We start from the raw sequence: 115,343 nt of genomic DNA on the forward strand, positions 1-115,343 counted from the left end.
CAACGTGATTGATAGCGGCCCCGGCATACCCAAGGAAATTGGTAAGCATATCTTCGAAAAGTTTTACAGGTCAAATACCCACGGCCAGGCGGCAAAGGGCGGGTTTGGTATCGGCTTATTTTTGGCCCGCCAGTTTACCAGGGATCATGGCGGCTCATTATTGTTTGAAAGTGAACCTGGCAAAGGTTCTGATTTTTGTTTAACCCTGTTAAAAGGTACAAGTCATTATCCGCCGGATGTGGCCGCTGCTGCCGACGCTGCTGATCTATCGCCCTTACTCCGCGAAATGGTGGAAGAACAACCGGTGCTATCAGAACCAAGCTCAAACAATAACATTGATTTTGAGGCGGAGAAAATTTTTAGCGACAAGCAAAGGATCCTGGTTATTGATGATGATAATGAGCTTCGCGCTTACATTTGTTCAATTCTTGAAAGCCGTTATAAGGTTTACGACGCAGACAACGGTCTTACCGGCTTACACAAAGCAAAGGAGAAACAACCCGATCTTATTATTTGTGACGTAATGATGCCCGGTTTAAACGGTATTGAGCTTTGCTCAACCATTAAGCAGGATCAGCAGCTGAGCCATATTCCAATGATTTTGTTAACAGCCAGCTCATCGGCCGAAAACAAGATCAAAGGACTGGAAAGCGGGGCGGACGACTATATTTCCAAGCCCTTTGATAAGGATGTACTCATTGCCCGTATTGCCAACCTGTTGCAAAACAGGAGTAACCTGCAAAGCTATTTTTATAATACCATTACCCTGAAATCTGGTAACGTCACTATTTCTGACGAGTACAAGCACTTCCTTGAAAAATGTATCGAGATTGTTGAGCAGCACATTACCAACGAAAACTTCAATATCAAAATGCTGGCCTCGGAGATTGGCATGAGCCATTCAAATCTCTATCGCAAAATTAAGTCGCTGTCTGGTCATACGGTTAACAGTTTTATCCGCTACATCCGTTTGAGAAAAGCCGCGGAACTACTGATCCAATCGGATATGAACGTGAATGAAGTGGCCATTGAAACAGGTTTTAACAGCATCAAATACTTCCGCGATCAGTTTTTTAAACTGTTTGGTGCCAACCCATCAGATTTTCTTAAGCAGAAAAGACCTGTGTTTAAGAAGAGAAATAATACAATCAATTGAAAATTAGATACTTAAATTCAACTTTTACTTACTTAATCAATTGAGTAAATTAATTAAATGCCGAATTTATACCACATAAATGACCAATTTGAGCCCCATCTGCTGAATAAAATCTATCCATATTAGCTTATACAAACCAATTATAAGAACCCCGGGCAAACTTCCTTAATCGATTATGTAAATCGGTTTAGAACCCAGGTTCCCTATACCGGTAACAACCTGATTAAAGAGAAACCAGTTTTAACGCCAATATGAACAATTGCAACCAGCTAACTAAATGGTGGGACGAAGCCCTTGATGGAAATGTCAAATCCTTTGGCAGGATCCATGACGAACTGTATTCCGGTTTATATTTCTATCTCTATAAAATTATCAAGGATGAAGCTGCCTCCCAGGATGTTTTGCAGGAGCTTTTTATCAAGCTGTGGGAGCGCAGGATAACCCTCGGACCTATCAGGAACGTTAAATACTATTTCTTTAAATCTGCCCGGTCGCTCGCTATTAATTTTTTAAAAGCGTCCCGGCCCGAGTTTGTAGGCCTGTCTGCAAATCACGATATCGATATTGTTTTTTCAAGGGAGGATGTGCTTGTTTCGGAAGAAACCGGCAGAGAAGTGGAGAAAATGCTTGCGCTCGCGCTCAATACCTTGCCAAGGCGTCAAAAAGAGATGATATTTTTAAAGTATTTTGATAACTGGAATTATGACCAGATAGCTGAAGTAACAGGCTTACAATACCAGTCGGTAGTTAATCACGTACACCGGGGGATTAACCAGTTGCGTGTTAAGCTATCGGAGGGCAATAAAATGGTTACAAGCGAGTTGGTGCTGTCATAAGCGTTAGTGGTTTATTCATACAGTTGGTTAATTGATTAAGGGGCTTGACGCCCCTTTTTTAGTGGTTTTGCTTTCCGGTACTATCAGGATCTTTGGCCTGTTATTTTGCTTCATTAATCTGTTCAATTGCTGTTGTGATATTCTTAACAGCAGCTGCATCATTTAATTTACCGCGTGCTTCTTTAACGGCATTTAAGTACTTGATAATGTACGGTGCAGCACCGTCTTTTTTATATTTTATGCCCATATATTGCAGTTCGGCAATGCCTTGCTGAACATATTCCGTTTTTTTTAAATTACCGATCATGGCTGAAAATTTGTCGGTCAGATGAATTTGCTCCTGCAATGTTCCATTTACGTAACGATGATATACGTATGGCCATTTTTCGTCGCCGCCATTGGTTGCATAGACTCTGGCAACGACTTGTGTCAGATCGCCCGCGTTGTCGGCTTCAAATCCTGCTGCATATTTTAATGCCGCAGCCGGATCAATTTCATTAAGCCCATAAAGAGCTGACGCCTCAACCTGGTATGACTGGCTTGTAAAGGCTTTAATAAATACGCTGGTATATTTAGGGTCTTTCACTGCCGCCAATGTTCTGAGCGCATATGCCCTTACCTGGTTATTTTCATCGTTGCCGGCCAGTTTAGCTACAGCAGGCAAGGCAGCATTTCTCAAATCCGGGCTGATATTCCGGATATCTTCCTTATTCATATTCAAAACCTGCAATGCTTTCAACCGCAAACCCGAAAACCGGTCAGTTAATGCGTCGACTATGACCTTTTGCGCGCTTTTGTCATCCTGATTCTTTGAAGCAAAATCAATTGCCTCATACCTGTCAAGATATAACGGGGCATGGGCATATTGGAAAACGTATTCATCTAAAGATTTGTGATCTGTTTTGCTAGCTACCAATACTTTATCTGCGTCTACATTAACCAATTCAGGTTTCGCAGGGGTTTTGAAAGATAGAGTATCGTTCCGGGAGTTGATCCAAACTTTATGTCTTTCAACCGTTCCGCTATGATAAACATCTATAGCTATTGGTAACTTAAATAATTGTCCGTCTTGCGTTTGGGAAATGTAAACGTTTTCTGTTTTTGAATGCTCATCCCAGCGGTAGCTAATATCTAAAACAGGGTGCCCCGCCTGATAATACCACTGTTCAAAAAACCAATTCAGGTCCAGCCCGCTTGCTTCTTCCATTGCCAGCCTTAGTTGCTGCGCCTCGGCGCTTTTAAAAGCATTAGCTGTCAGATAAATGTTGAGCCCTTTATAAAAAGCCTCTTTGCCCAGGTAATTGCGTAACATATTAAGGATACGCCCCCCTTTTTGATAGGTTACGCCGTTAAACACATTATGAATGGCTTCGTAGTGAAAGTTAACCAACGGGATTTTAAAGTTTTCCGGGTTTCCCAGGTAGCCCCGAAGCCCGCTATAAAAATGTTCATCAGCGGCGTCTTTGCCATATTTGTGCTCCAGCCAGAGGATTTCACCAAGATCAGCAAAAGATTCGTTTAAAGTTAAATTACTCCAGCTTTCACAAGTTACATAGTCTCCAAACCATTGGTGGAATAATTCGTGTTCAATGCCGGTGCTATAATATTGATCCAACAATTCGCGGCGTGTGCTTTGGCTTCCAAACACATTGGCCGTTGTATTTTCCATAGCACCGCTTACATAATCGCGCACTACTATGGCCGCATATTTATTCCATGGATAATCAACCCCGGTTATCTCCGAAAAAAAACTCATCGCTTCAGGGACATCACCAAATAAATCTTTTGCATATGGGGCATATTTGGGTTCAAGATAGTAGTTTACCTCCTTGCCCCGCCATTGGTCTTTGTAGATCTTGAAATCGCCCACGCCCATCATAAACAAGTACGGGGCATTTGGCAATTCCATTTTCCAGGTATCTGTACGGGTGCCATCGGGATGTTTATTCTGTCCGGCCAGACGCCCGTTTGATAAGGTAACGTACTTAGCGGGAACGGTCATGCTGATCTCAGAAGTGGTTTTCTGATTGGGCTTATCAATGGTTGGGAACCACCCTGATGAGCTTTCGGGTTCTCCCTCAGTCCATATTTGGGTAGGTTTATTTTTTTCCGTGCCATCCGGGTTAATAAAATACAAACCTTTTTCATTATTGCGCAGGCCCTTCCGTTCATTGGGTTTAGCAGTATAGTCAATATAAATGGTATACTTTTCTGAACCGGAATAAGGTTTGTCGAGCCTGATGTTTAAGCTAAGGCTATCATAGGTGAATTTTAAAGGATGGAGCTTGCCGTTTGACTGGATTGCAATTATATGTATGTCCATCCCCTTTGCGTCAAGGCGCAATGAATCCGTCGTGTAAAAATGCGGCTTTAAAGTAATCCATTCCTTTCCGTACAGATATCGCTTTTTAAAATCGAATTGTACATTCAATTTGGTATGGATCAAATCGTTGACCCTTTGTGGACTCTCGCGATAGCGGTTTAACAAAGCATTATTTTGCTGGGCTAATGAGCTATCTGCAATAGCTAAAAAAGCGAGCCCGAAAATCAGGATGGTTAAATATGTTTTCATATCCGGTAAGTTTTATATACAAACCTATGATTTTTATAGTACTATTTATAACATAGTACTATAAAAATTAAAAAAATCTTATTTTCAGTCTTTTAGCCTTTAGTTATGAAGAATTTTTGGCAGCTTTTTAGGATGGAGGGATCATTGGTGGAACTTTGATTTGATTCTTTAGATCTGTTACCCAATTTTGCTATTTGTCGATGACTGTGGTCTTCGTTTGTTGTTTTTGGTACCCTATTTTGAAGCCAACCTTCGGGTTAAAAAAGAGGCTGTATCATAAATCAAATTGACCACCCTTGGTGTTTTGTTACCTATGAACTAAAATTTAGCCGATAATTTATACAAAATGGGGGTTAACATGTTTTTTGACAGAAAATCGCTCAATTACCTGACTGTAAGACATATATATAAATGTTAACCCTAAATTGTGTTAACCCTGTTAACCCCCCTTTTTTAGCAGCGGCAACCCAATCCAAAATCATATCTCGCTTGCTGAATAGGAAAAAAAAAGAGGCTGATCATGATTTATGATACAGCCTCCTCACTAAGTAAATAAGCACAACCTATCTTACCACCCCGGGTTCTGCGTCAAAGCAGGATTAAGGGTAATTTGTTGTGCAGGGATCGGATATAAATAATTTTTCTCCGAAAAGTTACGTGCAGTATTGTCAAGTATCAGCTGACCGTTGGCATCTAATGCATTGGTTGGTGCCGGTTTTAATGGGTTAGGACCAATATCGGCCTGGGTGCCTTTAAATTTAATACCTACCGGCCATGGGCTAACAAAAGCACTGATGTTTCCATAAGCAGTACCGCCGGTGTTGGTAACCAGGTCGGTTGTTGCGCTATGCCAGCGCTTGATATCATCAAACCTGAAATTTTCGTAATAAAGCTCAATAAAACGCTCTCTTCTTATCTCGGTGCGTAAATCTAATCCGTTTGCACCTGCAAAGCCGTTTGTTAATGCCGGCATATTTTTATTTACACGCAAACGCACCAGGTTAAGTGATTTATTAAGATCGGCATCTGTTATAGCTCCATCGCGTTCATAAACAGCTTCGGCATAGTTCAGCAATACCTCGGCATAGCGGATCACCGGGTAATCTTCAGATTCTTTTGTATCCGGGCAGTTGCGTTCCGTTACCCATTTTTGATTTGTATAACCGGCAATCTTAACAACTTTTCCCATAGATAAAGCAATATCGGCGGCGTCATTTAGCCAGGTTACCCGATAATTAGCGTTACCGTACCAGTAGTACATATTATTAACCTGGATAGTATACTTTAAGCGGTTATCGCGGTTTATAAATTCCGAACCATAGGTTTCAAAACCCTGAAACAACGGCGACTTTTCGATAGGCAGGCCATCCTGGCATAAAAACGCGTTAACATATTTATGTTGCGGCCCAATTTGCGTTCCCTGCCTGCTGATGTTGGTTCCGATTGTTTTGCTCACATCATCATAACGGTACGATAAAATGTACTCATGGTTAGCCGTTTTGGTAACTGAGGCCGGGTTTGATTTTGGGTTTTCGAGGATAAAAAGATATTTCTGTGCAGAATCACCCAATATGGTACTGTTGCCGCCCAGAGCATTTGACGCTGCTGTACCGAAAAGTGCAAATTGATTGCTGGTTATTACCGCGTTGGAGGCTGCTGCCGATTTATCAAGCAGCATATTATAACGGGTTGCATCTCCATTTCTGAATTTTAACCATGTGCCTTCATAAAGTGCAACACGCCCCAAAAATGCCTGCGCAGCGGGCTTGCTCACCCGGCCGAAATCTGCCGAGTTGGCTAAGATGGATACAGGAAGATTAGGTATTGCCGCTTCCAGATCGGAAACGATCAAATCAACTACCTGATCGCGTGATGCCCTGCTGCCATAAAGTTCGGGCGAATCAAGGTTCAGCGTTTTGGTGATCAGCGGAACGCCGCCATAAAGCTGCAGTAATTCAAAATAGCAGTAGGCCCTGAAAAATTTGGCTTCGGCAACAAACTGGCTGATGCTGGCCTGATCGGTAAAAGTGGCTGCCTTTTCAAGTAAATAGTTGCAGTTCCTGATATTGACATAATTATTATTCCAATAATTATCACTTGCCGGAACAGTATTGATGCCTGCCCCGAAAGTGCCTCCACCACCAAACACATCTGCACGTCCGTCATAATGCGGATTATCTGCAAACGAATTATTGAAATTACGGAGATAGCCATAATATTGATTGGCAAACGTTTTAAAATCACCGGCAGATTTGAAGTAAGCTGCCTCTGAAAGCTGATCCTGCGGATTAAGGTTAAGCGACTTGTTGCAAGCGGACAAGCCTGTAATAATAATGATTGACAGGATACTGAAGATCCTTCGGTATATATTTTTCATAATCATTTCAATTAAAAAGTAATGTTTGCGCCTATGGTTACATACCTGTAGAAAGGATAACGCTCGTTGCCCGAGGTGGTACGGGTTATTTCAGGGTCCCAGCCGTCATGGACTTTGCTGTATTCCCACAGGTCGCTTCCCGAAATGTAGAACCTTAAACGGCTGATGGCTTTGGTGCGCTCCAATAATGACTTAGGTAAAGTATAACCGATAACAAGGTTTTTCAGGCGTACATAGGCCCCATTCTCAACCGACCAGCTTGAGATCTGATAGTTATAACCATTGATGCCATTGCTATGCAGATTAGGATAATATGCATTGGTGTTTTCAGGGGTCCAGGTTTTACCAACCCATTGTGTAGTTTGCGCCTGGCCAAGTGCAGTAAAAGGTACGCGCCAGTTGTTTGCACTACCATTGGCCCTGAAAATTGTCCGTTTCCCTACACCCTGAAAAATGCTTGTGAAATCAAAGCCTTTCCATTGCAGGCCCAATGTTAAACCGAAAGTATAACGCGGAACGTCACTACCTAAATAAATAAGGTCGCCCATGTCTTTTGCCGATGTACCGGTGGTAAGTTTGCCATCGCCGTTAACATCAACATAGTAATTATCACCCGGACGTAAGCCTGAATTTTGACCCGGTAAATTGGTGAGCGGTGAAGCGATAGGGATGCCAATAGTATTGATCACTCCTCCCGGAGCATAGTACGTGTTGTTATAGGTATCAACCTGAGCCTGTGTCTGGAAGCGGCCACCGTATTTCAAACCGAAATATGAACCAAGTGGATACCCCTCAACAGTGGCATTATAACCAGGGCCCAACGCCGGAACGCCATTAAAATATACCAGCTTGTTCTGGCTATCAGTTATATTGCCCGAAATGCTGTAAGTTACCTGACCAACGCGGTCTCTCCAGGTTAACTGTCCTTCCCATCCCCAGGTTTTCAGATCGCCGTTATTTGACTGGGGCGCGCCGATACCCAAAACAGCCGGATAAGTAACACTCACAAGCATGTTTTTATTTTGATTACGGAACACCTCAAAAGTTCCGTTTAAGCGGCCATTCAGTAAGCCAAAATCAATACCAATATTTCGTTTAATTACTGTTTCCCAGGTTCTGTTAAGAGAAACCAGGTTTCCGGTTGTTGTGGTTACAGTTGCAAGCGCTGTACCTAAAAGGGTATTGCTGCTGCTCACGTTCAGCGACTGCAGGTAGTCATAAAGGCCAATACCGCCCTGGCTGCCCGATGTAGCATATGAAGCACGCAACTTTAACTCGCTGAAAATATTTGTTTTTTTGATAAAACTTTCTTCGCCTAAGCGCCAGCCGCCCATGAGGCTGTAAAATGGTTTCCAGCGTTTATCTGAAATAAATTTTGACGAACCATCATACCTGCCGGTTGCTTCAAAAAGATATTTGCCTTTAAAAGCATAGGTAGCTCTTGCAAAATATGAACCCAGGGCATAATGGTTGCGTTGTTCAAAATTGGTAACAAAACCGGCCTGTGAACTGCTCAGCCCTAAATTTAATGAAGGTACATCGTCGCTGCCCAGGTTATAGGTACGGGTGTTGAACATATCATACTCATCCCTTTCGTATGAACTGCCAACCATTAATGATACATCGTGTACTTTGTTAAATGTATTGGCATAAGTTACGCGGCCAATGAGGTTATAATATTTATCATTGATATTAGCACGGAAATAATTTTCGCTGCCTCCTGAGGTGCCGCCTGATGGTGCAGTGGTACCGGTGAGGTATTTATCATCGTATGAATAAAGGCGCACAGTTTTGGTTTGCACACGGTCATCCTGCCACCAAACGTTATATCCCGCTGTTCCGGTGAAGGTAAGATGCTTCATGAAATTATAGGTAAGTGTTGAGTTTAACAGGGCCCGGCTGTTATTTTCCAGGTTGTCGCCGCCGTCCCTCAGCAAACCTGCCGGACTTGCCACGCCGCCCCACTGATAGGGTTTGCCAGATTGCGTGTACATAGGCAGGCCCACCTGAAACCCGTTACCAAGTGCACTGTAGCTACCAGTAGTATACATGGTTGGTTGCTGAATATTGTTTTGCTCAAGCGCAATGTTGGTTTCCCACTGCACCTTGTCGCTGAATTTGTAGTTGTTGTTCAGCCTCAGGTTGTAGCGCTGATTGCCATTATTACCTATCTGAAGCTGGCTGCCATCGTTTAAATATCCCAACGAAACACGATAGGTGTTTTTTTCGTTTCCGCCCGATACAGCAAGGTTATGTTGTGTTGATGTTGCCCTTCCCCATAAGTATTGCTGTAATGATACATCTATGAAATCCAGTTCCTTCACATCAAGAAACGCGGGTACTGGTAAGCCATTGTAGAATGAATTTGCGGTGATGCCTCCCGTAGTGTTTCCGGGAATCTGCGATGCCAGTATCACATTACCTTTGTTGGCCAACGCAAAATTGGCCATCTGGTACCAAAGATCTGTTGTGGGAGCTACACCATAGTTATCATTGGTTTTAGCCTGGAGCAGGCCGTTTGCCCACTGATCGATGTTTGTCATTTTAGGCTGAAGACCTAAAAATTTCTCAGATACAGAAGGATCGTACTGGATCTGCATTTTACCTGCTTTGCCTTTTTTGGTGGTGATAAGCACAACACCATAAGCAGCACGCGCACCATAAATTGAAGCCGAACCATCTTTCAGCACCGAAATATTGTCGATATCATTAGGGTTGATAGAGTTAAGCTCGTTGTTATTGTTAAGGGCCACCCCATCCAAAATTACCAAAGGGTCCTGCCCGTTTACGGAGGTTGCGCCGCGGATCTGAAAATTCCAGTTTTCGCGCCCCGGCTGGGCCGAAGTCCTTGTTACAACCATACCCGGAACTTCACCCTGTAAATTGGCAATAGGGTTATTGGTTGGCCCTCGGTCTTCAAATACCTTTGCGCTCACGGTGGCAATAGCGCCCACTACCGAGGGCTTTTTCTGTGTACCGTAAGCAACCACTACAACCTCTTCAAGGTCGCTTCTTTTGTTTGATAACCTGATGTTGATAACCGGATCATCGCCAACAGTTACCCTGCGTGTGTTATAGCCTACAAAAGCAAAGGATAATTTTGCCCCCGGATTAACGGTTAGTTTGTACCTGCCATTTACATCAGTTTGGATGCCATTGGTAGTGCCCATAACCTGTACTGTTACTCCGGGCAGGGGTTCCCTGGAGGTTGAATCTGTGACAGTACCGCTGATTTGACGGCTTTGCGCCGCGGCATGATACCCCATGCCTATCAGCAGCAAAAAAACTAAAAGGCACCTTGCCGAATACTTTTTTTGGTAAAAAAAACTCATAGTTCTTAAATTTTTAGGTTTATGACTTAGTGTGATGACCGGCTTATTCGCTCAATCACCATAAAGACATCTGCAGGTTTTTCTTATACTCATTAATGAATGAGATTCTTTTTTGAGGGACTGATTTGCCGGAATAATTGGGGGGGGATAGATGTCATGAGTATTTAAATCCGTTGGACTCTGAAGGGCCAATGACATTTCCACCATGTCATTGCGAGTGACCACCGGGGAATCCCCTGAAAAAATCGTAATGACGTGCAAGATATTTTTTAGAGATGGTTCGCTGGGCTGCGTTAGGGATGGGAGCGGATACCGGCCTGTGACTAAGGCTTGCGCAGTATGAGCGTACAGCCCGGGCCGCAGGCAACGCCCATATTGTAAAATTCACTCAAAAAAACATGCTTATTAATCAACAACTTACGACCACGTCATTATAAGGCACGAAACAATCCCCGACAGACAGGTAACGAGCGTTGTTCTATAGACTTACATCGTCGCGCTCTTGGCCGCGCTGGGCCAGATACTTTTGTCTTGACACAAAAGTATCCAAAAAGTCAAGTCAGCAGATAGGCTTCTTTGCGCACAAAGCCTTTGCCCTGCAAAACGAACAGAACCACGGGCTGCAATTATTTTGCCCCGCTTCGCTCGCGCATTCCCAATGCTTCTGCAAAAACTTGCTATGCCCCTTCCTGCGCTCAAGACCACCATTGTTCTGCCCCCTTTCACCCGAAGCTTACCTGCTGACGGGAACATTCTTTATTTATCATGTCATGGGTAGAGAGTAAAAGCCACGGCCTCTGAAGGAATTATGACATTTTGCCCTTTGTCATGGGTAGGCACGAAGCATCTTCTTCGCCCTGTAAAGCGGCCATGCTTGTTGTAGAAGATCCTTCGCTATCGCTCAGGATGACAAATTTTTTAATTATGTCATAGGTAGGTACGAAGCATCTTCTTTATCTTGTATAGCGGCTCTGTATCTTGTAGAAGATTCTTCGCTACCACTCAGAATGACAAGCTCTCTTTAAACATCTCATGGCGTAGTAACGAAGGATCTTCTTCACCTTGCTTAACGGCTTTGCATATTGAAGAGTATTCTTTGCTATCATTAAAAAGGGCATAATAAAATTCGTCACGAAACTTGTTTCAACACCACGCCCGCTAAGCAGCCACACTGATTAAATCGGCTACTTGCAGGTGCGGAAACAAGTTCGGCATGATATTACGCGGAAGTCATTCCTCCGGTAAAAATATTAAGATGGAAACTTCACAACCAAAAAATACTGTACTTTCAGAGTATCAGACAATCATAAAATTGTCTTGCTATAGTTAATATAATCTGCAATTAAGAATACAACCTCCCGCTATATGAAGCTTACTATAAAAATATTATTTGCCACCCTTTTAACACCTGCTTTTGTTTTCGCGCAGCAATCTGCCGGAAAAGGGCAAAGCACCGAAAAAAAACAACTCAAGCCAATCAGTAATGATTTGTTCGGCGTTTTTTTTGAGGATCTGAGTTACTCGGCAGATGGCGGTTTGTACGCCGAATTAATTCAAAACCGCTCATTTGAATATAGCCCGGGCGATAATAAAAAATGGCAGCCGCTGAGCTTTTGGGAATATACCACAGCCGGCTTTGGATATGGCACAATTTCGGTAGAAAGTGCACAGCCTATTACCTCCACCAATCCACACTATCTCGTGCTGAATATCGACGATCCGGGCAAGGAAGGCATTGGAATCACTAATGCAGGTTTTGACGGTATTTGCCTGCATGCAGGCGAAAATTATAATTTTTCGGTATATATAAAGCAAATTTCTTCCGCACCGATACCTGTAAAAGTTGAGCTGCGCGGAGCGAAAGGCGTTTCGTACGGGCAATTTTCATTTAAAACACAGGGCAGCGGGTGGAAGAAATATGACGGCACCATTAAAGCTACTCAGGATGCCGATTCTGCAAAACTCACCCTGCTGGCACTGGTAAAATGTAAAATTGCAATTGATGAGGTTTCTTTGTTTCCCGAACACACGTTTAAAAATGAAAAGAATGGGATGCGGGCCGATCTTGCACAGGCCGTTGCCGACCTGAAGCCTAAATTTATGCGTTTTCCGGGCGGTTGCCTTGTTCATGGTGACGGGCTGGACAATATCTACCGCTGGAAAAACACCATTGGCCCTGTCGAATTCAGGCAGCAGCAACGGAATATCTGGAATTATCATCAAAGTTTTGGCCTTGGTTTTTTTGAATACTTCAGGTTCTGCGAAGATATCGGTGCAAAACCGGTGCCGGTAGTTGCGGCTGCGGTAAGCTGCCAAAATTCGGGAGGAACAAGAGGTACCGGACAAAAAGGCCTGCCCATGACCGAAATGAAATCATATATCCAGGATATATTAGACCTGATAGAATACGCCAATGGCCCGATAACTTCAAAATGGGGTGCCAAACGGGCTGCAGCCGGGCATCCAAAACCATTTCACCTGCAATATATCGGCATCGGAAATGAGGATAAACAAACCGATGATTTCAGAAACAGGTTTAAAATGATCTGCAATGAGGTGCGCGCCAAACACCCCGAAATTACTATCATCGGCACTGTTGGACCATTCCCTTCGGGCGAGGATTTTGACCTTGGCTGGGCTTTTGCCGATAAGCTTTCGGTGCCTGTTGTTGATGAGCATTTTTATCAGAAACCGGCCTGGTTTCTGGATAACAATGCACGTTATGATGGTTATCGGCGTACAAAATCAAAAGTATATATCGGCGAATATGCATCCTGGGGCAATAGTCTGTTCAACGCCCTTGCTGAAGCAGCTTTCATGACCGGGCTTGAAAGAAACGGCGATATTGTTGCAATGGCATCATATGCCCCTATGCTTGCTAATTTATCCCATACTTCCTGGAACCCTAACCTCATCTATTTCAATAACAAAATAGTTGTGCCTACTGCAAATTATTATGTTCAGCAGTTGTTTTCGGTTAACCAGGGCGATCTGTATGTTCCCGGGGTGATAAGATTTAAACAGGACGATGCTGTTAAAGATTCAACACTGGCAGCTTCATGCGTAAAAGACAGCAAGACGGGGAATATTATTTTGAAAATTGTAAATGCCGGGGCAAAAGAGGCAAATGCGGCAATTGACCTGACCGGTATCAATATCCCCGAACAACAGGCTACACTGAATTTGCTGAAAGGAAAGCCCTCTGATAAAAATACTATCAATGATCCAAAAGCAGTTCAAACAATAAGTCAGGAAATTACCACAACCAATCTTTCATCATATCTTGCACCGCCTTATTCCTTGAGTGTGATCAGGCTTAAAACAAACTGATATAAACATATTTAAATGCAAAAATTGCTAATCGTCGTTAACTAAAACTCCGGGCGTTTATGACCTGAGTCTCTGCGCAAAAACTTCAAAAAACAACTCATTCCTTTGAGTATCATTTGTGGTGTTCATTGTCTTTGGGGTGTCCGATTATAAAACTGTTCGTTCCTCGTCCTGGTAAAATTTCTAAACCTACCGGAACGGCAGTATACATGTACACCTAAACAATTAAACCATGAAAAAACTTTTTACGCTTTGTAATTACTTGACAGGGCAGCACCGAAGGATAAGGTTGCTGCTGTTCTCGCTGTCGGTGTTTGCGACGATGAACGTAAGCGCCCAAACATTTGTCCATCCCGGTTTAGCCTTTAACCAGGCCGACTTGAATCAATTGAAAGCAAACATTAGCCGCGAACCATGGCTGTCCGGTTATAATGCATTTAAAAATGACTCGCATTCACAATTGAGCTACGGGCAAAAGGGACCCTTTGCAACAGTTACGAGGGCGCCCAACCTAAACAACAGCGCCTGGATTGATGATATGCAAGCTGTTCACAACCTGGCCTGGATGTGGTGGTTTACAGGCGATTCTACTTATGCCCGTAAAGCCACTAACCTGCTTGATGCCTGGGCTGTAACCAACACCACCTGGGGCGGCGGGGAATCTATGCTGGATATTGGCGATTATGCACAATATTGGGGTGTAGGTGCCGAAATACTTCGTTCTACCTTTCCCGGTTGGACCGCGGCTAACACACAGCATGTAAAAAATTATTTTGCCAATGTTTTATTCCCGACCTCCTGGGTACCCAGCCCCTTGCGCGATGCGAACAAAGGAGCCCTTCAGTTAAAAATAGCCCTTGCCGCATCGGTTTTTTGTGATGATCTCACCCGGTTTAACCAGGCGGTGGATGTGTACCGGATGGACGCGGGAGGAGGCATGCGTAATTCACTGCCTAACGGGGAGGTAGGCGATTCTGGCCGCGACGATCATTGGCGCGTGCAGGCAGCAGCACTGGCCTGGGGCGCTGAAGTTGCCTACAAGCAGGGCGTGGATATGTTTGCCGAATTGGATAACCGCGTATTGGCTATCGGGGAGCTGTATCATAAATACGCCTTTGACGGAGCCTCAATGATCTTTATCCCGTTAGGAGGGTATGCAAGTTATTGGACCAGCTGGGGGATTCAACCCGGAGCAAGGGCCGGCGATATGACTAATCTTATTTATAGTGCTTATAATGTGCGTAAGGGAATACCTACCCCTAATACCGACAGGATGAGAGCTGCATTAATGCAGACTGGCTCCGCCAATTACTCTGCTGCCGGTGGCAATTTCTTATACCTGAAATCATCGGATTCATCTACCGCGGTTAAGTTGCCCCAGGTATATTATCCTGCCGATCATGTGCAGCCGGTGAGCAACCTCACCAATATAGATATCGGTAACACCGGACTGGCCGGCAGCGCCTCCTACAATAACGGGATCTGGACACTTAACGGAGCCGGAACTTCCACCAGTAATGCATTCAGCTTCAATTTTAAGAAAATCAGCGGTGATGCCGGCCTGGTGGTAAAAGTTGAGAGTATGTCGTTAAATACCGGTGGTTGCGGTGTCATGTTACGCCAATCGCTGGCACCTGGTTCGGCTTTTTATGATATCTTCCTCAAAGCCACAGGCGGTGCCGGAAACCACTGGCAACCCAAGGCTCCCTGGTGGTTAAAAATTGAGCGCGTAGGCACTCGTATATTTACATACCATTCGCAGGATGGTATTAACTGGACCGGTCTCGGTTGCTGGTATTCTGCAACAGGTTTCCCAACTGATTTATATGCCGGATTTTATACCCTTTCCAGCAATAACTCGGCACTAAATACCGCCACGTTCAGTAATGTGGCTTACAGTCAATCCGCACCTGCCGGATCGCCGGAGATTAGCAGTGCCACTACGGCCACAGCTACTATTGGTGCGCCGTTTAGTTATAGTATCATTGCCAGCGCCAATCCATCTTCCTATAGCGCCAGCGGTTTGCCTTCGGGGCTTAGCCTTAATGCAGCTACCGGCGTTATCTCGGGCACACCTGCCACGTTAGGACAAAGCGAAGTTACCATAGCTGCCACCAATGCCAGTGGTACCGGTACGGCTACCCTGATGCTGAACGTAGTCAACAACCAGGTACCAACCGCGCCTGCTTCGGCTGTGGCATCGGTTGTCAATACCACACAAATTAATCTTACCTGGGCAGCTTCGGCCAATGCTACCAGTTATTCTGTAAAACGGTCGTTGTCGTCTACCGGGCCGTTTACCACTATACAGTCGGGTATAACCGGTACATCGTACATTGATGCCAGCCCTGTATCCGAAGTAAACAATTACTATGTTATTACCGCACTTGCCGGAACATTGGAAAGCGGAAATTCGGCTGTGGTTTCCGGGTCGGTACCTCCGGCTACTCCTGTCGCATTAACTGCAGTAAGCAAAAACCATGAAATTGACCTGAGCTGGAATGCAGCTTCAGGGGCAGCTACCTATAATATAAAACGGGGTACGTTAAGCGGCGGCCCTTATACAACGGTTGCCAACGTGGCAAGTACCAGCTTCGCCGACCTGAACGTAAGTAACGGAAGCCCCTATTACTATGTAGTTTCATCTGTGGGCCAAACCAAAGAAAGCGCCAATTCGGCCGAATCATTTGGTGTGCCGGGCTCAAGCACTTCAACCTGGGGCCCTCAACCTGAATCCGACTCGCTTACACTTGCCCGGAACTGGCTGGAAAACGCAGCACCGGTTAATCCGGCAATTATAACGTTTCAGTCCAGTGCGGATACCGTACTGACCAACGATATTCAAAACCTCGTAGCATCCAGGATCCAGTTTAACGCAGGCGCCAATAATTATTCGATAGACGGTGCTGCAATACATTTGCGAAATGACCTGGTTAATAACAGCACGGCTTATCAAACCCTGAAAATGCCTGTAACGCTTGATACACTGCTTAATATAAATACCCCCGGAGTGAACGGGACGGTAGCTTTAACAGGTCAAATCACTGGTACCGGCAGCCTGCTTAAAAATGGTATTGGGTTTGCTTACGCGGGGGGTAACAATACTTATTCGGGTGGTACTACGCTCAACGGAAACGGGCAAAGCTGGCCGCCGGTTTATGGTATGGAAATATCAGGAACAAGTACCGGATCGCCTTCTGCCCCTACCTCAGGCCCTCTCGGTACCGGGAAAATAACAATGAACGGAGGTGCACTTTTTTCGGTGAATGCTGATGCTACCTTATACAACGATATTGAAATCGCGGCCGGAAAAACCAGTTATTTTTACCAAACCAGCTACGCTTTAAACCTTTATGGCCGACTTACCGGCAGCGGAACAATTATTCAGGATGGTAACGTATATGCCGGGTTGCACCTGTTTGCTGATAACAGCAGCTTTACAGGATACTTTGTTTCCAAACTGCGCAGTGGTAATTCACGCACACGGTTTGAAGTGCCGCAATCGGGCAGCGCAAATGCAGCCTGGAACCTTGATGCAAATGGTAACGACTGCCAGGGAATTATGTTCCCTACCGGCACCATCAGTTTTGGCTCGTTAAGCGGCAGGGGCGCTATCCGTACAGATGGCGGCGGTAACCCAACCATCAGTATTGGCGCCTTGAATGTATCAACCAACTACGGCGGAACAATGACAGGTACTATGAATGTTGAAAAAGTTGGGACAGCTGTTTTGACATTTTCCGGTAATCAGGCTTATTCGGGTACAACAACCATCAAAAACGGAACTTATTTACTTAATAACGATCCTAACAGCGGCACATTCACCAGTCCGGTAATTGCTTCGGCAGGCACATTCGGTGGCACCGGACAAAGTACTTCAACAGCAACCATAGGTACCGGTTCGGGTACAGGCGCGGCACTGGCTCCCGGTAACCTGGCCATCGGCTCCTTAAAAGTAGGCAGCCTTATTATGAATGCCGATGCTACTTATAAAGTGGAATTAAATACAAGTGCGGCTACAAGCGACAAAGTAAGCGCCGGTACTGTTAATTTATTAAACCAACCTAAGCTACAGATCACGGCTATTGATTCGACCAGCCTGGCCCAGGGAGCATCATTTACCATTATCGACAATACAGGAAGCGCTGCGATAGCCGGTACTTTTAAAGGTTTGCCCGAACTTGCCCCGGTAACCGTTGGTAATTTCACACTTCGCATCAGCTATAAAGGCGGCACCGGTAATGACGTTGTACTTCTGGACGACCGACCATTGCCTGTAATTATCACCAGTGCGCCAACAGATACTACGCTGATAGGAAAACCAATGACTTATACCGTAACCGGGATTAAATCGCCCAACCATTTTTCGGCCATCGGGTTACCGACCGGACTGCAAATTGATTCTTTGTCGGGCAAAATTTCAGGAACACCAACCCAGTCAGGTACTTTTAATGTTAGCCTGACAGCAGGCAACGGCAGCACAACAGGAACTTCCACACTTGCACTTACAGTGCTTGGCAGTGCTGTAAACTCACTGATAGTAGCTGCCGGAGATGCTAAAGACATTCTTGAATGGAAATCACTTCCCGGGTATAGTTATAACGTTAAACGTTCAACAACCTCAGGAGGGCCATATACCACTCTTGGATCAGTTAACAATCTTACCTTCACCGACAGTAACGTAAGCAATGGTACAACATATTTTTATGTAGTAGCCCCTGCAGACAGCACCGGCGAAGGTGCAAAAAGCACAGAAGTAGTTGCCAAACCCAATACAGGGCAACGTGATTTTTATCAATTTGATGAAGCAAGCGGAACCAGGGGCATTGATGCATGGGGCGCTAACCATGGTGTACTTGCAGCAACAGCAAACCGCGCTACGGGCAAATACGGCAAATCACTGCTGCTTGACGGCTCGGCAAATGCTTATGCAACGCTGCCTGCCGGCATTTTCAGCACCCTTAATGATTTTACCATATCCGCCTGGGTAAGGATGGATGCCATAAGTACCTGGATGCGTGTTTTTGACTTTGGTTCAAGCACTACCCAATACATGTTCCTGACCGTGCAGGCGGGTGTAGTAAGCGGCCAGTCAACCATTCGTTATGCAACTAAAAACGGCTCAGCTGCCGAACAGAATATCAACTACAATTATACCTTCCCGCTCAATACATGGACTTACCTGGCGGTAACACGGGCTGGCAATACTACTACGCTTTATATAAACGGTACATCGGTTGTTTCTTCAACAAACATCACCATCAAGCCATCGGCAATGGGGAACACCACACAAAATTACCTTGGTAAATCGCAGTTTAACGATCCGATGTTCAAAGGATCCATCGATAATTTCAAGATCTACGGCAGGGCGTTGAGCAGCACCGAAATAGCTGCCGATGTACTGGGCGACCAAACGATTACTTTCGCCTCTATCGATGGAAAAACTTTTGGCGATGCAGATTTTGTACCTCCGGCAACAGCTTCATCAGGTTTGGCAGTTTCTTATAACAGTTCGGATACTACTGTTGCCAGTGTGATAAGCGGTGCCGTCCACATTAAGGCAGCGGGAACAGCAACCATCACTGCGTCCCAGCCGGGCAATAGCAGCTTTAAAGCAGCTACCCCGATCAATCAAAGCCTTACCGTTAGCAAAAAAGCACAAACCATCACATTTAATGCCATCCCCGCAAAAACAGTTGCCGACAGTGACTTTGTAGCCGGGGCAACGGCCAGTTCAGGTCTCGCAATAAGCTATAGCAGCTCCGACAGTACGGTAGTCCAGATAGCGGGCGGAAAGTTGCACATTACCGGTTCGGGTACCGCCTTGATCACCGCTTCGCAGAGTGGAAATGCTAATTATCTTGCAGCCCCGCCGGTTATACAAAACGTAACCGTTAACAAACTGAGCCAGAGTATCAGTTTTGCAGCGTTGCCGTTAAGCAGGCCGGGCGATGCAGATGTGAGCCTAAGCGCCTCATCCACCTCAGGCCTTCCGGTTGTTTACACCAGTTCAAACTTAAATGTAGCCACGGTTATCAATAATAAACTGCATATTGTAGGCGCAGGCAATAGTGCCATCACAGCACAACAGGGCGGCAGTGCCCGTTTTGATACAACCGCTGCGAGCAAAACCTTCACTGTGTTGCCGTACAATATCCAGGTACAATCATCCGATGGAGACAACAACCAGCCTGCAAACAATGTGATCAAACCATATCTGAAAATTGTTAACCAGGATTCTGTAGCCGTTAATTTCAATGAACTTACCATGAGGTACTGGTTTACTGCAGAGAACTACTCAGGCATCAATTCATGGATTGATTATGCCCAGATGGGAAACAGCAACGTTACCATGAAATATGTTCAGCTACCCGACCCGCACACGGGGGCTTTTGGCTATATTGAATATGGTTTCCCGACAAACAGCCAACTCAGCGCAGGCAGTAATTCGGGAGTTATTCAGTCAAGGTTTGCTAACCAGGATTGGTCGAACTTTTCGGAGACTGATGATTATTCTTATCTGCCATACACCGGAAGCTATGCAGCAAACAGTCATATCACCCTTTACCGCAACGGACAATTGATTTATGGGACCGAACCAACTGCAGTAGCAGCTGCCCCGGCATTTACCGTATCTTATCAAAATCAAAACCAGGGCACTACCGGAAACGCAATCAGTACCTACCTCGTGCTTAATAATACAGGCAACGTACCTGTCAATTACAACGATCTGTCCGTACGTTACTGGTTTAGCCGCGAAGGCACTGCCGGGCTAAACTTTTCTGTAGGTTACGCCAAACTGGGCAACAGCAAAATCAACAACCGGTTTGTTACTTTAAGCCCAGCCTTAACCGGTGCGGATACCTACCTTGAATTAACCGTCGATCCATCAGCCGGGTCACTTTATCCGTTAAGCAATACAGGTAACATTCAGTACCAGGTCAATAAAACAGATTGGTCGGCATTTAACGAGGCAAATGATTATTCGTATGCAGCCAAAGCCGCCATGGCGCTCAACAATCACATTACCGTTTACTATAAAGATCAGCTGATTTACGGAACGGAGCCTTCCTTACTTAGCAGCAACTCGCTGGCTTCAAACATCGGCTCAAAAACCGGTATTGTACAGGATAATAATGCACCTATCGGTACGGTGCAGAATAATGTTATCTACCCAAATCCGGTGGCTTCGCGCAGTTTCAACATCAAGCTAACGCCTGATCTTGATCAAAAAGACATCAATCTTGTTATCCGGGATAATTTTGGCAAGGTTATGCAAAGCGGCAAGTACCGCGGTTTTGGCGGCAATGTGGGTGTTCAGTTAACCCGGTCATACATGACCGGAGTTTACTTTGTTCAGATCAACAATTTAACACCATTGCGCCTGATAGTAAGCCCATAATTTTAAGCTAAAAGCCAAATGCACAAAGCATAAAGCTGACACTTTGAGACGTAAAAAGGGACGACAAAATTGTCGTCCCTTTTATTATTAACAGATATCCTGTTTCTTACCCAAAAGTAAAACAAATTAATACTCCGTAGCGCCGATATCAAAAGCCGCACCGGAAGGACGTGTGGTGCCATAATAATCAAATTTTATACCGTAGGATAAAACGTTTGCACCCTGATCGATAAGCGGCGATGACGATTGTAAATGGAAATCATTACCGTTATAATTTACAAAACCGCAAACACTTACATCTGTGTTCACATAATTGTTTGATTGGGTAAGTTTAACGCTGCTGCTTTTTAAGATTATCGGCTGTACAGATGCCGGCTGTATAATAACATTATTAATAACGGTGTTCATCGGGATGGTTTCAGAGTTTAACTTTATTCCACCTAAAACGGAGCCTACAATGGTATTATTGATAAACTGAAAATTGGGGCCGGGAGTATACCGCGAATCTGCAAAAATACCGTAGGCCTTTGAGTCTATAATATAATTATTGAATACCTGATTATCCCCAAGGCCAAGAACAATGATACCGTTGCCGGGTGCATTCTTGACCAGGTTATTATAGCATTGCCCGCCGGTACCTTCCCCTATTTGTATACCATTATTTTGATAGGAAGCAAACGGACTTATCCCCGGGTTGTTAACTGTGTTGTTATAGATCATGCATCCCGACGTAGCGCTGCCAACCTGGACCCCTTCGGCACCGGTTGAATCTACAAGATTTTTGTAGATCCTGGCATTCACGACATCGTGAGGTAAAACTGTACCGCAGGAAGTTGAAACACCATCCTGATAGAAAGAATTTCCGATATAAAGACCTTCCCCACCAGTTTTGTGAACGTAATTATCGTGGATTATCACATTCGCCATAGTAAAATGACCGCGCCAGGTTGCAGGATCACATGATGGATCTGTTTTTGCCATGATACCTGCAAAGCCGCTGTTACGCACCTCAACATTCGCGATCTCAAAATCCGAGCTTAGGTCGTCCATCGTCATACCAATGTTGCCCCCGTTTACATCAAACCCGTATTTAATTGAAGAAACTCCATTTCCCATTACTTTAAAGTACTGGCAGTTTTGTGTCTTAAACGCGTATGAGGCGGTAGTTTCTGTAGTGAAAGACACTTTGCCCCCCTGATTCACGATTAAGATTGGCGCAGCTGCTGTTCCTTTAAAATTTTTGAGTAGCAAGGCTCCCCGTGTACCTGCAGGTATATAAATTGTAGCCCCTGCGGGGATATTTGTCCCGTCAACCATCCACTCAGTAGTTTTAACTGTATAAGTATAGCTACTTACTGGTTTGGTTTTCAAACTTTGCAGTTTCGCATTCTGCTCCGGAATTGAGGCAGCTGGTTTCTCAATTTTGTTTATGCCTTTTGTACACCTTGCGAAGCATGATATTGCCAATGCACCGGCAATCATGTGTATTAAGTAATTGTTTTTTTTCATTTAAAAACCTGAAAAAGTCTTGATCGTATTGAATTAATAGTTTGGTAAACCAATCTGTACTTACCGCGCAGAACCGCTTGTTTTACGTTGCTTCTTCAGATATTGTTGCCAGCGAGATAATACACACTGACAAACAGTAACTTATAAATTTAAACAGGAATAAAAATTGTAAAAAAGGAGATTATCCTGCCCTCTGGTTCAACTCCACCAGGTAGGCAATTGGCAAAAAACACCCGGAACTGCTTGCTTGTTGGAGACTGTTTAAAAACAAATGGAAAGTTTTTTGCAGAGACGCATCACATGCGTCTCCCGGCAGACAGGCTGATTTAAAAGGCTTCTAATCCCATCGGAAATTGCACGAGGGAGACGCATGCGATGCGTCTCCCTACATTAAAAAAAACTTCTTAGAAAATAGTTTTCTGCTTTATAAAGAATATGTACTTAGCACCCCTATTAACTTACTGTCGTTGCGCCCAATTGCGCAGGCTGGTTATAGCTTCGTAAAGCACACCGGCCTCTCCCCTAAAATCTCCCGAGCCTTTTGGTTCTCCTGTTTTAACATCGTACCATTCAAAGAAACCCTTGTTTTTCAGCACGCGGTCAATCATCGGGCTTAGTTCTTTATAAGCTTCGCCTGCCATATTATTCTCAATTAAAGGGGCAATCATCCGCCCGCCAAACCACGTCCAGTCGCCGCCATTCTGATAGGTGAAGGGTGGCATATTCGGAAATTCTTTAAGAGGGTAAGGAGGATAAACCGTAAGGCCGATAGTAGCATGCTTTTCACATGATGCTGCTTTCAAAAACTGGTTGTTTATAGCAACGATTTCCTTTTGGGTATTTAAGCCCGCTTTTATGGCACATATGGTACCGCCAAGATAAAGGATTTGCTTTTCATTAAATGAAGGCGAAAAAGGTGAACCATCAAGGTAGATATGGGGTATATATTTGCCGGCTTTTGCATCCCATAAATGATTGCGGACCTTGATTTTCATTCCGATAGCTATATCTCCCCAATACCGGGATGCTTTGTAACCGGTGGGCCTCATCCCCAAAAAATCATGTATCGCCATTAAAAACATGGCATTATCATAAATATCAATTGCCCATTTTGTTTTATCGTTGATAACCACACCCCAGCCATGCTGGGTTTGCACATCGCCCCAATCAACCGTGGTGGCGCCGGTAATCAAACCATACTTAACCGACCAGCGATTTTTCAGAACGTAGTTCATCGCATCTTCCATACGCTGCATTACGGTTCGGCCGCCGATGGTATCCGTCAAAATACTTTTATCGCCGGTGATATCGATATATTTTTTTACCGCCTGGATCAATGACGATTCCTGGTCTGTTTCAACCGTATTTTTATGAATAGCCCAACCGGGCGCCAGCTCAGAATATAAGTACTGATAACCAACGTGAGCCTGATCGGTATGAATAGCGCCATCGGGAATGTTGCCATCTTTACCCTGGATTTTAAAAAACAGCAACAGCTTATCTTTTACTTCTTCCTTGCTGCGAGCACGCAATGAACCGGCTATAAACGTATTAAAATCACGGATCCAGATTTCGCCGTATGACGTGCCTGCGGTAAAGCCGGTTAGCAAACGCAGCGCACGTGCTTCAACCGTATCCAAACGGCTATCGGTCATGATCTGTTTTGCCAATTCTTTTTGAGATGCAGGACTTTGCGCCAACAGGATACCGGGAGTAGTAAGTGCTATTGAAAAGAGTAACGTTTTTAACAAGTTCATAAAAGGCAGTAAACGGGCAAATTTATAAGTAATTAACTGATTATTATCAACCAGCTGCGGCTTAGGCCAAAGGATAATCATGAGCACTTATCAAATTAAAACAATTAAACGGTATTTGTACTAACATTTATGTTCAACGCCCTGAGTTTAAGTAATCGATAAATTAAGATAAGCAATTGTGCACTTATTATACCATACAAGCTGTTATATTGTGCGTAGCAAAACATAAACACCTGCTTAAACTATGTAAATACATAATTAAGCTTTTTGTTATCTTTACCGGCACTTATCTCTCATTAAGGTTAGTAAAGTAACTATGAAATTAGCTATCGACCACAAAAGCCCCATCCCCCTGCATATACAGGCCGAACAACTGCTGCGCGAGCTGATCAAAGATCCTGCTTACCAGGCAGGTAAATTATTGCCCAATGAGGTTGAGCTGGCCAAAAAACTGGCTATATCCCGCACAACGCTGCGCCAGGCTATCAATAAACTGGTTTATGAAGAACTGCTGATCCGCAAAAAAGGCTTTGGTACCAAAGTTGCCCACTCAAGGATCAGCTCAAAATCAATGAACTGGCTTAGCTTTTCGCAGGAAATGAAAGCGAGGGGCATTAACGTAAAAAACTACGAATTGCATGTAAGCTGGGTATTCCCGGATGAAAGTACCGCCAGCTTTTTTGATATCGGCACAGATAAAAAAATTGTAAAAATGGAAAGGCTCAGGGGCAGCAGCGATAGTCCCTTTGTTTATTTCATATCTTATTTTCACCCGCGGATAGGACTTACCGGCGAGGAAGATTTTAAACGCCCGCTTTACGAAATGTTAGAGGACGAATATTCGACCATAGCCAACCTGTCTAAAGAGGAGATCAGTGCACTTGAAGCCAATAAATTCATAGCCGGAAAGCTTGAAATTGAAACCGGCAGCCCGGTATTATTCAGAAAAAGATTTGTTTATGATCAGGGAGAACGCCCTATGGAATACAACCTTGGTTATTACAAAGCCGAAAGCTTCGTATACACCGTTGAAAGCCGCAGGACTTAAACCTGAATGTCGGCATAGCTAATCTGTACCCACAAATTTTGATTTAATAAAAATGTCATTTCGACGAACGCGTGCGTAAGGGAGCGATCGGGGTGAGGAGAAATCTTCTCCACCATGCCCCACTTTAGCGCTGCTTGTAGAAGATTTCTCCTCACCACCGACCCTCAGTCCCACCTAAGGTTCGGTCGAAATGACAAGCACTTTTGTTTAAGCAAAATGTTTAATAAGATGTAGTATACGGTAGCATCCGGAGGATTTCCCTAACTTAACGACATTGTCCTCCAAAGGATTTTTAAAATTTAACAGCATTGCTATACTAAGCCAACAGGAGATACGTTAGAGCTGTATTGTATTTTACAAAACCCCGGTGGTTTTAAAAGTATCGCAATTCGTTGCTAATTATCTATTAACTTATTGCCATTTATAAAAAAATACCAATAAAAGTAAAATTTCCATATTAAGATGACAATAAATGTAGAAATTACACGTATATTTGTTGCATCATGTAAATAGCTGACAGGCAGCGCCACCGGTTCGACCCCGGGTTTACAGCTCTTCTCATAATTTAGGTTTATAATTGGTTAGAACGCATTCCTGCCCATCAGGAGTGCTTCTTTTTTTATAGCCTTTTTTGGAAGCTGAAAGGGGAATGCTTAAAGCTAAAAGCAGTCAATCAATCTGCATAATCAAAATAAAATTGAAAAGTATTAAAGTGAATTTGCGGTGGCCTGCGTAGTATTATGGTCGTGTTTAATATCCCGCACACATCTAAAGCCAACGTGGTTTGTTGCCGAGCGATATTCGCCCTTACCTCTTGAACCTACCATGTAACGTGTACAGTATTGGTCGGTGCACAAAAATGATCCGCCTCTTTGGACCTTCTTCTTCTGCCCCGGTTCCAGCGGATCAAAAGAGCTGGACGGGCCACCGGGATTGCGCGCTACAGTATTAGGATTAAAACTATTATAATAATCATTACGGTACCAGTCGGCACACCATTCCCAGGCATTGCCGGCCATATCATATAAGCCATAGGCATTAGCGGGATATTTTTTTACCGGGCCAAGACCAGCTTCTCCATCTTCGGCATTATCACGATCGGGAAAAGAACCCTGGAATGTGTTGGCCATCCAGTGCCCGTCCTGTTTCAATTGGTTGCCCCAGGGATACAACTCACCGGCTTTACCTCCCCTTGCGGCAAATTCCCATTCGGCCTCAGTTGGCAGGCGTTTACCGGCCCATTTGGCATAAGCGGCAGCATCCTCCCAGGCTACCTGTACAACCGGGTAATTTTCTTTGCCTCTTAAATCAGATCCCGGCCCAAGAGGGTGTTTCCAGTCGGCCCCTTTCTGGTACGACCACCATTGCGAAATATCATTTAACTGCACTTTATGATTTGGCGGGGTAAAAACAACCGATCCGGCAACGAGGTCTTCGGCCGGCACACCCGGAAATTCTTCTGCCGTAGGTTTCTGCTCGGCCACGGTTACATAGCCGGTGGCCTTTACAAATTTGGCAAACTGGGCGTTGGTTACCTCGGTTTTATCCATATAAAAACCATCAACAAATACCCGGTGAACAGGCCTCGCGTCGTCCATAGCTTCCATGCCGCCATCAGTTATGCCGGTTGGATTAACGCCTCCCATACTAAAAGTACCACCAGGAATCCAGGCCATATCTGCGTTGGTTTTATCTGCTGCTGCGTTAAGCACGCTGATTACAGTAGGCTTAAATGCTTCCCCACCCTGATGCATATATAAAATACTATCTTCCCTGATCATCCCGTTTTTGGTACAGGAGATGGCAGCTTTAATTTTAAAACCTGCTGTTGAAGCAGCGACAGGCCTTGAACTTGTACTATCGGAGCTGCTATTATCCTTATTACCCGAACTGCTACAGCTTTGAAAAACAAATGATGCTAAAAATATAGCAGGTATTGTCAATAACGAGATTCCGGTAATATGTGTAAGCTTAATCTTCATCAAGTTCAAACTTAGTGATCTTTATGCAAAGCTATACAGGGGCATATGTAATATATCGTTTGCATTAAGAAATATCTACATAATTTACCTTCACAGCACTTTTTCATTCGCGGTTATTGCGATATTTTAAATATGTATTTCCTATCAGCATAACCAAACTACTTCCCAACCACAGCCAATAGCCAATTCTGTATTTTATAATAGTCGATGTTCCGCCGGCTTCATTTATCATTATCGATTTAAAAAACAAAAATGATAAAGCAAATAAAACGGCTATAGCACTCGCTAAAAAAGATTGGCGAGGTTTTTTAGTAAAATAGCCCCATGACACCCACAAAGCCGGATTAGCTAACCAGGACCAACCAACAGCCGAAGAAAAAAAGCCAAAAAAACCGGATAACAATATGGCTGCACCTTCGCCTTCTTCACCTTCTTCCGCCATCGTATCGAAACAGGGGAATATCAGCGCAGTTAAAAACAATAAGATGCTCAGATATTTAAAGACTTTTGTAACGTGTATGGTTCTTAACATTTTGTGACCGGTTAGGTGTTTAGCAAAAATTAGTTGTAAATAAACAGAAATGATTGCAGTTTATTATCCTGCATCTTTATTTCCTGATCGTCATTTGCAATAATAGGTTTAATAATAATGCAGGATTGTATCTAATCACTAAATATAATTAATATCGATGGGCAAGGTGGTACTTATGTCACGTTTTTTATACTTTTATAAACCCTGTTACATCAAAATGCAACAGGCACAACATGAACCGAAAACGCTTCATATCCTCCTTAGTCACTGCCGGCGTGGCACTATCAACCCCGGGGGTATGGGCATCCGCATCTAAAAGTTCTTATAGTAAAACATATCACAAAATCCCTCCCTATTTAAAAACAGGCGATACCATAGGCATTATCAGTCCATCGGGATATATGAGTTTAACCGAGATAATGCCATCTGTACAACTTATACAAAACTGGGGCTTTAAAGTAGAGATTGGCGACAACACTGGCAAAAAGGATTTCATATACGGCGGAACAGATGAAGAGCGTGTGGCAGACTTACAGCAAATGCTGGATAACCCCAACATCAAAGCCGTTATGTGTGCAAGAGGTGGCTACGGATTAGTAAGGATCATTGATCGGCTCGATTTTAGAAAGTTTAAGAAAAACCCCAAATGGATCGTCGGCTTCAGCGATATTACTGCCTTGCATTGCCATATTAACCGCAATTTTGGTATTGCTACCCTGCATTCAAAAATGTGCAACAGTTTCCCTAATGACTGGGCGAAGGCCGATGATATTCAGATAGCCACCATTCAATCCATCAGGCAGGCACTTATGGGTGAAAATATTGATTATTCGTCGCCGGCGGTTGCGCAAAACCGGCAGGGAACAGCCGAAGCTATTTTAACAGGCGGTAACCTGAGTTTGATCACAACGCTTTCGGGCACTCCTTCCGATCTGGATACAGATGGAAAAATCTTATTTGTTGAAGACACCCACGAATATCTCTACAATATCGACCGCATGTTCTGGAACCTGAAGCAAACCGGTAAGCTTTCGCACCTGGCCGGGTTAATTATAGGCGGCTTTCAACTAACGCCGGATATTGAAGGCGAAGAATTTGGCCGTACCATTTATGATATCGTTACCGAAAAAGTAAAAGACTATGACTACCCGGTTTGCTTTGATTTTCCGGTGGGACATCAAAAAAATAATTTCGCCCTTAAATGCGGGGTACAGCATGTACTTGAGGTTAGTACAGACGGGAGCACATTAAAAGCGGTTTAAAACTTTTTAAACCCTCATAACCAACTTTTTACCGTAAATACGATTACCTTCCATCAGCCGGTGGGCCTCTTGCACAGTTTCAACACTAAGGTTGCCGATAACATTTACAGCAGGTGCATCAATTTTATGGGTTTCAATTAGTTGAGCTAAATGATTGAGCGTATCTCCATACCATGTAAGATTATTTTCTATCGCAAATGCGTAGGCCGCAATATTGAGGATATTGGCCCCTTTGTCAAATAAAATTTCGCGGGTGACAGCGGTTCCTAAAAAAGTAACATCAACATAGTTTCCGTTCATTCTTAATACATCAGCCGTGGTTTCGGCTATTGTGCCTCCTACAAGGTCAACAGCATAATCAAACCGCTTACCATAGTTGGCTGTAATAAGCAGATGTTTTAAACCCGGTTGATTATAATTGACGATTTGCCCGGAGCCAAGGCCAAGACTTTGCAATGCGGCTATACTTTCCCCGCTACCTGCTGTAGCTACGATGTTTGAAACGCCATTTGCTTTTAACAATTTTATCAAAAACCTGCCCACGCCACCGGCAGCGCCGTTAATAAAAATGCTGTCGTGCGCTTCGGCCTGCATCCTGGTAAAACTATGCCAGGCCGTTAAACCCGACGATGGGATAGCGGCGGCTTCCTCAAAATTGATATGGCGAGGTTTGCGGCCAATCATCCGGTAATTTAACGCCATTAATTCGGCATAGCTTCCGTTTGATCCGCGACTACCGGCCAGGGCCATCACCTCATCGCCGGGCTTAAAACCGATAACATCCGGCCCCAACTGCAGCACTATTCCCGAGAGCTCACGCCCTAATATTGGCGAACGCATCAGCCTGCTTTCGCGCAGGCCCTGGCGCATCTGGTAATCAATAGGGTTAAAGGCAGCCGCTTTGATCTGTATCAGCACCTCGTCATTTTTAATTACAGGAGGATCCAGATGGCTTAAACTGAAGTTAGATACATCGCCAAAACCATTCAATTGTATTGCTTTCATAAATGCAGAGTTTTAAATTTGCTTGTGCTCCAAAACTAAATACCCTGCACGTAAATAACCCTTACTCCTTTAATTGGGAGCAACTCACAAAAAAGGGAGTACTTAATTATGATCAAGGAAAACTCGTCAAACGCCGTAAACAAAGCATTCCTGTACCGGTCGTGCCGGATAAACGGCGCACTTGATGCCATTTCGGGCCGGTGGAAAGCCCTTATTGTGATTCATATTTCGGAAGGGAACGATCGCTTCAGTTTACTCAAAGCAGCTATGCAGGGTATAACCGATCAAACATTGGGTAAACAACTGAAAGAGCTGGAAGCCTCCGGGCTGATCAGCAAAACTATCATCCCCGCTGTACCTGCACGGGTTGATTATACCTTAACCCCAAAAGGACAAGCGTTGCTGCCAATTTTGGCCAACCTATCCGAATGGAGTGATATGTAAGGTTGCCTTATTTCAGGTTTTCATCAAAATCAACAAACAGGTCGGCCTTGTCATTATCATAAATGCCGCCTGCTATGATGCTTTGCCCGGTTGTTCCGGGATTATTGCCATGCCCCAATGGCCATGAGCCTTTTGAATTGGTAACACCAAAACCGGCATATGAAGCTGCCTGTAATGCAAAATCGGTACAGTTATTTTTTGATAGATGGTACTCCAGACCATCATACTGCTGAGTAAGCTTCAGTATCCTTTTAAAACGGCGTTCGGTTATAAACTTGCCCATCACTTCATCCCATTTGTGCGCCTCGTCATTTTTGAACGTGCCCGAAGTTTCCGGTTCCCATGGCGTAGCCGAAAATATATTGTCTTTTTTGGGATAGAATCCGAATGAAACAGAAACCGTAGTTGAATCGGTATTATACTTGATGAGCGTTATAAAAGTATGCCCGGTATTAGCCCGTACAAATACGGTAGGCTTACCTGGTTTAGGTTGTTTTACGTGAAACAGCAAGGCGTAAGCAGCCGCTTTTTTGCCATCATTAAAAGTATTGAGGATCCGGTTGTAAGTAATTGATTTGCTTTTCTTCTCCTTTTTATCCTTCAGCCGCACCGGGCTGTTTACAAATACCGAATCATCATTTGCGTTGATGGTCAACAAGCCGCTGTTTAAATGTAATTGCCGGCCGGCAGTATCTGTATTTAGCGAATCCGCAGCAGCAGGGGCACCTTCTTTTTTGGATACCATCGCCCTGAAAAAACATTTCATAGCAAGGGGGTACAAATGCAGCTTTGCAAACACATTGGCAAGCTTATAGTATGATTTAACCCTGGCCTGGTTATAATTACCTTCGCCGGTATTACCTGCCGATAACTCTTTCAAATAGCCCAATACCTTTTTGCGGCCGGCGTGGGTATCCAGTTCGCTTTCCAGGTCCGTCTCAAAAACCGCATCGGCTTTAATAATAGGTTTGTTTGATACCCCGGTAAGCAATTTGGCCGAATAACTATCATCAATGATGCTATGTGCAGCCGTATCGGGCAGCAGGTTAAGCTTATACCGTACCGATGCCGATAGCTGAGCGGATGCCGGGATTACACACAACACAGTACCAATGGTTACAAAGGCGCTGAATAAATATTTTATACGATAAGCGGTCATGACCAATTTTTAAACTTGTGATAATTGTGCTACAGATATAATAACAAAGGGGGACGCGGTTACTAATTACCGGCAACAACAATAGCCTGGGTGGCTATAGTTTAAAAAACGAAAACGGGGCGGATTAGTTTTCATATCAGTACAAACGTAATAACATTTTAAATAGTCTACAAGTTTAGTAGATTATTTTTATTTAAACTTGCACCTTCGATATTTCACAAAAAACAATGGATCAATACGCATTAGTTACGGGGGCCGGTAAAGGCATTGGACGGGCAATGGCCATATTGCTGGCGCAAAAAAGTTATAACCTCCTGCTGGTTTCGCGGTCGGAAAATGATCTCATTGCCCTGTCTGCCCAAATAAAAACCGACTATCATGTGAAGGCTGATTATCTCGCGACTGATCTTTCGGGCGCGGGTGCCGCCCTTCGGATCTTCGACTGGGCTAAAAGCTTAAATGTACCCATATCGATATTAATAAATAATGCGGGGCACGGTGTGTGGGGAAATTTCGATGAATTGGATCTGGCCCCGCAAACCGGCATGATGCAGGTTAACATGAATGCGCTTACCGAACTTTCCTATCATTTTATCCCGCTTTTAAAATTACAACAACAGGCGTTTATCCTCAACGTATCCAGTACCGCGGCTTACCAGGCTGTACCTACCCTGGCGATTTATGCGGCAACTAAAGCGTTTGTTTTATCATTTAGCCGGGCTTTGAGATATGAACTTAAGGATACCAATATTTCGGTAAGCTGTATTTGCCCCGGCCCTACTGATACCGGTTTTGCACACAGTGCCGGTATGGATGCCCTGGCCGAACTCGCCGCAAAATTCAATATGCAGCCCGGGGAGGTTGCAGTAATTGGTATAAAAGGCATGTTCAATAAAAAAGCCGAAATAGTCCCCGGATTTTTAAACAAGCTCTCGGCTGTAGCAGCAACGCATGGCCCTAAACGCCTGATTGAAAAGGTAACCGCCGGACTTTACAAGCGTTAAAAAATATTTTCATAAATATTTGGAGTGATTAACAATTTGTTTACATTTGCATTAATCTACTAAAAAGATAGATTTAATATACATTGAACAATACGCACAACATATTATTTGCATGCCCAATGCGAATGCCCTTGATAACAAGGGTCATGTGCAGCTGTTGTTGTTAATTTCCCTTAAAAAGGACCATCTCCTTTCCTAAAACCGCTCCGGCGGCATCAAGCGTTTACAATTTCACTTTCCAGGTACTTTAATATCATTTCCACCACATGGCAACGTCATATCAAAAATTCACATTAGGCTCAGCAATTACGCCCGAACAACAAGCTTTTTTCAATCAGCACGGCTTTATCCATTTTAAAAATTTCATTAAGCCCGAAACTGTTACCGACATTATCAATGCATCAAAACAGGTTGAAAACACCTGGATCAGCAATAAAACGGAGAAGGTGAATGGCGTGCCGATCAAATATGGTAAAGACCTTGATGGCTCGCCTATTGTACAGCGCTTTGCTTTTATTAATCAGCATAATAGTTTGTTAGATGAATTTACCAAAGATCCGCGTTTCCAGGTGCTGCTTAACCTGATTGGTGAAGGCTCACGGCTGGGAACAGATGAAAAGGACGGAATGGTTTTTAACCACTACGTAAACGGCCCCGAAAGCAGCTTCACTAAAATGGGCTGGCATACGGATGGCCTGCGCGATATTTTTCATGGCCAAAAGTTAAACCCGATGCTTAATGTTGGCATCCATTTAAGTACCCTGAAACCGGAGAACGGCGGTTTACGCATCCTGCCCGGTACACATAAACAAAACCTTTACCAGATGCTTTTCCGTAAAAAGTATTTCCTTGATCATGATACCGACGAAAATGAAGTAGCTATTATCCCAACAGCCGGCGACCTGACCATACATGATGGCCGCCTTTGGCACCGGGTAGCCCAGTCAACCGTTATTGGTGAGGAAAGCCGCCGCAGGGTAATATATATCCCCATTATTGCCGGTAAATACGAGCCCAAACACGCCGACAGCCCTACCGCCTTTTATCAACGTTTTGCAAGTATTGTTAAGTAAAAATTTATGTTAATTGCCTTATTCATCAGCTATCTCATCCGCACCGGGAAAATTGCAGCCCTGAAAAGTTTCTTTACGGAGCGGGCACTGGTTAAAGTCCCTGTAAAATAAAACTATGTCATTGCGAGGAGGTACAGCCTGTCCCGAATTTATTTCGGGAACGAAGCAATCTTGTAGCTATGCACATCGGACATGCATTTGCTACCAGATTGCTTCGCTTATAATGGCATAATTGTAAGTTATTGATTATTAAATATATCTTTCTGATCTATTTTATAACATGGGCGTTGCCTGCGGCCCGGGCTTTCCGTTACAAGTCCTCGCCTTTCCTACCCGCAACTCCTACACACGCTGTGGGCTTTTCACTGCAATCCCTAACGCGGCCCACACACAACATCCCTAAAATATATTTTTTCTACGTCATTACGATTTTTTCCAGGCTTCCCTGGTGGATACTCGCAATGACTTATTGTATTACCCGCCGCCGGGCGGCGGCGTAGGTTTTAGGTTTTTACTTCAACCAAACCGTTTGTGTATAAGCACCATCAACGGCGGCATCCCAAACTTCAAGTCGAGCCCATTTGCGGCCTTTCATGTTCAACACTTTGCTGAATGTTTTTGTGCCAAAAGCCTGGGTTGAGGTAAGATCAATGCGCTCACGATAAACCTGTTTGCCATCGCCCGAAATGATCTCAGCAAAATTTAACGGGAATGTCCAGCTGGTTTTAAAGCTGATGGTACATTTTCCGTCGGCCGGGATGGCTATGGTCTCGCCGGATGAATGGCCATTTATTGTAAAATCCTCAATTAAAACTTCACCTGTGGTTGAAAAGAATTTGCCTTGTTCCAGCACATTAAGCACAGGCTGCCAGCCATTTTTATATTCAGGCTGTTGGGCAAGTTTCAGGTAGTTTACATTGAGGTGCGCGTACATTTCATTTTCGGGCTCGATGCTGAACAGGTCGGCTTCAGAGAGTACTTTCTTTTTCAGTCCCCAGTTGTTCATATCATCCATCAGATCGAAAACACGTTTGCCCAAACGAGGTTCAGACAAATCAGCAGGCAAAGCTTTCCAGGCGGCTCCCAAAAACCTGTCCGACAGGTAAAAACCTTCTTTCTTATAAGCATCCGGGAAACCGGTAGAACCTTTAGTACGGGCATGCGCTGTCCAGGCCAGGCCTTTTTCGGCTTTAAGCAGGTTTAACATATCGGCTTTATCGCCTATATGATAAACTTTACCATGTTCAGCATCGGTACTTTCAAAAGGCGTACCCGCCTTACGCGACATGATCCAGTAAACCGGCTTCGGAAAAAATGCCAGCCAATGACCGCCGAAAAACTCATTAGGTTCCTCGCCGGGCAGCAGCAAAAAGTTTTTATCAGATAAACGGTTACATTGATCAAACAGTGCTTGAAGTTCTTTAAGTCGTTGTTCATCCGGTCCTTTAGGATGGGCGGTATAATGAAACTCGGCCAGGTGAACAATATTAATCCCCCGGCGCTTTAAAACTTTCACAAACGATGGACTATCAGGAACCGGCTTGCCCGCAAGCACCACACTCATGATAAACTCGTTATGAAAATGGCTTGCCATGGTTTTGTAACCGGGAAGTGGCATATAGCTATCATTATGGGTAAATTGCTTTACATTATTCAGCAAAGCGTCTGCTCCGTCGGTTCCCAGCAGGCAAAAAAAGTTGAGTTGTTGTTTGGTTCCCGGGGGCGCGTTAAACCAGGGCACAAAACGCTTATCACCCTGTAGTTCCTGCCTGATGCCAAGCCCAAAGCCCAGAAGCAGGTTACGGTAATTGTTGCCATACCATACAAACTTGAGGTTAAAAGCTTCATCCAAAGGATAAAAATACTGGTGCGGTGCCGGAAACACGGCTATGCTGCCTTTATCATTTGTACCGATGATGGCACGATATTTTACAGCAAGATTTTTAGCAGTATCCGGTTTACTGATATCATCGATTTGCAGGTGTTCATAAACATCACTATAGCTCACTGCTTTAACCGGTTGGGCTTTAGCGACCAAACCCGCATCATACAAAATAGCCGTCGAATCAATTTGGGTTGATACAACTGCTGCAACGTTAAATAAAGGTTGCCCGTTGTAGAGTGTAATTTCCAGATCTCCTTTAAAGTTAGGCGCTTCCACTCCTGGCAAAGTAATTATTGTACGTGTGCCTTTGCTGCTTACGCTGATGGATTTTTTATGAAAATCTACCTTATAAGAGTGGTGTGGTTTCAGCGGTACCTTATCAAAAAAGATATTCCAGCCGTTTTGGGAGATAAGATCACGCTTACCTTCTGTAAGGATAAACTGCGGATCAACATTTTCAATCACCGGCTTGTAAACCCCGGCTTTACTTAACTGAACGCTGCTAAATAGCGGCTCGTCATTTTTTAAGTTTAAAACAAGCCTACCGTTACTATTTGCTCCCGCAGGCCATGTTACTGTAACATTTGAAGTATTTGCCTTTACGCTTACACCGGCAGCCGGTTTAAAATCTTTATCACCCGCCACCTGTGCCTCTGACTTAAAAAAAACCAGTGACAGCAATCCGCAAAGAACAAGATGTTTTATTTGATAAACCATATCGTTTATTATTTAGTTACTACCGGCCAACCGTTTTGATACTTAACAGGGCTGATACACATTACCCTGCCCTTTTCTTTATGAGCTATTTCGATAGCATGATAGGCTATAAATTTATTTCCCTTTTCATCAGTAAAAATAGAATTGTGGCCAGGAGCTGTATAAACCGCATCTTTTATTAAAATAGCACTATTGAGGGTTTTATCGCTTTCACCTAATCGTACAAACGGACCGAGCGGATTATCGGCCTTAGCTATCATTACAGCATAATTGGCTCCCACTCCGCAACAGTTATCACCCGAGTAATACAGGTAATAGGTACCGTTATCATAATCAAGCCATGAGCCTTCAACCAAATTGCTGTAGCTTTTATCCTTGCCCGGCTCAACTACAACTGTTGGCTGCGAGCCATCTTTAAAATCCGACCAGTCATCCTTCATTTCCTGTACCCGCAACGGCTGAAAATCCGATCCCCAATAAAGGAAATGTTTGCCGGTTTTTGGATCAACAAAGGCCTTAGGATCTATGCAGCGAAAGCCCGGGCCTTTCATAAATGGTGCTCCTCTATCAGTGAATGGACCAAGCGGGCTATCCGCATAAGCTATGCCCATCCATTTGCCGGTCAACTCGTTTGGATCGGCAGAAAAGAACATGACAAATTTGTTGAGTTTAGCATCGAAGAAAACATCCGGCGCCCAAAAGTTTTGCGTATTGGAAGCCCATGACGGTTTTTGAGGCAAAGCGTCACCGGCGTAGCTCCAGTGCTCATGATCAGTTGACCAGGCCACCTGGATATTGATCATTTTCCCGTCACCTCCCGGCGATTGGGTTGCGTACGCGTAATACTTACCGTTATAACTGATCACCGTAGGATCGGGAAAATCCCTGTCAAGCACAACATGAATAAGACCGCTATAAGGCGCTGCCTGCTTGGTTGGCCCAACTTGCTGTGCATGGCTGCGACAGACGGTCATTGTAACTAACAGAACCAGCACCAGGCAATTAAAAAACTTTTTCATAGGTGTAATTGGTTTAAGGGTAGTATTAGCGAGGAACAAGCCTTACGAAGTTTTAAAAACATCGTAAGGCTGTAATAAACATGCTTATCATATTTGACAAGCAGATTTATGTGATAGGTTGAACGCGGGAGACGCATGTGATGCGTCTCTACTTAAAACATCGGTTTCAGGATCCGAAAATCATCTGCACATTTGAAATCTGCACATCAAAAATTTATCTTCCGGTCAATTTCTTGATCAGGTTTGCTTCCTCAGGGATGTAGGCAGTACCATCCTTACGGAAAATATCATGGAACCACAGCTTAGGTTCTTTACCATCAGGCATTGGGGTATCCCAGGCGTAAATGGTGTTGGTTTTGCCGCTTACAAAACCCCAGTTTATAGCGCCTACATTTTCTTTTTTAAGCATTGGCAATACCGTGCCGAACAGACTGTTGCGCGGGCGGGCCATATACTCGGTACAAATCAACGGGCGACCGTTCATTTTCAAAAACTGCACAGTTTTCAGGTGTTCAGCTTCAGGGGTATAGTCATGATAAGTAATAACGTCTGAGTTAGCTATCTGGAATTTGTTCAACTCTTCCAAATCCCAGCGCCATACGCCTGCACTAATTGGCTGGCTTGGATTTACCTGCCTTGCCCATTTGAAAACGCTTTTTAACAACGGCAAAGTTTTGTTGCATTTATCTGAGTTGCCCGGCTCATTATACAAATCCCAAAGCAAAATGCGTTTATCATTGGCAAAACGCTTCAATACATCTTTCACGTATTTTTCAAGTACGGGCGAATTTGCCGCATTATCAGATGCCGGCTGCCCCGGATCCTGCATCCAACCCGAATTGTGAATGCCTGGCTTTGGCTCAGGTTGCTTACCTACTTTAGGCACTTTGTTCCAGCAGTCATCAAAAAACACAAACATGGTTTTAACGCCATGTTTACTTGAAATGGCCAGGTATTCGTCCATGCGTTTCTTGAAACCTTCAGGATCCTGCTCCCAGGCTAAATGGTGCAGGAATACACGCATTACATTCATGCCAATACCTTGAGCATAGCCTAATTCTCTATCTATTGTTTTCGGATCGAAAGTATCAGCCTGCCACATCTCCAACTGATTAATGGCCGTGCTCGGAATAAAATCTGCCCCAACCAGCCATTGCTGCTGCGCGTACCATGTTTTTGCCTTCGCCTCTGACCATACCTGAGCCGGCGCTTTCTGCTGCGCCATTACCCTCATCCCCAATGGCATTGCCAAAGCAAGGGCCAATACTTTTAATTTTGTTTGCATTTATCTGTATTTAATAGTTTAATTCCTGTTTTACCCGTGTGTCATTTCGACGAACCGGAGGGGTTATGAGCGAGGCGTGAGGAGAAATCTTATACACTGTGCTATAGCTCTGCGTACCGTATAAGATTTCTCTTTCGCCCCAACCCGCAGCCCCCACCGCTCTATCGAAATGACATTTTTATTTTTTCTTTTAGTCCTTCTTTACCACCCTCCCCTTTATCATCCAAATCTCAGTACCATTCCCAAACGCATTTGTTGATGTTAACGCAATTATGGTATCATCATTAAGCACACACAACGCATTCCATAACCCGTGTTTATTAAGCGGAATATTGAATGGCGTTGGTACACACGCAAAATCCTTAGCATCATTGTTACCCAAAGCTACCTGCATACAGGCCTGTTCCCAGTTATGGTTGCGGTTTTGGGTACTTTGGTATGACAGCACCGTTTCGCCGCTGTGCAGTTGCCTTAAATAAGGCGCACCTGCATAAACCGTATCCTGCAATTTAGGTATGAGCGCGTATGTACGTTCGGCATCATCGGAGCCTACTGTTTTTTGCCAGTTTTGACCGATACTGTTACGAATAACAGATGGCTTAAAAGTTGCTCCGGCGTTATCCTCTATCGAAAACGCGATCTCATTTTTCCCTTTCAGGAGGATGGGCACCGGCATGCCATCCCTATGGCCAGCCCTGAAAGACACTATTTCAGGCTGTTTTGTCCAGCTTAAGCCGTTATCCTTCGACCTAAATATGGAAATATTCTGCTCGTTTGATTTTGTGTAAACACCCTCGTTCGAAAAAAACAACTGGATCTCGCCCGATGGCAATTGAATCTGCGATGGTTCCCAGCAGCCATCATCAAAATTGTAGCGGGCTTCATAAACCAAACGTTCATCCGTCCAGGTTTTGCCTTTATCGTAACTTTTTTTGGTACAGATGGCAAATCGTTTAGTGGTATCCCAACCGCCGTTTACCTTATGCGGGCGTGGGTTGTATGACGCCAGTAACGAGTGGTCTTTCAGTTCCAATATCTCGGGCACTGCCATGTTCACTCCGGGCACCGGCTTTGCAATTACAACAGGTTGCTGCCAGCTTTTACCCAAATCGTTGCTTGTAATACATTCAATGCCCCCGGCGCTTTCATAAACACAAAACAGGCTGCCATTACTTAGCTGGACCATACGGGCGTAATTGCCGTTCTTGTTGCCCACCTGTTTTAAGGTGGTTTGATCCCAGGCAATGGTTTTGTTGTTAACGGCATAGTGTTGCCCCAGAACCATCACCGGGGCAAACACACCCATTAACCAAATGAATATCTGCCGCATAACCAATTATTCTTTTTATTTCTGTCGATATTTTATTTGACGTCGGCCAGCCAGAAACTAAATGGCTTATCCCTGTCGCACACCAGCGTTTCGCCGTTAAATTCTAATTCTGCTGCATGGATGGAGGTGCGCTTGGTTGTATAACTGTAAGCGCCATCGGCATCAAGCCCGCCATCTTCAAAATGCTTTTTACGGCCGGGATGGGTAAAGTAAATGATATAGGCATGGCCTTCACTCACTACCACATCGGCATGGGCCCCTGTTGGCGTATCCTCCGGCCGGTGACCTGGCTTATCCAGCACCAAACCCTGGTGCTCCCAGGTTTTAGCATCCTTTGAGCGGTAAACGCGCTGCCCCTGCCACTCGTCGGTGATCATCCAGTAATAATCTTTAAACCGGAATATTTTAGGACCTTCATGTGCGCGGCCTTCAATGGCGGGTTTATCATCTGCTTTCCAGTTCACAAGATCGTTACTTTCAGCGGTCATGGTGATGCTACCCAATTTTTGATCCTTGTACCACATATGCCATTTACCATCAGGCATTTTCGTGAGTGTTGGGTCGATGATATTATGATCGGGCAAATTTAGCGGCCCTTCATATTTCCAGTCCCACAGGTTTTTACTGGTGTAATGTACCAGGTGCGAATCTCCGCACCACTGGCTATACACTCCTGGGATATATACCACAAACATGTGGTAAACACCTTTATCAAAAACCACATCGGGGGCCCAAAAAGTGTTTTGCCCGCGTTCATGCTCCAGGTTTAACGCACCGCGGTATACCCAGGTATGCCCATGATCCTTAGAGGTAGCCACGCCAATGGCAGTACCATAACAAAACGCTACTCCCGGCGATTGTACATTGGCCCGGCGCTGGGTATAAAGCATGGTCCACTCTTTTTCGGCTTTGTTATAAACCAATACCGGGTCGGCGGCGCCATCGTAAATAGGATCACGATAAAGCGGCGATGGCGGCTGGTTTTTAACCGCGGCATCCTGCGCTACGGCAGTAAAACCAGTCATCATCATTAAACCGCATAATATTCCTTTTATCATTCGTACGTTCATTATTCAGCAACCGGGAAAGCCGAAATCCTTAACCTTGCGCCGCCCATAGGTACCAATGTAAGCTCTTTAGCCGGCTCTTCTGTTTTTACAGGACTTTGTGGCAACACACCGCATAAGCCTGTTTCGTCAATCTTCCAACCTGGCAGCTGTTTACCTTTTGTTTTTAACTCAATCGGAGCATTAGCATTAGTGAACGGATTATTATCCTTTGGCCACGCGCGTTTAATAACCTCTATTGATTTTTCAGGGTGCTGTTCATCTATCAGCAAACCGTAGTTCCATGGCGATGCTGCGTAGATATTATAAGATGGCCATTTTTGAGGATCGGCGCCAGGCTGCCAATGCGAATCGCCCTGTGCATCTTTCAGGTTATCACCCTTGGTGTACTGCTCCTCAATTTTCAAAGAATAAGTAAGCGGACCGTAGCTAACACTTACGCTATTTTTGTTTTTAGCCCATTCCTTCACTTTCAATTGCATTGGCAATTGCAGGGTTATCTTATCGCCGTTTTTCCAGCTTTTTGCTAAACGGATATAATCGCCTGTTGAGGTATTTACATCTACAGCAACACCGTTAACTTTTACTGATGCACCTTTGCACCATTCAGGGATACGCAGGTAAAGCGGAAAATCGACTGCTTTTGGTGTAGTAACTGTAAAATTGATCTGATCCTGGAATGGATAATGGCTTGTTTCGGCAATGCTTACCGCGGTACCGTTGCCAACCTTGGCGTTAACTTTGCCCTCGGTATAAAGCAGGGCTGCTATACCATTATCAGGGGTAGCCATCCAGCTGTTTTCGGCATAATATACCCAGCCTGCGGCGTGGTTATGCTGGCAGCAGCGGCTGCCGAAAGGGTTCATCATTAAAAACGGACCTTCATTGGCTATACCCGGATGGTGGTTTTTACCATCGCTCACCACCATATTGGGTGCAGTTAAATAGCGCAAAGCACGATAATCGGGCATAAATGCAGCCGGGAAGGTATTGAAAGCAACATCTTCGCAGTTCTCGGCCCAGAAACGATCGCCGGTATTGCCTAATAGCATCTGATCGGATGTCATTTGCTCTACCAATCCGCAGGTTTCTACTGCCTGGCGCGGATCATCATAACCCTTACGTGCATTTTCATCGGCCCCAAACATACCACCAGGAACCTGGCCGTAAATATCACGGATCAGTTTAAAATTGTTGTAAGTTGCATCCAGATCTTTTTTATCATGGCTTTGCAGGTAATAAGTTGCCGGCTCGCGGAAACACTGCGCTACGTTAACATTATGCCAGTTGGGCAGGTTATTAGCCTGGCGCCAGTCGGCAGTGTTTTTATCAAGTTTGGTAGCCAGGTCAAGTAAAAACTTATCGCCGGTACGGTTATACAGCCAGTAAACACTCAGCATGTTATCGCCGCCGCGGCTGTTTTCCCAGTAATCCTTCAAAAACTTGCTATCAGGTACCGATAGCTCATATTTAAAGTACTTGGTCATGAAAGGAATAACACGTGGATCTTTGGTGTATTCGTAATATGATTGCAGGCACCACAGCATTGGCATGTTAGTCCACAAATCGCGGTTACCATTATGCTCAACCGCCGGACCGAAATCGCCGTTATCGCGCTGGTTGTTCAGTACAGCATCTATCCAGAATTTGGTTTCAGCAATCATCTTTTTGTCCTTCAGCGTATAGGCAATATCAGCATAACCCTTTAACCAATAAGGCAATTCTTCCCAACCGTATTCGCCTTTACCTTCTTTATTAAGCCAGGCGTTATTGGTTTTTGAAAGCCATACGCTGATCTCACCCAAATTACCGGTTAAACCGTCGCGCTGCAGCTCCAGCATTTTCTTCAGCCAGCCACCGGCTTCAATGCTACCGGTAGGCAGTTTGGCAAAATATTGTCTTTGCAGTGGGGCGCGGTTATTTACATAAAAAGCATTTGCACCTTTGTTATCAACTGTTGTAACCGTGGTTGCTTTCACGCCCTGAGCGTTCACCGTTGCAAAGCCTGCACATATCATCGCTACGGAAAGACAAACTTCCCTGCGCATTAATTTTATACTGTTTTTGATAGTCATACGTAAAGATATTATTTCACCAATGCAGGATCATACAGTTTGCTGTTGGCTTTTTGTAACAATTCAACAGGCATTTTAATCACTTTACGATCATAAGTCATAAAGCCGTTCACTTCGCCTTCCACATCTGTTGTTTGGGTGTATACCGCTGCCGAAAGACCAACTTTTATCAGCTCTTCCAACCTATCAGTAAAAGTTGAATACCTTTTAAACAGGTCGTCGCCGTTTTTAAAGTTTTGATAGCCCCAGTTTTTGTTTGCCTGCCAGGTATGGCCATCAACAGGCCAGCCGAGGCCACCAAACTCGCCTAATACAACGGCTTTGGTTTTGCCGAAGATCTCGGGACGCGGCATAGCCGGGTGCGGATAATTATGCAGATCGACAATGTTACCGGTATCATAGAAGTTACCGCCACTCGCGCTGTTTACCAAACGTGACGGATCTTTTTTCTCGGTCCACTCGGTAATTTCTACAGTTTTGAACTGTCCCCAGGCCTCGTTGAACGGGGTCCATACAACAATGCAAGGATAGTTGTATAATGAATTTATAATGGCGTTCCACTCTTTGCGGTAGTAACCTTCTGATTCGGGGGTACGTTGCTGATCGGTAGCGCGGTCAAGCACACCCGGACGGTTTTCCCAGTGGTTACCTAAATCGCCGCTTGGCATATCCTGCCACAGCAACATACCGGTTTTATCACAATATGCATAGTAACGAGCAGGTTCAACTTTGATGTGCTTACGGATCATGTTAAAGCCCATTTCCTTGAGCTTATCAATATCAAAGCTCATAGCCTCATAAGTTGGCGGGGTATATAAACCATCCGGCCACCAACCCTGATCAAGCGGGCCATATTGAAATACAAATTTGTTGTTCAGCAACATGCGCTGAATGCCGTTAGCATCAGCACCAAGCGAAATCTTACGCATGGCAAAGTAACTGCTTATCTCGTCAACCGCTTTATTGTTGCGGATAACAGCAACTTTCAGGTCATACAAAAATGGATCGGTAGTTGACCATAAATGCTGGTCTTTAATATCAAGCACGGCGGTTTCACCGGCGTCAATAGTTTTTTCGGATACAAGGGTTTTGCCGTTCCAGGCGCTGATCTTCAGCTTATCGCCCGGCTGGCTATTGGAAACTTCGGCAGATACCGATAGTGTGTGATCGTCAATATTGGGGGTTTGTTTGGTGGCTTCGATATGTGTTTTAGCTACACCTTCCAGCCAAACGGTTTGCCAGATCCCGGTAACCGGAGTATACCAGATACCTTCGGGCTTTTTTACTTGTTTACCGCGCGGCTGCGGACCATCATCTGTCGGGTCCCATACGCTTAGGGTAATATCTTGTTTTGAACCGCCTTTTAAATAAGGGGTAATGTTAAATGTAAAAGGATCGAAGCCGCCTTCATGGATGCCGGCACTTTTTCCGTTTACAAATACTTCGGTACGCCAGTCAACCGCGCCAAAATGCAGCAGTACGTCTTTACCTTTTAATGTTTTATTTAAGCTGATACTTGTTTTATACCACAACATGCTATCCTTACCAACAGTTTTACCAACGCCCGATAATGCAGATTCAACCGCAAAAGGCACCAGGATCTTTCCCTCATATTTAGCCGGCCCTGTGGTAGCTTTAGGAACTATGGCATAGTTCCATAAACCATTCAGGTTTTGCCAGTTGCCGCGTACCATTTGCGGGCGGGGATATTCGGGTAGAGGTGCCTTAGGGTCAACTTTTTCGGCCCATGGGGTGGTGATCTTGTCTTTTATCAAATGCCATTCGCCTTGCTGTGCATTGGCAGACAGATAGGCAGAAATGAAAAGAGACAGGCAAAGCGATAGTTTCTTCATCAGTTAAATGGAGTGTAAGGATATTATGTTAGTTAATAATGCAGGGAAAGAAAAAAGGCCCCCGCTGTAACGGCAGGGGCCGATAAATTATTGTAGAGTTACTTTTGATACCGGTGAGAAGATTAAATCTTCAACTCCGGCAATCTTTAGACCTATACGTGCAAATACGTAATTTTGAGTAGGTACTATATTGGGTACATCAAAGCTAAGGCTAAGATTATTCATGCTTGTAATAGCCGAGCCTGCAATTGATGGCGGATCGCCATCGCCCAAACGGTAACCGCCCGACACAAACTGTGTTTTATTCACATATAGATAAACACGGTCGATATTTTTAGCATTGGCATCTGTAATTACTTTCTGCAAATCGAAAGTAGCTGTTACTTTTCTGCCGGTAGCTGTAAACTTGGCATTTTGTACCAGGTAATAAGGAGTTACCTCTATATCAACTGTTTGGCTGCCCTTTAAGTTTACGGTTAAACTATCACGGGTTCCGGCCGGCAATTCTTTCCACATAAATGGCCCCTGGTTTGCAGGGATAGTGAATTTGTAGGTGCCGTCAAATAACAACTGCGCATAATTACCATCAGGATCAAAAGTTCCCTGTATGGCTGATTTTGTTGCAAAACCAGGTTGATATATTTGGTAAGGAACAGCATTATACTCAACGTTTATTGCTTCGCCTTTGTAAACCAACCTACCGCTCAGTCTCGATTGGGGCGCATCGTAATTGTCTTTCTTACAGCCCGAGGCAGCAAGAAAAAGCCCTATTAAAATATGATGAAACTTGATTTTCATAAACACTTTTCTTTAACTCTTATTGATTTGGTTGTTTAACGATTTTCGGGTTGGCTGCTATAACATCGTCACCGATGCGTGAATAGTAGTTACCCAACAGGAACCTGTTTGAACCTGTTACCGGCGAAGGTTTTGTTTCCTTAAATATCCACTTTCCGTTGTTAACATCACCCGGATTGTAGTATTTATATGGCCACAAGCCGAAAGGCTGTGTACTACGTTTAGTTGCTTTACCAATATTGGCAACCAGGTCAGCAACCGACATTGAGTTACCATCCCAAACGGCATCAGCAATTCTCCAGCGTTTCATATCAAATAAAGTATGGCCTTCAAAAGCAAGTTCAACACGGCGCTCATGAACAATACGGTCAAAATAATTAGCTGCAGTAAGCACCAATGGGGTGGTAAGGCCAGCCCTTAAACGCACCTGGTTAATATAGCCTGAAGCTTCTGCATAATTGCCCAATTCAGCATCTGCTTCGGCGGCATTCAGCAATACTTCGGCATAACGATAACGAATAAAGTTAACATCACTGCCACGGCCACGACGACCAGAACCTACAGTTGGATCAAGGTATTTACGGATATAAAAACCGGTTTGAGTACGGAACTCAGCGCCGTTAACCGGACCATCTTTACCCACTACCTGTACCTTGCCTAAGCCCGGAACATCCTGTGTAATGGTAGCATCACTGCTTGATATAACAGTACCGTTACCTAATTGATAACCTGCATATACCTCGGTACGTTTACCTTTAAATAATCCGTTTGGCAATAGTACGGTACCAGCAAGCCTTGCATCACGACCGGCAAACATATCTAACTGATCGGTATAGTAAATTGGGTTACCTGATCCATCTTTAGTTGCCATTGGGGCATAGGTATTGTCAAGCTTTTCAAACGCCTCAACCAGGTTAAGCGATGGGTTTAACCTTCCGGCATCCAAACCTTCGTCTGAAATTGAGAAAGGCTGATCGTTAGTGGTGAAACCATGTGTTTTACCACCATTGGCTTTGAAATCCTCAACCCAGATTGACTCCGAGCTGCTTTTATCAAGGAACAAGTTGGCAAAGTTATCGCTTAAATCAGGTAATTGTTTGTAAAGCGAATAATTGCCAGCTGTGCCTGATATGATCTCTTTAGCGGCAGCAAGTGCTTTCGTGTAATAGCCGGTAGCAGCGCTTGCAGGGATACCTACCTCGCCACCAGGTAATGATACCTGAGGTGTTGTTGCGCCATATTTAGCTATTGAAGCAGCATATAAAGCGGCCCTTGATTCCATAGCCAATACAGCAGCCGGGGTAGCTCTTGATTTTTCAGAAACGTTAACCGGTAATAAACCTTTTATTGCTTCAGCCTCGCTGATGATAAAGTCATAAACTTCCGACTCTTTTGCACGCGGGATTTGTAAAGCTTCAACGTTGCCCGAAAAATCATAATTAAGCGATTTGGTGATCAGCGGAACACCGCCCATTCTTTTTACCAGTTCAAAATAATACTGGGCACGTAAAAAACGGCCTTCGGCAATAAACTGATTTTTTTGCGCATCGGTTAATTTAGTAGCAGCGGTAGCACGCTCAATAAATAAGTTCAAATCGCGAACATATTTATAATCCCAGGTACCCCATGAGCCAAAATCCCAGCCTGTACGCTGTACTATATAATAGCTTCCGTTTTCTGAAGGGAACGATTCACTGAAATCAGCAAATGATGCCCAGCCATTATCCAGACCAGAAAAATCGTAAACACGGTTATATAAATCAGCAAGAATAGAAAGTACAAGGTTGGGGTCAGAGAATGCAACGTCTGAAGTTACCACCTGCTTGGGGGGTACATCCAAAAAGTCGCTGTCTTTTCTGCATGCTCCTGTAACTAACAGGAGTGCAAATGTTGATATTATGGTTGTTTTTTTCATTTGGTTTAAACTTGAGGGATCAATTAAAAGGTTAAATTAACACCAAAGTTGAGCACCTTGCTCTGTGGGAATTGTAACCCGTTATCATCCGTTGTTTCAGGGTCAACGCCAAATTGTTTCAGGTTATCAAACGAGAACATATTGTAAGCGTTAACATAAAAGCGCGCTCTCTTGATCTTCACTTTTGCAAGCAGCTGAGTAGGTAATGAGTAACCTAACTCCAGTGTACGCACCCTCAGGTATTTTACACTATGTAACCAGAAAGTTGAGTTACGGTCATAATCACTGTTGGTAGTACCCGGGTTAACCCTGTTTGCAGGATATTTACCAGGAATCCATGCGCTGTTGATATCAAACGGATCTGCACGGTGGTACCTGTCTTCAAATATGGTATTCAGGTTACCATTGTTTTGGAATGCCCAACGGGTTTCATAATTCTGGAACCAGGTGTAACCTGCACCGCCTGAAAAGTCAGCATGGAAATCAAAGCCATGGTATGCAGCTCCCAATGTTAAACCAAAGTTGATATTTGGCTGTTTGCCGTAACCATAACCGATAGGACGTGTATCGTAACTATCTATCTTACCGTCACCGTTCCAGTCTTTATACATTAAATCGCCCGGAAGCATTGTCCTGTTACCCTGACCGTCGTTGTTGATCTTATAATTGTTGATCTGTTCGATAGATGAGAACTGACCTATAACCGTGTAACCCCAGTCGATATTGGCATAACGGTTAATTGCCGAGCCAAAATATTGTTCAAGTGAGTTACCGAAATATTCGTTCCTGAATATTGATTTTTGACGCGAGTAAGAAATGTTACCGCCGATGTTATAACTTACTTTTCCAACCTTATCATTCCAGTTCAATGAAAACTCACCACCCGATTGTGAATCACTGCTTGAATTTTCCGGCGGTAAAGAATAACCTACTTCAAGCGGCAATACCAACTTAGATGGCGGGCCGGCCAAACCTGTACGCTTACGATAGAAATAATCAACCACACCACTTAACCTGTTGTTCAGCATGGTGAAGTCCATACCCACATCGGTCATTTTACTTTTTGACCATGATATATTTGTTGTTACCAAACCTTTATCGGTTGAAGTAACGATAGCGTTGCCGTCGATAATCGCGGTGCCCGCGTTGTAATTATAACCCGGCAGGTAAGCATAAGGGGTAACAATTGGGTTAGATGCATTGTTAGGATCGCGGTCATCACCCAATACACCATATGATGCGCGGATTTTTAAATCGTTAAGGATGCTGTTTTCGCCAAGCAGTTTCTTCATGAAACCTTCCTGGGTAATACGCCAACCGATAGATCCACCCGGGAAGTAGCCTACGCGTTTATCGGGTGCAAATAAATAAGACGCATCACGCCTTCCGGAAAACTGGAAGTAATATTTGTTGTCGTAGTTGTAATCAAAACGACCGATATAACCTGTACGGGCTTCCTTATTATCGCTGTCCTGATATTGATCGGCAGTTGGGAAATAAATAAGGGGCAGGTTGTTTGATACCGGTGAAGCGTGGATCCAGTTACGTAAATGCTGCAGTTCTATGCGCTCTGATACAAATGTCGCACCTATGGTGTGTTTACCGAACGTATTGTTGTAGTTAATTTGCCATTGATAAGTTTTAGCAAACTCCTTTCGTTGCTCACGCTCGCGCCATGGGTTTGTACTACCGCCGGTTACATCATAAGTATCTGTTGCCGGGCGGTAAGTATACGCATTGTAAGTATATTCCTGGTTGTTTAACAGGTAATCAGCAATATAGTATGAATACAAGCCTTTTACCATTAAGCCTTTAACACCCGGAACCTGGTATTCGGCCCCAAAGTTGCTTTGCAAAACGCGCCAATCGCCGTGATATAATCCTGATAGCTTTTTATTAAGAAAAGCGTAGTTTGATTCGGTATGGCCAATATCATTCAGGTAGGCCGGATTGTCGTTAGCATAAGGGCGCTCAAGCGGCGTATTCCTTAAAACAGCAAAACGGGCCAGGAAGTAATCGTCACCACCAGGTACACCCGGGTTTTCGCGGGTTTCGATACGGCCGTTAATGTCCATACTAACCTTTAAGCCGTTAGCTACTTTTAATGATATGTTTGACTGGATGTTTGAACGGTTAAAAAGATACTCTTTACCCAATTGAGAATTTTGGTGCAGGTTGGTCGCCGATACATAGTAATTCAATTTATCTGTACCACCGGTAAAGTTGATGTTAGCCGAATTTTGAGGAGCATTGTTATTAGCCTTCAAAACGTAATCGCGCCAGTTAAAGCTTTGGTAACCTTTTTCGGTTCCCGCTTTGTATTTGTCAAGATCGGCCTGGGTAATAGTTGTTGAACCGTTGCTGTTAACCTGCGCATCGGCCAAATAACGCATATAATCGTACGAATTGGTTAATACGTTAGGAAAGCGATAGAAATTCTGAAAACCGGCGTAAGCATCAACGTTGATCCTTGATTCGCCCGAACCTTTTTTGGTAGTAACCACAACAACACCGTTAGCAGCACGTACTCCGTAAATAGCAGCAGATGCATCTTTCAGTACCGCAATACTTTCAACGTCATTTGGGGCAAGGTTATTAAACTGGCCTTCGTCCTGTTGGATCCCATCAATTACAAACAATGGCGACCCCATGTTACGGATCTGGATAGCGGCGCTTGCACCCGGCCTGCCTTCTGACTGCCTGAAGGTTACACCCGGAATTTTACCGGCAAGCGTGGTACTAACGGTTGAACCCGCGTGCACACGATCAATGTCCTTACTGGTTACGCTGGAGATAGCACCCGTGATGGAGGCTTTCTTTTGCGAGCCATAACCGGTAACCACAACCTCCTGTAAGGATGAGTTGGTTTCGCGAAGCCGAACCTTCAATGTTGTTCTGCCTTGCAGGGCAATCTCCTGTGTAACGTAACCGATGTAAGTGAATGTTAATGTACTGTTTGCTGCAGGTACATTAAGTGAAAAGTTACCCTGAGCATCTGTCGTTGTTCCACCTTGCGTGCCTTGCACCCTCACCGCTACACCTGTTAGTACCAGGCCGGTGGTGTCTGTCACGGTTCCTGTAACCTTAATTTTATTTTGTGCTGATGCACTAAACGAAAAAAGGAAACAGGTCATGATGAAAAAAGCGATTAGCATTACTTTTGGGCTCCACTTACTGGGCGGCCACTGCACATGGGGGTTTCCCTCATGCCTGAGTAGTAAAAATTTTCTCATAAATGATCTATTAATTGGTTAAGTTTTGATTTTAAAAATGTACAATTGACATATCTAAAATCATGTTGTAAAGAAAAAGGATTTTGGCCCCGGCGATTAACCAAATCATATCAATACTTAGTCAAAAAGTATCAATTTTCAGGAGGGTAAAAACGCTGCAACAGATTGGCTATATTTGCTTTAAGCTGATTATTTTGAAACCACTATATACATTTCTATTACTTTTTATAGTATCATGCGGCGTTTGTAATGCCCAAACCTACTACTTCAGGCATTACCAGGTTGAACATGGTTTGTCGCATAATACCGTTTACTGCAGCCTGCAGGATAAGCGTGGTTTTTTGTGGTTTGGGACCAAAGATGGGCTCAATCGCTTTGATGGCTATACATTTAAAACATTCAGGCATAACCCTGCCGATAAGAGCACATTATCCAACAACATGGTACATACCCTATGCCTTGATAAGGAGGGAACGCTTTGGATTGGTACAGATGAAGGGCTTGATAAGTATGATCCGCAATCAGAAACATTTGCACATATAAATACAGCTAACATTAATGGCGTACGCAGTATCACCTTTGATGAACACAATAACTGCTGGTTTATAGCAGGCGCATCATTAATAAGGTATGATACCAAAAACACTGAAAAAATTGACTACTGGCCCTGGCAGCACTTTGAGGCAACATCTGTAGTTATTATTAATGGTACCGTATGGGTATCTGCTTCATCGGGCGTTATGGAAAAGCTGGACCAGGCAAGCCGTACTTTTACTGCTTACAGTCTGTTTAAACCAACTGATAAGGTTACCTCAAAGTTTATTGAGAAGATCTATTATGCCGGGAACAACAAAATATTTGTAGCTACCAACAGCCACGGTTTTAAGGAGTTTGATGCCGAAACCGGCGCATATGTTGACCTGCTTAACTACAATCCGGATAAAACAGCAATTTACGTACGCGATTTTTTAAAATACAGCGATAGCGAATACTGGATAGCAACAGAATCGGGCGTGTTCATTTATGATTCGGTAAAAGGGACATTCCTGAATCTTCGAAAGCATTTCAATGATCCTTATTCTATATCAGATAATGCGGTTTATTGCCTTTACAAGGATTCGGAAGGCGGGGTTTGGGTAGGCACTTACTTTGGCGGCCTCAATTATTACCCTAAACAATATTCAACCTTCAACAAATTTTACCCCGATACGGAGCCAAATTCGCTGAAAGGGAATGTGGTGCGCGAAATTAATAAAGATATCTACGGCAACCTGTGGATGGGCACCGAAGATAATGGCCTTAACAAATTAGCACCTGATAAACATACCTGGACCCATTACTCACCCGGCGGGCGCGCCAGCATCTCCAATACCAACATCCACGGCATATTACCTGTAGCCAATGAATTGCTTGTTGGTACATTTGAACGCGGCCTTGATGTTTTGAACATAAAAACCGGCATGGTTGAACGTGTTTTCCTGGCCGGTAGCCGTAATAGCGATCTTAAAAGCAACTTTATAATTTGCTTTTGTAAAACCCGTAACGGTCAAATCTTTATTGGCACAACCCGCGGCATGTACAAATACAATTTAGCAAGTAGGGATTTTACCCTGATAGATAAATTACCGCCTTATGATTTCATTTACGCCATGACCGAAGATCATGACGGTAAAATATGGGTTGGTACCGTGCGCGACGGTATTTACTGTTACAATCCGGCAGGCAATACAAGTACCAAATTAAACTACCGGTACCCGGTTAAAAACGTACTTAACACCACCACGGTAAATGGTGTTTTTGAGGATAGCAACCACAAATTATGGTTTGCCACCGAAGGTTTGGGATTATGGAAATATGACCCGGAAGCTGATCGTTATAAGTTTTATGACAGCAATAAAGGCTTTCCGAGTAATTATATTTTCAGAATGGAAGAAGATAGCCGAAAAAACCTATGGATCAGCACTACCCGCGGCCTGGTTTGTTTTAACCCGGCTACAGAGGCCATAAAAATTTATACCAAGGCAAATGGTTTGTTAAGCGACCAGTTTAATTATAACTCATCTTTTAAAGATGCCGATGGTACCATGTATTTTGGCTGCGTACGCGGCATGGTTAGTTTTAACCCTGCAAGTTTTAAGGAAAATCATTTTGTAGCACCGGTTTATATCACAGGTTTCCAGGTACACAATAAGGAGATTTCGGTTAACGGAGCCGATTCCATCTTAAAACAATCCCTCATCAGCACAAAAAAAATCAACCTTAATTATAACCAGTCGTCATTTAGTATTGATTTTGCTGCATTGAGTTTCCCATCTCCCGAAATGACCCAATATAAATACACGATGAAAGGGCTGGACAAAGGGTGGACCGAACTTAAACACAACCGTAAGGTTTACTTTACGCAGCTTCAGCCCGGTCATTATACTTTTGTGGTAAAAGCGGCAAACAATAACGGCGTCTGGAACCAAAAGGAAACAACGCTTGAAATTAATATAGCACCACCGTTTTGGGAAAGCGTTTGGGCCTACATTGCTTACAGCGTGATATTTTTGCTAACCGGCTATTACCTGCTCAGGAGCTATCACCGTAAAACCCGCGAAAAAAACAAACGCATTATCGAAACCCTTGAAAATGATAAGGAAAAGCAAATCTATAATGCCAAAATTGAATTTTTCACCAATGTAGCCCACGAAATCCGTACACCGTTAACCCTTATTAAAGGGCCGATGGAGAAAGTGATCAGGAAGGCCGAGCATGTTCCGGAGATTCAGAACAACCTGAAAATCATGGAAAAAAACACCAACCGGCTGCTCGACCTTACCAATCAGCTGCTTGATTTTCGAAAAACCGAAACCAATGGTTTTAGTCTCAGTTTTGTTAAAACCGATATCATTGACCTGCTTGCCGACACTTTTTTACGGTTTAAACCGATGGCCGAGCAAAAGAGCCTCAGTTATACCTTCATACACCCGGTTAAAACTGTTTATGCCTATGTGGATATTGAGGCATTCACAAAAATTATAAGTAACCTTATTAATAATGCCATCAAATATAGCAGTGCTGTTGTTGAGGTTGAAATGATTGATCACCCTGCCAATGATCCAACTTTCTCCATTGAAATAAGGAATAACGGGAATTTGATCCCTTACGAAATGCGTGAAAAAATCTTTGAGCCCTTCTTCAGGATGAAAGAATCGGAAAAACAAATTGGTACCGGAATAGGGCTTTCTTTATCACGTTCGCTGGCCGAATTGCATAAGGGTTTATTGGTGTTGAATAAATCTATTAACGATTTTAATATATTTAACCTTACTTTGCCTGTTCACCAGGAAAAAGAATTCGACCTGCATATTACCCCCGATGAATATGAACAGGCAGACCTAAGTAACAGAGAGGAGAATATTGACTTTATGAAACCAGTTATACTTTTAGTGGATGATAATCCCGAAATACTTGATTTTATTTCGGATGATCTGAGCGACAAATATTCGGTTATTAAAGCTCTTAACGGACAAGAAGCGCTGGATATGATAGCCATAGAGAACATCCAGCTTATTATAAGCGATGTCATGATGCCCGGAATAGATGGGTTTGAACTGTGCAAAACCATCAAAACCAATTTCGATTACAGCCATATCCCAATCATACTGCTCACCGCTAAAAATACCCTGCAAAGTAAAATTGAAGGCCTGGAAGTTGGCGCCGATGCTTATATCGAAAAACCGTTTTCGCCCGAGCATTTGCAGGTGCAGATAGCCAATCTGCTCATCAACCGCAATAAAATAAGGGAGCATTTTGCAAGTTCGCCGCTTGCGCATATCAAGTCGATGGCCTACTCAAAACCCGATGAAAGCTTTTTGGATAAGCTGAACGGCGTTATCTACAAAAACATCCAAAATGCCGAGCTTGATGTAGAGCAGATAGCCAACCTCATGAATATGAGTAAACCAACATTGTACCGTAAAGTTAAGGCTATCTCCAACCTTACCATTAACGAGCTTATTAACATCACCCGTCTTAAAGCCGCCGCACAATTACTGGAAGAAGGCGATTATAAAATTTATGAAGTTGCCAACATGGTAGGCTACAGTTCACAATCTCACCTTGGCCGCAATTTCCTGAAACAGTTTGGCACTACGCCAACTGAGTATCAGGCTGCTAAACGGAGTAAGATAAAACAGGTTTAAGACGCAGGTTCGTCTGTGCCATAGTAATAACTGAAGAAAAGATTTTTAAAATCGCCTCTCGAGAACTATCGTGTGGACACCTCTTTAAAGAATTGTCATTTCGATAGAGCAGCGACGGGTTGAGTGATGGAGCGAAAGAGAAATCTTCTACATCAGGCTCTACAACTACAACTGTAAAAGCAGGGAGTAGAAGATTTCTCCTCATCTCTGGCACACAAACCCCACCCTTGATTCGTCGAAATGACATTTTTTTATCAATGATATGATTAAAAAGATGTGTCCACACGATAGTTCTCAAGAGGGGAATCGCACAACACCGCGCTTTTTCCTTAAGTTAACGGCTATGGCGTAGCCGCTTGAACGTGCCCGCGCTCTAAATGATGGTGATTAATTTACTTCCTTGTATGCAATTTAGTCAAAGCAAATTGCCCTATCCTATCGCCTTCATCAACGCCATTAGTGATGGATGGCATATAATGAATACCTCCATAAAACCGGCTGATAGCAGCCTCTTCAGCTGCGGCTTTAAATGATTTAAAGTTACGTGCTGGAATAGAAAACTCCATCTCGGTTGAGTCGATAAACGAAAACTCCTCACCAAATAATTTACCTAATACCGCAGCAGAGGCCGTTGAAACCACACTATGCCCGCTGGTATATTCCGGGAAAGGAGGTGTTTGCAACAATGGCATCCAGCTTTGATCTATATACTGGTTGATATAAGTCTCAGGCCTGATCACTTTGCTCCTGTATTTTTCGTCCCAGCAATTGATAAAACTATCGGCAATAACCACGGCTACACTGGCATAAGCTTCAGCACTCTTCACATAATCGGCCTTCGCTTTGCGGCAAACCAATGCGGTAATATTGATCCAATGTCCTCCCGGTGAAATTTTTTTGGTAGCAAACATGGTATGCCCGTTGATATTTACTTTAAAAGGGTTGTCATCCCAAAAAGTAGCAATGGTAGCTTCATCGTCGGTGAGGTGCTTTCCTGTATCGTATACCTCCATAGCCAGTTTATAAAAATTACTGCCGGGAATATTACTGAAAGTAAATGGGTGGGCCGGTTTAAATTGCTGTGCCGAATCAAGCAAAAACGGACGAATCTCATTCCAGTGTGGTTCAATACCTTTCATATAAGCCGGCGGCGTAGGTTTCCAGCTGGCATCATCGGTTTGCACATCATATTTTGATAGTGAGCGGGTATGCTTATAGTTATCCTTGCTTGCCCACTTAATGATCCTGTCGGCAATAAGCTTGCCGTATTCAATCGAGTTATTGTATACGCTATCGGGCATGCCGGTTTCTTTAAACTCCTGCATCAGCTTCTCATGAAAACCTTCTATCCTCCCCTCGCTCATGATCAGGATTTTGCCAACCGTTAAAATGGCATGGGATGCAGATAGTGTAAAACAATATTTTTTACCGGCGATGGGCTTAGGTACAGAATCCAGCCCCTTCAGTTGTCCTTCAAGCGACTGGTAATGGCTATCGCCATTGCGTGCAGCCTCATATGCCGCCACACTGATATAAGCATAGATTCGACTGGCAACCGGCGGCGAATAAATATCATGCCGCACCACATCGGTAACATCTTTTATCGACCGGTGAATAAATTCAGGGTTCCCGGCAGGCTTTTCCCAGCTTTTTTTTCCGCATGATGAGCAGGTTATGATAACAATAAGGGCAAAATATAATCTCTTCATCATGATGAAACAAAAAGGCTTGATCAGTTTAATTGGCTTACTCCCCAATAAGGGTTCAGATCAAAGCTAACAGTTAATAAATATTTAACTATGAGCCGATAGTAAATAACTAACTTTTGATACAATTTGCAGAATCAGGAATTGTAAAATCCTTTTATTTTACAGTGGCTTATTGCATTATAACCAATAAGTTAAAGCTTAACCAAAGCATAAACCATCAATCAATTATTAACCATATCTGCATGATAAAAAGTTTACCCAAAGCGTTTAAACTATCTACCTTATTGTTATTGTTTTTAGGTGTTGGCTGCTCAAAAAAACCATCGGGACCAACGCTCTTTAAACTGCTTGATGCATCGCAAACCGGTATCGATTTCAAGAATACCATTGCCGAAAGTGACAGCATCAACATCCTCAATCACCCATATTTGTACAATGGAGCCGGCGTTGGCGTCGGCGATTTTAACCATGATGGCCTGCCCGATATTTACTTTGCAGGCAACATGGTTGCCAATAAATTATACATCAATAAAGGCTCTCTTACCTTTAAAGATGTGACCAATGCGGCCGGCGTAGCCGGTAATGGCGACTGGTATGCGGGTGTATCTGTGGTGGATATCAACAACGATGGCTGGCCGGATATTTATGTTTGCTCATCATTCAAAAGCGATCCAAACCATCGTAAAAACCTGTTATACATTAACCAGGGGGCCAATAAAGACGGGATACCGACTTTCAAAGAGTCTGCCGCGGCTTATGGCCTGCAGGATACCGGTTACAGTACACAGGCTGTATTTTTTGATTATGACCATGACGGCGACCTTGACATGTACCTGCTCACCAACTTCCTGGGCAAAGAAACCCCGGTAGCATATCGCCCTAAATTAACCGACGGCAGTGCGCAGAACAATGACCGCCTATATCGTAACAATGGCAATGGCACATTTACCAACGTAACCAAAGAAGCCGGCATTTTGATAGAAGGCTTTGGCAATTCCGTTTCTATTTGTGATGTAAATAACGATGGCTGGCCGGATGTGTATGTTGGCAACGACTTTATATCAAATGACTTGCTGTGGGTAAACAATAAAAACGGAACATTTACTAATCGTGCAGGCGAATATTTTAAACATACAGGCTGGTCGGTAATGGGATCGGACATGGTTGATATCAACAACGACGGCAAGGCCGACCTGGTATCGCTGGAGATGCTTCCAGAAGAGAATGTCCGTAAAAAAACCATGCTGGTAGGCGATAATTACATTACCTATATCAACAATAAAAAATTCAATTACGAGCATCAGTATATTCGCAACGTGCTACAGCTTAACCAAGGCCAAACGCCTGCCGGACACCCTCAGTTTAGTGAAATTGCCTACCAGGCCGGTGTTTATCAAACCGACTGGAGCTGGACACCATTGGTAGCCGATTTTGACAACGATGGCTACCGCGATATGATGATCACCAATGGTTATCCCCGCGATGTAACGGACCTTGACCATGCCTTGTACAGTAACGACCAGGGGCGTACCGTTAAGGAGAACACTACATTGGCTGCGGCCGATTCTTTCCCCGTTGTAAAAACACCAAGCTATGCTTTCAGAAATGCAGGAGGTTATTTGTTTAAAGATCAATCGAAGGATTGGGGTATTGTAAAACCCACTTTTTCAACCGGCGGTGTTTATGCCGATCTGGATAATGACGGCGACCTGGACCTTGTGATCAATAATATTGACGATGATGCTTTCGTTTACGAAAATACTGCCAACAGCAAAACACAAGTAGCTAAAGACCATAATTACCTAACTGTTACCCTCCAGGGCGATAGCAAAAACATTGGCGGATTTGGTGCTACCATCCGCATTTATTACAAAGGCAATCAGCAATTTTATGACCAGCAGCCCTGTCGCGGCTATATGAGTACAGATGATGCCCGCGGACATTTTGGCATCGGCTCATCAACTACTGTCGACTCGTTACGGGTACGCTGGCCCGATGGCAAAACCCAGTTGCTTACTAATGTTAAGGCCAATCAAACACTTGCATTGCAGTACAAAAACGCCTCAGGTTATTTCCCGCCTGATGTTTCCGGTAAAATCCTTCCTGTGTTTCAGGAAGCCAATAATTCAACCGGTATAAAATATGTTCACCAGGAAAAAGATGCCATTGACTATAACATCCAGCCTACCCTACCGCATAAGCTAAGCCAGTACGGGCCTGCTATTGCTGTTGGCGATGTAGACGGCAATGGCTATGATGACCTTTTTGTAGGAGGAGCTTCGGGTAATAAAGGCGTATTTTTTATGCAGGATGCCACCGGCCATTTCACTTTGGACAACAACCGTTTCCTGGCCGAAGAAATTAAAGACGAGGAAGACATGGGCGCCCTGCTTTTTGATGCCAACGGCGATGGCTTCCCGGATCTGTACATAGCAAGTGGCAGCTACGAATTTCAGAAAGGACATACCACCGCGCAGGACAGGCTTTACATCAATGATAAAAAGGGCCACTTTACCCGCGATATTGCAGCTGTGCCCGTGGAATATGATAACGGTTCATGCGTGCGCGCTGCTGATTTTGACGGAGATGGAGACCTTGACCTTTTTGTGGGTTCAAGATCAGTTTCGGGTGCTTATCCTTCATCGCCGGTTAGTCATTTACTCATGAACGATGGTGGTAAATTTACTGATGTTACCAGCCAGCTTTGCCCCGACCTGATTCATGGCGGCATGATCACCGACGCGTTATGGTCGGATTTTGATAAAGATGGTAAAACTGATTTGGTAGTAGTAGGCGAATGGATGCCGGTTACCTTCTACAAAAACAACGGCCATGGTTTCAGTAAAATCAAATCGGGCATCGATGACCATATAGGCTGGTGGAATAGTATCGTTGCCGGCGATTTTAACAACGATGGCAATATCGATTATGTAGCCGGTAACCTCGGTCAAAACTCCAACTACAAAGCATCCTTTGAGCAGCCCATGACCATTATGGGTAAAGACCTTGATGGTAACGGCTCATTCGACTCCATGATATTTTGCTACATGAAGGATGAGGACGGCTCCCAAAAACCCTTCCCGATGCATACCCGCGATGACCTGATCAGCCAGTTGATCTCTATCCGCAAAAAGTATCCAAGCTATCGTGGCTTTGGACACGCTACCATGAACGACTTATGGGCTGAAAAAGATAAAGAAGGTGCTGTTATCCTGAAAGCAACCGATATGAATACCAGCCTTATCACCGGCAAAGGCACTGGTACTTTTAGTATCAGTGCACTACCGCAGGATGCCCAGATGGCGCCGGTTTACGGGATGATAACCAAAGACGTTGACCATGACGGTAACCTTGACCTGGTAATGGTAGGCAACGATTTTGGTATGGAACCGTTTACCGGCAGGCATGACGCTTTTATGGGTTTATATATGAAAGGAAACGGCAAAGGTGGTTTTGCCGGTTTATCGATAGCCAACAGCGGTATTTATGTTGCGGGCGATGGAAAAGCTTTGGCAAATATCCAATCGGCCAAAGGCGATTTGTTGGTAGCAACCCAAAATCAGGATAGTGTTAAAGTGTTCCGCAATGCCGGCGCAGCTCCGGGCAAGCGTTATATCAAGCTTAAACCTGATGATTTTTATGCTGATATTACGCTTAAAAACGGCGGCAAAAAGCATGTTGAGTTTTATTACGGATCAACTTATTTGTCGCAATCATCACGTGTGTTAGAGTTAGATGCCAATGCAGGCGATGTGACGATAACCAGTTATAACGGCAGGAAAAGGAAGGGATAAATATTCTTTTTTAAGACTTACGAAGTTTTAAAAACTTCGTAAGTCTGGATTCTGCAACTTGTTTTATAGTATTTCCGCCGCCGTTCGGCTCCAGCCGAGTGGCAGCTATTTCCAGGCCTCTGGCCTGCTATTCCGGATTCAGCGGCCAGAGGCCGCTTGATAGTTACCACTCGGCTGGAGCCGAGTAGTGGCATAGGGGTTAAACAAAAACGCCCGGGCAAATGCCCAGGCGTTTTTCATAATATCAAAACCAATATTACGGTTTCGTTTTGCTCATTGCAGAAATACCTGCATCAATATACTGACCACCCTGAATCTGATTACAATGGATAGCAATCACGTTTTTACCGTTAAGGCTTATAGCCTCTTTGCTTTCCTTAGTCATCTGAATGATAGCATAGCCTGATGTATAACCTTCTTTTACGGCAGCCTTAACACCATTAATGTAAACTTCGCAGGCATCATCATGATGTAATGACAGTACCAGGTCGTTTTTATTTACGCCAGATGCATTGAGTGTGAACTCCTGCCTCATCCAGATATCCTTACCGTCCCATACGGTTTTTACCACTGCTCCCGGAGTATTGGCAGTACCAAAACCTGCTTCGCCCGATTTCCATGCGTTGTCGTCAAACTTTTCGTCAAACCAGCCATCAGCAGGTTTATCAAAAGTATATTTCCAGGTACGCGCTTTATCTTTTGATGATGGCAACACTTCGCGGATATACTCTTCATCGTGAATGATCTTATCATTTGAAGCCTTAATAGTTGCAACCGGGCCTTTCACAATTTCCCTGTCGTAAGTAAGCAAGCCGTTCAGCTCAACTTCCACATCGGTAGTTTCGGTGTATACCGCAGCGCTTAAGCCTTCGTTGGTTTTGTAGATCACAAGATCGTTGGCAAATTCATCATACAGGTTGGTATAAGCTTTTTGATTATCCATCATGATGTACGTCGGGCCGGTTTTCCAAACGTGACCGGGAATAATGTAACCTATCCCGCCATATTCGCCGCAGGCCAATACCTGTGTTTTGCTCGAAGGGGCTGCAGGCGGCGGATAGCTGTGGATATCCAGAAAATCGCCCACGCCAAAATGATTGCCACCACTGGCCTGGTTGATTAAGCGCGAATTATCCAGTTTGCGTACCAGGTTAACTAACCCCGGTGTATTATGCTGGCCTTGTGCCTCGTTAAATACTACCCACGTTACAATTGAAGGTGAGTTCCAGTGGGTTTTAACCATACGGGTAAGTTCTGAAGCATAGGCAGTTGTATCTACCGGAGGCGTATGCTCGGTATATGAATTAGCCGAAGGCATGTCCTGCCAAATCATCAGGCCCAGTTTATCGGCCCAGTAGTACCAGCGGTATGGCTCAACCTTAATGTGCTTGCGCACCATATTGTAACCAAAGTTTTTGATCATTTGCAGATCATTCTTGATAGCGGCATCTGTTGGAGCCGTGTAGATCCCATCCGGCCAAAAACCCTGGTCAAGCGGACCAATCTGGAACAGAAATTTATTATTCAGGAACAGTTTTTTATAACCATCCTGCTCTCCTATCGAAATCTTGCGCATGCCCGCATAGCTGCTAACTGCGTCAACCTTTTTACCGCCTTTTTCAAGTGTAATGTCCAGGTCATACAGAAACGGTGAATCCGGCGACCATAATTTGGCATTAGGAACAGGTACGGTAAACTCGGCATTAGGCTTGCCCGAAGCAGTACTTACAACCTTGCTACCGTCTTTTACTTTTACGTTAACCGTGTAACCAGCAGCAGTCGCAGCATCTACATTTAGCTTTATTACCGATTGATCAATATCCGGCGTGATCCTGATATCGCTGATATTTACAGCAGGAACCGGCTCTAACCAAACAGTTTGCCAGATACCTGTAGTTGAAGTATACATAATTCCCTGTGGGTGCAGTGTTTGTTTGCCACGCGGAAAACCGCCATCGTCCGTCGGGTCATAAACACGCACGGTGATCTCTTGTTCACCTGCACCTTTAATAGCTGATGTAATATCATAGCTGAACGGATCATAGCCACCTGTATGTTTACCAAAGCTTTTGCCGTTAACAAACACTTCGCTTTCATAATCAACCGCACCAAAATGCAGCAAGACATGCTCACCCTTCCACGAAGCAGGGACTGTAAATTTACGGCGGTACCAGATCCTGTCGTGTTGTTCCATTACGCCCGACAAGGCCGATTCAACCGGGAAAGGCACAAGGATAGTTTTAGATAACTTGCCTTTTGGCAGTGCCTCACCGGCGGTTCCGGGCTGATACTGCCACAGGCCGTTTAGGTTCAGCCATTTTTCGCGCGCCAGCTGCGGACGGGGATACTCAGGCAACACATTTTTCGGGTCGACATCTTTTGCAAAGCGCGTCATTAAAACGGCTTTTTTGGGCTGCCATTCCTGCGCATGTGCAAAGTATGGAAGCGCGGCAGCAGCAATGATAATAAACTTTTTAATGTTCATAATTGTAGGTTATAAAGCCGGTCAAACAGTTCCGACAAACCGTTTAAACCGGCCGTACAGGCTTTTGAATTAATTATTTCGCACTAAAAGTATAGGATAAATTGAACCAATTTTAACGTTTGGTTACGTTTGATTGGTTTTGAAGAAAAGTTGATACGATTTGTTGCAGGTAACAGTCCGGAAAACAAGAAGCAGGAAAGGATAATCCTTTCCTGCTTCTTATTTTATAATATTTCTTATTGCAGAGCCGCATAATTTCGTCTCCCATCAGGGCAAACGCACTTCCCTGATTGATCTGTATACCGGAGACGAAATTATGCGCGCCTCTACAATAAAATCACTTTGCCGGTTTCACACCCTCGCTGGTCATGATTACCCGCTTGATACTGCCGTCTTTATTATAATATAAATAATCGATGCAAACCGAACGGTGAAAACTACCCGCATCCGGTACAAGCGCGCCGTTATGATATATAAAATACCATTTGCCTTTAAACTCAATGATAGCCTGGTGATTGGTGTTCGAATTTCCTGCTATTTCATTAATGATCCCCTTATATTCCCACGGACCATTGATACTTCTGCTCATAGCGTAGGCTATTTTTTCAGGAAATTCATAGGCATATGAAAGGTAGTACCAGCCATTACGCTCATGGATCCATGGTGCTTCGGTATAATGGGGCAGGGTGATGGTTTTAATCTCGCCGTCAAGTTCGGTCATGTTGCTTTTCAATTTAGCGTAATAGCAAATGCCATTGCCCCAAAACAGGTAGGCCTGTCCGTCTTTATCAATCATAACCGTCGGGTCAATGTCATCCCAGGAATGTTTTACAGCTTTGGTCATGTCATTGGTAACCAAAGCGCTGCCCCGGGCATCTTTAAACGGCCCCAGCGGACTATCAGACACCGCTACCCCTATAGCTTTACCATGAATAGTACCATGCTCAACAGCCACATACCAGTAAAACTTGCCATTCCGTTCAATCACCTGCGATGCCCATGCATCATCTTTAGCCCATTTAAACTCCTTAACATTCATAGGCGAAGGATGCTCTGTCCAGTTCACCATATCGGTTGTAGTAAAGCATGTCCAGTCGTGCATGGTATAACCGTTATGACCGGGAGCGGCTTCATCATGACCTGTGTACAGATAAACTTTATCCTTATAAACCATAGCCGCCGGATCGGCGGTGTACTTGTGCCTGATGATGGGGTTACCATCGGCGTGGAAAGTGGTATCGCGGGGAGTAGCTTTAACTGAGGCTAAACTGCCGACAGTTATGGCTAACACGATTATTTTTTTCGATATTCTCATAATGTCCTTTGTTCAAGCGTCCACGCTTGAATAATATAAAATGTGAGCGTCTACGCTCACGTTATTAGTTATTTCAGGTGCGTAAGCGTGGACGCTTAAACCTGTGAAATAAAAACCATGTCATTGCGAGCGATAGCGTGGCAACCGCACATATGCAAATCCGCTCTGTAAAGCATGCGATTGCTTCGTCGTTCCTCCTCGCAATGACATTTTTTAAGCCACTTACTTCGCTACCACCGGCCATCCATCAACCCAATCCAGTTTCTCAACTCGCAATTTTGAAATCCCCCTATCCGCCGCATCATAGCCATGGAAGATGATATAATCAATCCCCTCAAAAGTACTTACCCCGTTATGGCCAACACCGTACCAGTTAGCATCACCGGCCAGCAGGATACTGCCGCCGCCTTTGTTCATGGCAATGCCGTCTTTATCCAGATAAGGCCCTTTCAATTTTTCCGAGCGGCCGATGATCATTTTATAAGTACTTTTTGGCCCCTTGCAGCAATAATCTATCGAGGCAAACAGGTAAAAATATTTATCGTGTTTAAAAATAAACGGCGCTTCAATAGCATTACCGCCCGCATCAACCGGGTTACCATCAACAGCAGGAAGATTTTCAGAACTGACTTTTCTACGGGTAGCAATGGTTGGGATCTTATCAAAATCCTCTCCAACGCTTAGCCTGTCTTTATTCAGCTTCACCAATTTCAGGCCATCCCAAAACGATCCGAAAACCAAATAAGGCGTACCATCTTTATCCGTAATTAAATTAGGGTCGATAGCATTCCAGTTGGTTTTGCCGGGGATAGATTGGATTACTTTACCATGATCAATCCATTTATATGCCGGATCATCGGTATGCAGCGTTGTATTAGTTGCCACACCAATGGCCGAAGTATTTTTGCCAAAGGCCGATACCGAGTAAAACAGGTAGTAAGTGCCTTTATAAAACGAAATATCCGGTGCCCAGATGTGTCCTTTAAAACCGGGGATAGCGTCAACTGCCCATTGAGGAGGTGCAGCAAATACCGGTTTCTCGACCTTCCAGTGCACCCTATCGTTCGACGACCACATGGCTATGCCATTACCCGTACAGAAAATGTAGTACGTACTATCCTGCCGGGTCATTACCGGGTCGTGCACCGATATATCAGTCCTTAGTTCCTGGGCATTACTCATAATGCCCGGGAACAATAAGGATATGATCAGTAGGAGCTTTTTCAACGGTTATTTGTTTTTAAGCCTTACTATTTTGAATGAGTATGGCTCAACAGCCAGCTTCAGGGTATTACCGGAGATATCAACCGTGCTTTCAACCGGGCTAACCGCTGTAGGCGCGGTCAGTGAATTTTCGGCATCCTTGTTATCAGCCTTTAGCGTTGTAACTTTAGCCTCTTTTTGATAGCCTTTTGAGCCGGTAATTTTAAAGCTTACATTTTGTGCCGATGTGCTGGTATTCACAAACTTGATCACCAATTCGTTGGTGTTCTTGTCCAAACTGGCCGTAGCATAGCTATCATTTTGCCCGGCTACGGCTTCATTGTTCAATGTAAGCGGTACTACATCAGTGCCTTTATTGATAGAGAACAATTGTTGTACATAATAATTTGGCGTGGCATAGCTTTTCAGGTTATCAAACCAGATGAGGTTTGGTGTCCATTGCCAACCTTCCACATGAGCAAAAAGCGGGGCGTACGAAGCCATGTTCACCACATCAGCATTACGCTCTAAACCGGTCATGAAGGCCGCTTCAGATAATGCGCACTCCCAATTGTTTTTATTATCAGGATTTACTGTTGATACACTTTGCGCTGCATACTCACCGGCGAAAATTTTAGGACCTTTACGATCATAGTTGTCATAGCGGCGGGCATTATCCCTAAACCATTTTGCAGGCGCATAATAATGCTCATCCAAAATATCGGCACCTAAACTGCGGAACGTTTTATTTAACAGGTCAAATTCCTTACCATCGGGCGATGGGCCTAAGGCCGATACGATCTTGATGTTCGGGTATTTTGTTTTGATTGCCTTGGTGAAAATTTTCCAGCGATCGATGTATTGCGGGCCCCATTGCTCATTGCCCACACCTATCATTTTTAAATTAAACGGTGCCGGGTGACCAAGGTCGGTACGCAGCTTACCCCATTTGGTGCTTACATCGCCGTTGGCAAACTCAATCAGGTCGAGCGCATCCTGCACATAAGGATCAAGTTTATCCAAAGGCACCAGCTCGCCGGTGTTGAATTCGCAGGCCATACCGCAATTCAGGATAGGCAGCGGTGAAGCACCAATATCCTCGGCTGTCATGAAATATTCCATAAAACCCAGACCGAAAGTTTGGTAATAATCGGGTGCCGGGCGATGCTTAAATTCGGTATTCCAACGATTGATGATATTTTCGCGTTTATCAACAGGACCTATGGTTTTTTTCCATTGATAACGGTTGTTCAATTCACGGCCCTCAACAATACATCCACCCGGAAAACGCAGAAAACCTGGTTTAAGATCAGCCAGTCGCTGTACCAGGTCGGCACGCAAACCACCCGGACGGTTTTTCCAGGTATGCTCAGGAAACAGGGAGATCATATCCAGATCAATGACGCCCTTGCCGCTCATCCAAACATATAATTTTGCTTTCGGCGTTGTTGCGTCCGATTTAAATTTTACGCTGTAACGGTTCCATTCTTTATCAGTTGGCGTAAGTTCGGCTTTACCTATGATAGCGTCATTATCACCACGCAGCTCAATGTTCAGCTTTACGTTTGTATCGCCTTCCTGTTTAGCTATCACCGAAAAGCTGTATTCCTCACCTTCCTTAACGCCCATTCCCCCGCGGAAACCCTCATTCGAGAATCCGTAGAAACCGGCATCGGTTGTGATATAGCTCTTTATAAAATGCGCATTCTCCGGCCGTTCAACAGCACGGTTTATTACTTCTGTTCTGCCATCGCCTCCATCCTTTTTTTGCTCCTTCCATCCCATCAAGGGCATATTGAACTCAAACGAACGGTTTTTTACCAACTCGGCATATACACCGCCATCGGCCGCAAGGTTAATATCCTCAAAAAATATCCCATACATGGTAGGCTGAATATGGGCTTTTACCTTATCAGCAGCTATGGTATATTGCGTTTGTGCATGGGCCATGGTAAAGGCACCGGCCGCACATAACGTTAAAAAAGTCCTTTTTAACATGCTTTACTTATTTGGAGAATTTGTAAATGGTAACCGTATGGTAGGTTTGCCCTGGCTTTAACACGGTTGAAGCAAACGCCGGTTGATTTGGCGCATCAGGAAAATGCTGTGTTTCCAAACAAAAGGCCGAACGATGTGGATAAGCTTTGCCGCCTTTTCCATCTTTAGTTTCGCCGGTTAAAAAGTTGCCTGAATAAAATTGCAGTCCGGGCTCTTCAGTGAATACCTCTAAAGTGATACCTGTTACAGTACTTTTTACGGTAGCAACAGGAGTAGTAAGGTCATGCTTGTTTAAAACAAAGTTATGGTCGTAACCTTTACCATTTTTCAATTGCTCGTCGGCCACATCAATGTCTTTACCAATGGTTTTTGATGTGGTAAAATCAAACGGGGTACCTTTAACAGGCTGCAGTTTGCCGGTTGGGATAAGCGTGGTATCCACAGGCAAAAAAGCATCGGCATTTATTTGTAATACGTTATCGGTAATGGTAGGATTACCGGCGCCATTCAGGTTAAAGTATGCGTGATTGGTTAAGTTAACGATAGTGGTTTTATCGGTAGTAGCTTTGTATTCTATTTTAAGCGCGTTATCATCGCCCAGGGTATAAACCACTGTTGCAGTTAAATTACCCGGGTAGCCACCTTCGCCATCTTTTGAAACATAAGTAAGTTCCAGTTGTGATGCGCTCAGTTGCTTAGCTGCGAACACCTTACCGTAAAAGCCGTTAAAGCCACCGTGCAGGGTGTTTACGCCATCATTGATATCCAGTTGGTAAGCCTTGCCATCCAGCGTAAATTTACCTTTGGCAATACGGTTACCGTAACGGCCAATGATAGCACCAAAATATGGCTCTTTAGGTTTCTGATAGCTTTTCAATGAGTCGTAACCTAAAATAACATCGGTAGCTTTGCCATCTTTATCGGGTACCAATAAGCTTACCAGCCTGCCACCGTAATTGGTAACGGCTACAGTAGCGCCACTGTTGTTTTTCAGGGTGAAAAGCTTTGCTTTTTGCCCTTGTACATCGGCCTCAAAATTTGCCGAATCGGGTATAGACTGGGTTGTTACCGAAGTTGAATCTTTCACGGTTGAATCAGTTTTTTTAGGATTACCGTTACAAGCCGCAAAAAGCGCTGCCGAACAGCTTAACATCATTAATAAATTCTTGTTATTTTTCATAATTTGAGGTTGTTAGCTCGCCTTTTTAAAGCATTGGCTGTTTAACTATTATAATTTTAGGAACAAATAAATTGGCTTAACTGACGGTTAGGATCAGTGAGACCAATGTATAAAAATTAATTTATAATTGTTAAAAAAACACTTAAAATATTTAATTAAAAAAAGCCCGCCTCGCGCGGGACTTTCTTATTCAAAAATCAAATATTTCAACTAAACACCCGCAGCCTTAGCATGATCAGCCAGGAACTGAGCAAGCCCGTTGTCTGTAAGCGGATGTTTTAGCAATGCGGTAATAGCGCTAAGCGGACCGGTTATAACATCGGCCCCCAATTTGGCACAATTAACGATGTGCATAGCATGGCGTACCGAAGCGGCCAGGATCTGCGTTTCGTAACCATAGTTATCATATATCAGGCGGATATCTTCTATCAGCTGCAAACCATCTGTCGAGATATCGTCAAGCCTGCCAATAAACGGCGATACGTAAGTAGCACCTGCTTTAGCGGCCAGCAAAGCCTGTCCTGCCGAAAACACCAGCGTACAATTGGTTTTAATACCTTTTTGTTTAAAGTATTTTAAAGCCTTTACGCCATCTTTTATCATAGGCAATTTTACCACAATACGCTCATGAAGAGCAGCCAGTGCCTCACCTTCGGCAACCATCTCATCAAAAGTGGTTGAAATTACTTCGGCGCTTACATCCCCATCAGTAATTTCACAAATGGCTTTGTAGTGGTTAATGATATTTTCATGTCCGGTGATACCTTCTTTAGCCATCAGCGATGGGTTGGTGGTAACGCCGTCTAATACACCCAGGTCATGGGCTTCTTTAATTTGTGCCAGGTTGGCCGTGTCAATAAAAAACTTCATTTTATAAATTATTGTACCTACCAGAATTTAGCATAAAGCATGGTAAGCAGGATAAGCGTAACTACAATTAATGCCAGGGTTGATTTTTCAACCTTGAACATACTGCGCGGAATTTCAAATGCTTTAGGATTAACTTTCGGACCGGCTAAGCTAATGGCTACCATCACAATAATGGTAAACATAAACGATAAGCCCATACAGATCAGGAACGGAATTTCATAGCCGCCTTTACCGTTAGGGAAAGCTGTGTACAGCAAAGTCTCGTTACCAAACAGTTTTGGTGCATAGTTATTAAACAGTACCGACATGCCAAACCCTGTTAAAATACCGGCAATAGCTGCTGCGCCTGTGGTACGTTTCCAAAAGAAACCTAAAATAAAAATAGCAAAGATACCAGGGCTGATAAAGCCGGTATATTTCTGGATAAAAGTAAAGCCGCCTTCGCCGCCAATGCCCAACAAATCCTTCCAGGTAAGCATGATCGAGAACACTAAAGCAGCCAAAATAGTAAGCCTGCCTACGTTAACCATACTCTTTTCACTGGCTTCTTTGCTGATATGTTTTTTATAGATATCGAGCGTAAAGATGGTACTGATACTGTTGGCCTTACCTGCTAATGAGGCCACAATAGCAGCTGTTAAAGCTGCAACCGAAAGGCCTTTTAAGCCCGTTGGCAAAAAGCCCAATATAGCAGAGTAAGCATTATCCGAATTGAAGTGACCGCCTGATGCCATCTCCTGCTGCAAGCCACCGTTTTTGTATAATACGTAAGCTGCAATACCAGGTAAAACTACAATTACAGGCATAGCCAGTTTCATCAAACCTGCAAAAAGGATCCCTGTACGCGCGGTTTTCAGGTTAGCGCCCAAAGCTCTTTGGGTGATGTATTGGTTACAGCCCCAGTAGTTAAGGTTCACAATCCACTGGCCGGCAAAATACATGGCAATACCAGGCAGAGCCAGGTATTTGTTGATCTCTGCCTGCGGCGCACCCGGCTTGGGTTTAGCCATCATCATTTTGAAATGATCAGGTGCATCGCTCATCATTTTATTTAAACCGGCCATAGCATCTTTGCCCAAACCAAAATGCTCGCTTACCAAAGTAAGTGCTATATAAGTAGTAGCCAAACCGCCAACAACCAGTACCAATACCTGTATAACATCGGTAAAGCCGATAACCTTCATACCACCAAGGGTAATGAACAAGGCAAAGATCGATAACGCGATAATGATCTCGTGCAGGTATCCGCCGCCCATCAGGTTGTTAATAGCTAAAGCGCCCAGGTAAAGTATAGAGGTTAGGTTAACCAACACATATAACAACAGCCAGAAAATGGCCATGATAAAACTCACCGTTTCGTTATACCGCGTATGCAAAAACTGCGGCATGGTGAAAATCTTGTTTTTAAGGTATACCGGTATAAACCACACTGCTACGATGATCAGCGCAATAGCGGCAACCCACTCGTAGGCAGCAACGGCCAAACCAACCTGGAAACCCTGACCGCTGGTGCCAATAAATTGCTCGGCTGATATGTTTGAAGCGATCAGCGAAGCGCCGATAGCCCACCAGGTAAGCGAACCCTCGGCCAGGAAAAAGTCGTGACTATCAGATACGCCTTTGATCTTTTTACGGCTGTAAACCCAGTACCCGTAGCTCGTAACTACAATAAAATAGATTACGAAGATCACGTAATCGATAGTGGAAAATTTGTTCATTATTTGGTTTAAAATTTAGTTTAGTTTGCTTGTGGTTTAGTTTATATTCTTCTCGTTATTTCTATTTCATTTGATGACCGCTTATAATCTGAACCTGAATTTATAGTACTAAGGAATTAACAGAATGCTAAGCAAATTCTATAAATTCTTTAATTCGTTTAATTTGAGTTCAGAAAATTCCGAAATCGCACATCCGAAATCTCAAATTCACAATGGCGTTGCCTGCGGCCGGGCTATCCGCTCATACTGCACAAGGCCTTAGCCACGGGCCGGTATCCGCTCCTATCCCTAACGCAAACTGCGCAAATTTCATCATCACGTCATTGCGAGGTACGAAGCAACCCCCAATATGCAAAGCCCATCTGTAAAGTTTGGGATTGCTTCGTGCCATGTAATGACGGTTTCTTCTATTCAAAGTCCTCTCACGCCGCCGCTCGGCTCCAGCCGAGTGGCGGCTATCTTATTTTTATTTTTTAAGTCTCCCCCTTCAGGGGGAGATTTAGAGGGGGGCTGGGGTTATTTATAAGCCGCGTCATTCCACCTGATCTCGTTCCTGAACTGATCAAGTTTGGTGTCTTTGCCAATACGTAAAAACTCAATACCAGCCATATCAGCAAAATCATTGATCAGCTCGGCCGACAGGTTTTGGCTGTAAGCAGTGTGGTGTGCACCACCGGCATAGATCCATGCTGCGCAACCGGTTTTCATATCCGGCAGTGGTTTCCAAAGTACCCTTGCAACTGGTAATTTCGGCAGATCTTCAATAGGCTCAATGGCTTCAACCTCGTTTACAATTAAACGGAAACGGTTGCCCATATCCACGATGGAAGCGTTTAATGCTGCACCGCCAGCCACGTTAAATACCAAACGTGCAGGATCTGCTTTACCGCCAATGCCCAAGGCATGCACTTCTAATGCAGCTTTGCCGTTAGCCAAGCTGCTATCCACCTCCAGCATGTGTGAACCTAAAACTAATGCATTGTTCGGGTCAAAGTGGTAGGTATAATCTTCCATGAAAGCGTTACCGCCTGGCAAGCCTGCGCCCATTACTTTGAATGCACGCACTAAAGCAGCAGTTTTCCAGTCGCCTTCACCGGCAAAACCGTAACCATCGGCCATTAAACGCTGTGAGGCAATACCCGGCAACTGGATCATGCCATGCAGGTCTTCAAAAGTATCGCTGAAACCTTTGTAACCGCCATCCTGTAAAAATTTACGCAAGCCAAGTTCAATTTTAGCAGCATCATATACCGATTGATATCTTGCGCCGCCTTGTTTAAGATCGTCGGCCATGGTATAAGTAGCTTCATACTCGTCGGTAAGGGCTTTAACTTCGGCATCGCTGATGCTGTCAACAACAGCAACCAGGTCACCAATGCCATAAGTATTTACAGCGAAACCAAATTTCAATTCAGCCTCAACTTTATCGCCATCAGTAACTGCAACAAAGCGCATGTTATCACCAAAACGAACAAATTTAGCGCCTTGCCAGTCGTTCCAGCCTGCTGCTGCACGGCTCCAGCTTTCAATGTCTTTCAACACTTCGCTATCCTGCCAGTGGCCAACAACTACTTTACGGTTAATGCGCATGCGTGATACCATAAAACCAAACTCCCTGTCGCCATGGGCGCTTTGGTTCAGGTTCATGAAGTCCATATCAATTGAACTCCACGGGATATCGCGGTTATATTGGGTGTGCAGGTGCAGCATCGGTTTTTTAAGGATGCTTAAACCCCTGATCCACATTTTGGCAGGCGAAAAAGTATGCATCCAGGCAATAACACCGATACAGTTTTCGGCTACGTTAGCTTGTTGTAAGGTGTTATAAATTTCTTCAGTTGATTTAACAACGGGTTTGTAAACCACACGCACAGGGATATTGGCAGCACCGTCAATACCTTTGGCTATTTCCTGCGAATGCTCGGCAACTTTCTTCAGTGTTTCTTCTCCGTATAAATTCTGGCTCCCGGTAATGAACCATACTTCAAATGTTTTCAGATCGATCATATATGTCAATTAGTGATTTAGCGATTTATTGAATTAGTGATTTAGTCTTAGTTTTTTGGTGACAGCCTGAATAATGCCGCACCGTGTTTGTTAATTTTTTGCTGATAGCCTGAGCTGTACTGGCCAACATCCTGTTTTTTCCACAGGTCGCGTACGGTTACTCTACCTTTAAGACCCAGGTCTTTGAAATTCAGGGATATGGATTTATCGTCATCGCCAATATTGAAAAAGGCTGCGTAAATATCCTTGCTGCCGGGGATCTGTGAGTACCAGATCATGGCGCCATCTTTTTTATACAATTGTTTTGGGCTTGAGCCTTTTTGATTTACAGCAATTACCTCGTCATTGGTAAAAAGGTTCAACTCAAAATCGCGGTTTTCGGGCAGGTTGCCGCCTATCATCAATGGCGAACGGAAGATACTCCAAAACGTCATGTGGGTATATTCTTCATCCTCGGTAAAACGACTATAACGCTCCTGGCCTACCGGACCGCGTTTGCTCAGCTTACCGATCTGGATCATATCGCAATCTGGCCAGTGACCGGGGCCACCAACGCCTTCCCAGCTTTTAGCATATTCAAACATGTGGAGGATCTCTTTCCAGTTATCCCAAAAATCATCGGCCATGCGCCACATATTGGCATATTTGGTAGCATGTGCCGCCTGTGCAACCGGGGTTTCGCCCGGCGAAAGGCTCAGCACAACTGGTCGGCCGCATTGTTGAATGGCTTTTTGATAACCTTCAACCTCGGCATTGCTATACGGGCGCGAAAGGTCATCCACCTTAATAAAATCTACTCCCCATGAGGCATAAAGCTCCAGCAACGAGTTCAGGTATTCCTGTGCGCCGGGCTTTTTCATATCCAACCCGTACATGTGGTTCATCCATGGGCATTTTGAGTTAGTATCGGCCACCATATCGGCAGTGATGCCATTGGTTCCTTTAACCGGCGATTTTGACCAAACGGCTTGTCTCGGGATACCGCGCATCACGTGGATGCCAAATTTCAAACCTTTACTGTGGATATAATCGCCCAGCGGTTTAAAACCGTTACCGCCAAAAGCCGATGGGAATTTGGTAGGCTGAGGTGTAAGACGGCCCCATTTATCCATAGTCAACCATGGCACATATGAACCATCTTGTAAACGCAATTGAAAAGGATTACCGATATTACTGCCCGGAGGATTATCGTACGACCATAAAAAATCCACCACCACATACTCCCAGCCGTATTGCTTCAAATGCTCTGCCATGTAATCGGCATTGGCTTTTACTTCATCTTCATGTACTGCCGAACCAAAACAGTTATAACTGTTCCAGCCCATAGGCGGTGTAGCTGCTACCTGTGCCGATAAACGGGTGCAGGCGAAAAAACAAAGCAGCAGGAAAAACAGGTTTATTTTTTTCATCAGGTTTATTGTCCGTAATATGAATCAGGTCCGTGTTTGCGCTCGTAATGTTTTTTGATCAGCGCATCTTTTAAGCGGGGGGCGCTTCTGTCAATTTGCTCGGTAAGGTAGGCCATCTGGGCAACGGCTTCCAGTACGGCGCTGTTATAAACTGCCTTTTCGGCTGTTTTACCCCAGGTAAATGGTGCGTGGTTACCCACCAATACCATTTCAACCTCTTTATAATCCAGGCCTTTTTCTTCAAAGCATTCCATGATCTGGAAACCGGTTTGATACTCGTAGTTCCCTTTGATCATTTCATCATTCATAGGCGGAGCGCAGGGAATATCAACCGTTAAATGATCGGCGTGGGTAGTACCGAAGATAGGGATATCACGTTGCGACTGTGCCCAGGCGGTTCCGTAGGTAGAGTGCGTGTGTACAATACCGTTGATGCCATCCCAGTGTTTATAAAGTACGGCATGTGTTTTGGTATCGCTTGAAGGGCGAAGGTCACCTTCAACAGTGTTGCCGTCAAAATCAACAATCACCATTTTCTCTGGCGAAAGGTCTTCATAAGGTACGCCGCTTGGTTTAATGGCGAATACGCCCAATTCTCTGTCGGCAGCGCTTACGTTGCCAAAAGTAAACAGCACAAGGCCAAGTTTAGGCAGCTGCATGTTGGCATTATAGGCACTAAGCCTTATATGATCGTATTTACTCATTTTGTTATTATGCGTTTTGCAGTTCAGGATTATTTTTCAGGGCAACCTCAGCGGCAACAAACCTGCCTAATGTGCTGTATTGATTATAGCGCTGCTGATAAACTTCTCTCAGCGCGATGTTTGGCTCATAAACCACATCAAAGCCGCGGCCCATGGCGGTCATAGCTTCTTCAATGGTTGGGTAAATGCCGGCAACTACCGCTGCAAACATTGCCGCGCCCAAAGCACAGGTATGTTTAAACTGGTGGATACGGATAGGCATACCCAAAACATCGGCCATCATTTGCATCACGAAAGATGATTTTTTAGCCACACCACCAATACCAATGATGCCTTTTACCGGGATTCCTTCACTGATAAAACGATCAACAATGCTTTTGGCACCAAAGCAGGTGGCCTCGGCCAATGCACGGAATACCCTTGGTGCATCGCTGCCTAAACCCAAGCCGGTGATAGCGCCCTTTAATTCCTGGTTGGCATCCGGCGTGCGGCGACCGTTAAACCAATCGATAGCCAGCTCGTTGCTTTCTTCAATTGGCAACAAAGCTGCCTGCCTGCTTAGTTCAGGGATGATCATTTCAGAAATTTCTTCCTTCAGCGCTTCGGCAGTGGCCGCGTCAATTACCTGCGATTGTGAAAGCAGGTTGTTCAATGGCCAGGCCAGAATATTCTTAAACCAGGCATAAGTATCGCCAAAGGCCGATTGACCAGCTTCTAAACCTGCCATGCCCGGAATAACCGAGCCATTCACCTGTCCGCAGATCCCACGTACAAGTTTGCCTTCCATCTCTGATGTTGGAGCAACCAAAATATCACAGGTTGAAGTACCCATTACCTTACTCAGGTGGTAAGGCTCAATCTGGCCGCCAACAGCGCCCATGTGTGCGTCAAAAGCGCCGGTACCTACAACCACATCGGTTGAGAGTCCCAATATCTCCGCCCACTCCGCGCTGAGGTTTCCGGCAGCTTCATCAGCAGTGTATGTATCTTCATATAATTTATCCCTGAAACCAGCCAGCAACGGGTCAAGGGAAACAAAAAATTCTTCAGGAGGTAAGCCATTAAATTCCTCGGCCCACAATGCTTTATGACCGGCAGAGCAACGGCCACGTTTAATAGCTTTAACATCGGTACCGCCAGTTAACAGGAAGGGGATCCAGTCGCAATGCTCCACCCATGAGGCAGCAGCATCACGTACGCTTTTATCAACCCTTAACACATGCAGCAGCTTAGCCCAAAACCACTCAGATGAGTAGATACCGCCAACATATTTCAAATAATTGGTATCAAATTTTGTAGCATGCTCGTTGATCTGCGCTGCTTCTTTAACCGAGGTATGATCTTTCCACAATACAAACATGGCATTGGGGTTAGTTTCAAAACCAGCAGTTAAAGCAAGCGGAGTACCGGTAGCATCAACCGCAACAGGGGTTGAGCCGGTGGTATCAACAGAAATGCCTTTTATATTTTTTGCGATAGCCTCGCCGCCGGCCTGTGCTATACAATCTTTAATGGTGGCTTTAAGTCCGTCGATATAATCCTGTGGATGCTGACGGAATTGATTTTCGGCAGGTACGCAGTACTTGCCATCGCGCCAGCGTGGATAATTAAATACTGATGATGCTATTTCTTCTCCGTTGGCGGCATTCACGATTACTGAACGCACGGAATCGGAACCATAATCGACACCGATCACTAATTGGTTATTGCTCATATAAAGATTTATAATTATTGTCGAAATAACACTTAATTTTTGAAAAAGAAAAATTTTATTTAAAATTTAATTCAGACAAAGTGGGGTTAGCAATTGGTTGGGTTTTGAGGATAGGGTAAAAAAGATATTACATGGTGGAAAACTTGTTAGCATGGATAGTAAGGCCAGAGACTAAAAGGGCTAACAATTAGTGTTAATTTAACAATTTAAAACCAATAAATTGAAGATGAGTTGACCTTTTTTTAAAAGGAGATGGCTATTTGACTTTGTCTGAACTCGAATTTATTGAATTAAGGAACCACCAGAATGCTAAGCAAGTTCGAAAAACTCGTTTAATTCGAGTTCAGAAAAAATCAGCGAAATCAACCTAGTCATCCCAATCGACACTTCAGAATATGGGCATTTCCTGCTATCCAACGCGGCCCAACACTACTTTGTACTATCATAAACAACCCAAATATCAAAAAGTACTGATGATAGTTTTGTATTTTAAATAAATTTGACCATACCATCTTCTTCAGCATGATCAACAAACTTATTTTCTTTAGTCTGCTTATAGCTTTAGCCCCGGCTTCACTCACATCGGCACAAACCATCAAAAATTTTGATAAAAGCGGCAAGCAGGTAACCAAATTTGATAACCTGGGCAATGCGGTTGATGCACACGACGGCGAGATAGCTTTATTTAACGGAGTGTACTACCTGTATGGCACCAGTTACGATTGCGGCTTTGAATGGGGAAACAAATCGGCCCCATTTTGCGGTTTCAAAACGTATTCATCAACCGATTTGCAACATTGGACCGACAGGGGCTTTCTATTTGATGCCCAAACACCCGTTTGGCAAACCCGCTGCGATGGTAAAACATACGGCTGTTTTCGCCCGCATGTCATCTACAATAAAAAAACAAAGCGCTACGTATTGTGGATCAACGTTTATGACAACCGCGTAGGCTACCGGGTATTTACCGGCAAAACTCCGGTTGGGCCATTCACCGAAGTTAAAGAACCAACCCTCGCCGTAAACAGTGAAATGCCTGTAGCTGGCTTAAACAATGGCGATCATGATACTTTTGTTGACGATGACGGCACTGCTTACTTAGCTTATACCGATTGGCGTACCAAAGGAAGCATCGTGATTGAAAAACTAAGCGCCGACTATTTAACAGGAACCAGGCAGTACGTTAAATCAGTTACCACGGGCAATACCGAAGCCCCTGCACTGTTCAAACGCAAAGGCAAATATTACCTCATTTATTCTGATCCTAATTGCGGTTATTGTTCGGGCACCGGAGCATCTTACCGTACGGCACCGTCGCCATTGGGGCCATGGTCAGAAGGGATCAAGATCAGTGATAATTCTTGTGGAGGACAACCGTCCTTTGTATCAACCATCAAGCTAAACTCAGAAACCATTTTCCTTTTTGGCAGCGACTTGTGGAATAACGCCGCCAAAAACGAAGCCCTTGCCAATTTTTACTGGGCACCGCTAACTTTTGCTGCCGATGGCTCCATCAACCCAATGAAGTGCGAACAAACGGCAAGTTTTACCAAAAGCTCTGCTCCTAACAAACCAATCGAAGATTTTACAACCGGATGCGACATTGGCAAAAATGTTCAGCGCCTGCAAACTTTTACCGCGGCGAAAAGCGGCACTTTAACCAAGATCAATTTCACCACTTTCCAAACCGGTTACCCTAATGCAGATTTATCTGTTGAGGTATTTGAGCTTGGCAATACCGGATTACCAACAGGTAAAGCTTTGGCTTCCGTTGCTTTGCCTGTTGATTCTATCTCATGGTCGGCCAGGAATGTTATTGTAAAGACAAACGTCGCCGTAACCGCTGGTAAGCGGTACGCTGTAGTTATTAAATCGGCCACTACAAAGGGATGCTATGGTTTTGCTTACAGCGATATTTTAACCGATCCAAATAATGTGGCGTCGATAAGCAATGACGGCGGGGTAAATTTTTCGGCAGAGAAAAACAGGGTGCTTAAACTTAATGTTGCTATCAGGTAGAAACGAGCGTTGAAATAATGAAAGCGAGGGATTGTGCGATTCCCTCCCTGGGGTTACTGTGCGTACACATCTTGCCAATAAATATCAATAAATAAAACCGAATGTCATTTCGACGAACCAATTTGGGGATGTGCGGGCGCGGTGAGGAGAAATCTTATATATCACGCTCGGTATCTTGCATACGGCTCTACAAGGCGTATAAGATTTCTCTTTCGCTTCACCACTTGGCCCGTCCCTGCTCAATGACATTTTCTTTTACTTAAAAAGATGTGTACACACAGTAACCGAGGGGGAGGGAATTATTTAACCCTCGGCCGTTCACCTTTTCATATAAACCACCAACGAAGCCTTAGCCAATAATTGCTTACCCAGCATAAAACCCGTTAAAGCCGCTGTTGAAGCTTGCGTTGTACCCAATTTGGCTGTTTTTAAAGCATATACAGTGATCAAATAACGATGATCGCCCTCACCAACGCCGGGGCATGGGCCCTGATAGCCAGGTACGCCTACATCGTTTATACTTTGCAAACTGCCTTGGGGAGCTAAACCACTTTTAACATCGCCCGCGCCTTGTTTTAGCTCGTGAACATTTGCAGGTATATCCACAATAACCCAATGCCAAAAGCCGCTACCCGTTGGCGCATCCGGGTCATACATGGTAACCGCGAAGCTTTGAGTACCCTCGGGCGTGTTGACCCAGCTTAGCTGTGGCGATTTATTTCCACCACTGCAACCAAAATTACCGGCAACAAATTCATTGCTGAACTGGCCGCCAAGATCGGCACTTTTTAAGGTAAACGTTTGTGAACATGCAGCCTTCGCTATAAAAAAGCTGATGAATAAAGAGAAGATCGTTTTCATAATAACAGTATTTAATTACACCACAAAGTTGGCTTTAATGGTTTTTATACTGTTATTGCAAACGGTTCAAATAGTAGTGCAGATAGCTCAAAATACCATTTGCTGTCCATAAGCTGCCGGGGTTACCCCAAACCTTTTTTTAAAAGCGGTATTAAAATTGGAAAGGTTTTCATAGCCATAGGTAGTGAAAAGCTCGCTTGCTTTCCGGCCTTTTTTCAGTTCGGCACAGGCCGATTCCAGTTTCCTGTCGCGGATATATTTTTGTGGGGATAAGCCGTAAGTTTTCTCAAAATCGCGTTTAAATGAGGATAGGCTGCGATTGGCCAGGAAAGCCAGCTCATCAAGCGTAAGGTTGTTTAACAGGTTATTTTCAACCAGTTTTTGCAGTGATAAACCTGTGTTATCGTGCCCTCCGCCAAAAAGAGCGAGCAATTGCGTCGGATACAATTCATAAATAATAAGCAGCAATTCTTCCAGTTTATGCAAGGCTACCGGGTATGAAAGTTGTTGTCCGCCATCAACTAAAGCACGTATGCCCCGGAGATATTCGTTAAGATATGTAGTGTTTGAAAAGAGCACATAAGGCGGAGCATCTGGCAAGGTATTTTTTGTACTGATGGCATGTTTTGAAAAAAACTCATTTATCAACGCCTGCGGAAAAAAGACGATAAAGCTGCTATACAACTCATCTCTTGAAGTGCCCTTTACCACATGCTCAGCAATCAACGTATTACCTTCGGGAATAAGTAAGCCCTGCCCGGGCCTGATGATGGTACAATCGGCATGGCGGTAAAGTTCCTTTTGTCCGTTAAGTACGAAACTGATAGCACATTGATTAAAAACCACCTGATTTTTGAACAGGTCGCCGCGCTCACGATAGTACACAAAAGAGATGTCGCCCGCCTTAATCTGCGGTTTATCTTTAACTGCTTCGGGTACGGTGATGGCTTCCATTTGATAATTGTTAGGCGTAAAACTAACAATTATCAAATAAAAAAGCGGAACGGCCAATCGCCGGTTCCGCTTAAAACTGTAACAAAAACTATCTTTTTACTTAACGCCGTTTGCTGCGTCGATAATTACTTTGGCAACGGCCTCGGGTTGCGAAATAAAAATCACATGGCTGCCTTTAATTTCGGTTATTTTAGCACCAGCACGTTTGTACATAGTACGCTCAACATCAGGCACAATGCTTTTATCTTCGGTAGCCACTATGCCATAGCTTGGTTTGGTTTTCCAGGCGGCTTCGGTAATAGGAGTTACAAAGCATTGAACCGAGGTTGGTCCTTGTGAGGCAAACATAAAGTCAGCCTCGCTCTGGCTCAGATCAGCGGCAAAGCCGCCATGAAATTTAGCTTTATCATAATAAACAAAGCCTTTATCATCTGGCGGCAAAATTCCGTTTTCAGGTGCCGGAGGGGCAGATTGTACCCATTTTATAGTGTTCTCACCTTTATCCGGTGCGAAAGCGGCAATGTAAACCAACGCTACTACTTTTGAATTATTCCCGGCTTCGGTAATTACCGTACCGCCGTAAGAGTGGCCAACCAAAACTGTGGGGCCATCCTGTTTATCCAGGATCCGGTTGGCGGCATCAACATCGTCCTTTAAAGAAGTTAACGGATTTTGAACCACGGTAACATTATAACCCTTTTTGGTGAGGATCTTATACACAGCCTGAAAGCCCGAGCCATCGGCAAAGGCACCGTGTACCAGTACAATGTTTTTAACTTGCTGCGCCTGGGCAGCAGTATTGAAGGCAAACAGACTGCCTGATAAAATAACTACTGCAACTAAATATCTATTCAGGCAGGTTTTCAATGATTTGGTTTGCATTTTGTTTCGGAGTTTAATTTTCACAAATGATGTTAATGATTAATGTTCTTAACACACTAATTCAAACTGCGCTCCAAAAACACAAAACACTTTAAAACAATAACTTAAACAAACAAATCATCAACCACAATAACGACATATCGGTTTTTCATGACGATACTATCCGTATATCATCACCTGTTATCCATTAGCCATCGCTACAATATCCTTCCCGTCCAGAATCCAGCGGCCGGTACCACGGTTTACCGTATTGATCATGGCTTTACCTATTTCCTCCAGCGTAATAAACCCTTTGGAGTAAATCAACCTGCCAATGGGATACATCCAGGCAATGTATTTATAAAACGACAGGGTATTTTTTGCCCCTTTAAAGCTTTTCATAAATCCGGGCCTGAAATTAAACACCTGCTTAAAGGGCAGCTTCATCAAATCATTTTCGGTTTTACCTTTTACGCGCGCCCACATGCTGCGGCCTTTTTCTGTGCTATCAGTACCGGCGCCCGATACATAACAAAAGGTCATATCAGGATTGATACAGCTCAATATTTCCGCCACATGCATGGTAAGCAGGTAGGTTACTTTATAGTAAGCCTCCTCGCTCATGCCAACAGATGAAACCCCTAAACAAAAAAAGCAGGCATTGTACCCTTGCAGCTGATCCTGAATGGGAGTGAGGTTAAAAAAATCGGCATGGATAATTTCCTTTAATTTAGGATGCGTAATGCCGCTTGGTTTCCGGTTAATGATCAATACCGATTCAACCTTATCGCTCAATAAACATTGATGCAATACACCCTCGCCTACCATGCCTGTGGCGCCTGTTATAATAGCCTTTATTTTATTATTTGTTTCCATGATACTGATGTAGCCGACTATAGGTTTAAAATATTGTATCTTATTGCAGATTTATTTACCTATTCCTATACCGTGTGTTAATTATATGTTACAATACAAACAATTATATAACCATAACGCTTTAACAATAAATTAGTTGAAATGCCGAAATGGTTAAAGATAACCTTAAAGATCGCCGGGGCGCTCGTGGGTTTAATTATAATTTTGTTTATTGCCCTTACTGTTTATGTTAATTATAATAAGCAGAAGGTGCTTGCTATGATCACCTCCGAGCTCAATAAAAATATTAACGGCACACTAACTATCGGCACTATTGACCCAACACTATTTAAAGGCTTCCCCGGCGTATCTGTTGAGTTGAAAGATGTGGTATTGAAAGATAACCGCTGGGCCGAACATCATCATACCTTACTCACCGCCAAAGATCTGGAAGTGTCGGTAAACGCATCAGCCCTTTTAAAGGGCGAAGTAGTGATTAATAAAATAGATATCAGCAATGCCGATATCGACCTGTTTACCGATAGTACTGGCTACAGCAATACATCGATATTTAAAGCAAAACCGAAAGTTGAAAAAGACCCTAAAGAAAAACAAACCAGCTCTTCAACACAAATCGGCAGGTTTTCATTAAACAAGGTAAACTTTGTTGTTGACGACCGCCATGCTTACAAACTGTTCAAATTCGCGGTGAATGATATCGAGGGGCGGATGGAGTATCCTGCCAAAGGATGGAATGCAGGTATCGACCTGAATACTATGGCAAACAGCTTTTCCTTTAACACCAGAAAGGGAAGCTTCATGAAAAACAGACTTTTAAAGGGACATTTTGATATCAGCTATGATGATAATTCGCAGGTTATTAATGTGGCACCTAATAATTTAAATATAGGCGATAATCCGTTTACCGTAGGCGCTCAATTTAACCTCAAATCACCCGAAACTGATTTTACCATCAATCTTAAGGTAGACGATATTTTGTGGAACGATGCCGCTAACCTACTGGCTGCCAACATCACCAAAAGCCTCAAAATGTTCGATCTGACAAAGCCAATTGATGTTACCTGCGACCTGAAGGGAAGCTTTGGGGGCGGCGGCGATCCATCCATTTATGTTACGGCTAAAGTAAAAGATAACATATTGAAAACCCGTGGAGGCACTATCGAAAATTGCAGTTTTAACGGCATATTCAGCAATAACTACATCAATGGCAAAGGTTTAAATGATGATAATTCGGTCATTAAGCTTTATCATTTTAACGGTAGCTATAAAGATATTCCTTTTACTATTGATACCGCGTTTATCAACAACCTGAACACACCGGTGGCTACAGGGATTTTCAGATCACACTTTCCGGTTACCAAACTTAACCCGGTTATAGGTGATGAAAGCCTGAGATTTACCAAAGGTATTGTTGATTTAAAACTGGCCTATAAAGCCGATATTGTAAATTTCAAATTCACCAAGCCCTTTGTCACCGGCAATGTGGACATTAAAAATGCCGATGTTAACTACCTGCCCCGGGGGCTGGTGTTCAAAAATAACTCCATTGCTTTGAAATTTACAGATAAAGACCTTTATATCAATAATATCCGTCTTCAAAATGGCAGTAGTATAGTTTATATGCAGGGTAAGGTGAGCAATTTTTTGAACCTGTATTATACCGCGCCCGAAAAGATCCTGATAGTATGGCAGATTACCAGTCCCCAAATCCGTTTGGGCGAGTTTTTGGGATTCCTGAATAGCCGGCAAGGATCAGGGGAAAGCAGCGGTGGCAGCGGCAACAGGGGCATAAGCCGTGCTGCGAGTAAAAGGGTAACCAACCAGTTAAATACCGCTTTTGATAAAGGGCAGGCCGAACTTCACCTGCGTTTAGCTAAAGTATATTATAAAAAGTTTTTAGCCACCAATGTAAACGCTGATATTTTACTGGCCGATAATACCATGAAAATGCGCAATGTAAGCCTTAAAAGCTCGGGCGGATCATTAAACTTAAGCGGCCTTGTGGTGCAGGGGCCAACCAACAATTTTGCTATCAGTACCACCATTAACCATGTGAATACTAATACATTCTTTGCATCGTTTAACAATTTTGGGTTAAAGGATTTTACGAGTGATAACCTAAGGGGCTTCCTTTCGGCAAGGACTGATATTAAGGGGGCCATCAATAACGCGGGTAACCTGGTGCCTAAATCAATAAGGGGAACCGCGATGGTAAACCTGAAAGAGGGTGCCCTGGTCAATTTTTCGCCGATAAAAAGTGTGGGTAAATTTGCGTTTCCCTTCCGCGACCTGGATAACATTACTTTTGGCGACCTGAAAGCCCAATTTGATATCAATGGTGATAAAATCAAAATAGCCCCGATGCAAATTAACTCCAGCGTATTGAATATGGATGTGGAGGGTGTTTACTCCTTATCGCGCGGCACCAATATCGCGTTGGATGTACCCTTACGCAACCCTAAAAATGACAGCAAAATTGAGGACGAAACCCAACGCAATAAAAAACGTATGAAAGGTATCGTACTGCACATACTTGCTACTGATGGAGATGATGGAAAAATAAAAATTAAATGGAATAAGAACCATAAAAAAACAAAGGCAGACAATGATGACCAGAAGACAGATGATACCCAGCAAGCGCCCGAACCTAAACAAGATTAGCTTAAGTTCACGAAATCTTCACATTAACCGTTGTTTCATGGTGTTTAAATGACACTATAATAGCAAATAAATGCTTATCTTTGTGCCGTTCATTATAGGGTAATATGTTGATTAAACATTTATTGGTTAGCACATTATTTTAAAACTTTTAAACCGCTCGTTCCTTACAGCAATAATATCAGAAGAAAACCCTCGTTTTAAATATTAAATACTTATCCCGGGTTCACAAATAAAGAAGGAAGCAAAGTTTAATGTAGTCTGTTTTACCTCCGGTTGTTTAACCCGGCACATGTATCTTATTGAACCGTTTTTAGCTTAATAATCTGTATTAAAAAATGAGACAACTTAAAATATCCCAATCAATCACTAACCGTGAATCAGCATCGCTCGAAAAATACCTGCACGATATTGGCAAGGTAGATTTGATCACAGCTGAGGAGGAAGTGATCCTGGCGCAAAAGATTCGTGAGGGCGACCAGGTAGCGTTAGAACGTTTGACAAAAACTAACCTTCGCTTTGTGGTATCGGTTGCTAAGCAGTACCAAAACCAGGGCCTTACCCTGGGCGACTTAATAAACGAAGGAAACCTTGGTTTGATTAAAGCAGCAAAACGCTTTGACGAAACCAAAGGTTTTAAATTTATTTCATATGCCGTATGGTGGATCCGTCAGTCAATCCTGTCGGCCATTGCCGAGCAATCACGTATTGTACGTTTACCATTGAACCAGATTGGTTCATTGAGTAAAATCCATAAAGCAGCTTCAAAACTGGAGCAGGAATTTGAAAGACAACCAACACCCGAAGAACTTGCAGACAACCTGGAAATTTCGGTTGATAAAATTGCCGATTCAATGAATAACGCCGGCAGGCAGATTTCAATGGATGCGCCTTTTATCCAGGGTGAAGAAAACACCTTGCTTGACGTATTGGCCAGCTCTGATGCTGCAACTGATACCGAAGTAATGGCCGATTCATTGTCACAGGAAATTAAACGTTCGTTAGGTATCCTTGCCGAACGTGACCGTGAAGTGCTGATGTTATTCTTTGGCCTTGGTGGCCATGCACCTCACTCGTTAGAGGAAATAGGTGAAAAATTTGATTTAACCCGCGAGCGTGTCCGCCAGTTGAAAGACAAGGCTTTGATGCGCTTACGTCACAATTCAAAATCAAACCTGTTGCAATCATACTTAAACTAATCCAGGAATATCCGCCTGAGTTTTTATACCAAAAACGCGAATGAGTAAATTGTTCGCGTTTTTTTGTGGGTGTAGTTTAAGAAGTTTTTTTATTCTCCCCTCAAAGGCCCCGGTCATGGTTGCCACCATCAACAAATATAGGGTGATCCTTGCCAATCAAGTCACTTTAGTGCTTTGTCTTTTACATAATAAAACCCATGCCTTTTTTAATGGAACCGCCAGCCTATCCCTACCTGAAAAGTCTGATAAGTTTTACTATAATTCCCCAGGCCTGTGCTGATTTGATAAGGTTTGAGTAACTGATAATTGCCACTGATGTCAAATTTTCGGATATGCAGGGTAACACCGCCCGTGAATCCAATATTGATCTTATTCAGGCTTGTACTGTTCAGCGCCGATTTGATCTCCGCGCTATGGTATACGGTATCACGGAGATCCGCTATCGGCGCAAGTTTTGTGCTGACGGCGGATTGTTTAAGCGGAAAGCTGATAACCGGCCCGGCTTTGATGCTTAGCAAGTTGGATAATTTATATTCAACCGTGGTGGGAAGATCTAAAACAATTACTTTTCGGGCATCTATCACCGTAAAAGGCGGCAGAGAATCGGGGCGATAATAACTGTCATGAGTAAAGCTGCCAGAAAGAGACCGGTAAGTATTAATCCGAACTCCTGTATTGATTAATAATCGTGACGTTAAAGCGTAAGCACCAAATCCGCCGAAATAAAAACTACTGCTATTACCGCCACCAAGGTTTAACCCTGTTTCTATCCCATAATTGTACTGCGGTGTTATAATTTCCTGGTGACCCTTAACTTTAAACAGCTTGTTTTTCATCGGTTTGGCATTAGTTTCTTTTGACTTCGCCACGTTTTGATTGCCTGTCGTCTTTTTTTGATTGTGCGGTTTATTACTGTTACCGATACTGGTTTCACTCTGTTGTTTATCGTTCCTGACTGTTAAGCTTGCGTCATCGGCTCCTGTATCACTATTTCCTACCTTTCCGTTAGGTGCCGGCAGTAATTGATTGGGCGGAAGAGAGGGCATAGCAAGCTGGTTATTTTTCAGGCTTTGATTTGCGGCGACATTAACATTGGCCTTATTGGTTGCCGTTAAATTATTGTCAACAAGTGGCGCACCCTTTGATTGAACATTTGGTAACCCGGTAAATGAAGGCTTGTTCCCTGCAGCATGAACGAAATTGTTATTATGCCCCGCTGTTTGTTTTCCCTTTTTAGTGGTAAGATCGGCGCTGGTTATTTTGAGTCCAGGATAATGGATGACGGTTCCTGTTTTGTTATGATTATGCGCATAGGAGGCATTTGCCCGCAGTACATTCCTGCCTGAATAAACTGTTGATGGCTTTGGACTTGAACTATCCGCGCTAATAAATTCCTTCGGTGGGTGCCCCGGGGATTGCGGCTTTTGGCTGTCATTAGCAACACCCGAAGTATCATTTACCGGGGTTATAGACTCAACTGTATCCGCGTGGTTTTGTCCCGCTATGCTATCTGCATAAACCAAACCGATTTTTTTTATGGAATCGGCCCGGTGATCGCGGAGCTCCCTTGTCTTATTGGTTTTGCTTTGATCGGATAGCGTTAATTTGTAATACATACCGGCACCAACGATAACAACAACCGGCAATATATATCTTAAAAATATTTTGATCAGCTTTGTTCCGAATGAATAATCAGGCCGACTGGCCGGGGTACTGCTAACAGGCATTTGTTCGTCAAGCAAAGCCTTCATACCCGCCCATTCAGAACCTGTCTCCCTTACAGGCAGTTCGTCCAGCTTCTTAAGCCAAAGTTTTTGATACCATGCTGAATTTTTCATGTTGTCTTTTTGGTTTCAGTTGGTTGATCAATACTATTGGGGGTGGATTGCAGCATTGCCCTGAGCTGTTTCTTAGCTTCAGACAAATGCCATCTGGAAGTGCTCTCACTGATGCCCACCTGTTCAGTGATCTCTTTATGGGAATAGCCATCAATCACGTAGAGGTTAAACACCAGTTGTGTCGCTGCGGGTAACCGGCGGATCTCCTTCAGGAGATCTTCCGCATACAATTTACTCAAAACAGTCGGTGCGATAAAAACATCTGCAATTTCTTCCTGGCTGTTTACATCGTTAAACTTAGCTTCTTTCCTTGCCAGGTCGATGCAGCACCTGACCATGATCGTCCTTATCCAGGCCCCTAAAGCTCCTCTTTGTCCGTCAAATAAGGTTATATGCTGAAATACTTTTAAAAACCCGGCATTTAGCGCTTCCTGAGCAAGTTCATCCGACTTTAAATAACGGAAACATAAGCGCAACATTTCGGCATGAAAAAGTTTATATAAACTTTCCTGGGCCTGCCTGTCGTTGGCTTTACAGCCTTTAATCAGCTTGGTATCCGGCTTAGCAAACAAATTCATCCAGGTAGTTCAATTGTCGGGTATATATCAGTTTCCAGTAGGATTACGCAGCCCGTAAACCAAACGCTGGGTTAAAATAATTTTTTTTTATAATATATTTTTTTGCACAGAACGGTATGTTTTACCAGCGTTTTTTTCCCGACAGACGTAATGTTGATAAAAACATGCAAATATGTTCTATCAGGAAAGTTACGGCCGCCACAGTGAATGGTATAATCAGCATTTCCCGACAAGGGAGTCCAAAATAAACCACTACCTAACGGCAAAGTCTGCAGGGAGCGGCCACATCGCGCACTGGATACAGCAGATTTTTTTTAATTGCCTTGATCCTTTACTTGTAGAACAAGGCCAAAACTGGCTCACTGTAGGAGATGCCTATGGATTTGACGCGCAGTATATTTTAAACAAAAACTGTTTGGCGGTGGCCACAGATCTGAAAACTGATTTTTTAGCAGTGGCAAAAGATGAAGGCATCATCTCGGCATACGCCGCCGAAAACGCGGAACACTTATCTTTTAAGGATAACACGTTTGATTATGTGCTTTGTAAAGAATCATACCACCATTTTCCAAGGCCCTATGCCGCTATTTATGAAATGATCCGGGTGGCTAAAAACGGGATCATAGTCATTGAACCGCAAGACCCGGTTTCCAAAATACCCATACTGTTATTGCTTCAGAACCTGTTGGCCTCAAGGCCCCGGCTCCTTCATAAAGTATGGCCAAACCGGTTTTCATTTGAACCGGTTGGCAATTTTGTTTATAAAGTGTCGGAAAGGGAATTTGAGAAGCTCGCAGCCGGTTTACACCTGCCAATGGTCGCCTTTAAACATATTAACCCCAATTTTTATTTCAAAGGGGCCGACAGCATAATAGCCGACCGTGCAAACAGGCAATTTTTATCGATCAAACGAAAAAAACAACTATTGGACTTATTGGTCAGGTTTAAGATTATACCAGGGCAGGTATTAGCAACCGTCATCTTTAAACAGATGCCGGATGAAGGTACCATTAAAATGCTTAGAGCAGACGGGTATAAACTGATTAACATTCCCGCAAATCCATACCTCGGCGATACCATATAGCCCAATAAGGTTTTTGATTTGACTTAATGTGTTTTATATTTGGCAGGCCTGCTTGCCGGGAAGCCACGCTGTGCGTGGTAAGCTTGCTCCTGTTGGTGTTGTCACCATAGGTGTTCGGAAGAAATAAAAAAGCGTTGGATTTAAAAAAGGAATCCCGCCAAAAAAAAAAGCCTTCCAAACTAAATTGAAAGGCCTTCCTCAACATCTGCACATTTAAAATCTGCACATCTGCAATCAAAAATTTATTTCATCAGTTTGATAAAGTCATCAAACAAATACCTTGAATCATGCGGACCAGGTGATGATTCCGGGTGATACTGTACCGAAAATGCTTTTTTACCTTTTACACGGATCCCTTCTATCGACTGGTCGTTCAGGTTAACGTGAGTGATCTCCACTTTATCCGAAGCACGCACTGCTTCTGGCACTACGCCAAAACCGTGGTTTTGTGAAGTAACCTCACAATGGTTAATGATGATATTTTTTACCGGATGATTTAAGCCGCGATGACCGTTAAACATTTTTTGAGTTGGGATATCGTTAGCCAAAGCCAGCAACTGGTGCCCTAAACAAATACCGAACATCGGTTTATCAGCAGCTAAAATTTCTTTTACTGTTTCAACCGCGTAAGGCATAGCAGCAGGATCGCCGGGGCCGTTTGAGATAAAATAACCTGTTGGGGCAAAATCCTTTTCCATTTCGGCATAGGTTGTTTTTGCCGGGAATACTTTGGCGTAAATCTCGCGCGAATCAAAGTTACGCAGGATGTTTTTCTTTACACCAAGATCAAGCACCGCTACACGGTAAGGCGCTTCTTCATTACCAAAAGTATAAGTTTCGGTAGTTGATACCTGCGATGAAAGCTCAAGGCCATCCATTGATGGTACCAGGTCTAGCTTTGCTTTCAGCTCATCCAAATCAAGGATCTCTGATGAAATGATAGCGTTCATGGCACCTTTATCACGGATATGGCGAACAAGCTTACGGGTATCAATATCAGAAATACCCACAATATTTTGTTCCTGGAAATAATCCTGTATCGATTCATCAGCCTGTTTACGACTGTAGGCAATGTTATAGTTTTTACAAACCAGGCCCGCAATCTGGATCCTGCCCGATTCTACTTCTTCATTAGCAATACCGTAGTTACCAATGTGCGCATTGGTGGTTACCATAATCTGCCCAAAATAAGAAGGGTCGGTAAAAATTTCCTGGTAGCCGGTCATGCCGGTATTAAAACAAATCTCGCCGGTGGTGGTACCCATTTTGCCCGCGGCTTTACCATAAAAAACGGTGCCGTCGGCAAGCAGCAGTATAGCCGGTAATTTGGTGAAATAGTTCATCGCTTAAAAAAATTGAAAGGGTTAAATGATCGGATTGCCTGGTTCAAAGCCCCGTGAAAACTGATAGAAATAATGAAGTAAGGAACTTCCGGATTCACGGCGCAAAAGTAGAAAATAATTTCGGATTTCGGATGTGGGATTTTGGATTTATTTTAATTTCGGATTTCGAATGTGGAATTTCGAAATTATTTTTTGATTTCGGATTTCGGATGTGCGATTTCGGAATTGTTTTGATTTAGAATGAGGAATCGGATTTGATTTGGATTTCAGATGTAAAATTTCGGAATTTGTTAAGTTAACGGGCAAACTGTTTCACGATAGCATAGCAAAAAAATAAAAAATCCGAAATCGAACATTCGAAATCCGAAATCAATATACGACATACCAGAAAAATCGCATCCGAAATCAAAATTCCGAAATCCGAAATCATACGTACCTTTGCATCGCCGATAAAACATTTATCAATGTCTGTAAATAAAGAAATAAAGCGAATCACCACCAACACCATCCAGGAGATGAAGGTTCGTGGCGAAAAGATCTCTATGCTTACCGCATATGATTATTCAATGGCTACTATAGTTGATGATGCCGGGACTGATATCATCCTTGTTGGCGATTCGGCCTCAAATGTGATGGCCGGGCATGAAACTACGCTACCTATTACCCTTGATCAGATGATCTATCATGCATCATCTGTTGTACGCGCGGCAAAACGTGCGCTGGTGGTTGTCGATCTGCCATTTGGCTCATACCAGGGCAATTCAAAGGAAGCTCTAAATTCTGCCATCCGCATCATGAAGGAAGCCGGGGCCCATGCTGTTAAAATTGAAGGCGGTGTGGAAATAGCCGAATCGGTTAGCCGAATCCTGACAGCCGGCATCCCGGTAATGGGCCACCTTGGCCTTACGCCACAATCGATATATAAATTTGGCACCTACACCGTACGCGCCAAACATGAGGCCGAAGCACAAAAGCTGCGCGAAGATGCCCTTAAGTTGCAGGAGCTTGGCTGCTTTGGCATAGTACTGGAAAAAATCCCCGCCAAACTGGCTCAGGAAGTATCTGAAAGCCTGCAGATTCCTACAATAGGTATTGGCGCAGGGCAGCATTGTGATGGCCAGGTATTGGTGATTCATGACATGCTGGGTATTAATAAAGGCTTTAAGCCCCGCTTTTTGCGCCAATACTCCAACCTGTATGATATTATGCACGACGCGATCAAAAATTATAATACCGACGTAAAAAGCAATAGCTTCCCTAACGAGAAAGAACAATATTAATTAGCTTATAGTTGATAGTTCATAGATCATAGCAAAAAGGATGGCTATGAACTATCAACCATGAACCATGAACTAAACACAAATGCCTCGCCCTGAATTTAATTATAGCAGCAACGACATTACCGATAAGGATGTCCTTTATGAGGATAACCACCTTATTGCCATAAATAAGCGCGCGGGCGATATTGTGCAGGTTGATGAAACCGGCGATGAGCCGTTAGATGAAAAAGTAAAAAAATACATCGCCCAAAAATACAGCAAACCCAATGGCGCGTTTTTAGGCGTAGTACACAGGCTGGACAGGCCTGTAAGCGGTGTGATCCTGTTTGCTAAAACCAGCAAGGCACTCGACCGTATCAACAAAATGTTTAAAGCCCGCGAAATGCATAAAACCTATTATGCAGTAGTTCGCAAAAAGCCATTTCCCGAAGAAGGCACCCTGGTACACTGGCTGGTAAAAAACTCACAAAAAAACGTAACCAAAGCCCATGACCGCGAAGTACAGGGCAGCTTACGTTCAGAGCTGAGCTATAAATTGGTTGGCGAACTAAACGGATATTATTTAATTGAGGTTGACCCGATAACCGGCCGTCCGCACCAGATCAGGGTACAGCTTTCAACTTTGGGTTGTCCTATTGTTGGCGACAATAAATATGGTTATCCCCGTGGCAGTCTGCGCAAAAGTATTTGCCTGCATGCCCGTAAACTAACTTTTGTACACCCTGTTAAGAATGAACCCGTTGCCATTATTGCACCTGTACCACGCGATGGTTTTTGGGAAAAGTTTGAGGGAATGATGGTAGGGTGATTGGTGTGGTGCGGTGGAAATATCACAAGTGCTGGGAAGACGCAGATCAGTTGAAAATGGTGGAAAAAAAGCCATGTCATTTCGAGGAGGAACGACGAAGCAATCTCGTAGCTATACAGAGCGGACACGCATTAGCTACGAGATTGCCACGCTGCGCTCGCAATGACCTGTTTTTAAGTATTCCCATTTTCAAACATCTGTAATGACAACACTGACCACAGGCTAAATTTATTATAGCATTCCGTTTATACAACCTTATCTACATATTAACCACCTCATTCCAAATCCTTACATCAACCGGAATGCCTTCCCTTAAATTCTTCTCCCTTGTTCTTAAAGTACCTTCTCCCGGATAAGAGATCGAGGCTCCTTCATATTCGGGCATACTGGTTTTGGTATAATCAATAATTTCATTGATCAGGCTTTCTGTTTGCTCGCTATTATCTGGTCTGATGCAGATAAACACCTGCGATATCCCAGTCTCGTGCTCACTTTTGGTGATCTCTGCAGTAGAGTCACCACCACTTAGGATAGTAGCTAACATATCGAGCACCAACGATAACCCCGATCCTTTCCAAAATCCAACGGGTAAAATCCGCTTCGATTTTAATATAGCAGCGGCATTTGTGCTGAGTTTCCCTTCACCATCATAACCACCCGGCAGCGGAAGCGGCTCGTTGTTATTAGCAGCATATTGCTTCAGCTTCCCAACAGCATATTGGGATATGGCCATATCCAAAACAACATGTCCATTTTTACGGGGTACAGCAATAACCAGCGGATTATTACCAAGCCGCGGGTTAACACCTCCCCAGGGTGGCAGGTTAGCAATAGTATTTGTGAATGATATACTGATAAAACCTCCTTCTGCAGCCTGCCAGCCATAAGTGCCGCCACGCATCCAATGATTGGTGTTCTTTATTGCCACACAGCCAATACCATTCTCCGCGGCAAGTTCCATTGCCCTATTCATGGCAAAGCGGGCGTTTAATATCCCCGGCCCAAGGTTACCGTCCCATTGTTCCATAGCCCCAAAGGCAGTTACCTTAGCAGGATCGGCATCGATATTTATAAGGCCATCTTTAACATATTTAACAAAAACCGGAAAACGGTTTAAACCATGCGTATAAACTCCATCCCTGCTGTTTTCGGCAAAAACAGTTGCTATAACTTCGGCTTTATCTTCAGTAAAAGCCAGTTCTGACAGCACTCTTTTCAATTCTGCTTTAAGTTTTTCAAAAGGAACAAGCATAGATTTTGAAATAAATTTTATTTATAACGTTTATTACAGTGTACTGATGCAAGGTAATCAACCATATTTTATAATTTTGCCTCTAATTAAATGAAAAGAACTCCGCTGTTGTTTTTCCTGTTTTTAATAAGCGCTGCGCTGATTGTCAATTCATGCAAGAAAGATAACTTTAGCCACATTCCTGCCTTAATGGCCGGAAAATGGCAACTCGCCTCTATAACAGTTACCAATTATGTTGGTGACGCCCAAATTTCGTTGGATACCTTAAATCAAACCTGCAGTATTATTCAGCATTTTACATTCAATGCTGATAATTCATGCAATTACACCAACTTTCAATGCACTGCCGATTCGACAGTAGGCCGTTGGTCGCTTTCAGATAATAAATTATTTTTAATTTCAGATATGGTTTGTAAGGATACTACCAAATCTTCGGGCGGTACCTCAAAACCATTTGCAAACAGTAAAATAGTTACTTTAGGTAATTATTCGCTGGTATTGGAAACGGGGGATGTTGAACCTAATTATTCGGCAACAAAAAAACGACGAATTATGCGCTACGGGTTTATCAGGCAAAAAACAACCGCAACACAATAGCATAAAATGTTTTCAAATTTTAAAATGGTTTTATTATAATAGTTTCAATACCAAGTAAACGATCAGCCCGATGAAACTATTGTAGCTTCATCTCCGTTGAAAAACATATTATCGATGAAAAAAAGAATTGCCATTTTCGCTTCAGGGTCCGGTTCAAACGCTCAAAAATTAATGGAGCATTTTAAACGTAATGCCGATGCCGAAGTTGTACTGATACTTACCAATAACCCACAGGCTTACGTTTTACAACGTGCCGATAATTTTGAAGTACCCTCGCACATTTTTGGCCGCCACGAATTTTATGAAACCGACGATGTTATACGCCTGCTGAAAAACCTGCAGGTTGACCTGATTGTACTTGCCGGCTTTTTATGGCTTGTACCACAATCGCTACTGAAAGCATTCCCCAATAAAATCATCAACCTGCACCCTGCCCTGCTCCCCAAATATGGCGGCAAAGGCATGTATGGCGACAATGTTCACCGCAAAGTTTTAGAAGATAAGGAAGAAGAAAGCGGCATCACCATCCACTTCGTAAACGAAAACTTTGACGAAGGCGAGATCATTCATCAATCAAAATTCAAAATAGAACCCGGCGACACACTTGAGATCGTAAAATTTAAAGGGCAACAGTTAGAGCATAACCATTTCCCTAAAGTGGTGGAGGCGCTGTTGAAGAAGATGAAGAGTTGATTGTTTAGTGATTAGAGGTTGGAGGTTAGAGATTAGGCTTTCTTTTTAGTTTTAAGGTTAAGTTTATTAAAAATATCTAAGTTTCAGGATACTTTATGGGAGCTTTTACTGATCTGGAAGTTTGGAAAAAGGCTCGTTTATTACGAAATAACATTACTGAATTAGTTAAAACGTTTCCTGCCGAGGAAAAATATCGCTTAACAGATCAGATCATTCGTTCATCCCGCTCTATCGGGAACAATATTGCCGAAGGACACGGCAGATTTCATTATTTAGACGCTTCCAAATTCCTGGTTAATGCTCGTGGATCCGCGGCAGAAACTATCGACATCTGATAATTGCCTTTGATAATAGCCTCATAGATGATCAAACATTAAGCAGCCTGCGGCAAGATTGTGAGGAGTGCATGCGCATGATTAATGGATATATTTCCTATCTAAAGAAGCAACCCGACAATTAACACCTTCAAAAATACACTTTTCAAGAAGCGTATTTCCAAATCTCTAGCCCCCAATAGCTTCCAAAAACATTGATTAAAAAAAACTAATCTCTAACCTCAAATCTCTAATCACTAATTACTACCTTTGCGGCTCAAAAAACAGCGTGTACATGAGCCAGTCAGTTCAAATAAAAAATGCTTTAATTTCTGTTTATTACAAAGACAATTTAGAGCCCATCATTCATGAGTTAAACCGCCTTGGTGTAAATATCTATTCAACCGGTGGAACCGAAACTTTTATCCGCAATTTAGGTGTAAATGTGATCCCGGTTGAAGACCTTACTTCATACCCTTCAATCCTGGGTGGTCGCGTTAAAACCCTGCACCCTAAGGTTTTCGGTGGTATTTTAGCCCGCAGGAGCTTTGATGGCGACAAACAGCAATTGGAGCAATATGAAATTCCTGAAATTGATTTGGTAATTGTTGATCTGTATCCGTTTGAAGAAACTGTACAATCAGGCGCCGGTGCCGAGGATGTGATCGAAAAGATCGACATCGGCGGTATTTCTTTGATCCGCGCAGCTGCAAAAAACTTTAAAGATGTAGTGATCGTAGCTTCAAAAGATGACTACGCCGGCCTGGAAAATATCCTGAAAACGCAGGAAGGTGCTACCACAATCGATCAGCGCCGTTCATTTGCTCAAAAAGCATTCAACATATCGTCGAACTACGATACGCATATTTTTAACTATTTTAACGAAGCCGAGCCGCTTCCGGTATTTAAACAAAGTATCCAAACCAGCCAGGTTTTGCGTTACGGCGAAAACCCACATCAAAAAGGAACTTTCTACGGTAACCTTGATGCCATGTTCAACAAACTGAACGGTAAAGAGCTTTCATACAACAACCTTGTTGATGTTGATGCTGCTGTTGCTATTATTGATGAGTTCACTGAACCTACTGTGGCTATTCTTAAACATACCAATGCCTGCGGAGTGGCTTCACGTTCATTTATTAAAGAAGCCTGGATCGATGCTTTAGCTTGCGACCCGGTATCAGCTTTTGGTGGTGTTATTATTGCCAATGCTGAGATCGACGCTGAAACCGCTACCGAAATCGACAAGATATTTTATGAAGTGCTGATTGCTCCGGCGTTTACTGATGAAGCGGTACAGATCCTTTCAGGTAAAAAGAACCGTATCCTGTTGGTTCGCCAACCTGTTGAACTGCCTGTTAAACATTTCAAAACTTTATTGAACGGCGTAATTGAGCAGGATAAAGATGCGGTTATTGAGGGACCGGCCCAAATGACAACCGTTACAGAAAAAGCTCCTACCGAGGCTGAGTTGAAAGACTTGTTCTTCGCCAACAAAATTGTAAAACATACCAAATCAAACACTATCGTGTTTGCTAAAAACAACCAGCTAATGGCAAGCGGCGTAGGCCAGACCTCAAGGGTTGACGCATTGAAGCAAGCAGTGATCAAAGCACAAAGCTTTGGCTTCGACCTGAACGGCGCGGTAATGGCATCTGATGCTTTCTTCCCGTTCCCGGATTGTGCCGAACTGGCTGCTGAAGCAGGCATCACTGCCATTTTACAACCGGGCGGATCAATTAACGACAAGCTTTCGGTTGCCATGTGCAACGAAAAAGGTTTAGCGATGGTGACTACCGGAGTTCGTCATTTTAAACACTAATTTTAAAGGTTGACCGGGGTGATTAGGTGAGTAGTTTATTAGGTTAAAAACGTTTGATTGAAGAGTAGGGATTGATTTGGTGAAAAGGGAAAATGTTTTTAACCTGTTTTAACTTAATTTACCTGTAAATCCGGTCAACCACTTAATAAATAAGCTCTATCAACCCAACCCCAACACAATAAATGTGATTTTTTAACGCTTAAGTTTGCAAAATGCTAAACTATTTAAGCGTATTTTTATAAACTTTGCATAACATACTGAAAGAAATACCAGATGGGTTTATTTAACTTTTTTACACAAGAAATTGCTATCGATTTAGGTACAGCAAATACCCTCATTATACATAACGATAAAGTTGTTGTTGACGAACCCTCGATCGTGGCGTTCGACAGAACAACCAATAAAGTGATTGCCATAGGCAGGCAGGCCATGCAAATGGAAGGTAAAACGCACGATAATATCCGTACCGTGCGCCCGCTAAAAGATGGTGTAATTGCCGACTTTAACGCTGCCGAGCACATGATCCGCGGGATGATCAAAATGATTAACCAGGGCAAGGGGTGGTTCTTTCCATCGCTGCGTATGGTGATCTGTATCCCTTCGGGTATCACCGAGGTAGAGAAACGCGCTGTGCGTGACTCGGCCGAGATTGCTGGCGCTAAGGAGGTTTACCTCATCCACGAGCCAATGGCTGCTGCCGTAGGTATTGGTATCGACGTGGAAGAGCCGATGGGCAACATGATCATCGATATTGGTGGTGGTACTACCGAAATTGCCGTTATCGCATTATCGGGTATCGTTTGCGATCAATCGATCCGCGTAGCGGGTGATAATTTTGATTCGGACATTGTTCAATATATCCGCCGTCAGCATAACATCATGATTGGCGATCGCACTGCCGAGAAAATCAAAATCGAGGTTGGCGCTGCCCTTCCTGAGTTGAGCGAGCCGCCGGGCGACTTTGCCGTACAAGGCCGTGACCTGATGACCGGTGTACCAAAACAGATCATGGTATCATACACCGAAATTGCGCATTGCCTGGATAAATCAATCTCAAAGATTGAGGAAGCGATATTGAAAGCATTGGAGATTACGCCGCCTGAGCTTTCGGCCGATATTTACCAAACCGGTATCTATTTAACCGGTGGCGGTGCATTACTGCGCGGCCTGGATAAGCGTGTGGCAGCCAAAACCAAACTTCCTGTTCACGTTGCCGAAGACCCTCTTCGCGCCGTAGTACGCGGAACCGGCACTGCCCTTAAAAACATTGGCAATTTTAAATTTTTAATGCAGTAATTTAGATGTGAGATTTTAGATATGAGATATGAGACACCGGTTATCGATGTTTTTTGATCTCATATCTCACGTCTCATATCTCAAATCTAATCTAAGCAATGCGTAACCTTTGGATATTTATAACTAAGTATAACGCGTTTTTTTTATTCCTGATTTTTGAGATTAGCTCGCTGCTTATTTATATCAAATACAATTCGTTTCAAAAGGCATCTTTTATTAATTCAACCAGCAAGGTAACAGGTACACTGTACAGCCAGGTTGATGCACTAAAAGAGTATCTGTCATTAAAAGAAACCAATGACAGCCTTGCCCGCGAAAATGCAAAGCTTCGGGGCCAGCTCAAAGTATCTATGTATGTTGATAGTGTTGAAAAGCACAAGGTTAATGATACTGTTTACAAACAACAGTACAGTTATATTGTAGCCAAAGTCATCAATAACTCTTTCAATAAACGCAGCAACTATATTACTATTAACCGGGGTAGCAGGGATGGCATACAAAAAGATATGGGTGTAATAACCGGGGCCGGTGTTGTAGGCCAGGTTATTGATGTAACGGATCATTTAGCTATTATCCAATCAGTTTTACACAAAAACACCCGCTTCAGTGCCATGCTTACCAGCACTAAAGACATTGGCTCATTTGTGTGGGGCAATGACCTCGATCCGCACAAAGGTTTACTGATTGATATCCAGAATAACGCCCAGCCAAAAGTTGGTGAAACTGTAGTTACATCTGGCTACTCACTTTTCCCTACAGGCATACCGTTTGGTAAAATAACTAACCTGCATGCTAAGGGCGGCGGTTTGCTTATTAATGTTGAGGTGGCTTTAGCTGTTGATTTTACAAAGCTTCAATACGTTTACGTGGTAAATAACAAATTTGCCGGTGAACAAACGGGACTGGAGGCCGTACAAAACAAAAATGAGTAGGACTATCCTTGTTAATCTCGCCAGGTTTATTGTGCTGGTTTTTATGCAGGTTTTCCTGTTAAAAAACATCACCTTCTATAATCTTGCTACGCCATATCTTTATATACTGTTCATCCTGTTGCTCCCGTTCGAGGTTCCCAACGCGTTGCTATTCGTGCTGGCTTTTGTTACCGGGTTAAGTATCGACGCCTTTTATGACACACCGGGCCTGCACGCCGCAGCCTGCGTTGTACTGGCCCTTGTGCGTGTTTTATTCATTAGCATAACCGTACAAAAAGATGGCTTTGACAACGAGCCGGAACCCACATTGAGCATCATGGGTTTCCGCTGGTTTTTTACCTATGTTTTGATACTCACTTTATTCCACCATTTTTTCCTGCTTAATTTAGAGGTTTTTAGTTTTTCTGAAATACAATACACACTAAGCCGTGTTGTTTTGAGTTCATTGTTTACCGTATTTTTAATACTAATTTCGGGCCTGCTATTTTTCAGAAGGAAAGAACGTAAATGAATAAGTTTTTTGAACGCCGCTACGTTGTTACCGGTATCTTTATAGCTATTATTTTAGCCCTGCTGGGAAGGCTTTACTATATCCAGATAGTGGATGACCGCTATACCATATACGCCAATAGCAATGTAAGGCGCACTACCATACTTTACCCCGCCCGCGGACCAATACTTGACCGTAACGGCAAAATCCTGGTACAAAACGAACCTATTTACGACGTAATGGTTAACCCCAAAGAGGTTAAGCCGTTTGATACCCTGCTTTTTTGCAAGATGATAGGTATTGATAAAGAAGGGTTTGATAAACGCTTTATTAAGGCCAAAAGGCAATCGCCCAATACAGCGTCAATATTTGAAAAACAATTATCTGTAGAGCTTTATGCGGCCCTCCAGGAAAAGCTTTTTGAGTTCCCTGGTTTTTCCATTGTTCCCCGTACTATACGTACCTATCCCGATTCTGTAGCAGCGCAGTTTTTGGGCTTTATTGGTGAAGTTACCGACAGGGACATTAAACGCTCAAACGGCTATTATCGCCTTGGCGACTATATTGGCGTTACGGGGGTTGAAAAAGCTTATGAAAATGTGCTTCGCGGTCAGCGTGGTGTGCAGGTACAAATGGTTGATTCGCACGGCGTATTTAAAGGCTCATTTGCAAATGGCGCCCTCGATACCGTGCCGCAATCAGGCAAGCGCCTTACCTCATCATTGGATATCGACCTGCAAAGGCTTGGCGAAAAGCTGATGCAAAACAAGCTGGGTGGTATTGTGGCTATCGAGCCATCATCGGGCGAGATCTTATGTTATGTAAGTAGCCCTACTTATGATCCCAACCTGATGGTAGGCCGTCAGCGAGGCAATAACCTTGCTAAAATGTATAATAACCCGTATAAGCCATTCTTCATCAGGCCTATACAGGCGCAATATCCTCCAGGCTCATCATTTAAACCACTAAGCGCACTTATCGCCCTGCAGGAGGGGATCATCAACCCCGGCGAAACTTTTTATTGTACTGGCAGTTACAGAGTGGGGAACCGTATTGTACACTGTAACCATGGCGAAGCGCACGGCACCGTAAATATGGCCAGAGCCGTAGCCGAATCATGTAACGGCTACTTTACGATGGTATTTCAGCGCATTGTTGACCGGTACGGAGTAAAAAATACGGAGGCCAATTTCATCGCATGGCGAAATAACGTAATGAAATTTGGCCTTGGCGCCCGGCTTGACCTGGATATGCCGGCTGAAAGCCGGGGCAACGTGCCAACTCCTTTGCACTATGACAACGCTTATCATAAAGGAGGCTGGCGTTCAAGTACCATTGCTGCTTTGGCTATAGGCCAGGGCGAGTTATTAGCAACCCCACTGCAATTGGCTAACCTGGAGTGTACCATTGCCAACCGAGGTTTCTTTTACAAACCGCACCTTATTAAGGCTATCGGTACCGAAAACGTGATCAAGAAAGAGTACGTAGAAAAAAACTACGTTGGGATAGATTCGGGATATTTTGAACCGGTTATTAACGGGATGCAGCAAGTGGTGGAAAGCGGCACCGGTATCAGGTCAAAAATTCCCGGTATTATTATGTGCGGCAAAACAGGCACAGCGCAAAACCCACATGGCGAAGATAACTCGGTGTTTGTGGCTTTCGCTCCGCGCGATAATCCTAAAATTGCAATAGCCGTTGTTGTTGAAAATTCGGGAGAGGGCGCACATTGGGCGGCTCCTATTGCCAGTTTCATCGTCGAAAAATACTTAAGAGGGAAAGTTACTCCGCGTGAATCCGGAATCACCGTTGATTACTTTGCAAATGCCAATCGCCTGCCTGATCTTACCCTATATGCGCAAGATCTGCAAAAAGAACGCAGACGCGACAGCATCAGGGCAGCAAAGGTTGATTCAATTAAGAAATTCAAAGCTGATTCAATTAAGAAATTCAAAGCCGATTCGATAAAAAAAGAACGGCGGGAAGCGGCTTACAATAACAAGCCGGCAAACTGGATTAAAACACTAACAGGTGGGAGGACAGGCAAGTCATGAGCACTCAGCAGCGTAGTTTCTTTTTTAATGTAGATTGGCTTACCGTTTTTTTGTACCTGGTGCTTTGTACCATTGGCTGGTTCAATATCCATGCAGCAGTTTTTGATGCCAACCATTCCAGCATTGTTGATACATCCACTAATTACGGTAAGCAGTTCATTTACATTTGCGTATCAATTGTAGTTGGCATTGTAATATTGCTACTCGAAAGCCGGTTTATTGCCGCTTTAGCCCCAGCATTTTACGTGGTGATAGTTTTGCTGCTGATACTGGTGCTGATAATAGGCCGAAACGTGGGCGGTAATCAGGCCTGGATCAATATGGGAGGAGGGTTCAGGTTACAGCCCTCGGAGTTTGCCAAGTTTGCTACCTGTTTATTGCTTGCGCGATATTTAAGCGGCACCAACATTCGTGTTACCGATCCCAAGTCATTTTTAATGGCCGCGGCTATTATAGGGTTCCCGATGCTGCTGATCATGCTACAGCCAGATACTGGCTCAACACTGGTGTTCTGCTCCCTGATATTTGTTTTATACCGCGAAGGGCTTTCACCTTATTTCCTGATCATAGCGGGCTTATTTATCACGCTCTTCGTCACGTCGCTACTGTACAACCCGCTTTATATTATCCTGATACTGGCTGCACTAACAGCGTTCATTATCTTTTTATTTAAACGTAACAGGCAGCTTATTAAAACTGTGGTTATTGGCCTGGCCATTTGCATAGCATTTATATTTAGCGTAAAGTTTATCTATCAGCACGTTTTAAAGAAACACCAAACAGAACGTATTAACATATTGCTGGGTATCACAACCGATTTAAGGGGAAAAGGGTACAACGTAAATCAATCGAAAATAGCTATTGGCTCCGGGAAACTCTGGGGTAAAGGTTATTTACATGGCACACAAACCCAATACTCATTTGTACCCGAGCAAAGTACCGACTTTATTTTTTGTACCGTTGGTGAAGAATGGGGATTTGCAGGCTCGTTGACGGTGATTAGCCTTTTCATGTTCCTGATATTACGCGTTATCCTTATCGCCGAGCGGCAACGATCTCCTTTTACCCGTGTTTATGGCTATGGCGTAGCTTCAGTACTATTCTTTCACGTGGTGATCAATATCGGTATGACTATCGGTGTAGTGCCCGTAATCGGGATTCCATTGCCATTCATCAGCTATGGCGGGTCCTCATTGCTAAGTTTCACCATGCTCCTGTTCACGCTCATTAAACTTGACTCAAACAGGAAATCGAACGTTTAATTTAAGTCAGAAGTCTTGAGTCGGGAGTTTGAAGTCAATAGTCTCGAGTCGAAAGTCTTAAGTCGGAAGCGGATAAATGTTCTGTTTAAAAGCGGATTCAGCCTCCCTTCATCCGAAATTCAACTTTCGACTACAGACTTATGACTTATCACTTAAGAAGCAGGGTACCTTCTTCTCAGCAATGCATAAAATTTATCGGCTGTTGAAGCTTTACTTTCCCAGTTGTTTTTAACTACGTAATTTGTTTTCAGGAAACGCTCTGCTTCTTCAAAGGTGCTGAAGCGGTTTACTATTTCAATAGCCTCGCTATAAGCCAGGCTGTAGCCGTTAAACAGATCTTTTATATAAAGCAGTTTATCATTAAGGTTGATAGCTGATTTCAGGTCGGTAACCGGCAATTCAGCAGTAGTGTTTGTTGCTGTATTAGCCTTCTCAGCTTTTTGGGCCATTATCCTTTGATTAAAGGTTAATACCTGCTGGCTATTGGTATCTGCGGCAGGAGCAGTTGCCGTAACGGGCTCCGTCGCTGGTTTTACAGGCTCAATTACAGGCAATGGTTTAGGCTGTTCGGCTATAGGAACCACTTCAACAGGTTTTTCGGGAAGCTGGCTTATCAGCTCTTCCTGCTCAAACCGGTCGGCTTCATCATCCCAGGTATCAGCTTCATTTAAATTAAGTTCAAAGCCGCTTCCCTCAGGAATTTCCTGTTGAAACGAATAACTGTCTGTATCTTTTTCAGCAGCAACATTTATCTGTGGTTCGGGAGTATCTTTTACCTCGGGTTTGGCATCAACCACTTCTATCTTTACCGGGTTGTTAAACGGCACAGGGGCTACAGGCTCAACATCATTGGTAAGTTCAATTTTATCAACCGGAACAGGAACGTTCTGCTGTTGCACTACCGGCTCAAAAAAACGCTGTTCATATAAAGCTTCCTGCTTTGCCGGCGGCGGCGTTACAGGTAGGGGCGGGGCTACCGGTGTTGCCGTTTTTGGCTGCTCAGCTATGGGTTCCGGCTTATCTGCAATTGGTGCAGGGACTACCGAGCGTTCGTTGATACGGCGCAGAATTTCGGCATGGTCTTTTAAAAAATGGGCGTTGGCTACAAAAAGCTCTAATTCAAGTTCATTTAGTTCGCTGGGATCAGCAGAAAGGTAGTCGTATTGATCATTAAGCTCCTTTAAAATCCCACCTATCTTTTTAAATACATCCATTTGCTTCATAGCCTCAATGTTAGGAAAATGCTTATCAAAAGTAGGATTAAATTCTGATATTTGCCGACTATAAAAGTCATAAATGGTATATCACGAAGAGGTTTTCAGGCGTAAAAGTGAGTTAGGCGGCAGTATAGAGGTTATCTGCGGATCAATGTTTTCGGGCAAAACCGAAGAGCTGATCAGGAGGCTTAACCGGGCCCGTATAGCCAAGCTTAAAGTCGAGATTTTTAGCCCGAAAGCTGATACCCGTTATGGCGAAGATGCCATTATTTCACACAATGCCAGTAAAATAACCTCCACCCCGGTTGATAGTGCTTCGGCTATTTTATTGTTAGCCAGTGATGCACATGTGATAGGCGTTGATGAAGCGCAATTTTTTGACGATGAACTTCCGGAGGTATGTACCGTACTGGCCAACCGGGGTGTACGTGTAATTGTGGCCGGCCTGGATATGGATTTTAAAGGCCGTCCCTTTGGCTCAATGCCCAACATAATGGCCATTGCTGAGTCGGTAACCAAATTGCAGGCCGTTTGCGTAAGATGTGGCAACCCGGCTCAATATTCATATCGCCTGGTACACGACAATTCAAAAATATTACTCGGCGAAAAGGAAAGCTACGAACCACGCTGCAGGGCTTGTTACAATACCGTTGCCGGTTAACATTTCATTAAACAATATATTTTTTATTTAATACTATAACTAAAACAAATACGGGGTATTTGTTTGTTATATAATAGCAAAGCAGCTCAAAAAGGCAGTTGATTAAATTATATAGCAATCAAAACTTATGGCCAAAAAGGTTTTAGTTATAGAGGACGATAAAGATATCCGTGACACCGTGGTATATGTACTGGAGGAAGAAGGTTACGAAGTAATACAATCCGACAATGCACGTATCCTGCGTACCCTTACCACCATTAACCCCGACCTGATTTTGCTTGACAACTGGCTTACCGACTGGACCAGCGACGCTAACGGGCAGCAACTAAGTAAAGGAATAAAAGATGATCCTGCTACCAGTCACATCCCAGTGGTGATTATTTCGGCTGTAAGCAATATCAAAGAAATAGCCAAAGCAGGTAATGCCGATGGCTATCTTGCCAAACCGTTTGATCTTACCGCACTCTCCGAGATCGTAAAAAGGCACATTACCAAGTAGCAATCCTTATCAGTATAAAATAAAACGGCCCTCATTAATTTGAAGGGCCGTTTTGTTTATCTTACCTAAATTCTCTCAAAGAAGAGGACTTGAATAAATATATTAAGCCCCTCTTCTTTGGAGAGGGGTTGGGGTGAGGTCCTTAAATCTTCACCCCAAAGCCAATATTAAACGTACGGCCGTCGGCAGGTAAAATACCTGGACCAGGGTACATGTTGATACGGCGCGTAAAATATTTAGCATTAAAAATATTGTTCACGTTAGCTGTAAGGTGATAATTTTTCAGGAAACTATAATTGAAAGCCCAATCAAACAAATGATATGAAGGCACTATCCCGGTAGCTCCCGTAACATTAAAAGTAGTGTTATTGGCATCGCTAAAGCTTTTGCCTACATAGCTGTATTGCAGGGTACTACTTACATGACCACTCAAAAATGTTAAACCGGCACGGTCAATCCAGTCTGGTGTACCTTCCAGGTGATTACCAACCAAACTTACATTTTTACCATTTTGGCTGATAGCGCCACTTGTGTAGCGGCCATGTGTATACGATAGTGAGTTGAACAAACGCAGATCGCTCCCTGCCGATTTATCAAACGAGCGAATGAGTGAAACTTCGGCAAAAGCCTCAATACCTTTAGCTACGCCATTGCCGATGTTAGTCATGTAAAGATGAGTTACATTACTGGCATCAGTTTGGGTTAAGGTACCGGCCCTGTTGCCATAGTAAACATAAAAGGCATTAACATCAAAACTGAACGCAGTGCTGATATGGCCGCGGTAACCCAGATCGGCATCATAGCCTTTACTGTCTTTAATGTTAGGGTCGATGATCGTTAGCTGATCTGCAGGGGTAACCGCTGCATAAATATATGGGCGGTAAGCCTGCGAAATATTGCCGTAAAACTGGCTTCCATTATCCAGCTGATATTGCAACCCGGTTCCAAACAGCGGAAAGTTTCGTTTATCCTTATAGCTTACCGGCAAGGTGCGGTTTACTATAACCCCTGTATTGGTGGTATTGATTTGCTCAAAACGTACACCCGGCGTAACAGTAAACGCTTTAGTTACCTGAAACATATTTTCGGCAAATGCGGCATAGTTAAGTGTGTGCAACCTCAGGTCGATACCATAATCTTTCACCAGGCTCAGATCAAAATCAGAACCCACCGTACCAGTTCCTTTTTGTTTACGTTTGGTAGTTTCCTCAAAATATCTCACACCTGCAGTGAAGGAGCTTTTAAGATCGCCCAGCTTGTAATTATGCAGTAAACGGGCCTCGGTGGTAAAACCGGCGTAATAATCACGGTCGACCTGGCGGGGATTATAAGTTTTCAGGCTTGTATTAACGGTATCGGGAATATTGGCCGTATTAATGAACTGCACACTGTTGCGCTGACCGAATAATACATGAGATGTAACTTCCAGCCGGGTGTCTTTATCAAACTGGTAGTTGAATAATAATGCCGGGATATTAATTTCCGGGTTAAAGAAGTTACGCGCGCGGGTCGACTGGCGATTATTGGTGTCGAACTGGGCATCAGTTAAGCCGCCTGCTATCTGTTGCCTATAGTCCGACCTCGAAAACTGAAAAGCTATGCTTACCTTATCATTAAATTGGTATTTGATGTTGGCATAGTAAGCGCGGGAGTTAAAAGCAGCATCGGGCCTCCAGCCATCGCCGGTGCGGGAGCTATAGAAGGCGTAGTAACTAACCTTGCCAACTTTACCGCCAATAGCATTATACGAATTGAAAAACCTGTTTGAACCGGCCGACTGTTCGCTTTCAAAACCAAACACTTTGGTGCTGTCACCTCCTTTAAGTTTAAAGTTAACCATGCCGCCAAACTGGCTGCCAAATTGTAACGCTGCCGAACCGCGTACTATCTGAATTTCGCTCACCGCCTGAAATGGTACATTATAGTGATTTTCTGGATAGCCAAACATATCCGAGTTGGTGTTGTAGCCATTTTGACGGATATTGGTTTCGATAGAACGGTGAGTATCGGTACCCCGGGTACCAATATTAAGCTGCAAACCGGCGCCATCCATTTCCCATACGTTAATGCCGGGCACTTTGGCAAAAGTCATGCGGGCATTGTTATTGGCTAAGTTTGCCTTTCCGGCATCAAGGAAAATATCAAAGGTTTTTTTACCGGCAAATATGTTGGTACCCGAAACATTAGGTAAATGTTTTGACCTGCCTTCTTTAATAATAACGCTATCCAATTGCAGGGTATCTTTAACGCTTTTATGCTGTGCCCGGGCCACACCTGCGCAACAAATAAAAAGCGCAGGCAATGAAATTTTATAAAGAGTATTCATTTATTCAAATTAAAAAAAGTTAGGGGTATACTGTTCAGGTACAACAATGACAAATACATGCACATAGCACGTAGCAGTGCAAATAATGCATTCATTTAAAATTGACGGAACAGGTTAATTATCAGCTATAAATTCAGACAAGTGCAATTTCAGGCGGCTGACCGCTAACCGATACAAAAGGATCAGGTATGCTGATATAGATAAATGTGCCGGGAGGCTGTACCGGTACTGCAGACTTTATAAAAGCGTACGAAATTTCTGGACAGTTATATTTAGCATCGCTGCCAAGTTTCTTTTCTGACGATTCGTGCGTGCGTTTACTAACAGGTGTACTATTTAGTTTCTTTGCACATATCACATTTTCGTTGAGCAGCTTTGTGGTTTCATAATTGGGGATACACTGCACATAAACAGTGTCGCGGGTAACCCGGAGTTTTACGTAATTGTATGCAACACCATCCAGTTGTAGCTGCCCGGAAACGTTAACATAACTATCCCAATCATGTATAAAAGGCAGGTTTTGTTTGATCTTAATTTCAATAAGGTCGCGGGTATTGTATTTGCCTTTGGCAATTTGGCGGGCTATAACTTTGTTTGATTTATTAACAAAATATTGATTAAGTGCCATGTAACCCAGCAAATTAAGCATATGGGTAACTAACATTACTATGGCGAAAATCTTTTTCAATCAATAATCAGTCTAAACAATAGCAATGCTACATAAAAATCAGCGAAATAATAATTTATATGTTAAAAAAATTAAACCACGATAATTAATTCTGGATATATTCTGTAGAAATTAATAATTGGCTAAACAAAATTAGTTTAGATACAATATGATAGTTTATCGTCGTTAAATGATGCTTATATGTATACTTATCGTGTATAGATATACGAACAGCTTGTAGAATAGGACTACATTTTAATAACCAGAAAGAAAACAAGACGCCACTGCTTTCAAAAAACAGTAACTTATATGTTACGATTATGAATTTTACATATATGTAACAAAATCGGTACGCATTTTGAATTGAGTGCTGTAGATTTATTTTTCAATAATGCCCTGATGATTTTCTAAGAAAGTAAATAAGTTGTTTATTTTTTTCGATCACATTAAAAGAATGAATATTGTATAAAACTTTGTCGTTTTAAGCAAAGAAAAAATAACTTTAGCACGATTAGCAATTAGCTTAAATTATCCTAAAATCCGGTTAACCCGGTCAGTTGTTTTCTATCAATAGTTCGTTCCTATGTTTAGTATCGGTCATAATGGCTTTAAACAAAGATCCTAATATAACAGCGGCATTATTTAACTATGACTGATCACAATTAATGAAAAAGAAAACACCCGGTACGGTCCCCCCCTATCCAGCACAATGGGCACCGGATACGTTGACAACTTTTTTTACGGAACATCTTAACAGGATTTATTGTGCAAATGCGCACCTGGCCGAGCGGCTTTTAGAAATTGCCGGTACCTCCAATTTCAAGGACCTCAATAACCCTATAAAAGAAACTATCGATGAAACCGAAAAACACATCGCCCTTATGGATAGTATCTACCTGGCCCTTCAGAAACATTATTCGTTTGATCAATGCAATCATCTGATCGCCCTGCTTGAAGATGAATTTACAGCCATTCATCAGCAGGACAATGATGAATTATTACGCGACATGCGCCTTCTTTCATACCTTCAAAATATTGAAAACGTAGAAAAAAGCTCCATACAACTATTAAAATTAATAGCTATTGAAAAAAACAACGGAGCAATAGCTATATTTTTAGATGAATATCTGAACCCGTCAAAAGATAAATTTGCGCTTTACAATTTCATCATAGATAAGTATGATAACAACCAACAAACGGCCATTAACTTATAAAGCTGTTTTGTTTTAAAAATATATCGGCACGCAAACCACTTTCGCTCATCATTTTTAAAAACATGTAGTTAATATGCTTATAAACCCGTTCAGACGAGTGTTTGACCGCGTATTGGTTCCTCAACAAAAAAGCAAACATATATACCCTTGATAATTTATAATCCATTTCATTAATAATGAGATTTGCCCACTCCTCAAGGGTATCATCAGCCAACGAAAACTGCCTGTTATTGAAGCTCACTATTATTTTAATGCAATTGAACGATGCGATCATGAATGGGGTAAAAGCTTCTGCTGCCTGACTGTAAGCTTCATCAAGCTCAAAATAGAGTGACATCGCTTTTTTGATTTGCCCAAGTGCCAGATACTCCTCAGTTTTTATTCGCTTTAAAAAGAAGTCGTACACACAGGCTGTGTTGGTAACAGGGCGATAATATTTTTCAAGCACTGCGACAAAACGCAGCGTTTTTAAAGGTTCATTGCAGAGCCTTAAAGTATGCGCCGCTAACAAAAATATAAGGTCATTTGAAACAGAGCGCTCGAGCTGCAAGGGAGGGCGGAAGTAAAAACGTGTAATTTCTTTAAAAAACTCCTTGTCAATAATACCATACTTAAAATATTGAAATATCGCATTGATGCATTTTAAAGGATCAAGCGAAAACTCATAATAACTTACTGCGCCGAAACCTTTCAGTAGTTTCAGATATTCTTCAAGCTTGTTCATTTCAAGCTTTAATACACTTATGATAGCAAGGCCAGTATAAACCAGGATCTTCTTTTTATCCGAAAGCTCAAACTTAAGCAGCGTATGCAGGGTTTTGGCATAATCATGATTAATGAACTCCAAACCAAATAAGTAATCGAATAGCTCGTCGCTGCAATCCTGTTTAAAATACAGTACCAACGTTTCGGTGTCCTTTAACGTGCTAAATTCTTTTTCAAGTAAATCACCTAAAAAGATGATAAGGTCTGATTTTTCGTTGGTAGTAAGGCGCGTTTGCGATAAAAGCTGAAAACTTTCCTGCTGCCCGCTTTTAATAGCATAAATAATGCTCCATTTTAATATAGATAACTTGCGGTCGCTGGTAAAGTACCTGTTAATGGTATTGATGAGGTCGATATCAAAAAGATTGTTATTTTTATGAAGGAGGTATTTGGTTATTGAAAATTCAAAAAAGTGATTGTTACCAAACTCAATTGATGTTTTGTATTCAAAATCGCGGCTTATATTTTGCTCGCGGATAAAACCAATGCTCAGCAATTCAAGGTAGGCGTGATTGTACTGCTTTATAATATTAATGAGCTCAAGTTTACTTGCTTCAAATACACCATTTTCAAAATCCATTTGCTCAATAATGGCCTGAATTAAATATATTTTATCGGCCGAATACTGGCCCATGTAAACCTTGTTTAAAACAAAGTTTGAAATAAGCTCATAAACACTTACATGATCAACATCATTAAGCGAAAAGTTTTTCTTATGCTGTTTATAGTAAAACTGAAAATATAGCGGATGATTAAAATTTTCCACCACATTCACTGCTATAAAGCTTTTTATGGCAGGATTTATCTTAAGGCAAAGCTCCCTGATTTCCTGCACGCTAAACAACGGAACGTTTGACAGTTGGTTATGCTGGCTAAAAAAGCCTTCAAACCAGGGGCTCTGCTCCATTTCAATCATATGATTATAATTCATCCATGTTGATGAGCGCATGGTTAAAACAAGCTTAAACCACTCATGCGACTGATAAAATGAAAAGATATCAAATAACTGGGTTATTACCAGCTGAAACTGATCGTTTTTAAACATATGCTCATCAACACCATCAACAATCAGAAAAAAGCGCCCCTCCTTGCGTTGTCTTACATCAAGCAACGAAACAATATCCTCTTCTGTTGAATAGCCAAGCAGGCTAAGCATCCAATCATTCAGATCGCGCCCGCTTAAAAATACATTCATCAAAGCGCTGCTGCTAAAAAACAGTACAATATCTTTGCTGTTTTGCTGTATTTTTTCATCAACCCAATGGCAAAGGGCTACGGTTTTACCATACCCCGCAGGCGCGGCAATTACGGTTGCTGTATAGCTTCCCTGCAAAAAGGCAGCAAAATGGTCATCAATAAATTGCCTCCTGATGGTTTGAGGATAAGGGATCCCGGTTTTGTTTTTGATTGCCTGAAGTGTAAACGAAGTTATTTTACCGGCATTTGTTTTTAACAGGTCCCAGTCAACAGTAGTATTGCTTTGCCGGGTTGATTCGGCCTCGTGCTTTTTGCAAAAATCGTCCCAACCCTCATAATCACAGTAACGTGATAGTGTATTGAGGGTAAACATCGATGGATTGAACTTACTGTACGCAAAACCGTAAATCCGTTTTAACGTTGTTTCGCTAACACGCTGTTTGGTTTTGTCAAGAATGTAAGCTTCAAGTGTCTTACAATCAGCCGGAGCAATATTTGACAACCCTGCAGTTATAAGCACACAATTTTTTAGGCTCTCCGAATATTTAGAAAAACTGGTCATAATTGGCGTTTCAACTCATCAAAACTTATTATCGCTAAGGGGGTACGCCAATAATACGCTGATAATATTTATTGCTTTTATACTTTTTACCGTAAAAGCTATTTATGGTTTACACAATAATTTTATGCTTAAATATAGTTATTGGAAGGCCAAACTACCAAGATGAATGAAATGAATAAAATATTAAGCGTTGATGTGGTTCATGATGGCAAAGCAATAACTGCAAACGCCTCATGGATTTGTCAATAATTTTTTGAAGTGTATGAACAATTAAAATCTTCACTCCCATCCCTCCAATCGGCTATACAATTACAAATGAGGTTTTTTTATTTTTATTTGGATTTATTCTAAATAAGGTTTTCCTTTGTTCCTGTTAATACATCACAGTAATTAGTTTCCTATTCATGAAGAAAATCCTTTTCCTGGTAGCCCTGCTAAGCATGGTTCAGACAAATCTTAAAGCACAATCAAAATTTGATCAGGACCGCGCCGCCATCCGCACACTTGGCGGATTCTATAAAGTAACGTTTGATTATGCCGAAACTTTTTCGCCGGATACCGCATACCATAACCACCCGCAATATCATTCATGGGGATATGAATGGGCTGCCATTGAAGAAGATTCGCCAAAAAAAATAGTTATTCAGCATTTATTAGTTGTGGGCGATAGTACAGTAATAAAACACTGGCGCGAAGACTGGGTATACGAAGAACCAACCTTGCTCAATTTCGATCAAAACAGTACCTGGAAAAAAGCCACATTAAAAACGGCCGAAACCAGGGGACGTTGGGTGCAGAAAGTTTTCCAGGTTGATGATAGTCCGCGTTATGAAAGTATAGGGACCTGGATCCATGCCGATGGCAAGCACTTTTGGCAAAGTGAATGCGATTCGCCCCTGCCCCGCCGTGAGTTTACCAAGCGCAGCGATTACAACGTATTACGCCGCGGCAACCGGATCTATTTAACTCCAAACGGATGGATGTTTGAGCAGGACAATCAAAAGATAATCCGTTCGGCCGGTGGCGATAAACTTTTGGCCCGCGAAAAAGGGTATGAAGAATTTACCAAAACCGACGAAGCCAGGTTTGCATTTGCAAAAGGCTGGTGGCAAAAACAACAACCTTACTGGACCGCCGTCCGGCAGGTATGGGACGAGGTTTATGCTCAAAGTCCCATCATCAAACTAAAAGGAAAAGTGGATGGCAAACTGCTTTATGAACGTTTGTTTGATCTTGCCGATCAATCGGCAAAAGAAAAATGGGATGTACAAAAAAGCAAAACAGAAGCCCAAAAGCTTATTAACAACTATTTGGTTACTAATATTTAAAATATAAAGTCCTGTTCTGTAGTTTAGTTGCTTTTATCAGGCGCTTAACCGGCAGAGCAGGCACCAATTCAATTTTAATTACCGGAATTTATGTGCGATGCTAAAATACTCAGCCAGAAGGGAACATCGGTAGTAAGCCGCTGCTCCGAATGCCAATGCCTATTTATATGGCACCACAACCTGATCCTTAGCTTTACACCCGATCAATTTATACAGTTTAAAAACTTCGCGATTGATCTCGACTTCGGCGACCACTCCTTCCCATTTCCGGATGGGCAGGAACGCGTGGTGATGCGCACGCCTGTCAATGATATCCAGCTTACTTTTACTGTTGACGAGTGGGAAGATTTCCATGCCTCCATGGATGAAGCCATTTATATGCAGGAAATTTATGCAATGGTTGAAGGTGGCAAATAAGCTTTGAAATTATCCTGATTAAAATAAACTCTTTAACTGCGGAACATTAAAACTTCCCTGCTAAAACTTACATTAACATATTAAATACAACACCTATCCGGCAAAATGAAAGATATACCTGTACATCAGCTACATGAACGAACAAATACCGGCTTCGAGATCAGGCACT

76 protein-coding genes (2 of these 76 only partly in view) are annotated in these 115,343 nt (G+C 43.5%); 33 read left to right on the plus strand and 43 right to left on the minus strand.

What is annotated here, in order from left to right; translation table 11 throughout:
* Together ACEN9X_RS06340 and ACEN9X_RS06345 are read left to right on the plus strand one after the other, a co-directional pair.
* Positions 1-1,156, plus strand: partial view of a two-component regulator propeller domain-containing protein gene (locus ACEN9X_RS06340; RefSeq protein WP_413669593.1) — the 3' end only. Its footprint begins 3,047 nt before the window's first position; only the last 1,156 of its 4,203 coding nucleotides appear in the window; its start codon lies beyond the left edge, outside the window; it ends in the stop codon at positions 1,154-1,156.
* A gap of 251 nt (positions 1,157-1,407) precedes the next feature.
* Complete coding sequence (locus ACEN9X_RS06345) at positions 1,408-1,992, plus strand: RNA polymerase sigma factor (RefSeq protein ID WP_413669594.1); 585 nt, start codon at positions 1,408-1,410, stop codon at positions 1,990-1,992.
* A 100-nt stretch (positions 1,993-2,092) separates the two neighbouring features.
* Here ACEN9X_RS06345 and ACEN9X_RS06350 read toward each other — a convergent pair whose 3' ends face one another.
* The 3 genes from ACEN9X_RS06350 to ACEN9X_RS06360 all read right to left on the minus strand — a co-directional run bounded on the left by ACEN9X_RS06350 (position 2,093) and on the right by ACEN9X_RS06360 (position 10,273).
* Positions 2,093-4,564 carry a M1 family aminopeptidase gene (locus ACEN9X_RS06350; protein ID WP_413669595.1) on the minus strand — a complete coding sequence of 824 codons (2,472 nt, stop codon included), beginning with the start codon at positions 4,562-4,564 and terminating at the stop codon, positions 2,093-2,095.
* A gap of 568 nt (positions 4,565-5,132) precedes the next feature.
* A complete protein-coding gene (locus ACEN9X_RS06355; protein ID WP_413669596.1) occupies positions 5,133-6,941 on the minus strand; it encodes a RagB/SusD family nutrient uptake outer membrane protein in 1,809 nt (602 codons plus the stop codon).
* 11 nt (positions 6,942-6,952) lie between these two features.
* A complete protein-coding gene (locus ACEN9X_RS06360) occupies positions 6,953-10,273 on the minus strand; it encodes a SusC/RagA family TonB-linked outer membrane protein (protein WP_413669597.1) in 3,321 nt (1,106 codons plus the stop codon).
* A gap of 1,365 nt (positions 10,274-11,638) precedes the next feature.
* Here ACEN9X_RS06360 and ACEN9X_RS06365 point away from each other — a divergent pair.
* Together ACEN9X_RS06365 and ACEN9X_RS06370 are read left to right on the plus strand one after the other, a co-directional pair.
* Positions 11,639-13,603 carry an alpha-L-arabinofuranosidase C-terminal domain-containing protein gene (locus tag ACEN9X_RS06365; protein WP_413669598.1) on the plus strand — a complete coding sequence of 655 codons (1,965 nt, stop codon included), beginning with the start codon at positions 11,639-11,641 and terminating at the stop codon, positions 13,601-13,603.
* A 232-nt stretch (positions 13,604-13,835) separates the two neighbouring features.
* Positions 13,836-21,005, plus strand: a complete 7,170-nt coding sequence (locus ACEN9X_RS06370; protein ID WP_413669599.1) for a cellulose binding domain-containing protein — start codon at positions 13,836-13,838, stop codon at positions 21,003-21,005.
* 126 nt (positions 21,006-21,131) lie between these two features.
* Here ACEN9X_RS06370 and ACEN9X_RS06375 read toward each other — a convergent pair whose 3' ends face one another.
* Both ACEN9X_RS06375 and ACEN9X_RS06380 read right to left on the minus strand, forming a co-directional pair.
* Positions 21,132-22,514, minus strand: a complete 1,383-nt coding sequence (locus tag ACEN9X_RS06375) for a right-handed parallel beta-helix repeat-containing protein (RefSeq protein WP_413669600.1) — start codon at positions 22,512-22,514, stop codon at positions 21,132-21,134.
* A gap of 458 nt (positions 22,515-22,972) precedes the next feature.
* Complete coding sequence (locus ACEN9X_RS06380) at positions 22,973-24,352, minus strand: hypothetical protein (protein WP_413669601.1); 1,380 nt, start codon at positions 24,350-24,352, stop codon at positions 22,973-22,975.
* A gap of 235 nt (positions 24,353-24,587) precedes the next feature.
* On the opposite strand from ACEN9X_RS06380, the gene ACEN9X_RS06385 reads away from it, so the two are divergent.
* Positions 24,588-25,319 carry a GntR family transcriptional regulator gene (locus ACEN9X_RS06385; protein ID WP_413669602.1) on the plus strand — a complete coding sequence of 244 codons (732 nt, stop codon included), beginning with the start codon at positions 24,588-24,590 and terminating at the stop codon, positions 25,317-25,319.
* A gap of 707 nt (positions 25,320-26,026) precedes the next feature.
* Here ACEN9X_RS06385 and ACEN9X_RS06390 read toward each other — a convergent pair.
* Together ACEN9X_RS06390 and ACEN9X_RS06395 are read right to left on the minus strand one after the other, a co-directional pair.
* On the minus strand, positions 26,027-27,301 hold the full coding sequence (locus tag ACEN9X_RS06390; RefSeq protein ID WP_413669603.1) for a formylglycine-generating enzyme family protein: 1,275 nt from the start codon (positions 27,299-27,301) through the stop codon (positions 26,027-26,029).
* Between the two features lie 103 nt (positions 27,302-27,404).
* Positions 27,405-27,833 carry a hypothetical protein gene (locus ACEN9X_RS06395; protein WP_413669604.1) on the minus strand — a complete coding sequence of 143 codons (429 nt, stop codon included), beginning with the start codon at positions 27,831-27,833 and terminating at the stop codon, positions 27,405-27,407.
* Positions 27,834-28,066: 233 nt separating this feature from the next.
* Between ACEN9X_RS06395 and ACEN9X_RS06400 the strand changes: the two genes are divergently transcribed.
* The gene (locus tag ACEN9X_RS06400) at positions 28,067-29,095 is read left to right on the plus strand and encodes a S66 peptidase family protein (RefSeq protein ID WP_413669605.1); all 1,029 of its coding nucleotides are present in this window, start codon (positions 28,067-28,069) and stop codon (positions 29,093-29,095) included.
* 6 nt (positions 29,096-29,101) lie between these two features.
* Here the strand turns inward: ACEN9X_RS06400 and ACEN9X_RS06405 are convergent, their stop codons facing one another.
* A complete protein-coding gene (locus tag ACEN9X_RS06405; RefSeq protein WP_413669606.1) occupies positions 29,102-30,100 on the minus strand; it encodes a quinone oxidoreductase family protein in 999 nt (332 codons plus the stop codon).
* Between the two features lie 108 nt (positions 30,101-30,208).
* Here ACEN9X_RS06405 and ACEN9X_RS06410 point away from each other — a divergent pair, with 108 nt between their 5' ends.
* The gene (locus tag ACEN9X_RS06410; RefSeq protein ID WP_413669607.1) at positions 30,209-30,544 is read left to right on the plus strand and encodes a winged helix-turn-helix transcriptional regulator; all 336 of its coding nucleotides are present in this window, start codon (positions 30,209-30,211) and stop codon (positions 30,542-30,544) included.
* A 7-nt stretch (positions 30,545-30,551) separates the two neighbouring features.
* Here the strand turns inward: ACEN9X_RS06410 and ACEN9X_RS06415 are convergent, their stop codons facing one another.
* On the minus strand, positions 30,552-31,703 hold the full coding sequence (locus ACEN9X_RS06415) for a hypothetical protein (protein WP_413669608.1): 1,152 nt from the start codon (positions 31,701-31,703) through the stop codon (positions 30,552-30,554).
* 227 nt (positions 31,704-31,930) lie between these two features.
* Here ACEN9X_RS06415 and ACEN9X_RS06420 point away from each other — a divergent pair, with 227 nt between their 5' ends.
* Both ACEN9X_RS06420 and ACEN9X_RS06425 read left to right on the plus strand, forming a co-directional pair.
* Entirely contained in the window at positions 31,931-32,707 is a 777-nt protein-coding gene (locus ACEN9X_RS06420) for an SDR family NAD(P)-dependent oxidoreductase (protein ID WP_413669609.1), read from the plus strand.
* Between the two features lie 266 nt (positions 32,708-32,973).
* A complete protein-coding gene (locus ACEN9X_RS06425) occupies positions 32,974-33,780 on the plus strand; it encodes a phytanoyl-CoA dioxygenase family protein (RefSeq protein WP_413669610.1) in 807 nt (268 codons plus the stop codon).
* A gap of 511 nt (positions 33,781-34,291) precedes the next feature.
* Here ACEN9X_RS06425 and ACEN9X_RS06430 read toward each other — a convergent pair.
* The 10 genes from ACEN9X_RS06430 to ACEN9X_RS06475 form a co-directional block, all read right to left on the minus strand.
* A complete protein-coding gene (locus ACEN9X_RS06430; protein ID WP_413669611.1) occupies positions 34,292-36,382 on the minus strand; it encodes a hypothetical protein in 2,091 nt (696 codons plus the stop codon).
* A gap of 8 nt (positions 36,383-36,390) precedes the next feature.
* Entirely contained in the window at positions 36,391-37,401 is a 1,011-nt protein-coding gene (locus tag ACEN9X_RS06435) for a glycoside hydrolase family 43 protein (RefSeq protein WP_413669612.1), read from the minus strand.
* Between the two features lie 214 nt (positions 37,402-37,615).
* A complete protein-coding gene (locus tag ACEN9X_RS06440; RefSeq protein WP_413669613.1) occupies positions 37,616-38,686 on the minus strand; it encodes a cellulase family glycosylhydrolase in 1,071 nt (356 codons plus the stop codon).
* A gap of 190 nt (positions 38,687-38,876) precedes the next feature.
* On the minus strand, positions 38,877-40,016 hold the full coding sequence (locus ACEN9X_RS06445; protein WP_413669614.1) for a sialidase family protein: 1,140 nt from the start codon (positions 40,014-40,016) through the stop codon (positions 38,877-38,879).
* Positions 40,017-40,048: 32 nt separating this feature from the next.
* Entirely contained in the window at positions 40,049-41,074 is a 1,026-nt protein-coding gene (locus ACEN9X_RS06450; protein ID WP_413669615.1) for a family 43 glycosylhydrolase, read from the minus strand.
* Positions 41,075-41,085: 11 nt separating this feature from the next.
* Positions 41,086-43,158, minus strand: coding sequence for a beta-L-arabinofuranosidase domain-containing protein (locus ACEN9X_RS06455; protein WP_413669616.1), 2,073 nt, complete (start codon positions 43,156-43,158; stop codon positions 41,086-41,088).
* A gap of 11 nt (positions 43,159-43,169) precedes the next feature.
* The gene (locus ACEN9X_RS06460; RefSeq protein WP_413669617.1) at positions 43,170-45,011 is read right to left on the minus strand and encodes a glycoside hydrolase family 2 protein; all 1,842 of its coding nucleotides are present in this window, start codon (positions 45,009-45,011) and stop codon (positions 43,170-43,172) included.
* An 87-nt stretch (positions 45,012-45,098) separates the two neighbouring features.
* Positions 45,099-45,809, minus strand: coding sequence for a DUF3823 domain-containing protein (locus tag ACEN9X_RS06465; protein ID WP_413669618.1), 711 nt, complete (start codon positions 45,807-45,809; stop codon positions 45,099-45,101).
* Between the two features lie 19 nt (positions 45,810-45,828).
* Complete coding sequence (locus tag ACEN9X_RS06470) at positions 45,829-47,724, minus strand: RagB/SusD family nutrient uptake outer membrane protein (RefSeq protein ID WP_413669619.1); 1,896 nt, start codon at positions 47,722-47,724, stop codon at positions 45,829-45,831.
* A 23-nt stretch (positions 47,725-47,747) separates the two neighbouring features.
* Positions 47,748-50,858, minus strand: a complete 3,111-nt coding sequence (locus ACEN9X_RS06475; protein WP_413669620.1) for a SusC/RagA family TonB-linked outer membrane protein — start codon at positions 50,856-50,858, stop codon at positions 47,748-47,750.
* A 293-nt stretch (positions 50,859-51,151) separates the two neighbouring features.
* Between ACEN9X_RS06475 and ACEN9X_RS06480 the strand changes: the two genes are divergently transcribed.
* A complete protein-coding gene (locus ACEN9X_RS06480) occupies positions 51,152-55,144 on the plus strand; it encodes a two-component regulator propeller domain-containing protein (protein ID WP_413669621.1) in 3,993 nt (1,330 codons plus the stop codon).
* A gap of 392 nt (positions 55,145-55,536) precedes the next feature.
* On the opposite strand, the gene ACEN9X_RS06485 is transcribed toward ACEN9X_RS06480, so the two are convergent.
* Positions 55,537-56,856, minus strand: a complete 1,320-nt coding sequence (locus tag ACEN9X_RS06485) for a vanadium-dependent haloperoxidase (protein ID WP_413669622.1) — start codon at positions 56,854-56,856, stop codon at positions 55,537-55,539.
* A gap of 239 nt (positions 56,857-57,095) precedes the next feature.
* Here ACEN9X_RS06485 and ACEN9X_RS06490 point away from each other — a divergent pair, with 239 nt between their 5' ends.
* Positions 57,096-60,647, plus strand: a complete 3,552-nt coding sequence (locus ACEN9X_RS06490) for a VCBS repeat-containing protein (RefSeq protein ID WP_413669623.1) — start codon at positions 57,096-57,098, stop codon at positions 60,645-60,647.
* 256 nt (positions 60,648-60,903) lie between these two features.
* On the opposite strand, the gene ACEN9X_RS06495 is transcribed toward ACEN9X_RS06490, so the two are convergent.
* The 11 genes from ACEN9X_RS06495 to ACEN9X_RS06545 all read right to left on the minus strand — a co-directional run bounded on the left by ACEN9X_RS06495 (position 60,904) and on the right by ACEN9X_RS06545 (position 77,250).
* Complete coding sequence (locus tag ACEN9X_RS06495) at positions 60,904-63,132, minus strand: glycoside hydrolase family 2 protein (protein ID WP_413669624.1); 2,229 nt, start codon at positions 63,130-63,132, stop codon at positions 60,904-60,906.
* A 337-nt stretch (positions 63,133-63,469) separates the two neighbouring features.
* Positions 63,470-64,447, minus strand: a complete 978-nt coding sequence (locus tag ACEN9X_RS06500) for a glycoside hydrolase family 43 protein (RefSeq protein ID WP_413669625.1) — start codon at positions 64,445-64,447, stop codon at positions 63,470-63,472.
* Positions 64,448-64,669: 222 nt separating this feature from the next.
* Positions 64,670-65,674 carry a family 43 glycosylhydrolase gene (locus ACEN9X_RS06505; protein WP_413669626.1) on the minus strand — a complete coding sequence of 335 codons (1,005 nt, stop codon included), beginning with the start codon at positions 65,672-65,674 and terminating at the stop codon, positions 64,670-64,672.
* A gap of 3 nt (positions 65,675-65,677) precedes the next feature.
* Positions 65,678-67,648, minus strand: coding sequence for an alpha-L-arabinofuranosidase C-terminal domain-containing protein (locus ACEN9X_RS06510; RefSeq protein ID WP_413669627.1), 1,971 nt, complete (start codon positions 67,646-67,648; stop codon positions 65,678-65,680).
* Between the two features lie 7 nt (positions 67,649-67,655).
* Complete coding sequence (locus tag ACEN9X_RS06515) at positions 67,656-68,828, minus strand: aldose epimerase family protein (RefSeq protein WP_413669628.1); 1,173 nt, start codon at positions 68,826-68,828, stop codon at positions 67,656-67,658.
* Positions 68,829-69,038: 210 nt separating this feature from the next.
* Positions 69,039-69,698, minus strand: a complete 660-nt coding sequence (gene fsa / locus ACEN9X_RS06520; protein ID WP_090528887.1) for a fructose-6-phosphate aldolase — start codon at positions 69,696-69,698, stop codon at positions 69,039-69,041.
* 17 nt (positions 69,699-69,715) lie between these two features.
* Entirely contained in the window at positions 69,716-71,416 is a 1,701-nt protein-coding gene (locus ACEN9X_RS06525) for a sodium:solute symporter family transporter (RefSeq protein WP_413669629.1), read from the minus strand.
* Between the two features lie 516 nt (positions 71,417-71,932).
* Positions 71,933-73,423 carry an L-arabinose isomerase gene (gene araA / locus ACEN9X_RS06530; RefSeq protein ID WP_413669630.1) on the minus strand — a complete coding sequence of 497 codons (1,491 nt, stop codon included), beginning with the start codon at positions 73,421-73,423 and terminating at the stop codon, positions 71,933-71,935.
* A gap of 47 nt (positions 73,424-73,470) precedes the next feature.
* Positions 73,471-74,832 carry a glycoside hydrolase family 27 protein gene (locus ACEN9X_RS06535; RefSeq protein ID WP_413669631.1) on the minus strand — a complete coding sequence of 454 codons (1,362 nt, stop codon included), beginning with the start codon at positions 74,830-74,832 and terminating at the stop codon, positions 73,471-73,473.
* Positions 74,833-74,837: 5 nt separating this feature from the next.
* Positions 74,838-75,536 carry an L-ribulose-5-phosphate 4-epimerase gene (locus ACEN9X_RS06540; RefSeq protein ID WP_091218472.1) on the minus strand — a complete coding sequence of 233 codons (699 nt, stop codon included), beginning with the start codon at positions 75,534-75,536 and terminating at the stop codon, positions 74,838-74,840.
* 7 nt (positions 75,537-75,543) lie between these two features.
* Positions 75,544-77,250, minus strand: a complete 1,707-nt coding sequence (locus tag ACEN9X_RS06545) for a ribulokinase (RefSeq protein ID WP_413669632.1) — start codon at positions 77,248-77,250, stop codon at positions 75,544-75,546.
* A gap of 522 nt (positions 77,251-77,772) precedes the next feature.
* Here ACEN9X_RS06545 and ACEN9X_RS06550 point away from each other — a divergent pair.
* Complete coding sequence (locus ACEN9X_RS06550) at positions 77,773-79,269, plus strand: family 43 glycosylhydrolase (RefSeq protein WP_413669633.1); 1,497 nt, start codon at positions 77,773-77,775, stop codon at positions 79,267-79,269.
* 318 nt (positions 79,270-79,587) lie between these two features.
* Here the strand turns inward: ACEN9X_RS06550 and ACEN9X_RS06555 are convergent, their stop codons facing one another.
* From ACEN9X_RS06555 to ACEN9X_RS06570, 4 genes are all read right to left on the minus strand, one after another.
* Positions 79,588-80,130, minus strand: coding sequence for a YbhB/YbcL family Raf kinase inhibitor-like protein (locus tag ACEN9X_RS06555; protein WP_413669634.1), 543 nt, complete (start codon positions 80,128-80,130; stop codon positions 79,588-79,590).
* An 87-nt stretch (positions 80,131-80,217) separates the two neighbouring features.
* A complete protein-coding gene (locus tag ACEN9X_RS06560; RefSeq protein ID WP_413669635.1) occupies positions 80,218-81,084 on the minus strand; it encodes a helix-turn-helix domain-containing protein in 867 nt (288 codons plus the stop codon).
* 96 nt (positions 81,085-81,180) lie between these two features.
* Positions 81,181-81,990, minus strand: a complete 810-nt coding sequence (locus tag ACEN9X_RS06565; RefSeq protein ID WP_413669636.1) for an alpha/beta hydrolase — start codon at positions 81,988-81,990, stop codon at positions 81,181-81,183.
* Between the two features lie 156 nt (positions 81,991-82,146).
* Positions 82,147-82,821 carry an NAD-dependent epimerase/dehydratase family protein gene (locus ACEN9X_RS06570; RefSeq protein WP_413669637.1) on the minus strand — a complete coding sequence of 225 codons (675 nt, stop codon included), beginning with the start codon at positions 82,819-82,821 and terminating at the stop codon, positions 82,147-82,149.
* A gap of 141 nt (positions 82,822-82,962) precedes the next feature.
* Between ACEN9X_RS06570 and ACEN9X_RS06575 the strand changes: the two genes are divergently transcribed.
* On the plus strand, positions 82,963-85,482 hold the full coding sequence (locus ACEN9X_RS06575; protein WP_413669638.1) for an AsmA-like C-terminal region-containing protein: 2,520 nt from the start codon (positions 82,963-82,965) through the stop codon (positions 85,480-85,482).
* Between the two features lie 335 nt (positions 85,483-85,817).
* Complete coding sequence (locus tag ACEN9X_RS06580) at positions 85,818-86,678, plus strand: RNA polymerase sigma factor RpoD/SigA (RefSeq protein WP_090528912.1); 861 nt, start codon at positions 85,818-85,820, stop codon at positions 86,676-86,678.
* Between the two features lie 206 nt (positions 86,679-86,884).
* On the opposite strand, the gene ACEN9X_RS06585 is transcribed toward ACEN9X_RS06580, so the two are convergent.
* Entirely contained in the window at positions 86,885-88,516 is a 1,632-nt protein-coding gene (locus ACEN9X_RS06585) for a hypothetical protein (RefSeq protein WP_413669639.1), read from the minus strand.
* Positions 88,513-89,094: an RNA polymerase sigma factor gene (locus ACEN9X_RS06590; protein ID WP_413669640.1), complete on the minus strand. Its 582-nt coding sequence runs from the start codon at positions 89,092-89,094 to the stop codon at positions 88,513-88,515. The genes ACEN9X_RS06585 and ACEN9X_RS06590 overlap by 4 nt, the downstream gene beginning before the upstream one ends.
* A 172-nt stretch (positions 89,095-89,266) precedes the next feature.
* Between ACEN9X_RS06590 and ACEN9X_RS06595 the strand changes: the two genes are divergently transcribed.
* Positions 89,267-90,178, plus strand: coding sequence for a class I SAM-dependent methyltransferase (locus ACEN9X_RS06595; RefSeq protein ID WP_413669641.1), 912 nt, complete (start codon positions 89,267-89,269; stop codon positions 90,176-90,178).
* A gap of 242 nt (positions 90,179-90,420) precedes the next feature.
* Here ACEN9X_RS06595 and carA read toward each other — a convergent pair whose 3' ends face one another.
* The gene (carA, locus tag ACEN9X_RS06600; protein WP_413669642.1) at positions 90,421-91,521 is read right to left on the minus strand and encodes a glutamine-hydrolyzing carbamoyl-phosphate synthase small subunit; all 1,101 of its coding nucleotides are present in this window, start codon (positions 91,519-91,521) and stop codon (positions 90,421-90,423) included.
* Positions 91,522-91,985: 464 nt separating this feature from the next.
* On the opposite strand from carA, the gene panB reads away from it, so the two are divergent.
* Together panB and ACEN9X_RS06610 are read left to right on the plus strand one after the other, a co-directional pair.
* Positions 91,986-92,801, plus strand: coding sequence for a 3-methyl-2-oxobutanoate hydroxymethyltransferase (panB, locus tag ACEN9X_RS06605; protein WP_090528921.1), 816 nt, complete (start codon positions 91,986-91,988; stop codon positions 92,799-92,801).
* 82 nt (positions 92,802-92,883) lie between these two features.
* Entirely contained in the window at positions 92,884-93,609 is a 726-nt protein-coding gene (locus ACEN9X_RS06610; protein WP_413669643.1) for an RluA family pseudouridine synthase, read from the plus strand.
* A 259-nt stretch (positions 93,610-93,868) separates the two neighbouring features.
* Here the strand turns inward: ACEN9X_RS06610 and yiaK are convergent, their stop codons facing one another.
* Positions 93,869-94,861: a 3-dehydro-L-gulonate 2-dehydrogenase gene (gene yiaK / locus ACEN9X_RS06615; protein WP_413669644.1), complete on the minus strand. Its 993-nt coding sequence runs from the start codon at positions 94,859-94,861 to the stop codon at positions 93,869-93,871.
* A gap of 90 nt (positions 94,862-94,951) precedes the next feature.
* Here yiaK and ACEN9X_RS06620 point away from each other — a divergent pair, with 90 nt between their 5' ends.
* From ACEN9X_RS06620 to rodA, 10 genes are all read left to right on the plus strand, one after another.
* A complete protein-coding gene (locus ACEN9X_RS06620; protein ID WP_413669645.1) occupies positions 94,952-95,458 on the plus strand; it encodes a DUF5004 domain-containing protein in 507 nt (168 codons plus the stop codon).
* 114 nt (positions 95,459-95,572) lie between these two features.
* The gene (gene purN / locus ACEN9X_RS06625; protein WP_091218552.1) at positions 95,573-96,151 is read left to right on the plus strand and encodes a phosphoribosylglycinamide formyltransferase; all 579 of its coding nucleotides are present in this window, start codon (positions 95,573-95,575) and stop codon (positions 96,149-96,151) included.
* Between the two features lie 95 nt (positions 96,152-96,246).
* On the plus strand, positions 96,247-96,486 hold the full coding sequence (locus ACEN9X_RS06630) for a four helix bundle protein (RefSeq protein WP_413669646.1): 240 nt from the start codon (positions 96,247-96,249) through the stop codon (positions 96,484-96,486).
* 47 nt (positions 96,487-96,533) lie between these two features.
* A complete protein-coding gene (locus tag ACEN9X_RS06635) occupies positions 96,534-96,611 on the plus strand; it encodes a hypothetical protein (protein WP_413671117.1) in 78 nt (25 codons plus the stop codon).
* Between the two features lie 149 nt (positions 96,612-96,760).
* Positions 96,761-98,287, plus strand: a complete 1,527-nt coding sequence (gene purH / locus ACEN9X_RS06640; RefSeq protein ID WP_413669647.1) for a bifunctional phosphoribosylaminoimidazolecarboxamide formyltransferase/IMP cyclohydrolase — start codon at positions 96,761-96,763, stop codon at positions 98,285-98,287.
* A 273-nt stretch (positions 98,288-98,560) separates the two neighbouring features.
* Positions 98,561-99,583: a rod shape-determining protein gene (locus ACEN9X_RS06645; RefSeq protein ID WP_090528947.1), complete on the plus strand. Its 1,023-nt coding sequence runs from the start codon at positions 98,561-98,563 to the stop codon at positions 99,581-99,583.
* 98 nt (positions 99,584-99,681) lie between these two features.
* Positions 99,682-100,515, plus strand: a complete 834-nt coding sequence (gene mreC, locus ACEN9X_RS06650) for a rod shape-determining protein MreC (RefSeq protein ID WP_413669648.1) — start codon at positions 99,682-99,684, stop codon at positions 100,513-100,515.
* Positions 100,508-101,026 carry a rod shape-determining protein MreD gene (locus ACEN9X_RS06655; RefSeq protein ID WP_413669649.1) on the plus strand — a complete coding sequence of 173 codons (519 nt, stop codon included), beginning with the start codon at positions 100,508-100,510 and terminating at the stop codon, positions 101,024-101,026. The genes mreC and ACEN9X_RS06655 overlap by 8 nt, the downstream gene beginning before the upstream one ends.
* The gene (gene mrdA / locus ACEN9X_RS06660; protein WP_413669650.1) at positions 101,023-103,059 is read left to right on the plus strand and encodes a penicillin-binding protein 2; all 2,037 of its coding nucleotides are present in this window, start codon (positions 101,023-101,025) and stop codon (positions 103,057-103,059) included. The genes ACEN9X_RS06655 and mrdA overlap by 4 nt, the downstream gene beginning before the upstream one ends.
* Positions 103,056-104,321 carry a rod shape-determining protein RodA gene (gene rodA / locus ACEN9X_RS06665; RefSeq protein ID WP_413669651.1) on the plus strand — a complete coding sequence of 422 codons (1,266 nt, stop codon included), beginning with the start codon at positions 103,056-103,058 and terminating at the stop codon, positions 104,319-104,321. Before mrdA ends, rodA begins: the two co-directional genes overlap by 4 nt.
* Positions 104,322-104,473: 152 nt before the next feature.
* Here rodA and ACEN9X_RS06670 read toward each other — a convergent pair whose 3' ends face one another.
* Entirely contained in the window at positions 104,474-105,544 is a 1,071-nt protein-coding gene (locus ACEN9X_RS06670) for a hypothetical protein (RefSeq protein WP_413669652.1), read from the minus strand.
* Positions 105,545-105,617: 73 nt separating this feature from the next.
* Between ACEN9X_RS06670 and ACEN9X_RS06675 the strand changes: the two genes are divergently transcribed.
* Both ACEN9X_RS06675 and ACEN9X_RS06680 read left to right on the plus strand, forming a co-directional pair.
* Positions 105,618-106,199: a thymidine kinase gene (locus ACEN9X_RS06675; RefSeq protein ID WP_413669653.1), complete on the plus strand. Its 582-nt coding sequence runs from the start codon at positions 105,618-105,620 to the stop codon at positions 106,197-106,199.
* A gap of 127 nt (positions 106,200-106,326) precedes the next feature.
* Positions 106,327-106,698 carry a response regulator gene (locus ACEN9X_RS06680; protein WP_413669654.1) on the plus strand — a complete coding sequence of 124 codons (372 nt, stop codon included), beginning with the start codon at positions 106,327-106,329 and terminating at the stop codon, positions 106,696-106,698.
* Positions 106,699-106,840: 142 nt separating this feature from the next.
* On the opposite strand, the gene ACEN9X_RS06685 is transcribed toward ACEN9X_RS06680, so the two are convergent.
* Both ACEN9X_RS06685 and ACEN9X_RS06690 read right to left on the minus strand, forming a co-directional pair.
* Positions 106,841-109,024 carry a TonB-dependent receptor family protein gene (locus tag ACEN9X_RS06685; protein WP_413669655.1) on the minus strand — a complete coding sequence of 728 codons (2,184 nt, stop codon included), beginning with the start codon at positions 109,022-109,024 and terminating at the stop codon, positions 106,841-106,843.
* Positions 109,025-109,157: 133 nt separating this feature from the next.
* On the minus strand, positions 109,158-109,712 hold the full coding sequence (locus tag ACEN9X_RS06690; protein WP_413669656.1) for a hypothetical protein: 555 nt from the start codon (positions 109,710-109,712) through the stop codon (positions 109,158-109,160).
* 644 nt (positions 109,713-110,356) lie between these two features.
* Here ACEN9X_RS06690 and ACEN9X_RS06695 point away from each other — a divergent pair.
* Positions 110,357-110,905 (plus strand): DUF892 family protein, encoded by a 549-nt coding sequence (locus ACEN9X_RS06695; RefSeq protein ID WP_413669657.1) that lies wholly within the window; start codon positions 110,357-110,359, stop codon positions 110,903-110,905.
* Here the strand turns inward: ACEN9X_RS06695 and ACEN9X_RS06700 are convergent.
* Positions 110,895-113,429, minus strand: a complete 2,535-nt coding sequence (locus tag ACEN9X_RS06700) for a hypothetical protein (protein ID WP_413669658.1) — start codon at positions 113,427-113,429, stop codon at positions 110,895-110,897. The genes ACEN9X_RS06695 and ACEN9X_RS06700 overlap by 11 nt on opposite strands.
* A gap of 404 nt (positions 113,430-113,833) precedes the next feature.
* Between ACEN9X_RS06700 and ACEN9X_RS06705 the strand changes: the two genes are divergently transcribed.
* The 3 genes from ACEN9X_RS06705 to ACEN9X_RS06715 form a co-directional block, all read left to right on the plus strand.
* Positions 113,834-114,757: a DUF6607 family protein gene (locus ACEN9X_RS06705; RefSeq protein ID WP_413669659.1), complete on the plus strand. Its 924-nt coding sequence runs from the start codon at positions 113,834-113,836 to the stop codon at positions 114,755-114,757.
* Between the two features lie 90 nt (positions 114,758-114,847).
* Complete coding sequence (locus tag ACEN9X_RS06710; RefSeq protein ID WP_110587374.1) at positions 114,848-115,174, plus strand: DUF6686 family protein; 327 nt, start codon at positions 114,848-114,850, stop codon at positions 115,172-115,174.
* 105 nt (positions 115,175-115,279) lie between these two features.
* Positions 115,280-115,343, plus strand: the 5' end (the start) of a protein-coding gene (locus ACEN9X_RS06715) for a helix-turn-helix domain-containing protein (protein ID WP_413669660.1). Its footprint extends 788 nt past the window's final position; only the first 64 of its 852 coding nucleotides appear in the window; its start codon is at positions 115,280-115,282; its stop codon lies off the right edge, out of view.

This window comes from Mucilaginibacter sp. Mucisp86, assembly GCF_047324315.1.
GTDB lineage: Bacteria > Bacteroidota > Bacteroidia > Sphingobacteriales > Sphingobacteriaceae > Mucilaginibacter.

Bases quoted from the DNA above. Each gene is read 5' to 3' on its own strand.
- ACEN9X_RS06345 (WP_413669594.1), top strand. From the start codon at position 1,408: ATGAACAATTGCAACCAGCTAACTAAATGGTGGGACGAAGCCCTTGAT.
- ACEN9X_RS06350 (WP_413669595.1), bottom strand. From the start codon at position 4,564: ATGAAAACATATTTAACCATCCTGATTTTCGGGCTCGCTTTTTTAGCT.
- ACEN9X_RS06355 (WP_413669596.1), bottom strand. From the start codon at position 6,941: ATGAAAAATATATACCGAAGGATCTTCAGTATCCTGTCAATCATTATT.
- ACEN9X_RS06360 (WP_413669597.1), bottom strand. From the start codon at position 10,273: ATGAGTTTTTTTTACCAAAAAAAGTATTCGGCAAGGTGCCTTTTAGTT.
- ACEN9X_RS06365 (WP_413669598.1), top strand. From the start codon at position 11,639: ATGAAGCTTACTATAAAAATATTATTTGCCACCCTTTTAACACCTGCT.
- ACEN9X_RS06370 (WP_413669599.1), top strand. From the start codon at position 13,836: ATGAAAAAACTTTTTACGCTTTGTAATTACTTGACAGGGCAGCACCGA.
- ACEN9X_RS06375 (WP_413669600.1), bottom strand. From the start codon at position 22,514: ATGAAAAAAAACAATTACTTAATACACATGATTGCCGGTGCATTGGCA.
- ACEN9X_RS06380 (WP_413669601.1), bottom strand. From the start codon at position 24,352: ATGATTATCCTTTGGCCTAAGCCGCAGCTGGTTGATAATAATCAGTTA.
- ACEN9X_RS06385 (WP_413669602.1), top strand. From the start codon at position 24,588: ATGAAATTAGCTATCGACCACAAAAGCCCCATCCCCCTGCATATACAG.
- ACEN9X_RS06390 (WP_413669603.1), bottom strand. From the start codon at position 27,301: ATGAAGATTAAGCTTACACATATTACCGGAATCTCGTTATTGACAATA.
- ACEN9X_RS06395 (WP_413669604.1), bottom strand. From the start codon at position 27,833: ATGTTAAGAACCATACACGTTACAAAAGTCTTTAAATATCTGAGCATC.
- ACEN9X_RS06400 (WP_413669605.1), top strand. From the start codon at position 28,067: ATGAACCGAAAACGCTTCATATCCTCCTTAGTCACTGCCGGCGTGGCA.
- ACEN9X_RS06405 (WP_413669606.1), bottom strand. From the start codon at position 30,100: ATGAAAGCAATACAATTGAATGGTTTTGGCGATGTATCTAACTTCAGT.
- ACEN9X_RS06410 (WP_413669607.1), top strand. From the start codon at position 30,209: ATGATCAAGGAAAACTCGTCAAACGCCGTAAACAAAGCATTCCTGTAC.
- ACEN9X_RS06415 (WP_413669608.1), bottom strand. From the start codon at position 31,703: ATGACCGCTTATCGTATAAAATATTTATTCAGCGCCTTTGTAACCATT.
- ACEN9X_RS06420 (WP_413669609.1), top strand. From the start codon at position 31,931: ATGGATCAATACGCATTAGTTACGGGGGCCGGTAAAGGCATTGGACGG.
- ACEN9X_RS06425 (WP_413669610.1), top strand. From the start codon at position 32,974: ATGGCAACGTCATATCAAAAATTCACATTAGGCTCAGCAATTACGCCC.
- ACEN9X_RS06430 (WP_413669611.1), bottom strand. From the start codon at position 36,382: ATGGTTTATCAAATAAAACATCTTGTTCTTTGCGGATTGCTGTCACTG.
- ACEN9X_RS06435 (WP_413669612.1), bottom strand. From the start codon at position 37,401: ATGAAAAAGTTTTTTAATTGCCTGGTGCTGGTTCTGTTAGTTACAATG.
- ACEN9X_RS06440 (WP_413669613.1), bottom strand. From the start codon at position 38,686: ATGCAAACAAAATTAAAAGTATTGGCCCTTGCTTTGGCAATGCCATTG.
- ACEN9X_RS06445 (WP_413669614.1), bottom strand. From the start codon at position 40,016: ATGCGGCAGATATTCATTTGGTTAATGGGTGTGTTTGCCCCGGTGATG.
- ACEN9X_RS06450 (WP_413669615.1), bottom strand. From the start codon at position 41,074: ATGATAAAAGGAATATTATGCGGTTTAATGATGATGACTGGTTTTACT.
- ACEN9X_RS06455 (WP_413669616.1), bottom strand. From the start codon at position 43,158: ATGACTATCAAAAACAGTATAAAATTAATGCGCAGGGAAGTTTGTCTT.
- ACEN9X_RS06460 (WP_413669617.1), bottom strand. From the start codon at position 45,011: ATGAAGAAACTATCGCTTTGCCTGTCTCTTTTCATTTCTGCCTATCTG.
- ACEN9X_RS06465 (WP_413669618.1), bottom strand. From the start codon at position 45,809: ATGAAAATCAAGTTTCATCATATTTTAATAGGGCTTTTTCTTGCTGCC.
- ACEN9X_RS06470 (WP_413669619.1), bottom strand. From the start codon at position 47,724: ATGAAAAAAACAACCATAATATCAACATTTGCACTCCTGTTAGTTACA.
- ACEN9X_RS06475 (WP_413669620.1), bottom strand. From the start codon at position 50,858: ATGACCTGTTTCCTTTTTTCGTTTAGTGCATCAGCACAAAATAAAATT.
- ACEN9X_RS06485 (WP_413669622.1), bottom strand. From the start codon at position 56,856: ATGATGAAGAGATTATATTTTGCCCTTATTGTTATCATAACCTGCTCA.
- ACEN9X_RS06490 (WP_413669623.1), top strand. From the start codon at position 57,096: ATGATAAAAAGTTTACCCAAAGCGTTTAAACTATCTACCTTATTGTTA.
- ACEN9X_RS06495 (WP_413669624.1), bottom strand. From the start codon at position 63,132: ATGAACATTAAAAAGTTTATTATCATTGCTGCTGCCGCGCTTCCATAC.
- ACEN9X_RS06500 (WP_413669625.1), bottom strand. From the start codon at position 64,447: ATGAGAATATCGAAAAAAATAATCGTGTTAGCCATAACTGTCGGCAGT.
- ACEN9X_RS06510 (WP_413669627.1), bottom strand. From the start codon at position 67,648: ATGTTAAAAAGGACTTTTTTAACGTTATGTGCGGCCGGTGCCTTTACC.
- ACEN9X_RS06515 (WP_413669628.1), bottom strand. From the start codon at position 68,828: ATGAAAAATAACAAGAATTTATTAATGATGTTAAGCTGTTCGGCAGCG.
- fsa (WP_090528887.1), bottom strand. From the start codon at position 69,698: ATGAAGTTTTTTATTGACACGGCCAACCTGGCACAAATTAAAGAAGCC.
- ACEN9X_RS06525 (WP_413669629.1), bottom strand. From the start codon at position 71,416: ATGAACAAATTTTCCACTATCGATTACGTGATCTTCGTAATCTATTTT.
- araA (WP_413669630.1), bottom strand. From the start codon at position 73,423: ATGATCGATCTGAAAACATTTGAAGTATGGTTCATTACCGGGAGCCAG.
- ACEN9X_RS06535 (WP_413669631.1), bottom strand. From the start codon at position 74,832: ATGAAAAAAATAAACCTGTTTTTCCTGCTGCTTTGTTTTTTCGCCTGC.
- ACEN9X_RS06540 (WP_091218472.1), bottom strand. From the start codon at position 75,536: ATGAGTAAATACGATCATATAAGGCTTAGTGCCTATAATGCCAACATG.
- ACEN9X_RS06545 (WP_413669632.1), bottom strand. From the start codon at position 77,250: ATGAGCAATAACCAATTAGTGATCGGTGTCGATTATGGTTCCGATTCC.
- ACEN9X_RS06550 (WP_413669633.1), top strand. From the start codon at position 77,773: ATGATCAACAAACTTATTTTCTTTAGTCTGCTTATAGCTTTAGCCCCG.
- ACEN9X_RS06555 (WP_413669634.1), bottom strand. From the start codon at position 80,130: ATGAAAACGATCTTCTCTTTATTCATCAGCTTTTTTATAGCGAAGGCT.
- ACEN9X_RS06560 (WP_413669635.1), bottom strand. From the start codon at position 81,084: ATGGAAGCCATCACCGTACCCGAAGCAGTTAAAGATAAACCGCAGATT.
- ACEN9X_RS06570 (WP_413669637.1), bottom strand. From the start codon at position 82,821: ATGGAAACAAATAATAAAATAAAGGCTATTATAACAGGCGCCACAGGC.
- ACEN9X_RS06575 (WP_413669638.1), top strand. From the start codon at position 82,963: ATGCCGAAATGGTTAAAGATAACCTTAAAGATCGCCGGGGCGCTCGTG.
- ACEN9X_RS06580 (WP_090528912.1), top strand. From the start codon at position 85,818: ATGAGACAACTTAAAATATCCCAATCAATCACTAACCGTGAATCAGCA.
- ACEN9X_RS06585 (WP_413669639.1), bottom strand. From the start codon at position 88,516: ATGAAAAATTCAGCATGGTATCAAAAACTTTGGCTTAAGAAGCTGGAC.
- ACEN9X_RS06590 (WP_413669640.1), bottom strand. From the start codon at position 89,094: ATGAATTTGTTTGCTAAGCCGGATACCAAGCTGATTAAAGGCTGTAAA.
- ACEN9X_RS06595 (WP_413669641.1), top strand. From the start codon at position 89,267: ATGTTCTATCAGGAAAGTTACGGCCGCCACAGTGAATGGTATAATCAG.
- carA (WP_413669642.1), bottom strand. From the start codon at position 91,521: ATGAACTATTTCACCAAATTACCGGCTATACTGCTGCTTGCCGACGGC.
- panB (WP_090528921.1), top strand. From the start codon at position 91,986: ATGTCTGTAAATAAAGAAATAAAGCGAATCACCACCAACACCATCCAG.
- ACEN9X_RS06610 (WP_413669643.1), top strand. From the start codon at position 92,884: ATGCCTCGCCCTGAATTTAATTATAGCAGCAACGACATTACCGATAAG.
- yiaK (WP_413669644.1), bottom strand. From the start codon at position 94,861: ATGCTTGTTCCTTTTGAAAAACTTAAAGCAGAATTGAAAAGAGTGCTG.
- ACEN9X_RS06620 (WP_413669645.1), top strand. From the start codon at position 94,952: ATGAAAAGAACTCCGCTGTTGTTTTTCCTGTTTTTAATAAGCGCTGCG.
- purN (WP_091218552.1), top strand. From the start codon at position 95,573: ATGAAAAAAAGAATTGCCATTTTCGCTTCAGGGTCCGGTTCAAACGCT.
- ACEN9X_RS06630 (WP_413669646.1), top strand. From the start codon at position 96,247: ATGGGAGCTTTTACTGATCTGGAAGTTTGGAAAAAGGCTCGTTTATTA.
- purH (WP_413669647.1), top strand. From the start codon at position 96,761: ATGAGCCAGTCAGTTCAAATAAAAAATGCTTTAATTTCTGTTTATTAC.
- ACEN9X_RS06645 (WP_090528947.1), top strand. From the start codon at position 98,561: ATGGGTTTATTTAACTTTTTTACACAAGAAATTGCTATCGATTTAGGT.
- mreC (WP_413669648.1), top strand. From the start codon at position 99,682: ATGCGTAACCTTTGGATATTTATAACTAAGTATAACGCGTTTTTTTTA.
- ACEN9X_RS06655 (WP_413669649.1), top strand. From the start codon at position 100,508: ATGAGTAGGACTATCCTTGTTAATCTCGCCAGGTTTATTGTGCTGGTT.
- mrdA (WP_413669650.1), top strand. From the start codon at position 101,023: ATGAATAAGTTTTTTGAACGCCGCTACGTTGTTACCGGTATCTTTATA.
- rodA (WP_413669651.1), top strand. From the start codon at position 103,056: ATGAGCACTCAGCAGCGTAGTTTCTTTTTTAATGTAGATTGGCTTACC.
- ACEN9X_RS06670 (WP_413669652.1), bottom strand. From the start codon at position 105,544: ATGAAGCAAATGGATGTATTTAAAAAGATAGGTGGGATTTTAAAGGAG.
- ACEN9X_RS06675 (WP_413669653.1), top strand. From the start codon at position 105,618: ATGGTATATCACGAAGAGGTTTTCAGGCGTAAAAGTGAGTTAGGCGGC.
- ACEN9X_RS06680 (WP_413669654.1), top strand. From the start codon at position 106,327: ATGGCCAAAAAGGTTTTAGTTATAGAGGACGATAAAGATATCCGTGAC.
- ACEN9X_RS06685 (WP_413669655.1), bottom strand. From the start codon at position 109,024: ATGAATACTCTTTATAAAATTTCATTGCCTGCGCTTTTTATTTGTTGC.
- ACEN9X_RS06695 (WP_413669657.1), top strand. From the start codon at position 110,357: ATGAAAAAGAAAACACCCGGTACGGTCCCCCCCTATCCAGCACAATGG.
- ACEN9X_RS06700 (WP_413669658.1), bottom strand. From the start codon at position 113,429: ATGACCAGTTTTTCTAAATATTCGGAGAGCCTAAAAAATTGTGTGCTT.
- ACEN9X_RS06705 (WP_413669659.1), top strand. From the start codon at position 113,834: ATGAAGAAAATCCTTTTCCTGGTAGCCCTGCTAAGCATGGTTCAGACA.
- ACEN9X_RS06710 (WP_110587374.1), top strand. From the start codon at position 114,848: ATGTGCGATGCTAAAATACTCAGCCAGAAGGGAACATCGGTAGTAAGC.